This is a genomic window from Tepidimonas alkaliphilus (assembly GCF_007556595.1).
Taxonomy (GTDB): Bacteria; Pseudomonadota; Gammaproteobacteria; order Burkholderiales; family Burkholderiaceae_C; genus Tepidimonas; species Tepidimonas alkaliphila.
Genome location: NZ_VJNB01000002.1, coordinates 1 through 110,285, shown reverse-complemented (window position 1 = coordinate 110,285; position 110,285 = coordinate 1). Strand labels below are relative to the sequence as shown.

The following is a 110,285-nucleotide window of genomic DNA, read 5'->3' as shown; positions in this document are numbered from 1 at the left end:
GCTGCTGCTGCGCGCGCTCGTCTTTGCCACCGCGTGGCTGGCCGGGGTGTTCGCTTGGCTGTTCACCTCCATGCACGTGTATGGCGGCATGGCCGCGCCGCTGGCGGCCACCGCGGTGCTGCTGCTGGCGCTGTTCCTGGCGCTGGACTATGCGCTGGCGGCGTGGCTGTGGTGGCGCGCTCGGCCAGCCGCGCCGTGGGCGGCGGCGCTGGCGTTTGCCGCCGCGTGGACGCTGGCGGAGCTGGCGCGCGGCGTGCTGTGGACCGGCTTCCCATGGGGCGCCGGCGGCTACGCGCAGGTGGACGTGCTGGGCGCGCTGGCCCCGTGGATGGGCGTCTATGGCCTGGGGGCGCTGGCGGCGCTGGCGGCGGCGTGGCTGGCGCTGGCGCGCGGCGCGGCGTGGCTGGCCGGGGCGGCGCTCGTGCTGGCGCTGTGGGGCTGGCCGGGGGCCGGCGCATGGCTGCACGCGCGCCTGCCGCAGCCGACGCAGCCGGCGGGGACGCTGCCGGTGCGGCTGCTGCAGGGCGCCATCCCGCAGGACGAAAAGTTCGACGCCGAGCGCGGCATCGAGCGCGCGCTGCGCTGGTACGGGCAGGCGCTCGTGCGCGCGGCGCAGACCCCTTCGCTGGCTGGCGGGCTGGTGGTGGCGCCGGAAACCGCCATCCCGCTGCTGCCGCAGGACGTGCCGGCGGACTACTGGGCCCAGCTGGCCGCGGCCATCCGCCAGGGCCACGCGGCGGTGCTGATGGGGCTGCCGCTGGGCAGCCTCGCCGACGGCTACACCAACTCGGTGGTCGGCTGGCGGCCCGGCGCGGCGCCGCAGGACGCAGCGCACGCGCCGGCGCGCGCCGACTACCGCTACGACAAACACCACCTGGTGCCGTTCGGCGAATTCGTGCCGCCAGGCTTTCGCTGGTTCGTCAACCTGATGGTGATGCCGATGGGCGACTTCGCGCGCGGGGCGCTGCCGCAGCCGGCGCTGGAGTGGGGCGGCCAGCGCATCGCGCCGCACGTCTGCTACGAGGACCTGTTCGGCGAGGAGCTGGCGGCGGCGTTCCGCGAGCCGACGCAGGCCCCGACGGTGCTGGTCAACGTCAGCAACATCGCCTGGTTCGGCGACGGCGTGGCGATCGACCAGCACCGCGGCATCGCGCGGCTGCGCGCGCTGGAGCTGGGCCGCCCGATGCTGCGCGCCACCAACACCGGCGCTACCGCGGCGATCGACCACCGCGGGCGGGTACTTGCGGAACTGCCGCGCGGCGTGCCGGGCGAGCTCGACGCCGTCGTGCAGGGCCGCCAGGGCCTGACGCCCTACGCGCGCTGGGCCGCCCGCTGGGGGCTGGCGCCGGTGGCCGCGGCGGCGCTGCTGCTGTGGGCGCTGGCGCTGGCCGCGGGCGGGCGGCGCCGGATGGGGCCGTAGAATCGGCCTCCATGCTGACCTTCCAACAGATCATCCTGAAGCTGCAGGCCTACTGGGACGCGCAGGGCTGCGCGCTGCTGCAGCCTTACGACATGGAGGTGGGCGCCGGCACCAGCCACACCGCCACCTTCCTGCGCGCGCTGGGGCCGGAGCCGTGGAAGGCCGCCTACGTGCAGCCCAGCCGCCGCCCGAAGGACGGCCGCTACGGCGAGAACCCGAACCGGCTGCAGCACTACTACCAGTTCCAGGTGGTGCTCAAGCCCGCGCCGGCCGACATCCTCGACCTCTACCTCGGCAGCCTGCAGGCGCTGGGCTTCGACCTGAAGACCAACGACATCCGCTTCGTCGAGGACGACTGGGAAAACCCGACGCTGGGCGCCTGGGGCCTGGGCTGGGAGGTCTGGCTCAACGGCATGGAGGTGACGCAGTTCACCTACTTCCAGCAGGTCGGCGGCCTCGACTGCCGCCCGATCACCGGCGAGATCACCTACGGGCTGGAGCGGCTGGCGATGTACCTGCAGGGCGTGGAAAACGTCTTTGACCTGACCTACGCGCCGGGCCTGACCTACGGCGACGTGTTCCACCAGAACGAGGTGGAGCAGTCGGCCTACAACTTCGAGCACGCCGACACCGACTTCCTGTTCACGGCGTTTGCGGCGCACGAGCGCCAGGCGCAGCATCTGATGGCGCAGCAGCTGGCGCTGCCGGCCTACGAGCAGGTGCTCAAGGCCGCCCACACCTTCAACCTGCTGGATGCGCGCGGGGCGATCAGCGTCACCGAGCGCGCCGGCTACATCGGCCGCATCCGCAACCTGGCGCGCAGCGTCGCCCAGAGCTACGTGGACAGCCGCGCGCGGCTGGGCTTTCCGCTGGCGCCGCGGCCGTGGGCCGAGGAAGTGCTGGCGCAGCGCGCCGCCAAGGCGGCGGCCTGACGGGGCGGACGGTCTATACTTGTAGATACGTTGGATCGACGTCTGCCGGAGTCTGCCATGGAGCTGACCATCAGCCGCTGGGGCAACAGCCTGGCCATCCGCCTGCCGCGCGAGCTGCTGCGTCAGCTCGGCGAGCTGCGCGAGGGCGACCGCCTGCAGGTCGAGCCGCTGGGCCCGGCCCGGCTGGCGGTGGCGGTGGATCCGCAGACGCTGCAGCAGCGCCGCCAGTGGCTGCAGGCGCTGGACGCGCTGCACGAGCGGCTGGACGTGCCGGCCACCGAGCCGGTGCCGCGCGAGGCATGGAGCCGGGTTTGAGCGCGGCGGCCTGCTACGTCGACACCAGCGTCTGGGTCGCGCTGCTGAGCCGCGAGCCCTCCGCCCCGCACGCACGCGCGGTGCTGCAGGGTGGCTGGCGCCTGCTGACGGCCGACTGGACCGAGGTCGAGGTGGCCAGCGCGCTGGCGGTCAAGGCGCGCCGCGGCGACTTCGCGCCGGCCACGGCGGCGGCGCTGTGCGACGCCTACCGCGACGGGGTGCGCCGCGGCGGCATCGACGTCGTGGCGTGCGAGGGCGAGGATTTTGCGGCGGCCGCCGGGCTGTGCCAGCGCGTGGCAAGCGGCCTGCGCGCCGGCGACGCGCTGCACTTGGCGCTGGCTTGGCGGCGCGGCTGCACGCTGTTCTTCAGCTTCGACCGGCGGCTCAACCGCAACGCCCGCGCGCTGGGGCTGGGCTGGCCTGACGAGGAGGTGCCCCACTGAACGGGGCGAGCTGGAATCACGAGATGACTGCACACGAACGATCGCCGCTGCTGGTGGAGCTCTGCGTCGAGGAGCTGCCGCCGAAGGCGCTGAAGACTCTGGGTGAGGCGTTTGCGACCACGCTGGCCGAGCAGCTGCGCGCGCAGGGGCTGGTGGAGGCCGACGCCGCCGTCACGCCGTACGCGAGCCCGCGGCGGCTGGCGGTGCACATCGCGGGCGTGCGGGCCAAGGCGCCGGACCAGCCGGTGCGCACCAAGCTGATGCCAGTCGGCGTCGGCCTGGACGCCGACGGCCGGCCGACGCCGGCGCTGCTGAAGAAGCTTGCGGCGCTGGGCGTGGCCACCGACGATCCGGCGGCGCTGGTGGCGCGGCTGGTGCGCCAGCCCGACGGCAAGGCCGAGGCGCTGTTCTGGGACAGCGTGGCGCCGGGCGCGACGCTGGCCGACGGCCTGCAGAAGGCGCTGGAGGAGACGCTGCGGCGGCTGCCGATCCCGAAGGTGATGACCTACCAGCTGGCCGACGGCTGGAGCAACGTGCACTTCGTGCGCCCGGCGCACGCGCTGGTGGCGCTGCACGGCGCAGAGGTGGTGCCGGTGCAGGCGCTGGGCCTGCGGGCCGGGCGCCACACGCACGGCCACCGCTTCGAGGCCGCGCGCGACCCGATCGAGCTGCCGCACGCCGACGCCTACGCCGAGGCGCTGGCGCGCGACGGCGCAGTGATCGCGAGTTTCGAGGCGCGCCGCGCCGAGATCCGCCGCCAGCTCGAGGAGGCCGCCGCGCGCGTTGGCGGCGGCTGCCGTCCGATCGACGACGAGGCGCTGCTGGACGAGGTGACGGCGCTGGTGGAGCGCCCCAACGTGTTGGTGTGCCAATTCGATCCGGCGTTCCTGGAAGTGCCGCAGGAGTGCCTGATCCTGACGATGAAGGCCAACCAAAAATACTTTCCACTGCTGGACGCCGACGGGCGGCTGACGCACCGCTTCCTGGTGGTCAGCAACGTCACGCCGGCGGATCCCAGCGCGGTGGTGGCCGGCAACGAGCGCGTCGTGCGCCCGCGCCTGGCGGACGCCAAGTTCTTCTATGACCAGGACCGCAAGCGCCCGCTGGCGTCGCGCGTCGAAGGGTTGGCGAAGGTGGTGTATCACCGCGAGCTCGGCACGCAGGGCGAGCGCGTCGAGCGCGTGGGGGCGATCGCGCGCGCGATCGCGCAGCGCCTGGGCGGGGGGGAGCTGCTGCGCCTGGCGGATCGCGCCGCGCGGCTGGCCAAGGCCGACCTGCTGACCGACATGGTCGGCGAGTTCCCCGAGCTGCAGGGCACGATGGGGCGCTACTACGCGCTGCACGACGGCGAGGACGCCCGCGTGGCCGAGGCGATCGAGGACCACTACCGGCCGCGCTTTGCAGGCGATGCGCTGCCGCGCGGGGAGGTTGGGTTGGTGCTGGCGCTGGCCGACAAGCTGGAGACGCTGGCCGGCCTGTTCGGCATCGGCCAGCTGCCCAGCGGCGACAAGGATCCCTACGCGCTGCGTCGCCATGCGCTGGGCGTGGTGCGCATGCTGATTGAGCGCGACCTGCCGCTGGCGCTGCCGGACCTGCTCGACGACGCCGTGGCGGCGTTCGGCGAGCGCCTGCGCGACCCGCGCGCGGCGCTGGCCGACTTCATCTACGACCGTCTGGCGGTGCTGCTGCGCGAGCAGGGCTACACCGCCCACGAGGTGGAGGCGGTGCTGGCGCTGCGCCCCCCGCAGCTGGCGCAGGTGCCCCGGCGGCTGCAGGCGGTGCGAGCGTTCGCCGCGCTGCCGGAGGCGCCGGCGCTGGCGGCGGCCAACAAGCGCGTCGGCAACATCCTGCGAAAGGCCACGCAGGCGGTGGCGCCGCAGGTGGAGCCGGCGCGGCTGGTGGAGCCGGCCGAGCGCGCGCTGCACGAGGCGCTGCTTCAGGTGCAGCCGCAGGCCGACGCCGCCTTCGAGGCCGGCGACTACACCGAAAGCCTGCGCCGCTTGGCCTCGCTCAAGGGGCCGGTGGATGCCTTCTTCGACGGCGTGATGGTCAACGCCGACGACCCGGTGTTGCGCGCCAACCGGCTGGGTCTGCTCGCGCTGCTGCAGCGCGCGATGAACCGCGTGGCCGATCTGGCGCGGCTGGCGGCCTGACCTGGGGCGCTTGCCCATGCCTGCGCGTGCTCCTCGGCTGCTGGTCATCGACCGCGACGGCACCTTGAGCCGCGATCCGGAGGACTTCGTGCGCGGCCCGGACGACTGGGAGCCGCTGCCGGGCGCGGTGGAGGCGCTGGCGCGCCTGCACGAGGCCGGCTGGCGCATCGTGGTGGCCTCCAACCAGGCGGGGCTGGGTCGCGGCTGGTTCGACACGGCCACGCTCAACGCGGTGCACGCGCGCATGCACCGCGTGCTGGCGCAGGCCGGCGCGCGCGTGGAAGCGGTGTTCTTCTGCCCGCATGCGCCGGACGAGGGCTGCGACTGCCGCAAGCCGGCGCCGGGGCTGTTCCTGCAGATCGCGCAGCGCTTTGGCGTGGCGCCGCAGCAGCTGGTGGCGGCGGGCGATTCGATGCGCGACGTGCAGGCGGCGCTGGCTGCCGGCTGCGACACCCACCTGGTGCTGACTGGGCAGCTGGCGGCGTGGCGCGGCGTCGGTCGCCCGCCGGAGTTGCCGGCCAACGTGGCCTGCCACGACGACCTGGCGGCGCTGGCCGACGCGCTGCTGGCGCGCGGCGCCCCGGCCGGCGATGCAGGAGCGGCCGCATGAACGCGCTGCGCTCCTGGGCGCATCTGCTGTTCATGGCGGTCACGGTGATGCCGTGGGCGCTGGCGGCGCTGGGGCTGTCGTTGCTGTGGCCGCCGCGGCGCTTGTATCGCTTCTGCGTGGCTTGGGCGGGGTTGCAAGTTTGGGCCGCGCGCTGGATGCTGGGCATCCGCAACGAGGTGATCGGCTGGGAGAACCTGCCGACCGATCCGCACGCGCCGGCCATCCTGCTGGCCAAGCACCAGTCAACGTGGGAGACGTTCGCGCTGCCGGTGCTGATGCCGCGGCCGCTGGCGTTCGTGTTCAAGCGCGAGCTGCTCTACATCCCGTTCTTCGGCTGGGCGCTAGGGCGGCTTGAAATGATCCACATCGACCGCGCCAAGCGCACGCAGGCGTTCCAGCGGGTGGTCGAGCAGGGTCGGGCGCTGCTGGCGCGCGGGGTGTGGGTCATCATGTTTCCGGAAGGCACGCGCGTGCCGCGCGGCGCCAAGGGGCAGTACAAGACCGGCGGCGCGCGGCTGGCCGTGGCCACCGGCGTGCCGGTGATCCCGATCGCCATCACCTCCGGTCGGTGCTGGCCGCGGCGGGCCCTCGTCAAGCGGCCCGGCACCGTGGTGTTCTCGATCGGGCGGCCGATCCCCAGCGCCGGCCGCGATCCGGACGAGCTAATGCGCGAGGTCGAGACCTGGATCGAGGGCGAGATGCGCCGCCTCGACCCCGAGGCCTACCGCGGCCAGGAGCACGCCGATGACCGCCAGCCTGCCTCCGCCGGCTGACGCTGGCGCGCCGTGGCGCCACCCGCAGGTCAACCGCACCGCGCGACTGGCCGGCCGGGAGGTGGCCTACCGCCTGGAGCGCAGCGCGCGGCGCACGCCCGGGTTGCAGATTGGCCCAGACGGCCTGCGCGTGCGCGCGCCTCAGCGCGCCCCGGCGGCGTGGGTGGAAGAATGCCTGCAGCGGCGGGCCGACTGGATCGTCGCCCACTTGCAGCGGCAGGCTGAACGCCCGGCCCCGGGGTGGCCGCCGCTGACCCCGGCGCTGCGCGCGCAGGCGCGGGCCGATCTGGCCGCGCGCGTGGCGCACTGGGCGCCGCGGCTGGGCGTGCAGCCGCAGCGGCTGCGCCTGTCGTCGGCGCGCACGCGCTGGGGCAGCGCCAGCGGCCGCGGCGCCGTCAGCCTGAACTGGCGCCTGGTCTGCCTGCCCGAGGCGTTGCGCGACGACGTCGTCGTGCACGAACTGGCCCATTTGCGCGAACCGCACCATGGCGCGGCATTTTGGGCGTTGGTGGCGCAGGCGCTCCCCGACTACGCGCAGCGCCATCGGGCGGAGCGCCAGTGGCCGCTGGCCTGACATGTTACGCTTGGCGGACGATGCAACGGCGCGCAAAGCAATGGATCGCCGGCTTGGGTGTGGCGGTCGCGGTGCTCGTGGCGGTTGGCTGGTGGGCTGGCCGCCCAGCCTCAGTGCGCGCGGTGGCGGTGCAGCGCGGCCCCATCGTGCAGACGGTGGTGGTCAGCGGCCAGGTGCAGGCGCCGACCCAGTGGGACGTTGGCAGCGAAGTGACGGCCACCGTGCGTTCGGTGGCGGTGCGCGAAGGCCAGACCGTGCGCGCCGGCCAGCTGCTGGTGCAGCTGGACGATGAGGAAGCCCGCGCCGCCGTGCAGCAGGCCGAGGCGGCGCTGCAGGAGGCCCGGCTGCGTCGGCGCGAACAATTCGCCGTGACCGCGCCGGTGAGCGAAGCCACCCTGCAGCAGGCCGAAGCCAATCTGCGCACCGCCGAGCGTGAGGCTGAGCGCGTCCGCGCTCTGGTCGCGCAAGGCTTCTTTTCCGCGCAGCGCGCCGACGAAGCCGAGCGTGCTTGGGCCCAGGCCCGAAGCGCCTGGCAGGCCGCGCGTGCGCAGGCGCAAGCCAACCGCGCCGGTGAGGTCGCCGCGGCGCTGCTGGAGTCGCGTTTGCGCCAGGCTGAAGCGGCGCTGGCGTTGGCGCAGGCGCGGCTGGCGCGCACCCGGGTGGTCAGCCCGGTCGATGGCGTGGTGCTGGCGCGGCACGTGGAGCCAGGCAGCTTGGCGCAGCCGGGCCGACCGCTGCTGACGTTGGCCGCGCAAGCGCCGCTACGCGTGGAAGCTGCCGTGGACGAGCGTCACGTGCGGCTGCTGGCTCCGGGCTTGCCCGCGCGGGTGGCGGCCGATGCCGATCCCACGCAGCCCCTGGACGCGGTGGTCGATTGGGTGGCCCCGGCCGCCGATGCCCAACGGGGCACGGTGCTGGTTCGGCTCAAGCTGGGCAACCCGCCGGCCTGGCTGCGTCCGGCCATGACGGTGTCGGTTGAAATTGTCGGCGCGCGGCGCGACGACGCCCGGGTGGCGCCAGCCGAAGCGGTGCGCGACATCGACAGCCCGCAACCCTGGGTGCTGAAAGTGCAAGATGGACGCGCGGTGCGTCAGCCGGTTCAGGTGGGCTTGCGCGGCATCGGTCAGGTGGAGCTCACCGAAGGCGTCGAGGCCGGCATGCTGTTGATCCCGCAGACTGAAAAAGCGCTGCCGGGCGAGCGCGTGCGGGTGCGTCAGGTTGTCGCCGCCGGGCGTTAAAGGGATGGCGATGCGAGGCAGTGCAGCGCGCGCGGCCCTAAGCCCCTGGGCCCGTTGGTTGCCATTCGAGTTGCTGGTGGCGCTGCGCTTTTTGCGCGAGGGCCGCATGCAGACCGCGCTGATTTTGGCCGGCGTCACTGGGGGGGTGGCCGTCATCATCTTTTTGACGCAGCTGATCCAACAGTTGCAAGCCTCGATCATCGATCGCGTGCTGGGCACACAGCCGCATATCGTCGTGCGCGCACCCTCCCCGCAAACCCGGCGCGCCGCGCCCCCGGATGCCCCAGCGGTGGCCGCGCGCGTGCAGCCGCGGGAGCAGGCCCTGCGAGCGGTGGACGCCTGGGAGCGGATTGCGGCGCTGGTGGCCCGCCACGACAACGTGTTGGCCGTCTCGCCGGTGGTCAGTGGCCCGGCGCTGGCGCTGCGCGGTCAGGCCAGCCGCAGCGTAACGCTGATCGGCGTGGTGCCCGAGGCGTACCGGCGCGTGGTGCGGCTGGATGACAAGCTGGTGCAGGGGCGTTGGGCGATCAGCGCCGCCGAGGCGATGATCGGCGCCGAGTTGGCTGCCGACTTGGGCGTGACGGTGGGCGATCGCGTGCGGCTGACCTCGGCGCAAGGGCGCAGCGAAACCGTGACGGTGGCCGGGGTGCTGGATGTTGGCAACCGCGACCTCAACCGGCGCTGGGTGTTGGTGCCGCTGCGGCTGGGGCAAACGCTGTTGGGTGTGCCGGGCGGCGTCACGCAGCTGGAGCTGACGGTGCGCGATTTGTTTCGCGCCGAAGCCGTGGCCGCCGAGTTGCGCGCGCAGACCGGCCTGACGGTGGAGAGCTGGATGCAAACCAATGCGGCGCTGCTGACCGCGCTGTCGAATCAGGCGATGTCCAACAACCTGATCCGCAGTTTCGTCGTGCTGATCGTGGCCTTGGGGATCGCCAGCGTCTTGGTGGTCAGCGTGGTGCAAAAACAGCGCGAAATCGGCATTTTGCGGGCCGTGGGCGTGGGGCGCGGGCAGGTGATGGCGGTGTTTTTGCTGCAAGGGGCTTTGGTGGGGTTGAGCGGCTCGCTGCTGGGAACCAGCCTGGCGTATGGGCTGCTGGCGGTGTTTTCGCGCGTGTTTCAAAACCCCAACGGGCCCGGCGCGCTGTTTCAGGCCGAGCTCGATCCCCAGCTGGCGCTGCAAGCTGCACTGGTGGCGTGTGCGGTGGGGTTGCTGGCGGCATGGTTGCCGGCGCGGCGCGCCGCGCGCATGGATCCGGTGCAGGCGATCCGCGCATGAGGCCCGCCGACGAAACCGCCGCCCCGGTGCTGGCGCTGCGCGGCGTTCGCCAGCGCTACCACGTCGGCACGCCAGTGGAAACCGAGGTGCTGCATGGCATCGACCTCGAATTGCAACCCCATGAGTTCGTTGCGCTGACAGGGCCGTCCGGCTCCGGCAAAAGCACGCTGCTGAACGTCATGGGCCTGCTGGAGCGTCCTACGGAGGGCCAGCTGTGGATCGACGGGTTCGATACCGCCTCACTGAGTGAAGCGCAGCTGACCGCGTTGCGCGGGCGCACGATCGGGTTTGTGTTTCAGTATCACCACTTGCTGCCAGCTTTCACCGCGCTGGAAAACGTGCTGTTGCCCGTGCTGGCTGCGCATGGCGCGTTGACGCCAGCCGACGAAGCGCGCGCCCGCGCGCTGCTGCAGCGCGTCGGCTTAGGCGAGGCGCTGGCCAAGCGGCCTGGCGAGCTGTCCGGCGGCATGCAGCAGCGCGTGGCCTTGGCGCGGGCGTTGATCTTGCAGCCGCGCCTGATCCTGGCGGATGAGCCCACCGGCAACCTCGACACCGCCAGCGCCGATGCGGTGTTTGCGCTGCTGCGCGCGTTCAACCGCGATATGGGCAGCGCCTGCCTGATCGTCACGCACGACCCGCGTCTGGCGGCGCGCTGCGACCGCATCGTTGAGCTGGTCGATGGCCGCATCGTCGCCGACCGCCGCGTGGCCGCCCCTGGCTGATGTGGCGCGGCGCAGCCCCAGCCGACCTTCAGCGCTGCAGCGCCACTGCGACGAAGGCCGCCGCCAGCGCCAGCGCGTGCACCAGGGCGGCTGCGATCGTCAACCCGATGGCCGGCCGCAGCGCCGTCACCGGCTCGCTGCGCGCCACGAAGCGCCACAGCCGTGCCGCCGCCGCCAGCGACAGCGGCGCGGAGGCCAGCCCCCACCACGCCGTGGAGGGCGGGATCTGCGCCCGCCATGCCACCAGCAGCGCGCCGTGCGCCAGCAGCGCCAGCGCCGTATAGGCCGCCGCCACGCCGGTCGGCCCCAGCCGCACCGCCAGCGTGCGCTTGGCCACGCGGGCGTCAAACGGCGCATCCGGCACGCCGTTGATCAGCAGAATGTTGGCCACCAGCAGCGCAAACGGCACGGCGCTCACCGCCGGCACCAGGTGCCACTGGCCGCGCTGCGTGGCGTCGGCGCCGACCACGATCAGCCACCACGCCGCCGCCACGGTCAGCTCCCCCAGTCCGCGCGCCATCAGCCGCAGCGGCGGCGCGGAGTAAGCCCATCCAAGCAGCAGCCCGGCCAGCCCGATGACGATCAGCACCCCGCCGGCCTGCAGCGCCAGCCATAGCCCGCCGAGCGCCACCAGCGCCGCCAGCGTCAGCGCCAGCCGGCGCGCGTCGGCGGCGCTGGCCTGCCCCTGCTGGATGACGCGCGAGCCGCCGGTGAACGGCGCCAGCGGCGCGGGGTTGAGCGCATCGGCGCCGCTGACGGCATCGTGGTGGTCGTTCCAGGCGTTGGCTGCGGCGTGCGCCAGCAGCGCCAGCACCAGCGCCACCGCCGCGCGCGGCGCATCGAAGCCGCAGCCGCAGGCCGCCGCCATCGCGCTGCCGAGCAGCACGCCGGCCACGGTCACCCACAGGAAGCCCGGGCGCGCCAAGCGCCATGCCGTCGTCAGCGACAGCGCAGCAGGTTGGCAAGGCGAGCCGGGCTGGGGGCTCGGAGGCGGGTTCATCATCCCGCACTATAGTCTCTTGCGGCAGCCCGCTTATCATGCCACGGACAGAAAGGACCGCGACGTTGACGTCCCACGATGCGCGGGGCTCGTGGGGCTGCGGCATTTGAGCAGGCCATGGGCAAGACCACCACCTACACCATCGGCGACTTGGCGCGCGAGTTCGACCTGACCACGCGCGCCATCCGTTTCTACGAAGACATGGGGCTCTTGCAGCCTCGTCGTCAGGGCCGCCAGCGCGTCTATTCGGCGCGCGACCGCACGCGCTTGAAGCTGGTGCTGCGCGCCAAACGGCTGGGCCTGAGCCTGACCGAGGCCAAAGAACTGATTGAAATGTATGACAGCCCGCGCGACACCGGCCCGCAGCTGCGCAAATTTTTGGAGGTGTTGGCGCAGCACCGCCGTCGCATCGAGGCGCAAATGGCCGACCTGCAGGCCACCTTGGACGAGATCAAAGCGCACGAGAAGGAAGCGCGCGCCCTGCTGGCGCGGTTGGATGCGGCGGAGCCGGAAAAGGCGGCATAATTGACGTTGACGTAAACGTCAATCTAGGCCGGAGACTGCCATGACCCACCTGCCCGGACTCGACTTCCAACTTGGGGACGACATCGATGCCCTGCGCGACGCGGTGCGCGCCTTTGCCGCGGAGCAGATCGCGCCGCGCGCGGCCGAGATCGACCGCACCGACCAGTTCCCGATGGACCTGTGGCCGAAGATGGGCGAGTTGGGGGTGCTGGGCATCACGGTGGAGGAGGACTACGGTGGCGCCGGCATGGGTTATCTCGCGCACATGGTGGCGATGGAGGAGATCAGCCGCGCCAGCGCTTCGGTGGGGCTGTCGTATGGCGCGCACTCCAACCTGTGCGTCAACCAGATCCGCCGCAACGGCACCGAGGCGCAAAAGCGCAAGTATCTGCCCAAGTTGATCGCCGGCGAATGGATCGGCGCGCTGGCCATGAGCGAGCCCGGCGCCGGCTCTGACGTCGTCAGCATGACGCTGCGCGCCGAGGACAAGGGCGGCTACTACCTGCTCAACGGCACCAAGATGTGGATCACCAACGGCCCCGACGCGGATGTGCTCGTGGTCTATGCCAAGACCGAGCCGGAGCTGGGGCCGCGCGGCATCACGGCCTTTTTGGTCGAAAAGGGCATGAAGGGCTTTTCGGTGGCGCAGAAGCTCGACAAGCTCGGCATGCGCGGCAGCCACACCGGCGAGCTGGTGTTCCAGGACGTCGAGGTGCCGGCGGACAACATCCTCGGCGGCCTCAACAACGGCGTCAAGGTGCTGATGAGCGGGCTGGACTACGAGCGCGCGGTGCTCGCCGCGGGGCCGGTGGGCATCATGCAGGCGGTGATGGACCACGTTATCCCCTACATCCACCAGCGCAAGCAGTTCGGCCAGAGCATCGGCGAGTTCCAGCTCATTCAGGCCAAAGTGGCCGACATGTACACCACGCTGCAGGCGGCGCGCTCGTTCCTCTACACCGTCGGCAAGAACCTGGATCGCCTTGGCGCCGCGCACGTGCGCCAGGTGCGCAAGGACTGCGCCAGCGTCATCCTGTGGTGCGCCGAGCAGGCCACCAAGATGGCCGGCGACGGCATCCAGATCTTCGGCGGCAACGGCTACATCAACGAGTATCCGCTCGGACGTCTTTGGCGCGACGCCAAGCTGTATGAAATCGGCGCCGGCACCAGCGAAATCCGGCGCATGCTGATCGGGCGCGAGCTGTTTGCGGAGACGGCCTGATGCATCCGGGGCCGCCGACCTTCCCGGAGTTGGCGCGCGGCCCTGCAGCGGCTATGCTGCGGCCTGCACGCCGGCGCGGCCTGGGGCGCACGCGCCGGCTCCAGCCTTCGGAGTCCACGCCGCATGCTGCTGCAACGCATTGATTCCTCGGTGGCCTACGGCATCGCGCGCGCGATGATCGACGGCTTCAACCGCCACTACCGGCTGTTTCGCGCCGAGTCGGCGCGCGCCAAGCACCGCTTCGAGACCGCCGACTGGGCCGGCCAGCAGCGCGCGCAACGCGAGCGCATCGAGTTCTACGACCTGCGCGTCAAGGAGTGCGTCACGCGGCTGGAGCGCGAATTTCAAGCGTCGCAGCAGCCGATGGAGGTCTGGCAGCAGGCCAAGCTGCTCTACATCGGCATGCTGGTGGACCATCGCCAGCCGGAGCTCGCGGAGACCTTCTTCAACTCGGTCACGACCAAAATCCTGCACCGCAGCTACTTCCAAAACGATTTCATCTTCGTGCGTCCGGCCATCAGCACCGAATACATCGAGCCGGAAGATCCCAAGTCGCACACCACCTACCGCTGTTATTACCCGCAGACGCTGGCGGAGTTGCCCGATACGCTGCGGCGGTTGGTGGAGGATTTTGGCTTGCGCGTGCCGTTTGAAAATCTGGCGCGCGACGTGGCCGACGTGCACGATGCGCTGTTGCCGCTGTTTGACCACCGCCGGCTGCGCGCCAACTTTCAGATCCAGGTGCTCGACAGCCTTTTTTACCGCAACAAGGGCGCGTATGCGGTCGGCAAGCTCATCAACGGCTTTCAAGAAGTGCCGTTTGCCTTGCCGATTTTGCACAACGACCGCGGTCAGCTCGTCATCGACGCCTTGCTGCACGGCGAAGACGACCTGCTGATGCTGTTTTCGTTTGCGCGCGCCTATTTCATGGTGGATATGGAGGTGCCCAGCGCCTACGTGCAATTTTTGCGCAGCTTGATGCCGCGCAAGCCGCGCGCCGAGCTCTACAACGCGCTGGGCCTGGCCAAGCAAGGCAAGACGCTCTTCTACCGCGATTTTCTCTACCACATGCGGCACAGCACCGACCAGTTCCGCATCGCGCCCGGCATCAAGGGCATGGTGATGCTGGTGTTTGACTTGCCAAGCTTTCCGTTTGTGTTCAAGGTCATCAAGGATCGCTTTCCGCCGCAGAAAGACATCACGCCGGAACAGGTGCGCGCCAAATATCAGCTGGTCAAACAGCACGATCGCGCCGGGCGCATGGCCGATACGCTGGAGTTTTCCGGGGTGGGCTTTCCGCGCGAGCGCTTTACAGACGAGCTGATCGAGGAGCTGTTGCGCGAGGCGCCCAGCCAGGTGGAAATCGGCGACCGCAACGGCGACGGTCGGGCCGAAGTGGTGCTCAAGCACGTTTACATCGAGCGGCGCATGATCCCGCTCAACATCTACCTGCAGGAGTGCTTCGATGCGCTAAAGGCCAACCCCGATGACGTGCGCGCGCGCCAGCAGCTGGAGCACGCCGTCATCGAATACGGCAACGCGATCAAGGACCTGGTGGCGGCCAACATCTTTCCGGGCGACATGCTGTGGAAGAACTTCGGCATCACGCGCCACGGCAAGGTGGTGTTCTACGACTACGACGAAATCGAATACATCACCGATTGCAACTTCCGCCGCGTGCCGCCGCCGCGCGACGAGGACGACGAGATGAGCGGCGAGGTCTGGTATTCGGTGGGCCCGCACGACGTGTTTCCGGAGACCTTCGGGCCGTTTTTGCTCTCCAACCCGCTGGTGCGCGAGGTGTTCATGCGCCACCATGCCGACCTGCTCGACGTCGAGTTCTGGCAGGCGCACCAGCAGCGCCTGCGCGCCGGCCACATCCATGACATCTTCCCCTACGAGCAGGCGCGGCGCTTTTCCACGCGGCGCGCCGTGGCGTTGAGCCCATCAGCCGAATCGGCTGCCGCCAACCCAGCGCCGGTGCCGCCTGCGCTGGACGGCGCGGCGCTGGTGGCCGCTTCATCCACCTTTTCCTCTGCAGAAGGAGTCACCGCATGAGCACTGCCACCGATCCCGTGGTCATCGTCGGCGCCGCGCGCACGCCGATGGGTTCGTTTCAGGGCGACTTCGCCAGCTTGGCCGCGCACGACCTGGGCGCCGCCGCGATCCGCGCTGCGGTGCAGCGCGCCGGCATCCAGCCGGAGCAAGTCGATGAAGTGCTGATGGGCAACTGCCTGATGGCCGGCCAGGGCCAGGCGCCGGCGCGCCAGGCGGCGCTCAAAGCTGGGCTGCCCAAGAGCGCCGGTGCCGTCACGCTGTCGAAGATGTGCGGCTCTGGCATGAAGGCCGCGATGCTGGCGCACGACATGCTGCTGGCCGGAAGTGCCCAGGTGATGGTGGCCGGCGGCATGGAAAGCATGACCAACGCGCCGTACTTGCTGCTCAAGGGCCGCGGCGGCTACCGCATGGGGCACGACCGCGTCTTCGACCACATGATGCTCGACGGCCTGGAGGATGCTTACGAGCCTGGCCGCAGCATGGGCACGTTTGGCGAAGACTGCGCCGCGAAGTATCGGTTCACGCGCGAGCAGCAGGATGCGTTTGCCACCGAAAGCGTCCGGCGCGCCCAGCGCGCCGTGGCCGACGGCAGCTTCGCCGCCGAAATCACGCCGGTGACGGTGCAGGACAGGAGCGGCGAGCGCGTGGTGGCCAACGACGAAGGGCCGGGCAAGATCAAGCTTGAGAAAATCCCGCAACTCAAGCCCGCGTTCAGGAAGGACGGCACCATCACCGCGGCCTCCAGCTCCTCGATCAACGACGGGGCGGCGGCGCTGGTGCTGATGCGCGCCTCCACCGCCGAGCGGCTGGGCTGCACGCCGCTGGCGCGCATCGTCGGCCACGCCACCCACGCGCAGGAGCCGAACTGGTTCACCACCGCGCCGGTGGGCGCCACGCGCAAGCTGCTGGCCAAGGTTGGCTGGCAGGTCGCCGACGTGCAGCTGTGGGAGGTCAACGAGGCCTTTGCGGTGGTGCCGATGGCGCTGATGACGGAGCTCGGCATCCCGCACGACCTCGTCAACGTCAACGGCGGCGCCTGCGCGCTGGGCCACCCGATCGGCGCCAGCGGCGCGCGCATCATGGTCACGCTGATGCACGCGATGAAGGCGCGGGGCCTCAAGCGCGGCGTGGCCACACTGTGCATCGGCGGCGGCGAGGGCACCGCGATCGCGCTGGAGATGCTCTGATGCGCGCGGCGGCGCGGCGCCGAGGCTCAGCCCAGCAGGGCCGACAGCGGGCCGCGCCAGCCGACGCTCGTCAGTTCCGCCTCGGCCTGCACCCCCTCGACGACATGGCGCTCGAAGCGCCCCTCGGCGTTGCGGCGAAACACCTCCAGCCGCAGGCGCGCGGGGTCGAGCAGCGCATACTCGCGCACGCTGGGCAGTCGCTGCAGGCTAAGGAACTTCTCCCCGCGGTCGTAGGCTGCCGTCGAGGGCGACAGCACCTCCAGCACCAGGACGGGGGCGCGCAACGCTGTGGCGTCCGGGTCGTCCAGGTCCTGCGGATCGCAGGTGACGACCACGTCAGGATAAAACCAGTGCTGCGCCGCCTCCACCGCCACCCGCACGTGGCTGACGAAGACCTAGCAAGGGGTATCCTGCAGGTTTCGCTGCAGCGTCATCGCGGCGGCCAGCGTGGCGCGGTTGTGGCGCAGCGAACCGCCTGTCATCGCATACACCTCGCCGCGCCAGAAATCGTGATGCAGCGGCTGCGCGCTTTCCCAGCGCAGGTATTCGTTGAGGCTCAAGCGGGCGGGTTCAGCTTGGCCCATGGGGGCTCCAGTCAAGTTAGGGGTACATAGCGACTGATCGTAGTGGATCGACGCCGGCGGCGCCAGCGGGGCGTGCCGGGCCGAGCCGGACGCGCGGCGCGATACCGCCCGGAACCCATCGAGACGAGGAAGACGAACGATGCTGCTGAACGACGACCAGCGCATGATCCGCGAGGCGGTGCGGGCGTTCGCGCGCGAGCGGCTGTGGCCACACGCGGCGCAATGGGATCGCGACCACACCTTTCCGCACGAGGCGCACCGCGGGCTGGCGCAGCTCGGCTGCTACGGCGTGTGCGTGCCGCCGGAGTACGGCGGCGCCGGGCTGGATTACCTTAGCCTGGCCTTGGTGCTGGAGGAAATCGCCGCCGGGGATGGCGGCACCAGCACCGCCATCAGCGTCAACAACTGCCCGGTGTGCGCGATCCTGCTGCACTACGGCAGCGAGGCGCAGAAGCGCCGCTGGCTCACGCCGCTGGCGCGCGGCGAGATGCTGGGGGCGTTTTGCCTGACCGAGCCGCACGCGGGTTCGGACGCCGCGGCGCTGCGCACCACCGCACGGCGCGACGGCGACGGCTACGTGCTCGACGGCGTCAAGCAGTTCATCACCAGCGGCAAGAATGGGCAGGTGGCCATCGTCATTGCCGTTACCGACAAGGGCGCCGGCAAGCGGGGCATGAGCGCGTTTCTGGTGCCCACCGACACGCCCGGCTATATCGTCGAGCGGCTGGAGGACAAGGTCGGCCAGCACTCCAGCGACACCGCGCAGATCCGCTTCGACGGCTGCCGCATCCCGGCGGACAACCGCATCGGCGAGGAAGGCGAGGGCTACAGGATCGCCCTGTCGGCGCTGGAGGGCGGGCGCATCGGCATTGCGGCTCAGAGCATCGGCATGGCGCGCAGCGCGCTGGAGGTGGCGATCGACTACGCCAAACAGCGCGAGAGCTTCGGCCAGCCGATCTTCGAGCACCAGGCGGTGGGCTTTCGCCTGGCCGAGGCGGCGGCGCGGCTGGAGGCGGCGCGGCAGCTCACCTGGCACGCCGCCGCGCTGCGCGACGCCGGCCAGCCGTGCCTGAAGGAGGCGGCGATGGCCAAGCTGATCGCCAGCGAAACGGCCGAGTGGGTGTGCTCGGTGGCGATCCAGACGCTGGGCGGTTACGGCTACGTGCGCGACTTTCCGGTCGAGCGCATCTGGCGCGACGTGCGCGTCTGCCAGATCTACGAGGGCACCAGCGACGTGCAAAAGATCCTGATCCAGCGCGCGCTGTGACGGTGTCATGCGCAGCCCAACAGGCGCGCCGTATGATTAGCGCGCCATGAACATCATCATCTTCGGCGCCGGGCGCGTGGGAGAGAGCGTGGCCGAGAGCCTGGTGTCCGAGCAGAACGACATCACGGTCATCGACCAGGATCCGGCGCGGGTGCGGGCGCTGGAGGAGCGGCTCGACCTGCGCGGTGTGGTCGGCAACGGCATCCAGCCCTCCGTGCTGGCCGAGGCCGGGGCCAAGGACGCCGATATGCTGATCGCCTGCGCGGCGCTGGATGAGTCCAACCTGGTGGTCTGCAAGGTCGCGCACGACCTGTTTCAGGTGCCCACCACCATCGCGCGCTTGCGCTCGCCGGAGTTCGAGGAGGGCAGCGACCTGCTCGGCAAAAGCGGCTTTGCGGTGGATCACGTCATCTGCCCGGAAGAGTCGGTGATGCGCTACATCCATCAGCTCATCGACTACCCGGAGGCGCTGCAGGTGCTGGAGTTTGCCGACGGGCGCGTGTGCTTGATCGCGGTGCGCGCCACCGCCGGCAGCGCGCTGGTGGGGCACACCATCGGTGAGTTTCGCCGCATCGTGCCGGACGTGGAAATGCGCGTGGTGGCGCTGTATCGGCTCGACGCCGAGATGGACCCCGGGCCGGCCACGCGCATTCTGCCGGGGGATGAGGTGTTCATTCTGGCCGCCAACGACCAGATCCGGCCGGTGCTGGCGGCGCTGCACGCGCGCGACAAGCCAGTGCAGCGCGTCATGATCGCCGGCGGCGGCAAGGTCGGCCTGCGGCTGGCGCGCTCGCTGGTGGGGCAGTGCCAGGTCAAGATCCTCGAGGCCAGCGCCAAGCGCTGCGAGTACCTGGCCAGCCAGCTGCCCTCCAGCACGCTGGTGCTGCACGGCGACTGCACCGACGAGGCGTTGCTGGAAGAGGAAAACGTCGCCGAGATGGACCTGTTCCTCGCGCTGACCAGCGACGACGAGGACAACATCATGGCGGCGATGCTGGCCAAGCGGCTCGGCGCGCGGCGCGTGCTGGCGCTGATCAACCGCCGCGCCTACGCCGAGATGATGCAGGGCAGCACGATCGACATCGCGGTGTCGCCGGCGCAGACGGTGATCGGCGAGCTGCTGGCGCACGTGCGCCGCGGCGACGTGGTGGCGGTGCACAGCCTGCGCCGCGGCGCGGCGGAGGCGCTGGAGGGCGTGGCGCGCGGCGACGTCAAGAGCTCGCGCCTGGTGGGGCGGCGCGTCGAAGAGGTGAAGCTGCCGCCGGGGGCGCGCATCGGCGCCATCGTGCGCGGCGAAGGGCCCAGCGCCGAGGTGCTGATGCCGCACCACGACACGCTGATCCAGGCCGACGACCACATCGTCATCTTCATCCCGAACAAGCGCCTGGTGCGCGAGGTCGAGAAGCTGTTTCAGGTCGGCGCCACCTTCTTCGGCTGATCCGCGCCGCCGCCGTCGCCATGCCGTTCGTCCGCATCGCGCCCATCCTTGGCGTCGTCGTCGTGGTGTTCGCGCTGACGATGCTGGCGCCGCTGGCGGTGGCGCTGGCGCTGCACGACGGCACCGCGGCGCTGTGGGTGACGCCGATGGTCGGCGCGCTGCTGGCGGGGCTGGTGGTGTGGCTGATCGGCTGGCGCGTGGTAGGCGCGCAGCCCGATCTACAGCCGCGCGACGGCATGCTGCTGGTGGTGCTGGCGTGGACGGCGCTGCCGGCGATCGCCACTGCGCCGCTGCTGATGTTCTTCCGCCAGCACGGCGGCAGCCTGACCTTCACGCAGGCTTATTTCGAGACCGTCTCGGCCATGACCACCACCGGCGCCACCGTGCTGACCGGGCTGGATGCGCTGCCGGCCTCGATCAACCTGTGGCGTGCGTTGCTGCAGTGGCTCGGCGGCATGGGCATTCTGGTGCTGGCGGTGGCGATCCTGCCGATGCTGGGTGTGGGCGGGCAGCTGCTGCGCGCCGAGGCCACCGGCCCGATGAAGGACACGCGGCTGACGCCGCGCATCGAGGAGACCGCCAAGGGCCTCTGGAGCGTGTATGCGGCAATCTCGCTGGCCTGCCTGCTGGCCTACCGCTGGGGCGGCATGTCGTGGCTGGACGCCTGGATCCACATGTTCACGACGATGAGCCTGGGCGGCATGTCGTCGCACGATGCGAGCTTCGCGCACTTCAACTCGCCGCGTCTGGAGTGGATCGCCACCTTCTTCATGCTGGTGGCCAGCGGCAGCTTCGCGCTGTATTTCGCCGCGCTGGCCAAGCGCAGCCCGATGCGCATCTGGCGCGACGCCGAATGGCGCGGCACCTGGCTGCTGATGCTCGGCTCCAGCCTCTTCATCGCCTGGCTGCTGGTGCAGCGCGGCGTGGTGACGGACGGCGCCGAGGCGCTGCGGCTGGCGGCGTTCAACGTCGTCTCGGTGGCCTCCACCACCGGCTACGCCAGCACCGATTACCTGCAGTGGCCGGTGTTCGCGCCGATCTGGATGCTGCTGCTGTCCGGGGTGGCCACCAGCGCCGGCTCCACCGGCGCCGGCATCAAGATGGTGCGGCTGCTGATCCTGCTCAAGCTCGCGCGGCGTGAGCTGACGCGCATCATCCATCCGCGCGTGGTCAACCCGGTCACGCTGGGCGGCCGCCCGGTCGGCGCGGAGGTCGTCAACGCCGTGCAGGCCTTCATGCTGGTCTACGGCGGCACCATCGCCGTGCTGACGATGGCGCTGCTGCTGACCGACATGCCGTTTGAGACCGCCTGGTCGGCGGTGGTGGCCTGCGTCAACAACCTGGGGCCGGGGCTGGGCGAAGTCGGGCCGGCGGGCAACTTCGCGGGGCTGACGGCGCCGCAGCTGTGGCTGTGCACGCTGGCGATGCTGATGGGGCGGCTGGAGATGCTGGCGCTGCTGGTGCTGTTCACGCCGGGCTACTGGCGCAAGTGAGGGAAGCAGGCATGGGTATGCTCGGGCCGACGCTGTACGTCTTCTCCCATGTGCTGATGGCGTTTGCGCTGGCGTTTGCGGTGCCGATGGGCTGGGCCTGGTTCCACGACGACATGACGCACGAGTTGCAATGGGCGCAGGCAGCCGGGCTGACCTTGGTCAGCGGCGCTTTGCTGTGGCTGCTGACGCGGCGCCAGCGGCGGGAACTGGCCACGCGCGACGGCTTCGTGCTGGTCAACCTGGTGTGGCTGGTGCTGCCGGCCTACGCGGCGCTGCCGCTGAAGTGGATGGTGCCCGGCATCACCTGGCACCACGCCTACTTCGAGGCGATGAGCGCGCTGACCGCCACCGGCGCCACCGCGCTGTCGGGGCTGGAGCGGCTGCCGGTGTCGGTCAACGTCTGGCGCTGCTTTTTGCAGTATGTCGGCGGTCTGGGGGTGATGCTGCTGGTGGTGGCGGTGCTGCCGATGCTGGGGCTGGGCGGCATGCAGCTTTACAAGGCCGAGACGCCCGGCCCGATGAAGGACCAGAAGCTCACGCCGCGCATCGCCGAGACCGCACGCGGGCTCTGGACGGTGTACTTCGCGTTTTCGGTGGCGTGCTTCCTGTCGTACCGCTGGGCCGGCATGGGCTGGGCGGATGCCTTCATGCACATGTGCACGACGATGGGGCTGGCGGGGTTTTCGTCCTATGACGCCAGCCTCGGGGCGTTTCAGTCGCCGGCGGTGGAGTGGGTGGCGGTGGTGTTCATGGCGCTGGCCGGCATCAGCTTCCTGCGCTACTTCATGGTGCTGCGCGGGCTGACGCTCAAGCCCCTGTGGGCCGACCGCGAGATCCGCACCTACGCCGCCGTGCTGCTGGCCGCGATCGCCTGGGTGGCCGGGATGCTGGCGGTGGAGGGGGTGTATGCCGATTTTCCGACCGCGCTGCGCATGGCGGCGTTTCATGTGGTGTCGCTGGCCACCACCACGGGCTACGCCACCACCGACTATCTGCAGTGGCCGCCGTTCATCCCGGTGTTTCTGTTGTTTCTCGGCATGTTCGTCTCGTGCGCCGGCTCCACCGGCGGCGGCATCAAGATGGTGCGCATGGTGCTGCTGATCAAGCAGGCGCGCCGTGAACTCGTGCGCATCCTGCACCCGCACGTGGTCAATCCCGTCACCCTGGGCGGCCAGGCCGTGCCGGCGGCGGTGATGAACGGGGTGCTTGGCTTCATGCTGATCTACGGCGCGGCCACGGTGGGGCTGGCGTTCCTGCTGCTGCTGTCGGGGCTGGACGTGGTGACGGCATTCTCGGCGGTGATCGCCACCGTCAACAACATCGGCCCGGGGCTGGGCGAGGTCGGGCCCGCCGGCAACTACGGCGGGCTGACGCCGTTCCAACTGTGGGTGCTGAGCTTTGCGATGCTGCTCGGCCGGCTGGAGCTGCTCAGCGTGCTGGTGCTGTTCACGCGCGCGTTCTGGCGCCGTTGAGTGGCCCGATGTGCCGCTCGAGCTGAGCCCGGAGCATCAAGCCGTGGCCGGGGCGGCGCAGACCTGCTCGGCGGTCATCGCGTCCCAGCACTTGAGCGCCTCGGCGGCGTACATCAGCGCCGGGCCGCCGCCCATGTAGGTGCAGATCGTCAGCAGCTCCTCCAGCTCCTGGCGCGTGCCGCCGAGCTTGATCAGCGCGCGCACGTGGTAGCCGATGCAGGCCGAGCAGCGCTGCGTGATGCCGATGGCCAGCGCGATCAGCTCCTTGTGTTTGGCGCTGATGGCGCCGTCGGCCATCGAGGCCTGTGCCAGCTGCGAGAAGCCGCGCATCGCCTCGGGCTGGGCCTTGCGCAGCTGGTTGAGCTGGGCGCTGATGTCGCAGATCAGGTCGTTGTGGTCGACGATAGGCATGGTGGGCTCCTGCGTGCGGATGACGAAGTCGGCAGGATACCCATGCGGGTATCGTGCGGGGTTGACCGGGATCAAGGACGCGCGCCGGGCCGGCGCTCAGTGCCGCGGCGCGGCGGCCGGGCGCGGCGTGTCGGCCACGCCGGGGCGGCCGGCGGCCTTCCAGCCCTCCAGCCCGCCCTGCAGCACGCGCACGTTGTCCCAGCCGGCCAGGCGCAGGGCGAACGCCGCCTGCGCCGACAGCGAGCCGGTGTTGCAGTACAGCAGCACCGGGCGGTCGCGCGGGATGCGCGCGCGCTCGGCGATCACGCGACGCCACTCGATGTGGATGGCGCCGGGGATGTGATCGCGGGCGTACTGGCCGGCGTCGCGCGCGTCGATAAAGACGTAGCGCGGCCAGTCCTCGCGCGTGAGCTGCTCCGGAAACATCACCCCGCCGCCGTAGTCGACGAAATCGAGGTAGGACTCCAGCGCCTCCACCACCGCAGGGGCGGGCTCGGCATGGGCGGCGGCCACGGCCAGCGTGGCGCCAAGCGCGGCCGCCAGGGCGCGCAGGGTCGGGCGGCGAGGGGGCATCGTTGACATCCCTCAAGCATATCAGCATGCACCGATATCGTCGCCGGCCGACCGGCGCGCGCGCTCGCGCCACGCCGCCGGGCTGCAGCCGGTCCAGGCACGGAAGGCGCGCTGGAAGCTCTTGTCGTTGGCGAAGCCGACCGCCGCGGCCACGCGCTTGACCGGCCAGGCGGTGCGCAGCAGGTGCTGTTCGGCCAGCTCCTGCCGCACCCGCTCGCGCAGCGCGTGCAGCGTGGTGCCGGCGGCGGCCAGCTGGCGTTGCAGCGTGCGCGGCGAGACGTGCAGCAGCGCGGCCAGCTGCGCTGTGTCGGCGCCGGGCTGGGCACGCAGCGCCAGTCGCGCGCGCTCCAGCAGCAGCCGGTCGTGCCGGTACGGCCGCACCATCAGGCGGATCGCCTGCGGCAGCATGGCGCGCAGCGCCGCCTCGTCGCGCCGCAGCGGCTCCTCCAGCACCGCCGCGGCCAGCCGCGCCTCGGTGCGCGCGGTCTGGTAGCGCAGCCGCGCGCCGGGGAACAGCAGCGCGTGCACGTCGGCGTGCGCCGGCGGCGCAAACGCCAGGTCCAGCTCCAGCAGCGGCAGCCGCGCGTCGATCCACCACGCCGACAGCCCCAGCGCGTTGCGCAGCAGCGAGACGTGCGCGAACTCGCGCAGGATGGCGCGTTCGGCAACGTCCGGCAGCGCCGCGCCGGGCGCCACGCGCTCGTGCAGCGTCAGCCGCGCCACGGCGCCGTCGCGCTGCAGCGTCAGCACCACCTCGTCGGTCAGCAGCGCGTGGTGGCGGCACCAGCGCGCCAGCGCCACGCCCAGCGTCGGCGCGGTCAGCGAAGCGCGCGCCAGCATGCCGTAGCTGCCCCACGGCAGCCGGCGGGTGAACCAGCCCAGCGCCTCGTCGTCCAGCTCGCGCATGGCGCGCAGCGCCAGGCGCTCGAACGGCAGGCTGGTCAACCGCGCCTGCGCGTCGCGCAGGTCGGCGCTGCCGAGACCCGCCTCGCGCAGCGCCGCCGTGGGATCGGCGCCCCGCAGCCGGTAGCCGAGGGCGATCGCGCGCACGAACGCCATCGGCGTGGCGGCCACCGGCGCGCGCCGGCGCGACGGGCGTTGCGGATCGGGCGACATGGTTGGCGCATTATGCAACCTCCGCACCGGGCCGCCCCTATGTCGCGTGCGCGGCCTTGACGCCACAATCCGGCGCACCATGAGCGTGCTGACTTCTCGACTCAACCCCCGTTCGGCGGACTTCCAGGCCAACGCCGCGGCGATGCGCGCGCTGGTGGACGACCTGCAGGCGCGCCTGGCGCAGGTGGCGCAGGGCGGCGGCGAGGCTGCGCGCGCCAGGCACGTGGCGCGCGGCAAGCTGCTGCCGCGCCAGCGCGTCGAGATGCTGCTCGACCCCGGCACGCCGTTTTTGGAGATCGCGCCGCTGGCGGCGTTGGACATGTATGACAACGAGGCGCCGTGCGCCGGGCTGATCGCCGGGATTGGCCGTGTGGCGGGGGTGGAGTGCGTCATCGTCTGCAACGACGCCACCGTCAAGGGCGGCACCTATTACCCGATGACGGTGAAGAAGCACCTGCGCGCGCAGGAGATCGCGCAGCAGAATCGCCTGCCGTGCATCTACCTGGTCGATTCGGGCGGCGCCAACCTGCCGAACCAGGACGAGGTGTTCCCGGACCGCGACCACTTCGGGCGCATCTTCTACAACCAGGCCCACATGAGCGCCCAGGGCATCGCGCAGATCGCGGTGGTGATGGGCTCGTGCACGGCGGGCGGGGCCTACGTGCCGGCAATGAGCGACGAGACCATCATCGTCAAGAACCAGGGCACGATCTTTTTGGGCGGCCCGCCGCTGGTGAAGGCTGCCACCGGCGAGGTCGTCAGCGCCGAGGATCTGGGCGGCGGCGACGTGCACACGCGCCTGTCGGGCGTGGCCGACCATCTGGCCGAAAACGACCTGCACGCGCTGGCGCTGGCGCGCGAGGCGGTGGCGCGGCTTAACCGCCGCAAGGACTGGCCGGTGGCGCGCCGCGCGCCGCGCGCGCCGCTCTACCCGGCCGAGGAGCTCTACGGCGTCATCCCGACCGATGCGCGCAAGCCGTTCGACGTGCGCGAGATCATCGCGCGCCTGGTGGATGGCTCGGAGTTCCACGAGTTCAAGGCGCGCTACGGCACGACGCTGGTCACCGGCTTTGCGCACATCGAAGGCATGCCGGTGGGCATCGTCGCCAACAACGGCATCCTGTTCGCCGAGAGCGCCGACAAGGGCGCGCACTTCATCGAGCTGTGCTGCCAGCGCAAGGTGCCGCTGGTGTTCCTGCAGAACATCACCGGCTTCATGGTCGGCCGCAAGTATGAGAACGCCGGCATCGCGCGCGCCGGCGCCAAGATGGTGACGGCGGTGGCGTGCGCGCAGGTGCCCAAGTTCACCGTCATCATCGGCGGCAGCTTCGGCGCCGGCAACTACGGCATGTGCGGCCGGGCCTATTCGCCACGCTTCCTGTGGATGTGGCCCAACGCCCGCATCAGCGTGATGGGCGGCGAGCAGGCGGCGTCGGTGCTGGCCACGATCCGCCGCGACGCCATCGAGGCCAAGGGCGGCAGCTGGAGCGCTGAGGAGGAGGAGGCGTTCAAGGCCCCGATCCGTGCGCAGTACGAGCGCCAGGGCCACCCCTACTACGCCACCGCGCGCCTGTGGGACGACGGGGTCATCGATCCGGCCGACACGCGCCGCGTGCTGGCGCTGGGGCTGTCGGCGGCGCTCAATGCCTCGATCCCGGACACGACGTTCGGCGTCTTCCGCATGTGAGGGAGGGGACGATGGCTGACCTGAACGTGACGGTTCACGGTGCGCGCGCCACGGTGACGCTGGCGCGTCCGCAGCTGCGCAACGCCTTCAACGACGAGCTGATCGCCGCGCTGACCGCGGCGTTCGCCGAACTGGGCGCGCGCGCCGACGTGCGCGTGATCGTGCTGGCCGCCGAGGGGCCGGCGTTCTGCGCCGGGGCAGACCTGAACTGGATGCGCCGCATGGCCGACTACGGCCGCGACGAGAACCTGGCCGACGCCGGGCGGCTGGCGGCGATGCTGCGCACGATCCATGCCTGCCCCAAGCCGACGATCGCGCGCGTGCACGGCGACGCCTACGCCGGCGGCGTGGGGCTGGTGGCGGCGTGCGACCTGGCGGTGGCGGCCGAGACGGCGGGCTTCTGCCTGAGCGAAGTCAAGCTCGGGCTGATCCCCGCCACCATCGGGCCCTATGTGGTGCGCGCGATGGGGGCGCGCGCGGCGCGGCGCTACATGCTGACCGCCGAGCGCTTCGACGCCGCCGAGGCGCGCCGCATCGGCCTGGTGCACGAGGTGGTGCCGGCCGGACAGCTGGACGAGCGCGTTGGCCAGCTCGCCGACCAGCTCGCGGCCAACGGGCCGCAGGCGCTGGCGGCGTGCAAGCGGCTGCTGGACGACGTGGCCGAGGCGGCGCTGGACGACGCGCTGGTGGCGCGCACCGTGCAGGCGATCGCCGACGTGCGCGCCAGCGCCGAGGGGCGCGAGGGCGTGCAGGCGTTTCTGAACAGGCGCCGGCCGGCCTGGCTGGCGACGACGTGAGACCGCGGCCGTCGCCGCGCCGCCCGTGGGGGGCGTGGCGGCCGGCATCGTCAAGGAAGGATGGCGGATGTTCGACAAGATCCTGATCGCCAACCGAGGCGAGATCGCCTGCCGCGTCGCGGCCACCGCGCGGCGGCTGGGCGTGCGCACCGTGGCGGTGTATTCCGAGGCCGATGCGCGCGCGCGCCACGTCGCCTCCTGCGACGAGGCGGTGCCGATCGGCGGCGCCGCGGCGCGCGACAGCTACCTGCGCTGGGAGCGCATCCTGGAGGCGGCGCGCGCCACCGGCGCTCAGGCGATCCACCCCGGCTACGGCTTCCTGAGCGAGAACGAGGCGTTCGCGCAGGCGTGCGCCGACGCCGGGCTGGTGTTCATCGGCCCGCCGCCGCAGGCCATCGCGGCCATGGGGCTCAAGGCCGAGGCCAAGCGCCTGATGGAGGCCGCCGGCGTGCCGCTGGTGCCGGGCTACCACGGCGCCGAGCAGGATCCGCGCGTGCTGCGCGCCGAGGCCGAGCGCATCGGCTGGCCGGTGCTGATCAAGGCCAGCGCCGGCGGCGGCGGCAAGGGCATGCGCCGCGTGGATGCGCCGGAACGGTTCGACGAGGCGCTGGCGGCCTGCCAGCGCGAGGCGCAGGCGGCGTTCGGCAATGCGGCGGTGCTGATCGAGCGCTACGTGCAGCGCCCGCGCCACGTCGAGATCCAGATCTTCGCCGACGCGCACGGCCACTGCGTGCACCTGTTCGAGCGCGACTGCTCGGTGCAGCGGCGCCACCAGAAGGTGCTGGAGGAAGCGCCGGCGCCGGGCTTGCCGCCGGAACTGCGCGAGCGCATGGGGCTGGCGGCGGTGGCCGCGGCGCGCGCGGTCGGCTACATCGGCGCCGGCACGGTGGAGTTCATCGTCGAGCAGCCGCTCGGCTACGACCACCCCGAGGCGCTGCGTTTCTACTTCATGGAGATGAACACCCGGCTGCAGGTGGAGCACCCGGTCACCGAGGCCATCACCGGGCTCGACCTCGTGGAGTGGCAGCTGCGCGTGGCCGCCGGCGAGCCGCTGCCGTGGTCGCAGCATGAACTGACCTGCCGCGGCCACGCGATCGAGGCGCGCATCTGCGCCGAGGACCCGTCCAAGGGCTTCCTGCCCGCCACCGGGCGGCTGCAAGTGCTGCGCGCGCCGGCGCACGTGGCGTTTCAGGTCGGCGACGTGCGGCTCGACGCCGGCGTCGGCGAGGGCGACGTCATCAGCCCGCACTACGACTCGATGATCGCCAAGCTGATCGTGCGCGGCGACACGCGCCAGCAGGCGCTCCAGCGCCTGGACGAGGCGCTGGCGCGGCTGCACGTCGTCGGCGTGGCCAACAACGTCGAGTTCCTGCGCCGCGTGGTGCGCAGCGCCTCGTTCGCGCAGGCGCGGCTGGACACGGCGCTGATCGAGCGCGAGGCCGCGGCGCTGTTCGAGCCCTCGGGGCTGCCGCGCGAGGCGGCGCTCGCGGCCGCGGTGGCGCACGTGCTGCACGGCTGGCAGGCGCAGGCCGATGCCGACCCGTGGAGCGCGCGCGACGGCTTCGCCAGCGCCCAGCCGCGGCAGCGTCCGCTGACCTTGCAGTGGAACGGGCAGACGGAGGCGGCATCGCTCGTGTGGCCGCGCGGCGGCGGGGTGCGGCTGCGCCTGGGCTCGGGCGCCGACGCGCCGGAGCACCCGCTCCTCTGGCGCGCCGACGACGGCAGCGACTGGGCGCTGCGCGTTCAATGGGGCGCGCTGGATCTGCGCGCCAGCGTGCACGCCGACGGCGAGCGGCTGCACGTCTTCACGCCCGAGGGCCGCGACGTCGTGACCTGGATCGACGCGCTGGCGCACGCGGCGGATGCCGCCGGGCCGCCGGGCGGCCAGTTGACCGCGCCGATGCCGGGCAAGGTGGTCGCCTTCCTCGTGCAGCCCGGGCAGCGCGTCACCCAGGGCCAGGCGCTGGCGGTGCTGGAGGCGATGAAGATGGAACACACCATCGCCGCCCCGCGCGACGGTGTGGTCGAGGAGCTGCTCTACGCCCCCGGCGACCAGGTGGCCGAAGGCGCCGAGCTGCTGCGGCTGGCGGCGGAGGTGGCATCATGAGCGGCATGAGCCTGGCCTGCCTTCCTGCCCGCGTGCGCCTCGTCGACGTCAGCCCGCGCGACGGGCTGCAAAACGAGCGCCAGCCGGTGCCGACCGAGGTCAAGATCGAGCTCGTGCACCGGCTGCAGGCCGCCGGCCTGCGCGAGATCGAGGTTACCAGCTACGTCAGCCCGAAGTGGGTGCCGCAGATGGCGGACAACCGCGCGGTGATGGCGGGCCTCCAGCGCCAGCCCGGCGTGCGCTATGCGGTGCTGGTGCCGAACCTCAAGGGGCTGGAAGCGGCGCTGGCCGACCGGCCCGACGAGATCGTGGTGTTCGGCGCCGCCAGCGAGGCGTTCAGCCAGAGGAACATCAACTGCTCGATCGCCGAGAGCATCGAGCGCTTCGCCCCGGTGGTCGAGCAGGCGCGCGCCGCCGGGGTGGCGGTGCGCGGCGCGATCAGCTGCGCGGTCGGCTGCCCGTATGAAGGTGAGGTGGCCCCGGCGCGCGTCGGCGAGGTGGCGCGCCGCTTCAAGGCGATCGGCGTGCAGCGCGTGGACGTGGCCGACACCATCGGCGTCGGCACCCCGCGGAAGGTGCAGCGCGCGCTGGAGGCGGTGCTGGCGCACTACGATCTCGACCACGTCAGCGGCCACTTCCACGACACCTACGGCCAGGCGCTGGCCAACACGCTGGCGGCGCTGCAGCTGGGGGTGTGGAACTTCCAGTCCTCGGTGGGCGGGCTGGGCGGCTGCCCGTACGCCCGTGGGGCCACCGGCAACGTCGCCACCGAGGACGTGGTCTATCTGCTGCACGGCCTGGGTCTCGACACCGGCATCGATCTGGAGGCGCTGGCCGAGACCGGCGCCTGGATCAGCGAACGGCTGGGCCGCCCGAGCGGCTCGCGCGCCGGGCGCGCGCTGCTGGCGCGGCGGGCGGTTGCCTGCGGGGCCAATGGAGGGGGCCAGCGGTGACGACAGCCCGCGAGCCCGCGGCGCCGCAAGCCGGGTCGCACCCTGCGGCTGATTCGCAGCCGGTCACCCTGGAGGCCGCCCGCCGCCGCCGGCCTGATCAGGGCCTTTGGCCTTCGCCCTGCGTCGGCGTATGCCGCCTGGACGAGGCGCGCGGATGGTGCGCGGGCTGCTGGCGCACGCTGGAGGAAATCACCGTTTGGCGCAGCGCCGACGACGCCACGCGGCAGCGCATCTGGGCGGCGCTGGAGGCTCGCCAGCGCCTGGCGACCTCCGCATCTCGCTGAGCGGCCGCGGGTTTGATCCAGCGCAAAGGTCGGCGATGCGCTTGGCGTGCCGTCATCGATCGGACAGCGCAAGAAACCCGCGCTCGGCTAAGATGCTTGTCCGAACCATCCGTTGAGGAGGCTCATCGATGTTCAGGAAAATTCTGGTTCCCGTGGATGGCTCGCAGCTGTCGCAAGCCGCCGGCGAATTCGCCGCCGACCTGGCGCGCCAGCATGGCGCGCAGGTGATCGGCGTCTATGTCATCGACCCGTTCCCGTACATCGGCATCGGCGACGCCTCCGCCGTGGGGCTGCAGGCCTACCTGGCCGAGGCCAAGGCCGCCGCGACGCAAGCGCTGGAGGCGCTGCGCCAAGCGTGCGAGCGGCGCGGCGTACCCTTTGCCGGCGCCACGATCGAGCGCAACGTGGTCTATGAAGGCATCCTGGAAACCTGCGAGGCCGAGGGCTGCGATCTGATCGCCATGGCCTCGCATGGGCGCAAGGGCGTGCAGGCGCTGATCCTCGGCAGCGTGGCGCAAAAAGTGCTCACGCACGCCAAGGTGCCGGTGCTGGTGGTCAAGCCTGCCGCCACTTGATCGAGCAGCCGATGCTGGCGACCTGCTCGCGCGGGCCTTGGCCCGTGGCAGCGATCAGCTTCATCGCCTCCAGCAGGTCGCACGGCGTGCCTTCTGGCGCCGCCTCCTTGCGCGAGGCGTCGAAGCGCCCGCGATATTGCAGCTCGTCGGCGGCGTTGAAGCCGAAGAAGTCCGGCGTGCACACCGCGCCCCAGGCGCGCGCCACGTCCTGCGACTCGTCATACAAATACGGGAACGGAAAGTCGCGCTCGCGCGCCACGCGCTGCATTTGCTCAAACGAATCCTCGGGGTAGGCGGCGGCGTCGTTCGACGAGATCGCCGCCACGCCGATGCCGAGCTCCCGCAGCTGGCGCGTCACCGGCACCAGCCGCGGCAGAATCGCCTGCACGTAGGGGCAGTGGTTGCAGATGAACATCACCAGCGTGCCCTTGGGGCCGCGCACGTCCTCGTAACGCCAGCGCCGGCCATCGACGCCGGGCAGGTCAAAACCTGGGGCTTTCCAGCCAAAGTCGCAGACGGGGGGAATGGCTGCCATCGTTCGTTGCTCCTTGTCGCGGAAACGTCGTGACAGCCGTGCAGTGTAGCGGCCTGCGCCGCGGCTTGCAGCCTGTCGCGCAAGGGTCAACGGCGTCTTTCTAGAATGTTGGGCCTTTGCTCGCTGCCGTTTGCGTCATGACCGCGCGTCCCGCCCTGCCGTCCGCCGACCCGACCCCGCCCGACGACGAGGGCCGCCCGCTGCAGGGCGTCATCCGCATCCGCGGCGCGCGCCAGCACACGCTCAAGAACCTCGACCTCGACCTGCGCACCGGCGAGATCACCGTCGTCACCGGCGTGTCCGGCTCCGGCAAGTCGTCGCTGGTGTTCGACACCCTGTTCGCGGAAGGGCAGCGGCGCTACGTCGAGACGTTTTCGGCCTACGCGCGGCAGTTTCTCGACCGCATGGACAAGCCGGCGGTCGATCGCATCGAGGGCGTGCCGCCGGCCATCGCGATCGACCAGGTCAACCCGGTGCGCAACTCGCGCTCCACGGTCGGCACGATGACCGAACTGAACGACCACCTCAAGCTGCTGATGGCGCGCGCCGGGCGGCTGTTCGACCGCGTCACCGCGCAGGAGGTGCGCCCGGACACGCCGGCCAGCATCGCCGCCGACGTGCGCGCGCGCGCCGCGGCGGCGGGCGACCCGCGGCTGGTGGTGACGTTCGCGGCGCGCATGCCGGCCGACACCCCGGACGACACGGTGCAGCAATGGCTGGCCGCCGGCGGCTGGACGCGCGTGCAGCACGACGAGGTGCAGGGCGGCGCGCGCGTGCTGGAGGTGGTGGTCGACCGCTTCCGCGCCGCCGCGGTGGAGCCGGCGCGCCTGCTGGAGGCGCTGCAGACTGCACTGCGCCATGGCGGCGGGCGCCTGACGGTGTGGGCGCAGGACGGCGACGGCTGGCAGCGCTGGCGCTACTCCGAGGGCTGGCACTGCCCCGACAGCGATGAGCGCTACCAAGCCCCGCGGCCGGCGCTGTTCTCGTTCAACAGCCCGGCGGGGGCCTGCGAGACCTGCCGCGGCTTCGGGCGCGTCATCGGCGTGGACTGGGATCTGGTGATCCCGGACCCGAAGCTGACGCTGCGCGCCGGCGCGATCAAGCCGATCCAGACCCCGGCCTTTCGCGAATGCCAGGACGACCTGCTGCGCCATGCGGAGGCGGCGGGCATCCCGCGCGACACGCCATGGTCGCACCTGAGCGAGGCGCAGCGCCGCTGGGTGCTGGAGGGCGACCCGGCCTTCAGCGGCGACTGGCAGCGCCAGTGGTACGGCATCCGGCGCTTCTTCGACTACCTGGAGAGCAAAGCCTACAAGATGCACATCCGCGTGCTGCTGTCCAAGTACCGCAGCTACACGGAGTGCCCGGCCTGCCGCGGCGCGCGTCTCAAGCCCGAGGCGCTGCTGTGGCGCGTCGGCACGCAGGCCGACGCCGACGCCGTGCTGCCGCCGGCGCAGCGCTTCATGCCAAGCGGGGTGGCGTGGAGCCGTGACCAGCTGGAGGCGCTGCCGGGCCTGTGCCTGCACGACCTGATGCGGCTGCCGATCGGGCGGCTGCGCGCCTTCATGGAGCGGCTGGCGGCGGGGCTTGGGCCCGAGCGCGGCGCCGACGCGCAGGCGCTGCGGCTGGTGCTCGACGAGATCCTGGCGCGGCTGCGCTACCTCGGCGAGGTGGGGCTGGACTACCTGACGCTGGAACGGCAGAGCCGCACGCTCTCCGGCGGCGAGGTGCAGCGCATCAACCTGACCACGGCGCTGGGCACGTCGCTGGTGCACACGCTGTTCGTGCTCGATGAGCCCTCCATCGGCCTGCACCCGCGCGACCTCGAGCGCATCAACCGCGCGATGGCGCGCCTGCGCGACGCCGGCAACACGCTGGTCGTCGTCGAGCACGATCCGGCGGTGATGCTGGCCGCCGACCGCATCCTCGACATGGGCCCCGGGCCGGGCGAGCAGGGCGGGCGCATCGTCTTCGACGGCACGCCGGCGCAGCTGCTGCGCGCCGACACGCTCACCGCGCAATATTTGAGCGGGCGGCGCCAGATCGGCTTCGGCGTCAAGCGCGCCGTCACCGACGCCACGCCGAAGCTGATCGTGCAGGGCGCGCGCCAGCACAACCTGCAGGGGCTGGACGTGGCGATCCCGCTGCAGCGGCTGGTGGTCGTCACCGGCGTGTCGGGTTCCGGCAAATCGACGCTGGTGCAGGACATCCTGGCCCCGGCGCTGCGGCGCCACTTCGGCCAGCCGACCGAGGCGCCCGGCGCGCACGACGCGCTGCTCGGCGCCGACTGGCTGCAGGACGTGGTGTTCGTTGACCAGTCGCCGCTGGGCAAGACGGCGCGCTCCAACCCGGTCAGCTACGTCGGCGCCTGGGATCCGATCCGCGCCTTGCTGGCGGCAGCGCCGCTGGCGGTTTCGCGCGGCTGGACGGCGGCCAAGTTCAGCTTCAACACCGGCGACGGGCGCTGCCCGACCTGCGGCGGCTCGGGCTTCGAGCACGTCGAGATGCAGTTCCTCTCCGACGTCTATCTGCGCTGCCCGGACTGCGGCGGCGCCCGCTACCGCCCCGAGGTGCTGGAGGTGACGCTGGAGCGCGGCGGGCGCACGCTCCACGTGGCCGACATCCTGGAGCTGACGGTGGCGCAGGCCGTGCGGCTGTTCGCCGACGACCTCGACGTGGTGCGCGCGTTGCAGCCGTTGTTGGACGTGGGGCTGGACTATCTGCGGCTCGGCCAGCCGCTGCCGACGCTGTCGGGCGGCGAGGCGCAGCGGCTCAAGATCGCCGGCCACCTGGCCGAGGCCGCTGCGCGGCGCGCGGCGCCGTCCGGGCTTCGCGGCGCCCGCCGCGCGGCCCCGTGGGTCGCGCCGACGCGCGGCACGCTGTTCCTGCTCGATGAGCCGACCACCGGGCTGCACTTCGACGACATCGCCAAGCTGATGCGCGCGCTGCGCAAGCTGCTGGAAGCCGGGCACTCGCTGGTCATCATCGAGCACAACCTCGACGTCATCCGCGCCGCCGACTGGGTGATCGACCTCGGCCCCGAGGGCGGCGACGGCGGCGGGCGGCTGGTGTTCGCCGGTACGCCGGAGGATCTGCGCGTGCACCCCACCAGCCACACCGGCGCGGCGCTGCGCGCCTACGCCGAGGCGCTGGGCGCGGCGCAGCGCGTGGCTGAATCCGGCGCCGCCTGGCCGCAGGCCGCCCCCGCGCGGCCCGCCGCGCCGCAGGCGGTGCAGATCGTGCACGCGCGCGAGCACAACCTGCAAGGCGTCAGCGTCACCATCCCGCATGGGCGTTTCACCGTCGTCACTGGGGTGTCCGGCTCCGGCAAATCGACGCTGGCGTTCGACATCCTGTTCCAGGAAGGCCAGCGCCGCTACCTGGAAAGCCTCAACGCCTACGCGCGCAGCATCGTGCAGCCGCCCGGGCGGCCCGACGTCGATGCCGTCTGGGGCATCCCGCCGACGGTGGCGATCGAGCAGCGCTTAAGCCGCGGCGGGCGCAAGTCCACCGTCGGCACCGTCACCGAAATCTGGCATTACCTGCGGCTGCTGTGGGTCAAGCTCGGCGTGCAGCACTGCGTGCACGACGGCGCCGCGGTGCAGCCGCAAAGCGCCGACGGCATCGCCGCGCAGCTGCTGCGCCGCCACCGCGGCCAGCCGATCGCGCTGCTGGCGCCGCTGGTGGTGGCGCGCAAGGGGCTCTACACCGAATGGGCGCAGTGGGCGGCGCAGCGCGGCATCACCCACCTGCGGGTGGACGGCGCCTTCGTGCCGGTGCAGCCGTTTCCGCGCCTGGACCGCTACAAGGAGCACACGGTGGAGCTGCCGGTGGCGGTGCTCGCGCCCGATCCGGCGCAGGAGGAGGCGCTGCGCGGCGCGCTGCGGCAGGCGCTGCAGCATGGCCGCGGCGTGGTGCACGTGCTGGCCGGCGTGGCGGGGCTGGAGGCGCTGAGCCCGGGCGCGCCCGGCCCGGTGGGCGGCGCGGTGCAGGTGTATTCCACCCAGCGCGCCTGCCCGGTTTGCGGCACCAGCTACCCGCAGCCCGATCCGCGCCTGTTCTCCTACAACAGCCCGCACGGCTGGTGCCCGGACTGCGTCGGCACCGGGCTGAAGCTGACGCGCGCGCAGCGCGAGCTGCTCGACGACCGGCGCGCCGGCGACGAGCGGGGCCGCGCGCGCACGCTGGCCGAGCCGGAGCTGGACGACCTCGCCGACGAGCCGTGCCCGAGCTGCGGCGGCGCGCGCCTGAACCCGGTGGCGCGCGCGGTGCGCTTCCGCGGCCAGTCGATCGCCGATGTGGGGCGCCTGACGCTGGAGGCGCTCGCGGACTGGGTGGCGGCGCTGCGCGCCCCGGGCGCGCTGGATGAGCGCGAAGCCGCCATCGCGCGCGACCTGCTGAGCGAGATCGAGGCGCGGGTGGGCTTCCTGCGCCGCGTCGGGCTCGGCTACCTGACCTTGGACCGCGGCGCGCCGACGCTGTCGGGCGGCGAGGCCCAGCGCATCCGCCTGGCCGCGCAGCTCGGCAGCAGCCTGCAGGGCGTGTGCTACGTGCTGGACGAGCCGACCATCGGCCTGCACCCGCGCGACAACCGCATCCTGCTGGACGCGCTGCACGAGCTGCGCGCGCACGGCAACACGCTGGTGGTGGTCGAGCACGACGAGGACACCATCCGCCGCGCCGACCACGTCATCGACATGGGGCCGGGCGCCGGGCGGCAGGGCGGGCGCGTCGTCGCGCAGGGCACGCTGGCCGACGTGATGGCCGCGCCCGAGTCCCTCACTGGCCGCTACCTGGCGCAGGCGATGCGCCACCCGTTCCAGCCGCGCCGAGCGGTGGACGAGTCCACCCCGAGCCTGTGGGTGCGCGGCGCGCAGCGCCACAACCTGCAGCGGCTGGACGTGCGCGTGCCGCTGGGCCGGCTGGTGGTGGTCACCGGGGTGTCGGGCTCCGGCAAATCGACGCTGGCGCGCGAGGTGCTGCTGGCCAACCTGCAGCGCGCGCTGGCCGCGCCGCCGCCCGAGCCCACGCCGGGCCGCGGGCGGCGCCGGGCCGCCGCCACCGGCCCCGTCTGGAGCGGCTGCGACGCGCTGGAGGGCTGGGCGCAGGTGCAGCGCGTGCTGGAGGTCGATCAGACCCCGATCGGCAAGACGCCGCGCTCCTGCCCCGCCACCTACGTCGGCTTCTGGGACGCGATCCGGCGGCTGTTCGCCGACACGCTGGAGGCGCGCGCGCGCGGCTGGGGCCCGGGGCGCTTCAGCTTCAACGGCGGCGAGGGCCGCTGCCCGGTCTGCGAAGGGCAGGGCCTGCGCACCATCGAGATGGCCTTCCTGCCCGACGTCAAGGTGCCGTGCGAGGCGTGCGGCGGCGCGCGCTTCAACGACGAGACGCTGACGGTGACGTGGCGCGGCAAGACCATCGGCGATGTGCTGGCGATGCCGGTGGACGAGGCGGTGGCGTTCTTCGCCTCCATGCCGGCGATCGCGCAGCCGCTCAAGCTCTTGCAGGACGTGGGGCTGGGTTACCTGACGCTGGGCCAGCCGAGCCCGACGCTGTCGGGCGGCGAGGCGCAGCGCCTCAAGCTCGTCACGGAACTCACCAAGGTGCGCGACGACGTCGGACGGCGCGGCCAGAAGGCACCGCACACGCTCTACGTGCTGGACGAGCCCACCGTCGGCCTGCACATGGCCGACGTCGAGCGCCTGATCCGCGTGCTGCACCGGCTGGTGGACGCCGGCCACAGCGTCGTCGTCATCGAGCACGACCTCGACCTGATCGCCGAGGCCGACTGGATCCTCGACCTCGGCCCCGAAGGCGGCACCGGCGGGGGCCGCCTGGTCGGCGCCGGCACGCCGGAGGAACTGGTGCGCCTCGGCACCCACACCGGGCGGGCGCTCGCGCCGGTGCTGGCGCGGGGGCGAGCGGCGTGCGCCGCCGGGCCTGCGCCGCCCGCACGGGCGTCAGGATGACGTGGCCGGCTGCGCCACCAGCTTGACGCCCAGCGCCTTGCAGACCCGCAGGATGGTGTCGAAGCGCGGGCTCGCCCCCGGGCGCAGGGCCTTGTAGAGCGCCTCGCGGCCAATGCCGGTTTCCTTGGCGATCTGCGTCATGCCGCGCGCGGGCGATCGTGCCCAGCGCCTGCGCCAGTGCCGATGGATCTTCTTCCAGCGCCACCGACAGGTAGGCGGCGATGTCGGCCTCATCGTGCCGGTATTCGGCCGCATCGAACTCGGGCAGGCTGGTGATGTCGAGTTTGTTCATGGGCGATCCTCCACCAGAGACGCGGCAACTCTCTGCGCGGCGGTGATGTCGGCTTGCTGGGTGCTGTTGTTGCCGCTGCCGAGCATGACGATCAGCACGTGGCCGCGCAGGATGTCAGACATCCGCCAGCCGGGGCCGAAGGGCTCGCGCATCGCCCACACGCCTTCACTCACCGGCCGGACGCCCCGGCCGGGCGGCCGCCAGGTCACCTTCCACCGGCAGCGTGAACCGCAGCCGCGCGATCGGCGGGCGGTCGGGTTTTTCCAGACGCACCGATGCGACCCGCAGCTCCCCGCGGCCGTAGCGGGCGATGGCTTCGACCAGCGACGCGGCGTCGCGCACCTGCGCGACCGCGGGGGAGAAAATGAAGCGGCGCGGCTCGTCCGGTCCGGCCTCGGCCCGGCAGAGGCGCGCGGTGCAGGCGCGGGGGGGGGGGGCGAGGAGGTGCCAGCCCTCGATCTCGCGCGGGTTCGGCTGGAAATGCAGCGGCGGGGTCAGGCGCGCGAGGTTATCGGCGTCGGGCCGCTGCGGCGGGACCTCAGGAGCTGGACCCTGGCGCCCCCTCGCCCGGCTCGTCGTTGGCCTCGTCGTCGGTGTCCAGCCCCGCATCCTCGCGGATCAGCGTCAGCAGCTCGCGCAGCGGGGCCTCCACCGCCGCGGCGGCGCGCGCCTCGACGTCGCGGTACAGCGCCAGCACGCGCCGGCCCAGCGGCGTCAGTTCCGCGCCACCGCCGTGGCTGCCGCCGCGCTGCTTGGTCACCAGCGGCTCGACAAAGTCGCGGTTCATCGCCTGCACCAGCGACCAGACGCGTTGGTAGCTCATGCCCAGGCGCCGCCCGGCCTCGGCGATCGAGCCGGTCTCGGCGATACCTTGCAGCACGTCGGCCTTGCCGGGGCCGATCGCCACCGCGTGCTTGACCTGGATGCGAAAGCGCGTGCGCGCTTCCAGCGGCGAGACGTGCAACGTGGGCTTCATGGCAAGGCCATGATACCCTGCTTTGACGTTATGCTTGATGATCGATATCGTTTTGTTAAGATATCAGTCGATTGGCATGCGCCGATTGATTGTTTGAACGACCACCCGAGGAGTCATGATGCCATCTTCGCTGCGCCGTTGGATCACCGTTGCAACCCTGGCGTTGGCTGCCTTTGGCTGGCAGCGCGCCGCGCTGGCCCAATCGGCCCCGGCTGCCCAGCCGACCGTGGCCGCGGCTGCCGACCTCAAGTTTGCGGTGGAGGAGGTCGCCAAGCTGTTCGAGCAGCGCACCGGCCACAAGCTGCGGCTGGTGTTTGGCTCCTCGGGCAACTTCTACTCGCAGATCCTGCAGGGCGCGCCGTTCCATCTGTTCATGTCGGCCGACGAGGACTTTGTTTTCAAGCTCGCCGATGCCGGCAAGACGCTGGACCGCGGCCGGCTCTACGCCTACGGCCGCATCGGCATCATGGTGCCGAAGGGCTCGCCATTGAAGGCGGACGGCGAACTCAAAGATTTGGCTGCGGCGCTGAAAGACGGGCGGCTGCGCAAGTTTGCGATTGCGGCCCCGGACCATGCTCCCTATGGCAAGCGCGCCAAAGAGGCGTTGCAGCACGTGGGCATTTGGGAAGCGATTCAGCCCAAGCTCGTCTATGGCGAAAACATCGCGCAGACGGCGCAGTTTGCCACCTCCGGCTCCACCGAGGGCGGCATCATCGCGCTGTCGCTGGCCAAGGCGCCGCAGGTCGCGGCGCTGGGCGACTTCGCGCTGATTCCCGAATCCTGGCACCAGCCGCTGGCGCAGCGCATGGTGCTGATGAAAGACGCCCCTCAGGCGGTGCGGCAGTTTTACGATTTTCTGGCCACGCCGGAGGCGCAGGCCATCATGGTGCGCTACGGCTTCGCCATGCCGAAGGAGTGAGCCTTGGACTGGATGGCGCTGGCGCTGTCGCTGGAGCTGGCGGCGGCCACCCTGCTGGTGCTGTTGCCGCTGGGCCTGTGGATGGGGCGCTGGCTGGCGCGCGCCAGCTTCGTCGGCAAGTCGCTGGTGGAGGCGGCGGTGGTGCTGCCGCTGGTGCTGCCGCCGACGGTGCTCGGCTACTACCTGCTGGTCTCGCTCGGGGCCGCGTCGCCGCTGGGGGCCTGGATGCTGGAGCACTTCGACATCCGGCTGACGTTCAACTTTCTGGGTTTGCTGATCGCCTCGGTGGTGTTCAACGTGCCGTTCATGGTGCAGCCGATCCAGCGCGCCTTCGAAGCCATCCCGGCCAACCTGACGGAGGCCGCCGCGGTGCACGGCCTGTCGCGCTGGCAGACGCTGTGGCGGGTGGAGCTGCCGCTGGCCTGGCCGGGGATCCTGTCGGCCTCGGTGCTGACTTTCGTGCACACGCTGGGCGAGTTCGGCGTCGTGCTGATGGTCGGCGGCAACATCCCCGGCGAGACCAAGACGATCGCCATCAGCATCTACGACCGCGTGCAGGCGTTCGACCTGGAGGCGGCCGACCGCATGGCGCTGCTGTTGCTGGTGCTGTCGCTGGTGGCGGTGGCGGCGTCGTTTTTTGCCGCGGCGCGCACGGTCAAGCGGTGAGGATCCCGTCATGAGTGGCGCCTTGCACGTCGAAATCGATCAGCACGAGCCGATGCCGCTGCACGGCACGGTGCAGTGCCAGCCCGGCGAGCTGCTGGCGCTGGTGGGCCCCTCGGGCGCGGGCAAGACCTCGCTGCTGCGCTGTCTGGCCGGGCTGATGCGCCCCCAAAGCGGCGTCATCCGCGTCGGCGACGAGGTCTGGGTGGACACGCAGGCCGGGGTGTTCGTGCCGCCGCAGCGGCGCCACGTCGGGCTGGTGTTCCAGAACTACGCGCTGATGCCGCACCTGAGCGCGCTGGACAACGTCGCGCTGGCGCTGCTGCACCGGCCGCGCAGCCAGCGCCGCGCCGAGGCGGCGCGCTGGCTGGAGCACGTGCGGCTGACGCCCGATCAGATGCAGCGCCGGCCCGCCAACCTCTCCGGCGGGCAGCAGCAGCGCGTGGCGGTGGCGCGGGCGCTGGCGCGCCAGCCGCGCCTGCTGCTGCTGGACGAGCCGTTCTCGGCGGTCGATCAGATGAACCGCCAGGGCCTGTATGACCTGCTGGCCGACCTGCGCAAGGATCTGGCGATCCCGATCATCCTCGTGACGCACGACCTGATCGAGGCGCGCCACCTGGCCGACCGGCTGGTGGTGATGGACCAGGGCCAAGTGCTGCAGAGCGGCACGCCGGCGCACATCTACCGCAGCCCGCGCAACGCGCGCGTGGCCGACCTGGTCGGCGTGCAGAACCGCTTCCAGGGCGTCTGGCTCGGCCCGCGCGACGACGCCGACCGCGCCGCCGGCGCCGGCTGGCTGCAGTGGCACCTGGCCGACGGCACGCCCTCGCCGGTGCAGTTGCGCGTGCGCGACAAGGGCAAGATCCCCGCCGGGCAGCGCGTCACCTGGGTGGTGCAGGGCGACGGCCTGCACCTGGACAGCGAACGCGCCGCCGGCAGCTACACCCCCGGCACCTGCGAGCAGGCGCTGGCCACCACCGTGCGCACGGTGCGCAACCTGGGCGAGACGACCATGGCCAGCGCCAGCGTTGACGGCCTGCCGGGGGTGGAGCTGCGGCTGGTGCGCTCCGGCCCGCTGCGCCAGGTGCTGCAGCCGGGCCAGCCGCTGCGCGTCTGGCTGGACTGCGACTGGGTGCACGTGATGCCGACGCGCGGCGCGCGCTGAGGCGTTCAACGGTTGCGGTCGGCGGCCACGCCGCCACGTCGTCTCGCTATGATGGCGGCCTCCAACCAAGGTGAGGCGCAATGCAGAGCTGGCAGCAATGGTTTGCGTGGCGCGACGAGGTCGGGCCGCTGGCGCCGGTCATCTACGATCCCGGCCTGATTGCGCTTTCGGTGCTGATCGCCTGCGCCGGCGGCGTGGCGGCGATGCAGCTGGTCAGCCTGGCGCGGCGGGCTGACCGGTTCGGCCCCGCGGTGGCGCGCGGCGCCTTCGCGCTGGCGTCGCTGGCGCTGGGGGTCAGCGTCTGGGCGATGCACTTCATCGGCATGCTGGCGGCGGATCTATGTCAGCCGGTGCGCTACGACCCTTGGATCACCGCGCTGTCGATGCTGCCCAGCGTGCTGGCCTCTGCGGTGGGGTTGCGGCTGTATGCCCGGCCTCGGGGGCAGGAGCGCCCGGGGCCGCGGGCCATCGTCATGGCCGGCCTTTGGGTCGGCGCCGGCATCGGCGCCATGCACTACAGCGGCATGGCCGCGCTGCGCATGACCAGCACGCTGAAGTATGACCCCGTGGGCTTTGCCCTGTCGATCGTGGTGGCGGTGGGGTTGGCGATCGCCGGGCTGGGCGCGCGCGAAGGATTGCGGCGTCATACCCGACTGCCGGGGCTGGCGGTGGTGGTCATCTCGGGTTGCATCCTGGGCTTGGCCACCAGCGGCATGCACTACACCGCCATGCAGGCGTCGCTGTTCATTGGGCCGGTGGATTTGACCTTTCCGCGCTGGTCGAATCGCCAGATGGAGCTGGCGCTGGCGGTGGCGCTGATCGTGCCAGTGGTGTTTGGGTTTGCGTGGGGCATTCTCGGCATCGCCGCTTATCGCGTCATGGCGCAGCGTCTGGGCGAACGCGAGGCGTTGCTGCGCGACATCATGGACAACCTGCCGGGCGCGGTGGTGCGGCTGCGCGTCAGCCCCGCGTTTGAGCGGCTGCTGGTGTCGCGTTCGCTGCAGGACATCACCGGTCGTCCGTCCAGCGGCTACGAAAGCGGGGAGTGGATGCTGCTGGATCTGGTGCACCCGCAGGATCTGCCCGCCGTGCACGCGCAGCTGGTGGACGTGATCTCGCGCGGCGGGCGTGCGCAAGTGCAGGCGCGCGTGCGGCACGCCCAGCGTGGCTGGCGGTACGTGATGTGGCGGATGGTCGCCGCTGAAGTGCTGCCAGGCGCCCGAACACCTCAAACCGTGGATCTTTATCTGAGGGACATCACCGACGAGCACGAAGCCCGCGCGCGGGAGCGAGACCTGTTGATCGCCATCGACCAGGTGATGGGGCGGGCGGTGCTCTCGCCCGACGGCTACTTCGTCGAGGTCAACGCCAAGCTGGCCGAACTTCTTGGCTACGAGCCCGATGACCTGCGCGGTCGTCCCCATCGCGACGTCTGGACTGACGCCACCCCCGAGGCGGAGGTGGCGGTCTTTTGGGAGGCGCTGCGCCGCGGCGAGGCCCAGCCTGGCGAGTTCGCGCGCCGCACGCGCGACGGGCGTACGGTGTATTTGTCGGGCTGGTATCAACCGATGCTGGACGCCGAGGGCCGCGTCGAGAAGGTGCTCAAGCTGGCCTTTGACGTGACCGAGCGCGTCAAAATGGTGCAGGCCTTGCAGGCTGCGCAGCGCGAGCTGCAAGACGCCCTGGCCAGCCGCAGCGCCTTCTTCGCCAACGTCAGCCACGAGATCCGCACGCCGATGAACGCCATTGTCGGCTTTGCCGAGCTGCTGCGCGAGCGCCTGCCCGACGGCAGCCCCGAGCGCGAGCAGGCGCGCACGATTTTGGAGTCTGCCCGCGCCTTGTTGCGCATCCTCAACGACGTGCTGGATGCGGCCAAGCTGGAGCGCGGCGAGTTCAAAATCGTGGAAGCGCCGTTTCGGCTCGATCGCCTGCTGCACGACTTGGTGTCGCAGTTCGGCGTCATGGCCGCGCGCAAAGGGCTGGATTTGCGGCTGGAGCTTCCCTACGGCGAAGAGTTGGCGCCATGCCGCTTTGGTGACAGCGACCGGGTGCGCCAGATTTTGGTCAACCTGCTGGGCAACGCGCTCAAATTCACCGAAAAAGGACACGTCACGCTGGGCGCGGCGCAAGCGGGGCCGCACGTGCTGCTGTGGGTGGAAGACACCGGCATCGGGATTGCGCCGGAGCGCCAGCGCGCCATCTTCGACCCGTTTGTGCAGGCCGACGCCGGCACCGCGCGCCGCTACGGCGGCACGGGCTTGGGCATGAGCATCGTCAAGCGCCTCACCGAGCTGATGGGCGGGCAGGTCAGCCTCAGCAGCGAAGTCGGGGTCGGCACGCGCGTGGAGGTGCGCCTGCCGCTACCCCCGCGCCCGCAGGCCGACTGCAGCGACACCCCTGCCCCGCCTTCGACGGATCTGCCGACGTTGCCCAGACCGTTGCACGTGCTGGCCGCCGACGACGTGGCGCAAAACCGCGAGCTGCTGCAGCTGCTGCTGCAGCGCGCCGGGCACCGCTGCTTGGTGTTGGACAGCGGTGCGGCGCTGCTGCAGCACTACCAAGACGAGCCCGCGCGCTGGGATGCCGTGCTGCTCGACTTGCACATGCCGGGGCTGGACGGCCTGCAGACGTGCGAGCGGCTGCGCGCGTTCGAGCAGCAGCATGGCCTGCCGCCGGTGCCGGTGTTTGCATTGACCGCCAGCGTGATGGATGACGATCGCCGCGCCGCTCGACGCGCCGGCATGGATGGCTTTTTGGAAAAACCGATCGACCCGCAGGCGCTGGCGCAGGCGTTGCGTCAAGCCGCCTGGCAACGTCATGGCGGGGTCGAAGGCGCTGCCGCGCCGCCCGAGGCGGCCTCATCCGCGCCTGCGCCGCCATCGGCGTTGCTGCCAGTGGCCGATGCCGCGCGCGGGGCGCAGCTGTGGGGTGCGGACTGGCTCGCGCGCGTGGCCCAGTGGGCGCAGCAGATTTCAGCCACTTGGGCCGACGCCGATGGCTGGACGCGCGACGAATGGCACCGGCTCGCCGGGGTGGCGGCCAATCTGGCGCTGCCGCAATTGGCGGCGGCGGCGCGCGCCGCTGAACACGCGCGCCAACAGGGGCAGCCTGCCGACGTCGCGGCGGCCCGCGCCGCCTGGCAGCGCTTGCTGGCATGGTTGGCCGATCAGCCCGGGCCAAGCGCCTCGCCGGCGCCGCAGGCTTGCGCCGCGCCCGCGGCGGGCCCGCTGCCGGCGGAACTGGCGCAGCGGCTGCTGCGCGCCTGCCAGCGCGGCGAAGTCGATGCCGAGGCGCTGGCGGCCTGTCAACAATGGGACGCCGCACGCGCGCAGGATCTGCAGCGAATGTGGGACGATTTCAACTTTGAAGCCGCCGCGCGTGCCGTCCGCGCCTGGATGCAAGCCGAGGCCGCAGCCGACGCCTGAAGCGAGGGAAGGATCAGCCCCGATGAGCGACGCCGCCAACCCAGCCAACCCTTTTGACGCCTGGGCCGAGCTTGATGCGCCGCCGCGCCTGCTGCTGGTGGACGATGAGCCGGCCAACCTGCAGCTGCTGCGCCGCGTGCTGGAGGGGGACTATCGGCTCTCGTTTGCGCGCAGCGGCCCCGAGGCGCTGCAGCGCGCGCGCGAGGTGCAGCCGCGCCTGATTGTGCTGGACGTGATGATGCCGGGCATGACCGGGCACGACGTCATCCGCGCCCTGAAAGCCGATCCGCTGACGGCGGCGATTCCGGTGCTGTTTTGCACCGCGCTCGGCGCCGACGAGGACGAGGCCGCCGGGCTGGCGCTGGGGGCGGTGGATTACGTGACCAAGCCGATCTCGCCGCCGGTGCTGCGCGCGCGCATCCGCACCCACCTGGCGCTGGTGCAGCGCGACGAGGTCGAGCGCACCCGGTTGGAGGTGATCCGCCGCCTGGGCCGCGCGGCCGAGTTCAAGGACAACGAAACCGGCCGCCACGTCATCCGCATGAGCCACACCAGCCGCCTGATCGCCGAGGCGCTGGGCGCGCCGCGCCGCTATTGCGAGACGCTGCTGGCCGCCGCGCCGATGCACGACATCGGCAAGATCGGCGTGCCGGACGCCATCCTGCTCAAGCCCGGCAAGCTCGACGAGACCGAATGGGCCGTGATGCGCCAGCACCCGCAAATGGGCGCCGACATCATCGGCGACGACCCCAGCCCCTTGTTGCAGATGGCGCGCACCATCGCGCTGCAGCACCACGAAAAATGGGACGGCAGCGGCTACCCGCATGGTCTAAAGGGCGAGGCGATCAGCGCCGAGGCGCGCATCGTGGCGGTGGCCGACGTGTTCGATGCGCTGACCAACGCCCGCCCTTACAAGCCCGCCTGGCCGCGCGAGCGGGCGCTGGCGTTCATGCAGGAGCAGTCGGGGCGTCACTTTTGGCCGGACGCGGTGCAGGCGCTGCTGCGCCGGCTGGACGACATCTGGGCGGTGCACCAGACTTGGCGCGACGAGTGGCCCGATGCGCACGAGGCGTCGTGACCGCCCGGATTGATTGCGCACTGCCCTGGCAGGGCGCAAAGCCGACCCTCCTGCTCGGGATTGAGATTTTTTAAAACCATTCGCCTAGAATGGTTACTTAACCGATACCAACACCATCCATCGGACAACCCGGGATTGAGGAGACCAACCCCATGAGCGCCAGTCTAGCTGCGGCGACATCGTCGCGCGCCCTGTCGTTGCCCCCTGCCTCGGGCAGCCAGCCGACTGCATCGGCGGCGGCGTCCGCCGCTGCCAGCGCCTCGGCCGCGGCGTCCCCGCAGGCTGCGCCCCAGCGCCGCGCCATCAGCTTGGCGTGGGGCTGCAACCTGGCGGTGGCGCTGGCGGCGCTGCCGTTGCTGGCCGATGGCGTAGCCCTGGTGCTGGGCGCGGCGCCGCCCGCTTGGCGCTGGGCCGTGGATGTCGCGGTGCTGGCTGGGGTGACCGGCGGCGTGCGCTGGACCCTGGCGGCGCTGCGGCGGCGCGTGCGCCACATCCGGCGTGACATGCTCACCCTCAGCATGGGCGACTTGCGCCAGCGCATCGTGCCCGACGCCGCAGACACGCTGGGCAGCCTGCAGCGGGAACTCGCCATGTTGCAGGCGGCCCTGACCGACATCATCCGTGCCGTGCGGCACGCCAGCAACGAAGTGGTGCACTCGGCCATCGAGGTGGCGCACGGCGCGCACGACGTGGCGGCGCGCGCCGAATCGTCGGCAGCGGCGCTGGAGCAATCCTCCGCGGCGCTGGAGCAGACCTCTTCGACCGCGGCGCACACCGCCGACTTGGTGGCGCAAGCGGCGCAGCTGGCGCAGACCAACGCCACCTCCGCGGCGCGCGGCGGCGAAATCGTGGAGCGGGTGGTGCAGACCATGCGCCGGCTGGAGGAATCCTCCGCGCGCATCCGCGACATCACCGGCGTCATCGACGGCATCGCCTTCCAGACCAACATCCTGGCGCTCAACGCCGCAGTGGAAGCCGCGCGCGCAGGGGAGGCTGGGCGCGGCTTTGCGGTGGTGGCCGGCGAGGTGCGCCAGCTCGCGCAGCGCTCCAGCCAGGCCGCGCGCGAAATCAAAGACCTCATCGAGCGCACCGTGCACGACGTGGCCGCCGGCGTGGAGGTGGTGCGCGGCGTGGGCGGCGTGATGCAAGATATCGTCGCCTCGGCCGAGCGCACGCGCGAGCTGATGGACGAGGTGGCCAACGCCGCGCGCGAGCAGCAGCTGGGCGTCAAGCAAATCGGCGAGGCGGTGCAGGAGCTGGACCGCAACACGCAGCAAAACGCCGCGCTGGCCGAGGAAACCGCCACCGCCTCCGCCGCCCAGCGCGATGCGGCCTTGCGCATGGCTGCGCTGGTCGATGAATTTCGGCTGGCCGGCAGCGGCTCGCAGCACGCCAGCGCGGTGCCGGGGCTGGATGTCGATGCCATCATCGACGCGCACCGGCAATGGAAGGTCAAGCTGCGCGAGGCGATCGAAACCCGCGCGCGCGTGGACACCGACACGCTGCGGCGCGACGACTGCTGCGCGCTGGGCAAGTGGATTTACGGCGAGGGCCGGCAGCGCTTCGGCAGCACGCCGCGTTTTGCCGAGCTGATCGAGCGTCACAAGCATTTCCACGCCGTGGCGGCCAGCGTGGGCGAGGTGATCAACCAGCGCCGCTGGCGCGAGGCGGAAGACGCCATCGCCCCGGGCACGCCGTTTAGCCAGGCCACGCGCGGGGTGGTGCAGGTGCTGGCGGCGGTCAAGCGGCTGGGCTTTGAAGACAAGGCTTGAGCCAACCCCGCCGCGCCACGCCAAGGCGCAGCTGGCGCGCCCCGCCACCGAGACGGCGGTGCTGTGGCTGCACCCGCAGGCGCCGCCCAAGCCGCCGCCGGGCGCCCCGTGCAACGGCTGCGGTGTCTGCTGCGCGTGGCAGCCTTGTCCGCTGGGCTGGCTGGTCTCGCGCCGCAGGCAAGGCCCTTGCGCCGCGCTGCATTGGGATGAACCGACGGCGCGCTACCGCTGTGGGCTGTTGAATGCGGCCACCCCGCAGTCCGGCCTAACGGCCATGCGCCGGGCGTGGCGGCGTTTTTGGCAGGCCGCGGTGGCGCGTTGGATCGCGGCGGGGCGCGGCTGCGACTGCGACGTGCAAACCAAGCCCATGCAAGCCGAACATGGGCGCCAACCTTGACACGCGTCAATCCCGGTCTCGTTCCGCCTTTCAGAATAGGCTGATAGAGGCAAGAACGAAACGACACCGGGGAACGGCCATGGACATGGCGGCTTGGATCGAGCGTTGGGGCGAGCCGACGGTGCTCGCCTGCGGCGGGTTGCTGCTCGGGTTGGGGTTTGGCTTTTTTGGGCAGCGCTCCAAATTCTGCTTGCGCGCGGCGGTGATCGAGTTCTGGCACCGCCGCTTCGGTGACAAGCTGGCGGTGTGGCTGCTGGCCTTTTCCACTGCGGTGGTCACGGTGCAGGGCATGATCCTGCTGGGCTGGCTGGATGTGTCCAGCGCGCGGCAGCTGGCCTCGCGCGGCAGCCTGTCGGGCGCGCTGATCGGGGGGCTGCTGTTCGGGCTGGGCATGGTCATGACGCGCGGCTGCGCCAGCCGCCTGCTGGTGCTGTCGGCCAACGGCAATTTGCGCGCCTTGCTGTCGGGCCTGATTTTTGCCGTCACGGCCCAGGCGTCGCTGTCGGGCGCTTTGGCGCCTTGGCGGGAAGCGATCAGCAACTGGTGGGTGGTGGAGGGGGGCGCCGCGCGCGATCTGCTGGCCTGGATCGGTGGCGGCGCGCGCACCGGCCTGTGGATCGGGTTGGTTTGGATGGCCGCGGCGGTGGCGTTTGCGGTGCGCAGCGGCTGGAGTTTTTGGAAATGGGTGGGCGGCGCGGCCACTGGGCTGATGGTGGCGCTGGCCTGGTGGTTCAGCTACCAGGTGATGGCGCATTCGTTCGAGCCGGTGCAGATCCAGGGCATGACCTTCAGCGGCCCCTCGGCCGAATGGCTGATGCGCGTGCTGGCCGAACCCAACAAGCCGTGGTCGTTTGGCCTGGGGCTCATGCCCGGGGTGTTCCTGGGTTCGCTGGCCGGGGCGTTGCTGGGCCGGGAGTGGAAGCTGGAAGGCTTCGGCGGCGCTTACACCATGCCGCGCTACATCGTCGGCGCGGTGTTGATGGGGTTTGGCTCGATGCTGGCCGGCGGCTGCGCGGTGGGGGCCGGGGTGACCGGCGGGTCGATTTTTGCCTTGACCGCATGGGTCACGCTGGTGGGCATGTGGGTGGGCGGCGGGCTGGCCGACCGCCTGATCGACCGTCCGCAGCCGGCGGCGCAGTCGGGCTCCTGGACCGCCGAGCCGGCGCGGGCGCCGTAATACGCCGAATGGGCGTCGCGCGGCGTCAAACCCGGTGGCTGGCGTGGGCGCGCGCCAACAGCAGCCAGCACACCAGCGCCACCGCCAGCAGCAACGCCGGAAAGCCCGCGCGCGGCGCCCATTGCAGCGCTGCGCCGGCCAGCGACGGGGCCAGCACGCCGCCCAGCGTGTAAGCCATCACCAGCACGGCAGTGGCGTTGACCAGCGCCACGCCGCGCTCGCGCGCGCCGATGTCGATCATCGCCAGCGTGTAGAGGCAGCCCCCGGCGCCACCCCAGACGAAGGCTACTGGCCAAGCCAGCCACGGCGTGGCGGCGATCCAGGGGATGAGCAGCGTGCCCCCCAGCGTCACCGCCGCGGCCAGCCGCATCAGTTGCAGGCGCGCCCCGGCGGCTCCCCCCGACTGGCCGGGCCGGCGGCCCAGCCAGTCAGCGGCCAGGCCAGCAGGCAGCATCAGCAGCGCGCTGCCCAGCCCGCTGGCCGACACCAACAGCGCCGCAGCCGCCGCGCCCAGCCCCAGCGCCAGGCCATACAGCGGCAGGATCGACGTGAGCCCGCTTTCAAAAAAACCGCCGCAAAAACCCGCCGCCATGATGACCGGGTGGGCGCGCAATGCCTGCACCACGCCGCGCCAGCCCACGTGCGCTTCTGCCGGCTCAGGGGCCGACGGCAGCGTTGGCAGCGCCAACGACCAGATCCAGCCGATGGCCAGCAGCGCCACCGCCAGCTTCAACGCCGCTTCGCTCGAGGGCCCCACCGCCGCCAGCAACAGCGGCCCCAGCACGAAGGTGGCGCCCACCATCGTTTCGAACAGGCCGACGTTGCGCCCGCGCCGCGCCAGCGGCGAGCACTCCGCCACGATCGACTCGGCCAGCACCCAGCGCAACCCGGCGGCCATGCCCCCGGCCAACTTCAGGGCAAACCACAGCGCCACCGTGGCGGCGCCAAACCACGGCAGCAGGTAGCCCAGCCCAGTCAGCGCCGGCACCGCCGCCGACAGCGCCAGCGCCCGCCGCCGCCCCAGCCGCTGCGTCAGCCCGGAGGCCAGCGGCGTCACCAGCAAAATGCCCAGCCAGGCGCTCGCGGCGAACAAGCCAATCACCGCCGGCGCGGCGCCTTGCTCGCTTAAGCGCAGCACCAGCCACGGCGTCAGCATGAACGTGCCGATCAGCTCGAAAAACGTCGAAGCAAAAATCGTCACCAGCCCACGTTGGGCAACAGCGGCGGGAACCTCGGTGTGCATTGAGTGCAGCTTACCGCAAGTTGGACTACAATTCAGGGTTCCCCATTCAACGGGGTTGTGGGTGCTGGCTTTTGAGGGCGCAGTGTTTGCTGCTTGCCGTCGGCCAGCGGTTTGAGCAAAGGAACTCCTATGTACGCGGTCATAAAAACCGGCGGCAAGCAGTACCGCGTCGCTGCCGGCGAAAAAATCAAGGTAGAACAGATCGCTGCGGACGTAGGCCAAGAGATTGTGATCGACCAGGTGTTGGCCGTGGGCAACGGCGCCGACATCCGGGTGGGCACCCCCTTGGTCAGCGGCGCAACGGTCACGGCCAAGGTGGTGGCGCACGGGCGTGGCCCCAAAGTGCGCATCTTCAAGTTGCGCCGTCGCAAGCACTACCAGAAGCGGCAGGGCCATCGGCAAAACTACACCGAGCTGGAGATCAGCTCGATCCATGTGGGATGAGGTGACGCACCATGGCACAGAAAAAAGGCGGCGGCTCCACACGTAACGGTCGTGATTCCAAGCCCAAGATGCTGGGCGTCAAGGTCTATGGCGGCCAGGAGGTCAACGCCGGCGCGATCATCGTGCGCCAGCGCGGCACGCAGTTCCACCCCGGGGTCGGCACCGGCATCGGCAAGGATCACACCATCTACGCCACTGTGGCGGGCAAGGTCGAGTTTGCCGTGAAAGGGCCGTTGAACCGCAAGGTGGTCAACGTCATCGCGGCGGCTTGAAGCCCGGCGGGCGCCAGCGGGGACGTGTCAGCTGGCACAGGTTGACCCGCTGACGCGCCGGCGCTGACCCAGCAAGCCAGGGCCCGCTTCAGGCGGGCCCTTGGCGTTTGTGATCGCAGTGGTCGAGACGACGCGCGGAGCCATGCATGAAATTCGTCGATGAAGCCTGGATCGAGGTGGTTGCTGGCGACGGCGGCCACGGCTGCGCGTCGTTTCGCCATGAAAAATACCGCGAATTCGGCGGCCCCGACGGCGGCGACGGCGGCCGCGGCGGCCACGTCTGGGCCGAGGCTGACCCCAACCTGAACACGCTGGTGGATTTTCGCTACGCGCGCCGGCACGAGGCGCAGCGTGGCGAGCATGGGCGCGGCTCAGATCAATACGGCGCCAAAGGGGCCGACCGGGTGCTGCGCATGCCGGTCGGCACGATCATCCGCGACGCCGACAGCGGCGAGCTGCTCGGCGAGCTGCTGGCGCCGGGGCAGCGCCTGCTGCTGGCCAAGGGCGGCGACGGCGGGCTTGGCAACCTGCACTTCAAGAGCTCCACCAACCGCGCCCCGCGCCAGCGCACGCTCGGCAAGCCCGGCGAGCGCCGACGGCTGCACCTGGAACTCAAGGTGCTGGCCGACGTTGGGCTGCTGGGCATGCCCAACGCCGGCAAGTCGACGCTGATCGCCGCCGTCTCCAACGCGCGGCCCAAGATCGCCGACTACCCGTTCACGACGCTGCACCCCAACCTCGGCGTGGTGCGCGTCGGCCCGCAGCAGAGCTTCGTGATCGCTGACGTGCCGGGCCTGATCGAGGGCGCGGCCGAGGGCGCAGGGCTGGGGCATCAGTTCCTGCGCCACCTGCAGCGCACACGGCTGCTGCTGCACCTGGTGGACGTGGCACCGTTTGACGACCGCGCCGATCCGGTGGCGCAGGCGCGCGCCATCGTCGCCGAGCTGAAAAAGTATGACCCGCAACTGGCCGCCAAGCCGCGCTGGCTGGTGCTGAACAAGCTCGACATGGTGCCGGCAGACGAGCGCGAGGCGCGCGTGCGCGACGTCGTGCGCCGGCTGCGCTTCAAGGGGCCGGTGTATGCGGTCTCGGCGCTGACGCGCGAGGGCCTGGAGCCGCTGATGCGCGACATCCACCAGTGGCTGACGGCGCAGCGCCAAGCCGAGGCGCCGGCCCCGGCGGTGGTCGATCCGCGCTTTGACGAGGCGCGCGCGGACGCTGCAGCAGCCGCCCCGACGCCGCCGGCGGCGGACGATCCGCGTTTGCGCGCCTGAAGGCTGCGTATCATTGCGCGCACCATGACCGCGCCAGCTTCGACGTCCTCCGCTGCCGCCGCCGCGGCCCTCGACCCCGCCACCGGCCTGAGCCTGCCGGCGCGCGCGCCGGCTGAGGTGCTGCGCGGCGCGCGGCGCATCGTCGTCAAGGTCGGCTCCAGCCTCGTCACCAACGAGGGCCGCGGGCTCGACGAGGGGGCGATCGGCCAGTGGGCGCGCCAGCTCGCGCACCTGGTGCGCGACGGGCGCGAGGCGGTGATGGTCTCCAGCGGCGCCATCGCCGAGGGCATGAAGCGGCTCGGCTGGGCCGTGCGGCCCAAGGAGCTGCACGAGCTGCAGGCCGCCGCCGCCGTGGGCCAAATGGGGTTGGCGCAGATGTGGGAGACCCAGCTGCGCGAGCACGGCCTGCGCAGCGCGCAGGTGCTGCTGACGCATGCGGACCTGGCCGACCGCGAGCGCTACCTCAACGCCCGCTCGACGCTGCTGACGCTGCTGGCGCACGGCGTGGTGCCGGTCATCAACGAGAACGACACCGTCGTCAACGACGAGATCAAGTTCGGCGACAACGACACCCTGGGCGCCCTGGTGGCCAACCTGATCGAGGCCGACCTGCTGGTGATCCTGACCGACCAACGCGGGCTCTACACCGCCGATCCGCGCCGCCAACCCGACGCCGCCTTCGTGCACGTGGCGCGCGCGGGCGATGCAGCGCTGGAGGCGATGGCCGGCGGCGCCGGCACGCGGGTGGGCACCGGCGGCATGATCACCAAGGTGCTGGCGGCGCGCCGCGCAGCCGGCTCCGGCGCTTCCACCGTGATCGCCTGGGGACGCGAGGCCGACGTGCTGCCGCGGCTGGTGGCTGGCGAGCCGATCGGTACCGTGCTGGTGGCCGACGCGCCCAAGCAGCAGGCGCGCAAGCGCTGGATCCTCAACCACCTGCAGCTGCGCGGCGCGGTCACGGTGGACGACGGCGCGGTGATCAAGCTCTTGCGCGACGGCAAAAGCCTGCTGCCGATTGGCATGACGGCGGTCGAAGGCGAGTTTCGCCGCGGCGACGTCATCGCGGTGCGGGCGCCGGACGGGCGCGAAATCGCCCGCGGCTTGGCCAATTACGCTGCGGCGGAAGCGCGCCTGCTGTGCCGCCGGGGATCCTCCGAGATCGAGCGGGTGCTCGGCTACGCCGCCGAACCCGAAATGATCCACCGCGACAACCTGGTGCTGACGGTGGCGGCGTCAACGCCTTGAGGCGCGCAGCAGGCGCGGGCGGCTACGATGCCGCCGGTTTGGCCGTGCGCGGTCGCAGCACCGACGACGCTCCGGGCGGCGCGGCGCGGCTGGCGCCGGGCGGCAGCTCGGCGTGCGATGGCAAGCCCCACTGCGGAGGCAGCGCCCGGCTGGGGCGCGCGGCGTTGAGGTCGCGCCGAGCTGCGGGCGGGCGCGCGAGGCGCTCGCCGCCGTGGTTGCGTCCTGAGCGTGCCATCGAGGAAGAGCCCGTTTCCCGCACGGGAGGCAGGTAAGCGGCCAGTTCCTGCAGCGCCCGCTGATACACCTCGCGCTTGAACTCGATCACCAGATCCAGCGGCACCCAGTAATCGTTCCAGCGCCAAGCGTCGAATTCGGGATGGTCGGTGGCGCGCAGGTTCAGATTCCAGTCGCCGCCGATCAGCCGCAACAGAAACCAAATTTGCTTTTGACCACGGTAATGGCCGCGCGCCTCACGGCGGATGTAGCGCTCAGGCACTTCATAGCGCAGCCAGTCGCGCGTGCGCGCCAGCACCTCCACGTGCTCGGGCTTGAGGCCGATCTCCTCGTGCAGCTCGCGGAACATGGCCTGCTCGGGCGTCTCGCCGCGGTCGATGCCGCCCTGCGGAAACTGCCACGAATGCGTGCGGATGCGCTTGCCCCAGAACACCTGGTTGCGGTGGTTGAGCAGGATGATGCCGACATTCGGCCGATAGCCGTCTCTGTCAAGCATAATCAACCCCAATCTTAAAAAACTGACCCGATTATGCAACGCGGGTCTGAGCCTGTCGATATGAGAGCCTCCCGATACCACATCGCCACCCTGAAAGAAGCCCCTGCGGACGCCGAGGTCGTCAGCCACCGGCTGATGCTGCGCGCCGGCATGATCAAAAAGCTCTCCGCCGGCATCTACACCTACATGCCGATGGGGCTGCGCGTGATTCGCAAGGTCGAGCGCATCGTGCGCGAGGAAATGGACCGCGCCGGCGCGATCGAGCTGACCATGCCGATCGTGCAGCCGGCCGAGCTGTGGCAAGAGACCGGCCGCTTTGCGAAGATGGGCCCGGAGCTGCTGCGCATCAAAGACCGGCACGAGCGCGACTTCGTCATCCAGCCCACCAGCGAGGAGGTCGTCACCGACATCGCGCGCCAGGAGCTGAAGAGCTACAAGCAGCTGCCGAAGAACTTCTACCAGATCCAGACCAAGTTCCGCGACGAGCGCCGGCCGCGCTTTGGCCTGATGCGCGGGCGCGAGTTCATCATGAAGGACGCCTACAGCTTCGACCGCGACGCCGAAGGCGCCAAGCGCAGCTACCAGATCATGGCGCAGGCGTATCGGCGCATCTTCGACCGCTTCGGGTTGCGCTACCGCGCGGTGGCGGCCGACAGCGGCGCCATCGGCGGCGACCTGAGCGAGGAGTTCCAGGTGATCGCCGCCACCGGCGAGGACGCCATCGTCTACTGCCCGACCAGCGACTACGCCGCCAACCTGGAAAAGGCCGAGGCGCTGCCGCCCGCGGGCCCGCGCCCGGCGCCGGCGCAGCCGATGGTCAAGACCCCAACACCGGGCCGCAGCACCTGCGCGCAGGTGGCCGAGCTGCTGGGCGTGCCGCTGGCGCGCACCGTCAAGTCCATCGTGCTGGCCACCGACGAGTTGGGCGAGCGCGACGAGATCGCGGCCACCCGCATCTGGCTGCTGCTGCTGCGCGGCGACCACGACATGAACGAGGTCAAGGTCGGCAAGCTGCCCGGGCTGGAGCGCGGCTGGCGCTTTGCCACCGAGGCCGAGATCGTCGAGCACTTCGGCTGCCGCCCCGGCTACCTCGGGCCGGTCGGCACGCGCAAGGCCGTGACGGTGGTGGCCGACCGCGAGGTGGCGGTGATGGCCGACTGGATCTGCGGCGCCAACGAGGCGGACTTCCACCTGACCGGCGTGAACTGGGGGCGCGACCTGCCGGAGCCGGACCTGGTGGCCGACATCCGCAACGTCGTCGCCGGCGATCCGTCGCCCGACGGCAAGGGGGTGCTGGCGATCGAGCGCGGCATCGAGGTCGGGCACGTGTTCTACCTCGGCACCAAATACAGCCGGGCGATGAACGCCACCTTCCTCGACGAGGACGGCAAGCCCAAGCCGTTCGAGATGGGCTGCTACGGCATCGGCATCACGCGCCTGCCGGCGGCGGCCATCGAGCAGAACCACGACGAGCGCGGCATCATCTGGCCGGATGCGATCGCGCCGTTCACGGTGGTGATCTGCCCGATCGGCTACGACCGCAGCGAGGCGGTGCGCGATGCGGCGGAGCGGCTTTACGCGGAGCTGCTTGGCGCCGGAGTGGACGTGATCCTGGACGACCGCGGCGAGCGCCCCGGCGTGATGTTCGCCGACTGGGAGCTGATCGGCGTGCCGCATCGCCTGACGGTGGGCGACAAGGGGCTCAAGGAAGGCGTGGTCGAATACCAGCACCGGCGCGACGGCGCGCCGACGCCGGTGCCGCTGGCCGAGGCGGCCAGCTGGGTGCGCGCGCGGCTGCAGGTCTGACGATGACGGCGGCGCCTGGCACGACCCTTGGGCCGATGCGCCGCGCCGTCCTGCGCGCCGCGGCCGGCTGGGCGCTGGCGCGCGCCGTTGCGCCGTGGGGGGCTGCTGTCGGGCTGGTGGCCGCGGCGCCGGGGGCGCATGCCGGCGCGCAGATCGAGGAGCCGCTGTCGGACGCCGTGCGCCACGCGCTGCGCGCCGCGGTGGAGCAACTCGACCCGCCCGAGCCGGTGCTGACCAGCGCGGAGGAGCGCGTGCACTACGTGCGCTGGCTGGCCGACGGCAGCTGGCGGCTGCGCCGGCGCAAGCCCGAGGCGCGCGCGCGCGAGGATTTCCTGCAGACCGTCTGGTATGAGAGCCGCCGCGCCGGGCTGGATACCGCGCTGGTGCTGGGGCTGATCGAGGTGGAAAGCGGCTTTCGCCGCTGGGCGATCTCGCGCGCTGGCGCGCGCGGCTACATGCAGGTGATGCCGTTCTGGACGCGGCTGATTGGCGACGGCGATCCGGACAAGCTGTTCCATCTGCAGACCAACCTGCGCTACGGCTGCGTGATCCTGCGCCATTACCTGGATCGCGAGCGCGGCGACTTGTTCATGGCGCTGGGACGTTACAACGGCAGCCGCGGGCAGGCGGCGTACCCGAACGCGGTGCTGGCTGCGCGGCGTCGCTGGGCCGACCTCGGCCATGGTGCGGCGCCGCGCGCCTGAAACGGCGCTGGGCGCCGCTTTTACTGCAAAAACCCGATGCGCACCTTGCCGTGGGGTGCGCTGGGCAGGTCGCGCGCCTCCAGATGGCCGCGCTCATCGAGCCGCGCGTTGCCGAACGCCGTCATCAGCGCGCGGCGCATCTCGCGCGGGGCGAGCTCGGCCAGCCGGTCCAGCACGTCGTCGCCGGGCTCCTCGTCGAACAGCCGGCCCCAGTCGTGCGCGGCGCGCAGCCGCTGATAGAGCTGCCGCGCGATCGTGCGCGCCTCCTCGTGGGTCGGCGGCGCGATTTCGAACACGTTCATGCGGTTGAGGATCGGTTCGGGAATCGCGCGCTCGTCGTTGGCGGTGGTGATCCAGATGACCTGGCTGGCGTCGATCGGCACCTCGGCGAACTCATCGACAAAGCGCTGCGCGGTCTGCGGCTCCAGCAGCCCATACAGCGCGCCCAGCGGGTCATATTGGGCATGCTCGCTGGCCTTGTCGATTTCATCGACGACGATCACCGGGTTGGCGTAGTCGCCGTCCACCAGCGCCTCGAACACCTTGCCAGGCTTGGCGCCTTTCCACTGCGAGGAGGAGCCCGACAGCAGCCAACCGGCGGTCATCGAGCTCATCGGCACCAGCGTCATGGTGGTGGCCAGCAGCTCGGCGAGCTGCTGCGCAAAGTGCGTCTTGCCGACGCCCGGCGGGCCCAACAGCAGGATCGGCGTGACCTCCAGGCTGTCGCTGCCGGCCTGCGCCAGCGCGACGTGGCGCTTGATGTCATCCAGCACGGCGCGGAAGTTGGGCAGTTGCTCATACAGCGGCGCCATGTCCGGCACGCCGGAGGGTTTGACCGCAAAGCGCTGCGGGCCGCGCTCCAGCATGCGCTCGTAGGTTTGGCACAGCGTGGCCTGCTCGCGCTCGTGGCCCTGCGCCTTCAGGCGCTTTAAGCGCTGCTCAACGTCGTCGGGGTTGAAAATGGCGCGCACGCTGGCAATCGGCAGGCCGCGCGCTGCGGCTGCGAGGGGGGCAGGTTCGCGGACCATGGTGCTCTCCTTTCAACCCAAGAGGCTGAATGCCTCAACCCGATTGAAGCAAGCACCGTGCCGGCGCCGGAATCCGGGATGACCCCAGGGCGTGGCGCCGCCGGGCCGCCTCAAGCGGTTGGAGCCGCCAGCAGCTTCTGCAGTTCGCCGCTCTCATACATCTCCATCATGATGTCGGAGCCGCCGATGAATTCGCCGCGAATGTAGAGCTGCGGGATGGTGGGCCAGTTGCTGTATTCCTTGACGCCCTGGCGGATCTCGGGGTCGTCCAGCACGTTGATGGCCATGATGGCTTTCGGATCGACGCCGCAGGCTTTGAGGATTTGCACCGCGCGGCCCGAAAAGCCGCACATCGGAAAGCTCGGCGTGCCCTTCATAAACAGCACGATGTCGTGGTTTTTCACCAGTTGGTCGATGCGTTGCTGAACGTCGCTCATGGTTGTGCCGGGTCAACGTAGGGTTGCGATGACCGCATTATCCCGCTGCGGTTCCTTTCGTGCTGGCGCCGGGCCACGGCGCGCCGGTGCAGCGCACATGGCCGCCGAGGTCGCGCCGGTGCGCCGGCGCACCAAAGCCGTGCGCGCGCAGCAGCGTCGCCACCGCGTCGGCCTGGTTCCAGCCGTGTTCCAGCAGCAGCCAGCCGCCTGCGCGCAGCCGCGCCGGCGCGCCGGCCACGATGGCGCGCAGCGCCTGCAGGCCGTCGGCGCCGGCCACCAGCGCTTGGCGCGGTTCGTGGCGCAGCGCTGGCAGGTGCGGGTCGTCCGCGGCCAGGTACGGCGGGTTGCTGACGACGAGGTCGAAGCGCGCCGGCGGCGGTTCGCTTTGGACCTTGTCCCAGGCGCGCCAGCCGCGCCACCAGTCGCCGTGCAGCCAGCGCACCGGCAGGCCGAGCCGCCGTCCGTTGACCGCGGCCACCTCCAGCGCGGCGGGGCTTGCGTCCACCGCCCACACGCGCGCCGCCGGCCGGCGCGCCTGCAGCGCCAGCGCGATGGCGCCGCTGCCGGTGCCGAGATCCAGCACGTCGGCGGCCTGCCCCTGCGGCAGCAGTTCCAGCGCCCAGTCCACCAGCGTCTCGGTGTCCGGGCGGGGGTCGAGCACGCGCGCGTCCACCCGCAGCGTCAGGCCGTGAAAGCCGCGCTCGCCGACCAGGTAGGCCAGCGGCACGCCGTCGCGGCGCTGCGCGCACAGCGTGGCGTAGCGCGCCGCCGCCTCGGCTGGCAGCGCCGCCTCGCCGTGCGCCAGCAGCCAGGCGCGCTCATCCAGGCCGCGCCCCAGCGCGTGCAGCAGCAGCCATTGCGCCTCCAGCCGCGGCAGGCCCTGCGCCTGCGCGGCGCGCAGCGCGTCGTCGAGCGTGCGAGAGGTGGTCATGCGCGCGGCGGGTCAGGCCGTCGCGGCGGCCTGCGCCTCCAGCTCCGCCAGCTGCTGCGCGCCGTGCGCCAGCCGCAACGCGTCGATCAGCTCGTCGAGCTCGCCGTCCAGCACCGCCGTCAGCTTGTGCAGCGTCAGGTGGATGCGGTGGTCGGTGACACGGCTCTGCGGAAAGTTGTAGGTGCGGATGCGGTCGCTGCGGTCGCCGCTGCCGATCAGGCTTTTGCGCAGCGCGGCTTCCTGCGCCAGGCGCGCCTGGCGCTCGCGCTCTTGCAGCCGCGCCAGCAGCACTTGCAGCGCGCGCGCCTTGTTGCGGTGCTGGCTGCGGTCGTCCTGGCACTCGGCCACAAGACCCGTGGGCAGGTGGGTGATGCGCACCGCCGAGTCGGTGCGGTTGACGTGCTGGCCGCCGGCGCCGCTGGCGCGAAAGGTGTCGATGCGCAGCTCGGCCGGGTCGAGCTGGATGGCCTGCTGCTCGTCCGGCTCCGGCAGCACCGCCACCGTGCAGGCGCTGGTGTGGATGCGCCCCTGTGACTCGGTGACCGGGATGCGCTGCACGCGGTGGCCGCCGGACTCAAAGCGCAGCCGTCCGTAGGCGCCGTCGCCGGCGACGCGCAGCACCACTTCCTTGTAGCCGCCGAGGTCGCTTGGGGATTCGCTGAGCACCTCCACCCGCCAGCCCTGGCGTTCGGCGTAGCGGGTGTACATGCGCGCCAGATCGGCGGCGAACAGCGCGGCCTCCTCGCCGCCAGCGCCGGCGCGGATTTCCACAAACGCCGGGCGCGCCTCCTCGGGTTCGCGCGGCACCAGCAGGGCTTGCAGCTCCGCTTCCAGCGTGCGCAGTTCGGTCTGCGCGGCTTCAATTTCGTCGGCGGCCAGCGCCGCCAGCGCGGCATCGCCCGCGGCCATCGCCTCGTCGTGCAGCTTCAGCGCCGCTTGCCAGTCGGCCTCGCGCTTGAGGTAGCGCAGATACGGCTGCACCAGCGCGTCGGTTTCGGCGTGCTCACGCGACAGCGCCTGAAAGCGCGCCAGGTCGGCGGTGGCGTCCGGAGCCGCCAGTTGCGCGTCGAGCTCGTGCAGGCGGTGGCGGCGCTGCTCCAGCGTCTGGCGGATAAACGGCTTCATGGTTCCGAGGGGGAGGGGGCAGGGGTCTCCAAGCCGGCGCGGCGTCCGCGCAAAAACAGCCGTGCCACCACCTCCGCCGTGTGGGCGCGCGCATGGTCGTCGCCGCTGTGCAGCTCGGCCAGCGCGCCGTGCAGCATTTTGTGCGTCAGCCCGCGCGCCAGCGCTTGCAGCGCTTCTTCGGGGCTGGCGCCGCGGGCCAGCAGCCGGCGTGCGCGCGCCAGCTCGGCCTGCTGCCACGCCTCGGCTTGGGCGTGCAGGTCGCGGATCAACGGCACCACGCCGTGGCGCGGGTCGCGCTGGCGCAGCCAGTGCATGAAGCTTTGCACGCCGGCGTCGATGATGGCTTCGGCCTGCGCCACCGCGGCTTGCCGGCTGTCGCGCCCGGCTTGGACGACGGCAGCCAAGTCATCGACGGTGTAGAGGTAAACGTCATCGAGCTGCTTGACCTCGGCTTCGATGTCGCGCGGTACCGCCAGATCGACCATGAACATCGGGCGGTGGCGGCGGCGCTTCAGCGCGCTTTCCACCATGCCGAGCCCGATCAACGGCAGGGTGCTGGCGGTGCAGCTGACCACGGCGTCGAACTCGTGCAGCCGCGCCGGCAGATCCGACAGCCGCATCGCCTCGGCGCCGAAGCGCGCGGCGAGCTTTTCGCCGCGCTCCAGCGTGCGGTTGGCGATCGCCATCGCGCGCGGCTGGCGCGCGGCAAAGTGCGTGGCGGTCAGCTCGATCATCTCGCCGGCGCCGACGAACAGCACGCGGATCTCGCGCAGATCCTCGAACAGCTGGCCGCACAGCCGCACTGCGGCGGCGGCCATGCTGATCGAGTGTGCGCCGATTTCAGTGCTGCTGCGCACCTGCTTGGCCACCGCAAACGAGCGCTGGAACAGTTGGTGCAGCGTGCTGCCCAGCGTGCCGACTTCATCGGCCACCCGCACGGCGTCCTTCATCTGGCCAAGGATCTGCGGTTCGCCCAGCACCATGCTGTCGAGCCCACTGGCCACGCGAAACGCGTGGCGGGCCGCGGCGTCGTCGAGCAGCACATAGGTGTGACGGCGCAGCGCCTGCGGATCCAAGCCGCCGTGCTGCGCCAGCCAGTGCACCGCCGCGTCCACCAAGGGCTCGTCGGCGGCGCCATAAAGTTCAGTGCGGTTGCAGGTGGACAGCAGCGTCGCCTCAGCCGGGCGCGACAAGGCTGCGCGCAGGCGGCGCAGCGCGTCGGGCAGCTGCTCCAGCCCGAACGCCAGCCGCCCGCGCATGTCGAGGGGGGCGGTTTGGTGGTTGAGGCCAAGCGCCCAAACGGTCATGTCCCGGATTATAAAATCCAGCCCTCTTGTGGATGGGTTGACGGCCTTGATGCACTTGTGGCACCTGGTGGCGCCGGCCTGGGTGACCGGGGGGCTGCTGGGTGCGGTATTGGCTTGGCGCCGCTGCGGCAAAAGATCGGCGCTCGCTTGCTGGGGGCGCGAAACGCTGTGGCTGGCCCTTCCGGGCTCGGCGGTGCTGGTCGGCGGGCTGATGCTGACCGACAGCGATGGTCGCATCGCCACCTACGCCGCGTTGGTGGGGACGCTGGGCACGTTGGCGGCGTGGCGCGCCCGCCGGGCCTAACCAAGCAGGTGCGGGCAGCGGGTTTTTTGAGCCTGCCGGCGGCGTGGGGATCGCCCGCCGCAAGGCGCGTGTTATGTTGCGCTGCGATAACATCACGGGCCCGTCGTGCCAGCGGGTTGGCGATGCTGCCCACCGTTGGCGGCGCGGCGCCTTGCCTCTGCCATGAACGCACCCCTTGCTTCGCCTACTCTGCTCGCCGCGACGCCCACGCCGCCGCGGCTGCGCGAAATTCCCTACAACTACACGTCGTTGTCGGATCGTGAGATCGTGATCCGGTTGCTGGGCGCGCGCGCCTGGACGCTGCTGGAACAATTACGCAGCGAGCGCGCCACGGGCCGCTCGGCGCGCATGCTGTATGAGGTGCTGGGCGACATCTGGGTCGTGCAGCGCAACCCTTACATCCAGGATGATTTGCTCGCCAACCGGCAGCGGCGCACGGCTCTGATCGAGGCGCTGCACCACCGCCTGCGCGAGATCGAAAAACGCCGCCGCCCGCACGAGGACGCCGAGCGCGACGCCAAGGTCGGCGAGCTGCTGGCGCTGGCGCAGCAGGCGGTGCAGGCGTTTGCCGCGCACTTCGACGAGGTGGCGGCGCTGCGCCGCCGCGCGCTGCGGGTGCTCAGGCGCCACACGCACAAGGACAACATCCGCTTCGACGGCCTGTCGCGCGTCAGTCACGTGACGGATGCCACCGACTGGCGCGTGGAGTATCCGTTTGTCGTGCTCACGCCCGACAGCGAGGCGGAGATCGTCGGCCTGGTGCAGGGCTGCATCGAGCTCGGGCTGACGATCATCCCGCGCGGCGGCGGCACCGGCTACACCGGCGGCGCGGTGCCGCTGACGTGGAAGAGCGCGGTCATCAACACCGAAAAGCTCGAGCGCCTGACCGAAGTTGAGCTCGCGCCGATCCCCGGCCACGCCGAGCCGGTGCCGACCATCTGGACCGAGGCGGGCGTGGTCACGCAGCGCGTGGCCGATGCGGCCGAGCGCGCCGGCTACGTGTTCGCGGTCGATCCAACGTCGGCGGAGGCTTCGTGCATTGGCGGCAACATCGCCATGAACGCCGGCGGCAAGAAGGCGGTGCTGTGGGGCACGGCGCTGGACAACCTGCTGAGCTGGCGCATGGTCACGCCCCAGGCGCAGTGGCTGGAGGTCACGCGGCTGAACCACAACCTCGGCAAGATCCACGACGCCGAAGTCGCCAGCTTCGAGCTGAAATATTTCGAGGCCGACGGCCGGACGCTCATCCGCACCGAGCGGCTCGACATCCCGGGTTCGGCCTTCCGCAAGGCGGGCCTGGGCAAGGACGTCACCGACAAATTCCTGAGCGGTCTGCCCGGCGTGCAGAAGGAGGGCTGCGACGGCATCATCACCAGCGCGCGCTGGGTGCTGCACCGCATGCCGGCGCACACGCGCACGGTGTGCCTGGAGTTCTTCGGCAATCCCAGGGACGCCGTGCCCTCGATCGTCGAGATCAAGGACTTCATGTTCGCCGAGCAGCGGCGCAGCGGCACGCTGCTGGCGGGGCTGGAGCACCTGGACGACCGCTACCTGAAGGCGGTGGGCTACACCACCAAGAGCAAACGCGGCACGCTGCCGAAGATGGTGCTGATTGGCGACATCGTCGGCGACGACCCGGACGCGGTGGCGCGCGCCGCCAGCGAGGTGGTGCGGCTGGCCAATGCGCGCGGCGGCGAGGGGTTCGTGGCCGTCAGCGCCGAGGCGCGCAAGAAGTTCTGGGCCGACCGCAAGCGCACGGCCGCGATCAGCCGCCACACCAACGCCTTCAAGATCAACGAGGACGTGGTGATCCCGCTGGAGCGCATGGGCGAATACACGCTCGGCGTGGAGCGCATCAACATCGAGCTGAGCCTGCGCAACAAGATCCGCCTGTGCGACGAGCTGGAGGCGTTCCTGCAGCAGCCGCAGCTGCCGCTGGGCAAGGTGGAGGATCGCGCCGAGGCGCCGGAGCCGGAACTCGTGGAGGAGCGCCGCCAGCAGGCGCTGGCGCTGGTGCGCGCGGTGCGCGCGCAGTGGCAGGGCTGGCTGGAGGGGCTGGACGCCGTGCCCGACGGGCAGACGCGCACGGTGTTCGAGCTGCTGCAGGACCACACCTGGCGCGCCAGCTGGAAGACGCAGCTGCGCCAGCCGCTGCGCGAGCTGTTCGGCGGCGCGGCGCTGGCGCCGGTGGCGGCGCAGTGCGAGGCGATCCACCGCCGCGTGCTGAAAGGCCGCGTCTGGATCGCCCTGCACATGCACGCCGGCGACGGCAACGTGCACACCAACATCCCGGTCAACAGCGACGACTACGCGATGCTGCGCACCGCGCACGAGGCGGTGGACCGCGTGATGGCGCTGGCGCGCAGCCTGGGCGGCGTGATCTCCGGCGAGCACGGCATCGGCATCACCAAGCTGCAGTACCTCACCGACGAGGAGCTGGCGCCGTTTGCCGCCTACAAGGCCAAGGTCGATCCGCAAGGGCGCTTCAACCGCGGCAAGCTGCTGCGCGAGGCGCCGGCCCTCGGCCCGGACGTGCGCGCCGCCGACCTGCGCGACGCCTACACGCCGAGCTTCAACCTGCTCGGGCACGAGTCGCTGATCATGCAGCAGAGCGACATCGGCTCCATCGCCGACAGCGTCAAGGATTGCCTGCGCTGCGGCAAGTGCAAGCCGGTGTGCTCCACGCACGTGCCGCGCGCCAACCTGCTCTACAGCCCGCGCAACAAGATCCTGGCCACCAGCCTGCTGATCGAGGCCTTTCTCTACGAGGAGCAGACGCGCCGCGGCATCAGCGTGCAGCACTGGGAGGAATTCGAGGACGTGGCCGACCACTGCACGGTCTGCCACAAGTGCGAGAGCCCCTGCCCGGTCAAGATCGATTTCGGCGACGTCTCGATGGCGATGCGCAACCTGCTGCGCAAGATGGGGCGCAAGTCGTGGCGGCCCGGCAACGCGCTGGCGATGGCCTTCCTCAACGCCACCCGCCCGGAGACGATCAAGCTGATGCGCACGCTGATGGTGGACGTCGGCTACCGCGCGCAGCGGCTGGCGCACGAGCTGCTCAAGCGCGCGGCGCGGCGCCAGACCAGCGCGCCGCCGGCCACCGTCGGCCCGGCGCCGGTCAAGGAGCAGGTCATCCACTTCATCAACAAGAAGATGCCGGGCAACCTGCCCAAGAAGACGGCGCGCGCGCTGCTCGACATCGAGGACCGGGCCTACGTGCCGATCATCCGCGATCCGCAGCGCACCAGCGCCGACAGCGAGGCGGTGTTCTACTTCCCCGGCTGCGGCTCGGAGCGGCTGTTCAGCCAGGTGGGCCTGGCCACGCAGGCCATGCTGTGGCACGTCGGCGTGCAGACCGTGCTGCCGCCGGGCTACCTGTGCTGCGGCTACCCGCAGCGCGGCAGCGGCCAGTTCGACAAGGCCGAGCAGATCATCACCGACAACCGCGTGCTGTTCCACCGCGTGGCCAACACGCTGAACTACCTCGACATCAAGACCGTGGTGGTCAGCTGCGGCACCTGCTACGACCAGCTGCAGCACTACGAGTTCGACCAGATCTTCCCCGGCTGCCGCATCCTCGACATCCACGAATACCTGCTGGAAAAAGGCGTCAAGCTGGAGGGCAAAGAGGCCTACCTCTACCACGACCCCTGCCACAGCCCGATGAAGCGGCAGGATCCGCTCCAGACCGTCAAGGCGCTGGTGGGCGGGACGGTGGTGGCCAGCGACCGCTGCTGCGGCGAGTCTGGGACGCTTGCGGTGACGCGGCCCGACGTCTCGACCCAGGTGCGCTTCCGCAAGGAGCAGGAGCTGCGCAAGAACGAGCGCGAACTGGCCGAGCTGGCGCAGCGCACCGGCGCGCAGCTCACGCCGGGCCGCACCAAGATCCTGACCTCCTGCCCGAGCTGCCTGCAGGGCCTGAGCCGCTACAGCGAAGACCTGAGCAATGGCCTGCTGGAGGCCGACTACATCGTCGTCGAGATCGCGCGCCAAGTGCTGGGCGAGAACTGGTTGCCGGAATATGTGGCGCGCGCCAACGCCGGCGGCATCGAGCGGGTGCTGGTGTGACCGACTGTGCGCTGTGCCGTGACGACGGCGGCCTGCTGCTGTGGCGCGGAAAGGGCTGGCGCGTGGTGCGGGCGCTCGGCGCCGAGGTAGCCGCCGCGCCGGCGTGGTACCGCGTCATCGCCGCCGCGCACGTGGCCGAGTGGAGCGACCTGTCCCCGACCGAGCAGGCCCGCGCGATGACGCTCGTGACGGCGGTGGAGCGCGCGCTGCGGGCCACGCTCGCCCCCGCCAAGGTCAACCTGGCCAGTCTCGGCAACGTCGTGCCGCACCTGCACTGGCACGTGATCGCGCGCTTCGACTGGGACAGCCGCTTTCCGGCCCCGGTGTGGGCGCCGGCGCAGCGCGGCGACGACGCGCTGCGGCTGGCGGCGCTGCGCGAGCGGCTGCCGGCCTGCGACGCCGAGGTCGTGCGGATGTTGGAGGGGCTGTCCCATTCCAGCATGGAGGAGCTTGGGCCATGACTTTCGCGTCTTCCCCGCGTGCGACGGAGCTGATCGTGCACGGCGCCTCCCGGGTGCTGGAGGTGGCGTTTGACGACGGCGCGCGCTTTCGCATCCCGTTTGAACTGATGCGCGTGTATTCGCCCTCGGCCGAGGTGCAGGGGCACGGCCCTGGTCAGGCGGTGCTGCAGACCGGCAAGCGCGACGTCGAAATTGTTGCCCTGGAGCCGGTGGGACACTACGCGGTGCAGCCCACGTTCTCCGACGGTCACCGCAGCGGCATCTACACGTGGGCGTATCTTTACCATCTTGGTAGCCGGCAGAAGGAGCTGTGGGCCGAATACGAGCGCCGATTGGCCGAGGCTGGTGTGGATCGCGACGCCCCGATGCCCGAGCCCGCCGCTTCGTCCGGAAACAACGGTTGCCGTTGACCGCGGCGCGCCGCCCCTCCCGCACAGCGCCGATGCCTTACGATGGGGCCATGATGCGCACACACTTTGGCTTTGAAAACGTGGACGAGCGCGACAAGGCACGGCGCGTGCGCGCCGTGTTCGATTCGGTGGCGCCACGCTACGACCTAATGAACGACTTGATGTCGTTCGGTTTGCACCGCCTCTGGAAAGCCTACGCGGTGATGGTGGCCGCGCCGCAGCCAGGCCAGCGCGTGCTGGACATCGCCGGCGGCACCGGCGACCTGGGGCTGGCGCTGGCGCCCAAGGTGCAGCCGGGCGGGCTGGTGGTGCACACCGACATCAACGAAACCATGCTGCGCGCCGGGCGCGACCGGCTGCTCGACCACGGCTGGGCGCTGCCCGCCGTGGTGTGCGACGCCGAGCGGCTGCCGTTTGCCGACGGCGCGTTCGACCTTGTCACGGTGGCCTTCGGTCTGCGCAACATGACGCACAAGGAACTTGCGCTGCGCGAAATGAATCGAGTGCTCAAGGTCGGCGGCAAGTTGCTCGTGCTCGAATTTTCCAAAGTCGTGCCCCCGCTGCAACGAGCCTACGACTGGTATAGCTTTCACGTGCTGCCGCGCTTGGGCCGCTGGATCGCGCGCGATGAGGCCAGCTACCGCTACCTGGCTGAGTCCATCCGCATGCATCCGGATCAGGAGACGCTGCGCAAGATGGTGCGCGAAGCGGGCTTTGGCCATGTCGATGTGCACAACCTGACTGGCGGCATCGTGGCGTTGCACGTGGGCATCAAAACATGAAGGTCTTTTCGACAAGGAGACGGACATGATGGCGCGTGCGGGAACTTGGGTGTTGGTGGCCGCGTTGACGCTGACCAGCGCCGACGCGTCGTGGGCCAAGCGTTTGGGAGGCGGCGGCTCGGTGGGCAAGCAGTCGTCGCACGTGACGCAGCGTCAAGCCACCCCGCCGCAGCCGGCGCCGGCTCAGCCGGCGCAACCTCCAGCGGCCACCCCGCAGCCGGCGCCGGCCACCCCGGCCGCCGGGGCAGCGGGTGCGGCCGCGGCGGCCAAGCCGCGCACGCCGTGGGGCGCGATGCTCGGCGGGTTGGCGGCGGGGCTGGGGCTGGCGTGGCTGGCCTCGACGCTGGGTTTCGGCGAGGCGTTCGCGCAGTTCCTGTTGATCCTGCTGCTGGTCGGTGCGGCGCTGGCTGTGGTGGCGCTGCTGCGCCGCACGCGCGCTGAGGCGCCGCGGCCCGCATGGGCTGGCGCCGGCGCTGCGGCGCAGCCGACCACGCCGCGCGCCTATCAGCCGCACCATGTCGGCAACGACGCAGCGGCGCGCCCGTGGGAGCGCACCCAGTTCGACGGCTCGGCCACCAGTGGCGGCTTGATCGGCAGCGCGTTGCCGGGGCCGCAGACCTGGGGCATTCCGGCCGGCTTTGACGTCGAGGGTTTCCTGCGCGCCTCCAAAGAAAACTTCGTGCGCTTGCAGGCGGCTTGGGATCGCGGCGACGTGGCGGCGCTGCGCGCGTTGATGACCGATGAGATGCTGGCTGAAATCCAAGCCCAGCTGGCCGAGCGCGAGGCCAAGGCTAGCGTTCCCAATGTCACCGAAGTGGTGGCGTTGGATGCGCAGCTGCTCGGCATCGAAGACCTCGGTGACGAATACATGGCCAGCGTGGAATTCTCTGGCCTGATTCGCGAGAATCCGGCCGAGGGGCCGGCGCCGTTTCGCGAGGTGTGGAACATCACCAAGCGCAAGGACGGGCGCGGCGGCTGGCTGGTGGCCGGCGTGCAGGCGCTGCAGTGATCGCGGCGCGGCCACGGTTGCGCCCGCTTCGATCCGCGGCACAATCCAGGGGGCATGGAGATGCCCCCTTTTTCATGGCTGCCGGCGCCGCCGGCGTGGTTGCTTGATGAGGCGCGCAACCGTTTGGTGCTGCTGCTGAACCATCTGCTGCAGCAGGAGCCTGAGGCGCAACAGCGTCTGCGGCGCTACGCGGGCCGGTGCATCGTGGTGCGCGCCCCGGGGCTGTTGCCAGCTGCGTGGGCGCAAGTTGGAGACGAGCCGTTGCGGTTGCAAATCAGCCCGGCTGGCTTGTGGATGCAGGCTCCCATGAACGTGGCCCCCGACCTGACGTTGACGCTGCAGCCCGCCTCGCCCGCTGTGTGGCTGCGTCAAGCGCTGGCCGGGCAGCGACCGGCGGCCAGCATCGCGGGCGATGTGCAGCTGGCTGCCGAAGTGGCCTGGCTGATCGACCACGTGCGCTGGGACGTGGAGGAGGATCTGGCGCGGCTGCTGGGCGACGCCGCCGCGCACACGCTGGTCGGCTGGGGGCGGGCGTGCGCCGAAGCGCTGCGAGCGCACGTGCTGCCCGGCGTGCGCGCGTGGGCGCAGCGCGCGGCGGCGTGGCGTGCGTCCAAGCCGAGCCATACGGGTGATGGAGCCGCCGCATGAGGCGCTGGCTGCGCGGCTGGTTCATCGTTTGGGTACTGCTGCGCTATGGCCTGGACGAGCTGATCCTGTCGGGCCTGCGCCATCCGGGCTTTGCGCTGCTGCGGCGGCTGTTGACGGTCGGGCGCGACCTGTCGGCCCCGCGCGGCCAGCGCCTGCGCGAGGCGCTGGAGCGGCTCGGGCCGATCTTCGTCAAGTTTGGCCAGGTGCTGTCAACCCGGCGCGACCTGCTGCCGCCCGACATCGCCGACGAGCTGGCGCGACTGCAGGACCGCGTGCCGCCGTTTCCGACCGAGGTGGCGGTGGCCACCATTGAGCGCGCCTTCGGCCGCCCGCTGCACGAGGTGTTTGCGACGTTTGAGCGCGAGCCGGTGGCCAGCGCCTCGATCGCGCAGGTGCACTTCGCCACGCTGCGCGACGGGCGCGAGGTCGCAGTCAAGGTGTTGCGCCCCGGCATGCTGCCGGTGATCGAGAAGGACTTGGCGCTGATGCGCACGATGGCCAGCTGGATCGAGCGGCTGTCGCGCGATGGCCGGCGGCTGAAGCCGCGCGAGGTGGTGGCCGAGTTCGACAAGTATCTGCATGACGAGCTTGACCTGATGCGCGAAGCGGCCAACGCCGCACAGCTGCGCCGCAACATGGCCGGGCTGGATTTGGTGCTGATCCCGGAAATGCACTGGGAGTGGTGCCGCAGCGACGTGCTGGTGATGCAGCGCATGCGCGGCGTGCCGATCAGCCAGGTCGAGCGGCTGCGCGCCGCCGGCGTGGACATCAAGAAGCTGGCGCGCGACGGCGTGACGATTTTTTTCACGCAGGTGTTTCGCGATGGCTTCTTCCACGCCGACATGCACCCGGGCAACATCCAGGTGTCGCTGGAGCCGCAGACCTTTGGTCGCTACATTTCGCTGGACTTTGGCATCGTCGGCACGCTGACCGAATACGACAAGGAATACCTGGCGCAAAATTTCACGGCTTTCTTCCGGCGCGACTACAAGCGCGTGGCCGAGCTGCACATCGAGTCGGGCTGGGTGCCGCCCCAGACGCGCGTGGATGAATTGGAGGCGGCGGTGCGCGCGGTGTGCGAGCCGTATTTCGATCGTCCGCTGAAGGACATTTCGCTGGGTCTGGTGCTGATGCGGCTGTTTCAGACCTCGCGCCGCTTCAACGTGGAGATCCAGCCGCAGCTGGTGTTGCTGCAAAAGACGCTACTTAACATCGAGGGCCTAGGCCGTCAGCTCGACCCCGACCTGGATCTGTGGAGCACCGCCAAGCCGTTTTTGGAGCGTTGGATGGTGGAGCAGGTGGGGCCGCGGCGGCTGTGGCGCGAGCTTAAGGCGCACGCGCCGCTGTATGCCAAATTGCTGCCGCGCTTGCCGGTGTTGTGGCACGCCCAGCTGCAGCAGCCGCGTCTTGCCGATGTGCAGGCGCAATTGCAGGCGTTGGCGCGTCAGCAGCGCCGTATCCAGCAGTGGCTGTGGGTGGTGGCCGGCTGGCTGCTGGGCTTTGCCGCCGGGGCGGCGGTGATGGGGTTGGGCTGGCCTCTGCGGTGGGGCTAGCGTCGCGTGCTTGGGGCCGTGGCTGGCCTTGAAAACGCTCGCCTGAGCCCGCAGCTCTATAATCGAAGGTTTTGCACACCGTCTTGCGTCATCTTTGTTGTCGTTTTGCAGGTGCAGCCATGCCTATTTACGCCTACAAGTGCGAGTCCTGTGGCTACGCCAAGGACGTGTTGCAAAAAGTATCGGATGAGCCGCTGACCGTGTGCCCGGCGTGCGGCGCGCCGACGTTTCGCAAGCAGCTCACCGCCGCCGGCTTTCAGCTCAAAGGCACCGGCTGGTATGTGACCGACTTCCGCAACAGTGGCGGCGGGGCTGCCAAGGCCGCTGGCGCCGGCGCGGCGGCCGGAGCGTCCGCCGAGGCGTCGTCGTCCTCATCCTCGTCGTCCAGCGGCGGCGAGGCGGCCTCCACCCCGTGCGGGGCGGCCTGTGCCTGTCATTGAGCGCGCGCGCATCGGCGCGGCGCTGCGGCGCTGGCTGCTGTCGGGCCTGCTGGTGCTGGTCCCGCTGATCGTCACCCTGTGGGTGCTGGAGTGGGTCATCTCCACGCTGGACCAGACGCTCAACATCCTGCCCGAGGCGTGGCAGCCGGAGCGCTGGCTCGGCGTGCGCGTGCCCGGCATGGGGGTGCTGCTGGCGCTGGCCATCGTGCTGGGCATCGGGGCGCTGGCGTCCAACTACGTCGGCAACCAGCTGGTGGCGTGGTGGCACGCGCTGCTGCAGCGCATCCCGGTGGTGCGCTCGATCTACTCCGGCGTCAAGCAGGTCTCCGACACGCTGCTGTCGGAGAAGGGCAACGCCTTTCGCCAGGCGCTGCTGGTGCAGTGGCCGCGCGAGGGGCTGTGGACGATCGCCTTCCTGACCGGCGCGCCCGGCGGCGATGTGGCGCGGCACTTGCCGCCGCAGGATTACCTCAGCGTCTATGTGCCGACGACGCCCAACCCCACCGGCGGTTATTTCGTCATCGTGCACCGTCGCGATGTGATCCCGTTGGCGATGAGCGTCGATGAGGCGCTGACCTACGTCATTTCCATGGGCGTTATCGTGCCCGGCGCGCGTCGGGGGGGTGCGGTGGCGTCCGCATCGATCCCCGGAGCGGCGTAAGCGCGCCGCCCGTTGTTTTAAGAGGCAACCTCCATCATGTTGATGCGCTCCCATTACTGCGGCCTGGTCAGCGAAGCCTTGATCGGCCAGGCGGTCACCCTGTGCGGTTGGGTGCACCGGCGGCGCGACCACGGCGGCGTCATCTTCATCGACCTGCGCGACCGCGAGGGTCTGGTGCAGGTCGTCTGCGATCCCGATCGCCCCGAGATGTTCGCCACGGCCGAGGGGCTGCGCAACGAGTATTGCATTCAGGTCAAGGGCGTGGTGCGCGCGCGCCCCGAAGGCACCGTCAACGAGGCCATCCGCAGCGGCAAGGTCGAGGTGCTGTGCCACGCCATCGAGGTGCTCAACCCGAGCGTCACGCCACCGTTCCAGCTCGATGACGAGCATTTGTCCGAGACCACGCGCCTGACGCACCGCGTGCTGGATCTGCGCCGCCCCACCATGCAGCGCAACCTGATGCTGCGCTACCGCGTCGCGATGGAGGTGCGCAAGTTCCTCGACGCCAACGGCTTCATCGACATCGAGACGCCGATGCTGACCCGGAGCACGCCGGAGGGCGCGCGCGACTACCTGGTGCCCAGCCGCGTGCACGACGGCATGTTCTATGCGCTGCCGCAGTCGCCGCAGCTGTTCAAGCAGCTGCTGATGGTGGCCGGCTTCGACCGCTACTACCAGATCACCAAGTGCTTCCGCGACGAGGATCTGCGCGCCGACCGCCAGCCGGAGTTCACGCAGATCGACATCGAGACCTCGTTCATGACGGAGCAGGAGATCCGCGACCTGTTCCAAGACATGATCAAGACGGTGTTCGCCCACACCATTGGCGTGGATTTGGGCGAGTTTCCGGTCATGACCTATGCCGAGGCGATGGCGCGCTACGGCTCCGATAAGCCCGACCTGCGCGTCAAGATGGAGTTCACCGAGCTGACCGACGTCATGAAGGACGTCGAGTTCAAAGTGTTTGCCGGGCCGGCCAACCAGCCGGGCGGGCGTGTCGTCGCGCTGCGCGTGCCGGGCGGCGGCCAGCTGTCGCGCAGCGAGATCGACGCCTACACCGAGTTTGTCAAGATCTACGGCGCCAAGGGGCTGGCCTGGATCAAGGTCAACGATCTGGCCGCCGGCCGCGACGGGCTGCAGTCGCCGATCGTCAAGAATCTGCACGACGCCGCCCTGCAAGCCATCCTGCAGCGCAGCGGGGCGCAAAATGGCGACCTGCTGTTCTTCGGCGCCGACAAGGCCAAGATCGTCAACGACGCCATCGGCGCGCTGCGCGTCAAGATCGGCCACAGCGAATTCGGCCGCAGGAACGGCCTGTTCGAGGACCGCTGGGCGCCGCTGTGGGTGGTGGACTTCCCGATGTTCGAGTACGACGAGGACGAGGGCCGCTGGGTGGCGGTGCACCACCCCTTCACCGCGCCGAAGGACGGCCACGAGGACCTGATGGACACCGACCCCGGCGCGTGCCTGGCCAAAGCCTACGACATGGTGCTCAACGGCTGGGAACTGGGCGGCGGCTCGGTGCGCATCCACCGCGCCGACGTGCAGCGCAAGGTGTTCGCGGCGCTCAAGATCACCGAGGACGAGGCGCGCGCCAAGTTCGGCTTCCTGCTCGATGCACTGCAGTACGGCGCGCCGCCGCACGGCGGGCTGGCCTTTGGGCTGGACCGTCTGGTGACGCTGATGACCGGCGCCGAGTCGATCCGCGACGTGATCGCCTTCCCGAAGACGCAGCGCGCGCAGTGCCTGCTGACGCACGCCCCGAGCCCCGTGGACGAGAAGCAGTTGCGCGAGCTGCACATCCGCCTGCGCAACCCGCAGCCGGCGTGATACAGTGCGCGAGAGCATCCAACCCAACTCCAAGGAGGTCACGATGACGGACAGCACGCTCAACCCGAAAGACAAACTGGTGGCCGACCTCAAAGTCGTGATGGCCGACGCCGAAGAGCTGCTGGCCGCCACCGCGCACAGCACCGGCGAGCGCGTGGCCGAGCTGCGCGAGCGCCTGCAGGAAAACCTGCGCAACGTGCGCTACCGCTTGGCCGACGCCGAGGCCGCCATTCGCGAGCGCACGCGCGAAATGGCGCGCGCCACCGACCACTACGTGCACGAGCACCCGTGGAAGGCGATCGGCGTGGCCGCCGGCATTGGGTTGCTGGTCGGCATGTTGATCGGGCGGCGCTAAGCAGCGCCGCAAGCAAGGGGCGGCAACGTCGATGGCCACCCCCGAAACCGAAGCGGGTTCGCGACCGCTGGCGCAAGCGGCGCGGGCTTGGCTTGGCGATGCCCTTGAGCTGGCGCACGTGCGGTTGGCGCTGCTGGGGGTGGAAGCCTCCGAACACGCGCTGGATCTGGCCCGCGGCCTGGCCTGGATGATGGCGGCGGCCTTGTTGCTGCCCGCGGCCTTGGTGTGCCTGCTGGTGTTGTTGACGGTGCTGCTGTGGGACACGCAGCGCGTGTTGGCGCTGGCGCTGGCCAGCGGGGTGCTGATGGCCACCGGCGCCGCGGCGGCGTGGGTCGGCTGGCAGCGTCTGCGCGGCGTGGCATGGTTTGCCGCCAGCCGTGCGGAATTGGCGCGCGATGTGGAGCGCTTGCGTGGCGGACGCGACGCCGCTTCCCAAGGTTGAAGCGCCCCTGGGCCTGCGCGCTCATCTGGCAGCGCGCCGCGCGCAGTTGTTGCAGCGCTCGGCCGAGTTGCGCGAGCGGCTGGCGCTGCACGCTGCGGGGTTGCAGCCGGCTTTCAGCGCCGTTGACACGCTGCGGGGCGGCTGGCGTTGGCTGCGACGGCATCCGTGGCTGCCGCTGGCGTTGGGCGTTTGGTGGATGGCGCGCCGCCCGCGGCGCGTTGGGGCGCTGGCGATGTTGGCGTGGCGCGCCTGGCGGAGCTGGCAGCGCTTGCCGCCACGTTGGCGGCGCAGGCTGATCGATAGAATCAAGTCGGCTCCAACCACCATCAGGTAGCGCCATGTTCGTCATCATCGGCTGGGTGATCGTGCTCGCCTGCGTCTTCGGGGTGTTCATTGCCCACGGAGGCAACATTGGCGTCGTTTTGAAGGCCCTGCCGTTTGAGATGGCCACCATCTTCGGCGCCGCCATCGGGGCTTTTATCGCCGGCAACATGATGCCGGTGCTTAAAGGGGTTGGGCGAGGGCTAGGGCGCTGTTTCAAAGGTTCGCAATACACCAAGCAGCGCTTTATGGATTTGCTCGCGCTGCTGTATGACATCCTGCAAAAAGCCCGCAAAGAAGGCTTGATGGCGATCGAGGGCGATGTGGAAAATCCTGAAGCCTCGCCGCTGTTTCAAAAATACCCTACCATCGCCAGCGATCACCATACGGTGGAATTTATCACCGACTATTTACGCCTGATGGTGTCAGGCAACCTCAACGCGCACGAGATCGAAGCCATCATGGATGCCGAGCTTGACACCCACCACGCCGAAGAGCACGCCGCGGTGGCGGCGCTGCAGCGCCTAGCCGGGGCGCTGCCGGCATTTGGCATCGTGGCGGCGGTGCTGGGTGTGGTCAACACCATGGGCTCGGTCGGCCAGCCGCCGGCCGTTCTGGGCGGCATGATCGGCTCGGCGCTGGTGGGCACGTTCCTTGGCATTTTGCTGTCGTATGCGTTTGCCGAGCCGCTGGCCAGCTTGCTGGAGCAAAAAATCGACGAGGCCAGCAAAGAGCTGCACTGCATCAAAACCACGTTGCTGGCCAGCATGCAAGGCTACGCGCCGATGACCGCGATCGAATTCGGCCGCAAGGTGTTGTATTCGACCGCGCGCCCGACGTTTGCGGAGCTGGAGCAGCACGTCAAGAAAAAATAACGAGACGGGCAGTTCCCGCACCGGTCAAGCATCCGCATCATGAGCGCTTCAGGCAAGCCGCTGCAACCGATCATCATCAAGCGCGTCAAAAAGGGCGGGCACGGCGCGCATGGCGGCGCATGGAAAATTGCCTACGCCGACTTTGTGACGGCGATGATGGCGTTTTTCCTGTTGATGTGGCTTCTGGGCTCCACCACTGAAGGCGACCGCAAAGGCATTCAAGATTACTTTAATCTACCGCTGCGGGTGCTGCTGTTTGGTGGGCCCGGGCCGGGCGGGTCGGCCAGCATTTTGACCGGCGGCGGCGACGATTTGACCAAAAAGTCGGGAGAAGTGGCGCGCGGTGAAGTCGAGGCGTTGCGCGACGCTGCGACGCAATTGGCGCGGGAAGAAGCGTTGCGGCTGGATCGTCAACGCATCGCGCTGCTGCGCGACAAAATTGAATCGATTATCAACGTCAACCCTAAGCTCGCGGAATTTAAAAACCAGATCCGGCTGGAGATGGTGCAAGACGGGCTGTATATTCAGATCATCGACGAGCAAAACCGTCCGATGTTTGACACCGGCAGCGCGTTGCTCAAACCCTACATGCGCGATATTTTGCGCGCCATTGCCGAAGTGCTCAAAGAAGTGGACAACCGCATCGCGCTGTCGGGGCACACCGACGCCACGCCTTACGGCAGCGGCGAACGGGCCTACAGCAACTGGGAGCTCTCGGCAGATCGCGCCAACGCCTCGCGTCGCGAGCTCGTGGCGGCTGGTCTGCCCGATGGCAAGCTGGCGCGCGTGGTTGGCATGGCTGACAAGCAGCTGCTGTTTCCGGACAACCCGTTTGATCCCCGCAACCGTCGCATCAGCATCTTGGTGCTGACCCGTGAGGCGGAAGAGCGCATGACCAAGTCGCTGGAAGCCGCCACCGAAATCACCCAAAGCAGCCAAGTCCAGCAAGCGGTGGGCGCGGCGGCCGAGCGGGCCAGCGCCGGCGGTGCGCCGCGCTAAACTTAAGCGTCCATCCGGACGGAGTCATCCATGGCCCATGTGCGCTTTTTGATCGTTGACGACTTCTCCACGATGCGGCGGATCGTGCGCAACCTGCTCAAAGAGCTGGGGCACACCGACGCCGATGAGGCCGAGGACGGCTCGGTGGCGTTGCACAAGCTGCGCAACGGCAAGTTCGACATGGTGATCTCCGACATCAACATGCCGAACATGAACGGCTTTGAGCTGCTGACCAGCATCAAATCGGACGAAAAGCTCAAGCACATTCCAGTGCTGATGGTCACCGCGGAGGCGCGCAAGGAAGACATCATCGCCGCCGCGCAGGGCGGAGCAGCGGGCTACATCGTCAAGCCGTTCACCAAAGCCACGCTGGAAGAAAAGCTCACCAACATCTTCCGCAAAATGGGCTGGGCGTAACGCCCACGCCCCAGCTGGGAAGGAATGGCCGTGACCGAGCAAGCCCCCAACAGCCCCGCCGACGGCAAAAGCGACATCTACCAGCGCCTGGGCGAGATCACGCGCCAGCTGCACGAGGCGCTCAAGGAGCTTGGCTACATGCCGGCGCTCAAAGACGCGGTGGGCGAGCTGCCTGACGCGCGCAGCCGGCTGGAATACATCGCCCGCCTGACGGGTGAGGCGGCCGAAAAGGTGCTCAACCGCGTGGATGAGGCCAAGGCGGAGCAGCAAACCGTCATCGAAGCCAGCCGCCAGTTGGTGGACACCATTGGCGGCGTGCCGGGGCTGAAGTGGGCGATGCCGGAGCTGCTGGAATGGTCGCAAAAGATTCAATCGGCGGCGCAGCGCACCGACGCGCACCTGACCGAGATCATGATGGCGCAGGATTTTCACGACCTGACCGGTCAGGTGATCAAGAAGGTGGTGGCGCTGGCTGGCACGCTCGAAGAACAACTGGTGCAGCTGCTGATCGAAACCGCACCTCACGCCGCCGAAAGCACGGCGGCTGAGCCGGCGGCCAAGCCCAGCCACGGGCGCCGCGAGCTCTCCGGTCCGGTGGTCAATCCTGAAGGCCGCACCGACGTGGTGACCAGCCAGCAGCAGGTGGACGATTTGCTGGCCAGCCTCGGCTTTTGAGGCGTGATGGCCAGATAACGGGGGCGTCGGCGGCGCTTCTTGGTCTTTAGCCTGCGCCGTTGCCGACCCACAATGCGGCTGAAGCAGCCTCGGCTGCCTGAGCCGCCATGGATTCCACCCAAGACAAGAACTTACCCGCCACCCCGCGGCGCCTGCAGAAGGCGCGCGAGGAAGGGCAGGTGCCGCGCGCGCGCGACCTGACGCATCTGGTCGTGCTCGGTGCGGGGCTGAGCCTCGTCTGGTTCACGCTGCCGTGGGGCTACGAGCGGCTGCGCGCGACGATGCGCGCCGGGCTGCGCTTCGATGCCGCCGCCGCGCGCGAGCCGCGCGTGATGCTGGAGCAGCTGGCCGCCGCCCTGCAGCAGGGGCTGACGCTGGTGCTGCCGCTGGGTCTGGCGCTGATCGCGCTGGTGGTGTTGGCGCTGGTGGCGGCGCGCTCGGTGGCCTTCAGCGTCAAGCCGCTGGCGCCGGATTGGTCCAAGATCGGGCTGCTCAGCGGCTTGAAGCGCCTGTTCTCGCGCCAGCAGCTGTTCGAGGTTCTCAAACTCCTGGCCATCACGGCGCTGATCGCCGCCATTGGCGGCTGGTATGTGGCCACGCACGTGCAGGACTTTGCCAGTCTGCTGCTGCGCCCGCTGGAGCCGGCGCTGGTGCAGGCCGGGCAGTGGTTCATGCTCGGCGTGGCGGCCATGCTGTCGATCGTGCTGCTGGTGGCGGTGGTGGACGTGCCCCTGCAGCAGTATCTGTACCGCCACAACCTGCGCATGTCGCTGCAGGAGGTCAAGGACGAGTTCAAGGAAACCGAGGGCAACCCGCAGATCAAGAGCAAGCGCCGCCAGCGCGCGCGCGAGATCGCCTACAGCCAGAGCGTGCGCCGGGTACCGCAGGCCGACGTGGTGGTGATGAACCCGACGCACTACGCGGTGGCGCTGCGCTACGACGAGGCCACGATGGCCGCGCCGCACGTCATCGCCAAGGGCGCGGACCTGCTGGCGCTGCGCATGCGCGACCTGGCGCGCGAACACCGCGTGCCGGTGCTGGAGGCGCCGATGCTGGCGCGCGCCCTCTACGCCCACACCGAACTCGACCAGCCGGTGCCGGCGGCGCTGTTCACGGCGGTGGCGCAGGTGCTGGCGTATGTCTATCGGCTGCGCGCCGCGCTGCGCGGCCAGGGTCCGCTGCCCAAGCCGCCGCGGCCGCAGGTGCCGCTGGAGCTCGACCCGCTGCGTGGCCAGGGGCCGCGCTGAAGTCCCCCCTTCTGCCTGAACCCGAACGACGACGATGAACGCCGCCCTGCAGTCGCTGCAACAGACGCTGGCCCCGCTGCGCGGCCACGGCCAGGCGCTGGCTGCGCCGATCCTGGTGATGCTGGTACTGGCCATGCTGGTGCTGCCGCTGCCGCCGTGGCTGCTGGACACCTTCTTCACCCTCAACATTGGGATTGCGCTGACGGTGATGATGGTGGCCGCCTACATCAAGCGGCCGCTGGACTTCACCGCCTTCCCGACCGTGCTGCTGCTGACGACGCTGCTGCGGCTGTCGCTCAACGTCGCCTCCACGCGCGTGGTGCTGATGGAGGGCCACACCGGCCCCGGCGCGGCCGGCGCGGTCATCGAGGCGTTTGGCACCTTTCTGATCGGCGGCAACTTCGCCGTCGGCCTGATCGTGTTCCTGATCCTGGTGGTGATCAACTTCGTCGTCATCACCAAGGGCGCCGAGCGCATCGCCGAGGTCGGCGCGCGCTTCACGCTGGACGCCATGCCCGGCAAGCAGATGGCCATCGACGCCGACCTCAACGCCGGCCTGATCGACCAGGCCGAGGCCAAGCGCCGCCGCGCCGAGGTGGCGGTGGAGGCCGACTTCTTCGGCAACATGGACGGCGCCTCCAAGTTCGTGCGCGGGGATGCCATCGCCGGCATCCTGATCCTGCTGATCAACATGATCGGCGGCTTTGCCATCGGCATGCTGCAGCACGGCCTGACGCTGGAGCAGGCCGCGCACAGCTACATCACGCTGTCGGTGGGCGACGCGCTGGTGGCGCAGGTGCCGGCGCTGCTGATCTCGGTGGCGGCGGCGATGGTGGTCTCGCGCGTCGGCAAAGAAGAAGATCTGGGCCAGCAGATCGTCAGCCAGATGCTGGATTCGCCCAAGGTGCTGGGCGTCACCGCCGGCGTGCTGGCGCTGTTGGGCGTCATCCCCGGCATGCCCAACGGGGTGTTCCTGATGTTTGCCCTGCTGGCCGGCGGCTCGGCGTGGTGGTTGGCGCAACAGCGCCGCCGCGCCGAGCAGGCCAAGGCGCAGGCGGCGCCGCAGGCCCCGGCGGCCGCCCCGGACGCCGAGGCCACCTGGGACGACCTGCAGCCCGTGGACTTGCTCGGGCTGGAGCTGGGCTATCGGCTGATCGCGCTGGTGGACCGCAGCCGCCGCGGCGACCTGCTGACGCGCATCAAGGGCGTGCGCAAGAAGTTCGCGCAGGACGTGGGCTTTTTGCCGCCGCCGGTGCACGTGCGCGACAACCTGGAACTCAAGCCGAGCAGCTACCGCATCACGCTGCGCGGCGTGGTGGTCGGCGAGGGCGAGGTGTTCCCGGGCCAGTTTCTGGCCATCAACCCCGGTCACATCCGCACGCCGCTGATCGGCCAAGCCACCACCGACCCGGCGTTCGGTCTGCCGGCCACCTGGATCGACGAGCGCCAGAAGGAAAGCGCGCAAATGGCCGGCTACACCGTCGTTGATGCGGAGACCGTGCTGGCCACGCATTTGTCACACTTGATGCAGGTGCACGCGGCGCGGCTGCTGTCGCGCACCGAGGTGCAGGAGCTGGTGGAGCACGTGCGCAAACTCGCCCCCAAGCTCATCGACGAAGTCATCCCGACCATGGTGCCGATCGGCGTGTTCCAGAAGGTGTTGCAGCTGCTGCTGGAGGAAGGCGTGCACATCCGCGACATCCGCACCATCGTCGAGACGCTGGCGGAGCACGCCGGCGGCACGCAGGATCCGCAGGAGCTGGCGCGGCGCGTGCGCGTGGCGCTGGCCCCGGCGATCGTGCAGCAGCTCTATGGCCCGCAGCAGGAGCTGGAGGTCATCGCCATCGAACCGCAGCTGGAGCGCATCCTCGTGCAAGCGTTGGGCCCCAACGGCAACGGCGTGCTCGACCCCGGCGTGGCCGACATGCTGACGCGCTCGGCGGCGCAGGTGGCGCAACGCCAAGAAGAAGCCGGCTTGCCTGCGGTGTTGCTGGTGCCCGACGCCATCCGCCAGGCCATGGCGCGCCTGCTGCGCCGCGCCGCGCCGCGCCTGGCGGTGCTGGCGCACAGCGAAATCCCTGACACCCACACCATCCGCATCGGCCCGATCCTTGGAGAGCCCGCATGAACGCGCAACGCTTCGTCGCCCCCAACTCGCGCGAGGCCATGGCCCTGGCGCGCGCCGCCTTCGGCGAGCAGGCGGTCATCCTGTCCACGCGCTCCACCGCAGACGGTTTTGAGGTGGTGGCCACTTCCGAGGAGGCGCTGGCGCGGTTGGCTGCGCAGGTGGCGCCGCAGCCGGTTCAGCCGGCACGCACGGCGGGGTCGGGCGCGGCATCCACCGGCCGTGCGTCGCTGCAGCAGCGCGCCGCGGCGCAGCTGCCGCCGCTGTCGCCTGACAGCAGCGTGGTGCAAGATGCCGAAACCTTGGCGATGAGCACGCTGTCGTTCCAGGAGTATGTGCGCGAGCGCATGCTGCGCAAGCGTCAGGCGGCGCTGGAGGGCAAGCTGCCACCGCCGGTCGAACCGGCACGCGCGGCGCGGCGCGAGCCGTCGGCGGCTGCGCCGCAGCCGCCCGTGGCCCCACGCGGCGCCGACGTGACGCTGAACTTCGGCGCCGCGGCGCCGCAGGCCCCGGCGGCGAAAGCGGCCCCGCCCCGTCCAACCGGTGCGGCAGCGGCGCCGTCGCCGGCCGCGGCGCAGCTCAACGCCCAGCTGGAAGGGCTGCGGCAAATGGTGGAGGAGCGCTTCCAGACGCTGGCGTGGCTCGGCCAGGCGCGCTTGAGCCCGATCCAGTCCACGCTGATGCACAAGTTCATCCGCGCGGGCTTTTCGCCAACGGTGGCGCGCGCGGTGCTGGAGCGGCTGCCGGCGCAGCTCGACGCCGCTGGCGCCTGGCGCTGGGTGCTGGACGTGCTGGCGCACAACCTGCGCGTGGCGCGCGAGCCCGGCCTGCCGTGCGACGAAGGCGGCGTGTTTGCGCTGGTGGGCCCCACCGGCGTGGGCAAGACCACCACGGTGGCCAAGCTCGCCGCGCAGTGCGTGCGCGCCTACGGCGCGGGCAGCGTCGGCCTCATCACGCTGGACACCTACCGCGTGGCGGGTTACGAGCAGCTGCGCGCGTATGGCCGCATGCTGGGCGTGGTGGCGCACCAGGCGCACGACCAGGCCGCGCTGCAAGACCTGCTGGAGCTGTTGGCGGGCAAACGTTTGGTGCTGATCGACACCCCGGGCTTGAGCCAGCGCGACCCGCGGCTGAAGGAGATGCTGGCGCTGCTGCAGGCTCCCGCGGTCAAGAAACTGCTGGTGCTGGACGCCGGACGGCACGGCGACACGCTCGATGAGGTGGTGCAGACTTACAAGGGGCTGGGGTTGCACGGCGCGGTGCTGTCCAAGGTCGATGAGGCGGTCAAGCTGGCCCCAGCGGTGGATGCGCTGTTGCGTCACCAGCTAACGCTGCGGGGCTTGAGCACCGGCCAGCGCGTGCCGGAGGACTGGCAGCGGGCGGAAGCCGCGGCGTTGGTGCGCTTGTCGATGGGCGGCGGCGCCAAATCGCCCTTTGAGCCGCAGCGCGAGGAGCTGCCGTATTTCTTTGCCGATGCCGTGGCGGGTGGCTGGCAGCCTCAGGGGGTTGGCCATGCTTGAGGCGGGCGGTTGGCTGCGGGATCAGGCGGCGGGCTTGGCGGCTTGGAGGTTGCAGCCCCCATTGCGCGTGGTGGCGTTGGTGGAGCAGCCCGGCAGCTCGGCGCTGGCCAGCCGGCTGCAAGCGGGCTGGGCGGCGCTGGGCTTAAGCTGCGGCGCCGTGGCCGCAGCGCCGCCTCTGTGGGATGAGGCGCCGGCAGCCGACGTTTGGTTGTGGCGCGCCGATGCGCAGGTTTTGGCGCGCTGGTGGCCGCGCGAAGGCGGCGCGCCGCTGGTGCCGCTGTTGGCGCAACCGACATCCTTGGTGGAAGCCTACCGCGCGCTCAAAACGCTGCGGCTTGCGAGCCTGAGTCCGTTGGTGTTGGCTCTGGCTCAAGCGCCTGGCGAAGAGCCCGCCTTGCAAGCCGCGCTGACCGCCTTGGGCCGCACGTGCCATCAGCACCTCGGCTGGCGGCCAACGGTCTGGACACTCGGGTATTATGAGGGCCCGCTCCCCCAGCGGGAGGCGCAGGCGGATGCGTCGATGGCAGCCCAAGTGCTGGAAACCGCCTGGCTGCTTGAAGCGCGCGCGCTCGGGCCCGAACGGAGGCCGTCGGCCGCATGCTAAAGGACCTTGCGACAGCCTGCGGGGGGCGTCCAGAGCTGGAGCTTGGCATGTACACCCCCAAGGGCACGCTGGACCGCGATGCGCAGCTGCGTCAGTATGCGCCGCTGGTGCACCGGATCGCGCATTTGATGATCGCGCGCTTGCCCGCCAGCGTGGAGCTTGACGACCTGATCCAAGTCGGCATGATCGGGTTGGCCGAGGCGCTGGCGCGCTACGAGCCGTCCATGGGTGTGCAGTTCGAGACTTTCGCCAGCCAGCGCATCCGCGGCGCGATGCTGGATGAGCTGCGCGAAGCCGACTGGCTGTCACGCGGCTCGCGCAAGCTGCAAAAGGACATCGAGGGGGCGATTCACCGGCTGGAGCAGCGGCTGCAGCGTCCGCCGCGTGAATCCGAAATTGCCGAGGAGCTCGGGATGACGCTGGCGCAATACCACGAAGCGCTGTCACGCTTGCGCGGCACGCAGCTGGTGTATTTGGAAGACCTGGGGAACAAGGGCGAAGACGAAGAGGGTTTTTTGGATCGTTATTTGCCCGAAGACCGGGATGCCGACCCCGAGCGCCTTCTGGCCGACCAGCGCATGCGTGCCGCGTTGGTGGAGGCCATCGCCAAGCTGCCCGAGCGCGAGCAGTATGTGATGAGCATGTATTACGAGCACGACATGAACTTAAAGGAAATTGCCGCCGTGCTCGGGGTGACCGAATCGCGCGTCAGTCAACTGCACTCGCAGGCGGTGGCGCGGTTGCGTGCGAAGTTGCGCGAGCACTAAAACGCAGGAAAGCGGGCCACGCAGCAGGGTGATCGCGGTCTGCGCGCTACCACCGTGTGCGCGGCCCCGCTTGGCGCCCCAGCTGGGCGTAAGCATCCAGCGCGTCTTGCGGCCACAGCGCTGCCAACGCCGCGCGGGTCTGTGCGTTGAGGCGGGCGTGCAGCTCATGCAGTGTTTGCAACTTGGCTTGCATGCGCTGCAGCAGCGGCGCGGGCAGGCGATCGCGCGAGGCTTGCAACGTCGCGCGCGCACGCAAAAAAGCCTGCGCCAGACTCGCGCAGGCGGTGGTCAACGATTCCACAGACGCTTCGCCGGAGGCGTGCTGAACCGTGACATTGAGAACGTCGTCCAGCTGCCGCAGCAGCGCTTGCAGCGTCGCCGTTGCGTCGTCGGCTGCCGCGTCCATCGGGAGGAACCGGCGCTTACCCGCGCGAGCGGGCTGTTGCGCCGCTGGCCACGCCCAGCATCTCTCGGGCGCTGGCGAGCATCCGGTCGGCGATCGCCTCAGGGTTGACGGTGAAGCTGCCGTTTTGGATGGCGGTGCGCATCGCCTCGACCTTGGCCGCATCAAACACATCGGTGCCGGAGCGCGCCACGCCGTTGGTCATTTCCTGAGTGACCGGCGACAACTTGACGCTGCTGCTGGCTGCGGGCGCTACCGAGGGCGCAGCCGACTGCGCCCGCGTTTCGGGGCGTTTGGGCACTGCCGCAGCCGGCGCTCCGAGCGTAACGTCAGGCGAGGTCTGAACTTTCATGGCGACTCTCCAGGCCCAAACCGAGCCTTGCTGAGAGCCATATCGACAACTTGAGGCTGAACTTTAGCGCTTTTTGTGCTTATGCGCTACAGTGGCACATCCACCGTGGTGGCATCCACCACCGTGCCGAGCACCACCTTTTTGTTGGGCAGTCGCACGCGCACGGTTTCGCCGAGGTGGCCGGGCGCCAAGGCTTCGCCGGTGGCGGTCAGCGTAAAGCCGGGGCCCTGCACCCGCAGCTTGACGGTGCTGCCGCTGGCAAACACCTGAGGGGCTCGCACGCTGCCGGCCAGCAACACTTGCCCTGCGGCCATTGCGCGGGTGGTTTGCTGGCCAACCCAGTCCTGCGGCTGCACCAGCACCGCTTGTCGCTGCGCCGTCCACTCCACCTCAGTGGCTTGCGCGTGCGCGGGCTCCAATTGGGTGCCGGGCGGCAGCGGTTGGTTCAGCACCCAACCGGGCCCCCACACGCGCACGTAGATGGGCAGAAACACATTCCAGGCCACAGGCCCATCGGTGCAGCGCAGCCCAATGCGACTGCGGCCCCACAGCCGCGTGCCGGGGGGAAGGTAGGGCTCCACGCGCTCGCACGGAGCCAGCCGCAGCCGTGGATCGAGGCTGCCGACTTCCACCTGCGCCCGCAGTTGTCCGGCCAGCGGGACGGCTTGCATTTGGGTGTCGGCCTGCACTTGCAGCCAATGCGCCATGTCGTTGCGCCACTGGGCCGAGCCGACGGGCGCGGCGTGGCTCAGCACGCCCCAGGTCGCCAGCGCCGCGGCCAGCGCCTGGCGCCAGCGTGTCCGGCCGCGCCTCAGTCCCCCCACCCAAAGGGTGGCGGTTGGCAGCGGGGAGCCGCCGAGCCAAGCCGAACCAAGGGTGAGCCTCATGACCGTCACTGTAGGCGCATGGCTCTGCGGCAAAAGCCGCAAAAGCGCCGTTTGATCGTCGTTGATCGGGCTTTTGCGTGCCCTTAAGTTTTTGACAATGCGGCTCACCGACCGCCCCAAAGGATCCAGCTGCGTTCAAGGCGGGGGTCGGCGTTGGGGCGCCACACCCCGTTTGCTCGATGGAGGACGCCATGATCAACCGTCTAACCGAGCGCATGGACGTTTTGGGCCAGGCGCTGCAGGTGCGCGCCTGGCGCCAGCAGGTCATCGCCAGCAACATCGCCAACGCCGACACGCCCGGCTACATCGCGCGGGAGGTCGATTTTCGCGCTGCCTTGCAGCAGGCCCGCGCGGCAGCGTCGGTGTCGCCGGCGTTGCAAGCCGGGCAGCCGCCGGCGCTGGCGCTGGCCGGTGACGATGCGCGGCATCTGCGCACGGCGGCGCAGACGGCTTCGGATCGAGCGCGGTTGACCTACCAGCTGCGCACCCAGCCGTCGTTGGATCAAAACACGGTGGACCTGGATCAGCAGCGGGCCAATTTTGCCGACAACGCCGTGCAGTATGAGGCGACGCTGCGCTTCATCAACGGCCACGTCAAAACGATGCTGGCGGCCATCCAAGGCCAGTGAGCGGGGGCTGAGCCATGTCGATGCTGCGCATTTTTGACGTTTCCGGCAGCGCCTTGGCGGCGCATTCGCAGCGACTCAACACGGTGGCCAGCAACCTGGCCAACGCTGAGGCGATCGCAGGGCCGGACGGGCAGGCTTATAAAGCGCGCCTGGTGGTGTTTGAGACGGTGCCGATGGGCGAGCCGGCCTCCGCGGGCGTGCGGGTGCGCACGATCGTTGAAAGCGATGCGCCGAATCGACGGGTTTACAACCCCCACCATCCGAATGCGGATGCGCAGGGTTATGTGACCTATTCCAACGTCAATCCGGTGGAGGAGGTGGTCAACATGATCGCCACCGCGCGCTCGTATCAAAACAACGTCGAGGTCATGAACACGGCCAAGACGCTGCTGCTGAAAACCCTGCAAATGGGGCAATGATTTTGCAGGAGGCCGAAGCCATGTTCATGACGCCGCTATCCAACGACCAAATTGAAGCCTACAACGCCAAAGGCGGCGCTCAGGCGGAGCAAACCGACCCGAAGGCGATGCAGGATCGGTTTTTGAAGCTGTTTGTCGCCCAGCTCAACAACCAAGATCCGCTCAACCCGCTGGACAACGCCCAGATGACCACCCAGATGGCGCAAATCAACCAGGTGGTGGGGCTGCAGCAGGTCAACGAGACGCTCAAAAGCTTGGCGACGCAATTCAGCATGATTGGCGCGCTGCAAGGGGTGCAGCTGGTGGGGCGCACCGTGGCCAGCGAAGGCAACGGCCTGCTGGTGGAAGACGGCCAGGCGCGCGGGGCGTTCAGCCTGGGCGCGGCGGTGGACCGCGTGACGGTGGAGATCTTGGGGCCAGCAGGCGAGGTGCTGGGCACCACCGAGCTCGGCGCCCGCGGCGCCGGGCTGCAAACGTTTGAGTGGCCGCTGGGCAGCGTCGATCCAGCCTTGGTGCGCACGATTCGCGTCACCGCCACGTCTGGCGGCCAGGCCGTCAAGGCCACGCCGCTGGCGCTGCACAAAGTGCAGTCGGTGGGCATGGTGGACGGCAGCCTGCGCCTGCGCACCGATGGCGGCACGCTGGGCTACGACCAAGTGTTGGCCTTTTTCTAAAGTTTTTCCCGCACCGAGGAGCATGCCATGAGTTTCGGAACCGGCCTTTCAGGCTTGAATGCGGCCAGCAAAAACCTGGACGTCATCGGCCACAACATCGCCAACGCCAACACCACCGGTTTTAAAAATCAGCGGGCGGAATTTGCCGAAATGTATGCGATGGCGCTGGGGGCCACCGGCGGCAGCAACGGCGGCATCGGCGTCAGCGTCGCCAATGTGGCGCAGCTGTTCACGCAGGGCAACATCAAAATCACCGGCAACAACCTTGATTTGGCGATCAACGGCGAAGGCCTGTTCAAGGTGCGCATGACCGATGGCTCAGTGGCCTACACGCGCAACGGCGAGTTCAAGCTCGACAAGGAAGGCCGCATCATCACCAACAACGGGGCGCGGCTGCAGGGGTATCTGCCGCCGGAGCCGGGCTCGCCGATTCCAGTCGGCGCGACGACGGATCTGGTGTTGCCGACCGGGGCGGCGATTGCGCCCAGGGCGACGGGGTCGTCCACGGTTAATCCAGGTATTTTTATTACGGCGAATTTGCCGGCTACCGCCGCGCTGCAAGGAGCTCCAGCTACCCCGCTAACAGCTGACCAGAAAAAATATGGAACGGTCGTCAATATTTACGATCAGCAGGGTAATGCAATCCCGCTGCAAATTTATTTCGTCAAGACTGCGGCGAATCAGTGGGATGTGATTGGTCGCGTCGATGGAGCGACGCCATGGCAAGGCGCCCTTGGAACGGTCAACTTCGATGCCGCAGGCGAGGTCAATGGAGCCCCAACACTGCAATTGCCTGCTAATGCTCTGGCTGCCAACTCTTATTCGGCTGGCGTGCCTTCGGCTAACTTTCCCCCCAACCCGATTAACATCAACATCGGCCAAGCCAATGCCTGGACGCTGACCCAATACGGCAGTCCGTTTGCCGTCTATGACTTGAAGCAGGACGGCTACGCGCCGGGCGAGCTGTCGTCGATCGTGATCAACGAGCAAGGCGTCATCACCGCGCGTTATTCCAACGGCGTCTCGCAGGAGGCCGGGCAGGTGGCGCTGGTGCGCTTCCGCAACCTGCAGGGGCTGGAGCCGATCAACGGCGGCTATTGGCGCGAGACGTTCACGTCAGGCCAGCCGATCGAGGGGCAGCCGCTGACCGGACGCTTCGGTTCGATCCGGCAAAACGCCCTGGAAGAGTCCAACGTCGATTTGACGCAGGAGCTGGTCAACATGATCGTGGCGCAGCGGCACTACCAGGCCAACGCGCAGACGATCAAGACGCAGGACCAGGTTCAGCAGACGCTGGTCAACCTGCGCTGAAGCGGGTTTGAACGAGGAGCGCCGCCATGGACCGGGTCGTTTTCACCGCCGCGTCGGGGGCCAAGGCCGCGATGCACCGCCATCAGGTCATCGCGCACAACCTAGCCAACGTCACGACGACCGGCTTTCGCGCCGAGCTGTCCACGTTTCGCGCGGTGCCGCTGCGCGGCGAGGGTGCCACCACCCGCGTGCACGCGCTGGAGGCCACGCCCGGCTACCTCGACAAGCCCGGCAATCTGCAGAGCACCGGCCGGCCGCTGGACGTGGCGGCGGTGGGGCGCGCGTTCTTCGCCATCCAGGGGCTGGACGGCACCGAGGCCTACACCCGCGCCGGCGCGCTGCAAATCGACGCGCAGGGCCAGCTGGTCGGCTTCAACGGCCTGCCGATGCTGTCCACCGCCGGCGCGCCGATCCAGGTGCCCAACGACGCGCAGGTCACCATCGGCCGCGACGGCACCGTCAGCGCCAAGGTCGGCAACGAGGCGCCGCAGGTGCTGGGCCGCCTCAAGCTCGTGACGCCGCCGGAGGGGCAGCGCCTGCAGCGCGGCGAGGACGGGCTGTTTCGCAGCGCCGATGGCCAGCCGCTGCCGCCGGATGACAACGCGCGCTTGGTGGATGGGGTATTGGAAGGCTCCAACGTCGACCCGATCGCGGCGATGGTCGATTTGATCGCCGCCACCCGCCTCTACGAAGCCCAGATGCGCATGGTGCAAAGCGCCGAGCGCAACGACCAGACCGCCGCGCAGCTGCTCAGCGTCAGCGCCTGAAGCCCGCTTTGCCTCCTCCCCGATATCGGAGCACCCACCATGATCAACTCGCTGCACATCGCCAAAACCGGCATGCAGGCCCAGCAGACGCAGCTGGATGTCATCGCGCACAACCTGGCCAACGTGGCCACCGCCGGCTTCAAGCGCGGCACGGCGCTGTTCGAGGATTTGATCTACCAAAACCTGCGCCAAGTGGGCGGCAACACCGCCGACAACGCCGAGCTGCCGACCGGGCTGCAAATCGGTTTGGGCGTGCGCACCGTGGCCACCGCGCGCACCTACAGCCAGGGCAACCTGCAGCAGACCGACAACAACCTGGACGTGGCGATCAACGGCAACGGGTTCTTTCGCATCCAGCTGCCCGATGGCACCATCGCCTACACGCGCGACGGCAGCTTCAAGCTCAACAACCAGGGCCAGATCGTCACCAATCAGGGCTATCTGCTGGTGGACACGCCCACCGTGCCGGAAAACGCGCGCAGCCTGACGATCGGCAAGGACGGCGTCATCACCGTCCTCGTGCCCGGCCAGGCGCAGCCGCAGCAGATCGGCCAGATCACGCTGGCCAACTTCATCAACCCCGCCGGACTGGAGCCGCTGGGGCAGAACCTGTTTCTCGAGTCGCAGGCCTCTGGCGCGCCCAATGAGGGCACGCCCGGCGCGGAAGGGTTCGGCCAGGTGCTGCAGGGCTTTCTGGAGAGCTCCAACGTCAACGTCGTGCAGGAGCTGGTCAACATGATCCAGACCCAGCGCGCCTACGAGCTCAACTCCAAGGCCGTGACCACGTCCGACCAGATGCTGCAACGCTTGACGCAGCTGTGATATCCACCCCTGCCGGAGCCGTGCCATGAACGCCGCCCGCCGCCTGCTCACCGTGGCCGCCGCCGCTCTTTTAGGGGGCTGCGCCTCGCTGTCGCAAATTCCCGAGGTGGATTTGGCCAAGCCGCCCGAGGACGGCATCCGCTATCCCCAGATGCGCCCGGCTGCAACGGAGGCGCCCAGCGGCTCGCTCTACACCCCGGTGGCGTACCGGCCCGGCTTCGAGGATCACCGCGCGCGCCTGCCCGGCGACGTGCTGACGATCCAGATCACCGAGTCGCTGACCGCCTCGCAGAGCGCCAAGACCGACGTCAAGCGCGACAGCAGCTTAGGGGCCAGCGTGTCGGCGTTTCCGTTCACACCGTCCTCATTCCTGGGCGACCTGACCGCCGGCGCCAAGTCCAACAACGCCTTCAAGGGCGACGGCAAGACCGAGGCCAGCAACACCTTCCGCGGCTCCATCACCGCGGTGGTGACCGAAGTGCTGCCCAATGGCCACCTGGTTGTCATTGGCGAAAAGCAGATCGGCGTCAACCAGGCGGTGGACGTGCTGCAGTTCAGCGGCACGGTGGATCCGCGCTTCATTCAGCCGGGCAACGTCGTGCCCAGCACCCAGGTGGCCAATGTGCGCGTGCTGTCGCGCGGCCGCGGCGCGCCCGCCGATGCGCAAACATTTGGCTGGTTGGCGCGCTTCTTTTTAACGCTTTTGCCGTTCTAAAGTTTTTCCACAATCGGTTCACGAGGGGATGCGCGATGAACCGATGGCTTGACTTCTTTCGCTGGCTGCTGCCGTTGGGGGTGGCATGCGTGATCGGGGCGACGCCCGCCCAGGCCGCGCGCATCAAAGACGTGGCTGCGGTGCAGGGCGTGCGCAGCAACCAGCTGGTCGGCTACGGCCTGGTGGTGGGGTTGGACGGCACCGGCGACGGCAACAACGCCTACACCAGCCGCAGCCTGGCCAATTTCATGCAGCAGATGGGCATCAGCCTGCCGCCTGGCGTGGCGGTGCAGCCCAAAAACGTGGCGGCGGTGCTGGTGACAGCTGAGCTGCCCCCTTTTGCCCGGCCGGGGCAGACGATCGATGTGACGGTGTCGTCGATTGGCAGCGCCAAGTCGCTGCGCGGCGGCACGCTGATCCAAACCCCGCTGCGCGGCGCGGATGGCCAGGTCTATGCGCTGGCGCAAGGCAACCTGGTGGTGGCCGGCGCCGGCGCGTCGGCCGGCGGCAGCAGCGTCACCGTCAACCATTTGAATGCCGGACGCATCCCCAACGGCGCGCTGGTGGAGCGCACGGTGCCCACGCCGCTGCTGTTGGGCGAGACGGTGACGCTGGCGCTGCGGGCGGACGACTTCCAGACCGCCTCGCGCGTGGCGGCGGCGATCAACCGCGCCATCGGGGACGGCACGGCACAGGCGCTGGATGGGCGCACGGTGCAGGTGCGCGCGCCGCGTGATCCCAATGAGCGGGTGGCGTTCTTGGCCAGCCTGGAGGATTTGCCCATCGAGCTGGCCACGCCCACCGCGCGCGTGGTGTTCAACGCCCGCACCGGGTCGGTGGTGCTGAACCAGGCGGTCAAGCTGGCGCCGGCGGCCATCGCGCATGGCAACCTCTCCATCAGCATCAAGTCCACGCCGCAGGTCAGCCAACCGCCGCCGTTTGCGCCCCCGGGGGCCCAGACCGTCGTCACCGAGAAGGCCGACATCCAGATCCAGCAGGACGGCGGCAAGATCATCGAGGTGGAAGCCTCGGCGCAGCTCGCGGACGTGGTGCGCGCGCTCAACAAGCTGGGCGCTACGCCCCAGGACTTGCTGGCCATCCTGCAAGCGCTCAAAGCCGCCGGGTCGTTGCAGGCCGAACTGGAGGTGATCTGACATGGTGGCCGAGGTGCGTTTCACCCTCCAGGCCGACGCCGCGCGCGGGCTGGCCGCCGACACGCGCAGCCTCGATGCGCTGAAGGCCGCTGCAGGCCGCGACCCGAAAGCGGCGCTGAAAGAGACCGCTCGTCAGTTCGAAGCGCTGTTCATGCGCGAACTGCTCAAGTCCATGCGCGAGGCGACGATGAAGAGTGGGCTGATGGACAACGAAGGCAGCGACCTCGGCATGGATCTGCTCGATGAGCAGTGGGCGGTCAACATGTCCGGCTTGCCGGGGGGCTTGAGCGACATGATCGAGCGCCAGCTTCAACAGCAGATCGACCCCGCCGCGCGTTCTCGGGTCGCACCGGGCTCGGATGCGCCGCTGGCGTCCGCCCAGACGGCGTCCGCGGCTGCGGCGCGCCCCAGCGCCGCGCAGGCCGCCTTCGTCGAGCGCCACCGCGCGGTGGCGCAGCAAGTGCAGCAGGAAACCGGCATTCCGGCGGCATTCATGATTGGGCAAGCCGCGCACGAAACTGGCTGGGGGCGCAGCGAAATCCGCATGCCCGATGGCAGCCCGTCGCACAACCTGTTTGGCATCAAGGCCGATGCCAGCTGGCGCGGCAAAGTGGCCGAAGTGGTGACCACCGAGTATGTGGACGGTCAGCCGCGCAAGATGGTGCAGCGTTTTCGCGCCTACGACAGCTACGCCGAGGCGTTTCGGGATTACGCACGGCTGATCACCCGCAGCCCGCGCTACCAAGCGGTGGTGCGCAACCTGCACTCGCCGCAGGCGTTCGCTCAGCAGTTGCAGCTGGCCGGCTACGCCACCGACCCGCAGTACGCGGCCAAGCTCAGCCGGGTCATCAACACCACGCTGCAACTCAAGCGCGCGTTGGCCTGATCAGGCAAGGAGCCCCGCATGAGCGCCCTCAACATCGCCACCCGCGCGCTGGTGACCAACCAGGTGGCGTTGCAGGTGATTGGCCACAACATCGCCAACGCCAATACCGACGGCTACACGCGCCAGCGCGTCGAGCTCAACGCCGTGCCAGGGCAGCAGCTGGGCAACGGCTATTTTGGCAAAGGCGTGGAGATCAGCACGGTCGCCCGCGTCGGCTACGACGCGTTTCTGACGCGCGAGTCCAACCTCACGCGGGCGACGGCCTCCGCCGATCAGGCGCGGCTGCAATACCTCAAGAGCATGGAATCGTTGTTTCCGCTCGGCGAAGGCAGCCTTGGCAAGCTGCTTAACGATGCGCTCAATGCCTGGACGGACGTGGCCTCCAGCCCCAGCGACGTGGCCGCACGCCAAGTGGTGCTGGATCGCTTTGATGCGCTGGCGGCGCGCTTTCGCGACACCGCTGCGCGCATCGAGGACATCGCCACGGGCGCGCGCCTACAAGCCACCGAGGTGACCAAAGCCATCAACCGTCTGGCGCAGGCGATCGCCAATGTCAACGACGCCATCGCGCGCGCGCAGGGCACCGGCGCCAGCCCCAATGATCTGCTCGACCAGCGCGACCGCCTGATCGCCCAGCTCAACGAGCAGGTGCAGGTGACGACGCTGCGCGCCGACGACGGCACGCTGTCGGTGTTCGTGGCCGGCAGCCTGCCGCTGGTGCTGGGCAACCGCGCCGCCGAGCTGCGCGTGTCGCGCGCCGACCTTGACGGCGACCGCCAGATCCAGCTGCAATTCGTGCAAGGCGCCACCGCCTACGACGTGCCAGCGGATTTTGTGCCGGGCGGCAAGCTCAAAGGCATTCTGGATTTCGTCAATCGCGACGTCCTGCGCACGCAGGCCGAGCTGGGACGCATGGCGCTGGCGCTGGCCACCACCGTCAACCGCCAGCAGCAGGTCGGCCTGGACTTGCTGGGCAACCCGGGCGCGGCGATGTTTTCGCACGACGCCCTACAGGCCAAGCCAGCTGCCAGCAACACCGGCAGCGGCAGCGTGACGGCTGTGGTGGCTGATGCCTCGGCTCTGAAGGCTGACGACTACATCTTCGAATTCACCTCTGCCACGCAAGCCCGCATTCGGCGCGGCAGCGACGGTTGGTATTGGAACGGCAGTGGCTGGCAGGCCAGCCCGGCGCCTGCGGTCACGGTCAACGGCTATACCTTGGAAGGGTTGACGCTGAGCGTGCCGGCGGCGCCTGCGGCGGGGGATCGCTTCGTGCTCTCGCCCGGGGCCCTTACCTCGGCCTCGCTAAAGATGGTGCTGGACAAGCCTGGCGATCTGGCTGCAGCGGGCCGCTTGGCGCTGTCGCTGGGCACGCCCAACACCGGCAACGCCACCATCGAGTCGGTGACGGCCTCGGTGCAGGCGGGCTCATGGGTGATGCCCAGCTTGCCTGCTGCGTTGACCTTTACTTCACCCACCACCTTCAGTCTGGCTGGTTTTACCCCGAGCAGCGTCACCTACACCCCCGGCGAGCCGATGGTGTTCACCTATACATCGGGCGGCAACACGGTGGAAGTGCGCATCACCTTGCGGGGGCAACCCGCCAACGGCGATGTGTTTCAGCTCGACCACGTGCCGGCGGCCAGCATTCCCTTCAATGGCAGCAACGCACAGGCCATGCTGGCGCTGCGCGATCAGATCATGTTCGACGGCAGCGTCAAGCTGTCGGAGGGTTATGTGGCGGTGTTTTCCAACTTGGCCTCGCGCGTCAACGAGGCGCAGACCCGCGCGAGCTTTTCCAAGGCGCAGGCCGACGACGCCGAGCAGCGCCGCGCCAACCAGGCCGGCGTCAACCTTGATGAGGAGGCCGCGCGCATGTTGCAGTTCCAACAGGCTTACCAAGCGACGGCCAAATACCTGCAAACGGTGCAGTCGGTGTTTGACACGCTGCTGAGCACCTTCCGCTGACGGGCTTGAAAGGAGCGCGCCATGAGCACCGTGTATCGCGTGGCCACCGCCTACAGCTACGACCGCACCATCGACCGCCTGCAGCAGCGCGGTGCGCAGCTGGCGGAGCTGCAGGATCAGCTCTCCTCCGGCAAGCGCGTGCGCCGCATCAGCGACGATCCAGCTGCCGCCGCGCTGGCCGAACGCGAGCAGGCGCGCATGCAGCGCATCCAATCCGACCAGCGCGCCCTGGAGGCGGCGCGGCGCAACATCGAGCTTGCGGAAAGCACCTTGGGCACCATCAACGATCTTTACCACCGGGTCAAAGAATTGATCGTGCAAGGTGGCAACGGAGCGTTGACCCCCGCGGATCGCCGCACGATCGCCGATGAGCTGGAGGGTTTGCGCGAGCGCATCGTGGCCTTGGCCAACACGCAGGATACCTATGGACGCCCGCTGTTCATGGGACAAGGCGTCACCAACGCGCTGGGGCGGCCGTTTCGCGAGCTCATCACCGCGCCGGCGGCGACCACCTACGGCCCGGACGGGCGCGAGGTGCAAAAGCAAATGCTGCGCGGCCAGTCCGCCCCGACCGACACCGCGCTGCCGATGGTCATCGACGGCTACCCTGTGTTTGCCGGGCGCATCCGCGAGACCGCCGCGGCCATTGTCGCGGCGGGCAGCGGCAACAGCGGCAGCGCGCGCGGGGTGGAGGTGCAGGTCAACAGCCTGACGGCGCTGAACACCACTCAGGTGTTCACGCTCGATGACAGCACCAATGATCTTGGCTTATACACCTTAAGCTACAGCGGCGGCACGTGGAGCGTCAGCGGCACCGACAAGACCGGCGCGCCGTTTGGCCCCGTCAGCCCCGTTGCGGTCAACACCAGCGGCGACATCACCGAGTTGACCTTTGAAGGGCTCACGGTGCGCCTGCGCGGCACACCGGCCAACGGCGATACCTTCACCGTGACCCCCACCGTCGATACCGATATCTGGGAGACGCTGGATCGGGCCATCGGCGCGTTGCGCACCGAGTCGGGCGACGATTTGACGCAAGAGCTGGCGGTGGTGCACCGCCAGCTGGGCGCGCGACTGGATCGGCTGCTGACGGCACGCGGCCAGCTGGGCGACTGGCTCAACCGCGCCGATGCGGTGCAGGCGGCGCTGAAGGCGCGCGAGGACTACCACATCGCCCAGCAGTCCGAACTCACCGACCTCGACATGGTGGAAGCCATTTCGCGTTTTCAGACGCAGCAGCTGGCCTATCAGGCTGGGCTGTCGTCGTATGCGCAGATTCAGCGTTTGTCGCTGTTTCAGTATTTGGCGTGAAGGGCCGGCAACGTTCGAAAGCCGTCCTGCCCGACCGCTTGCACGGCCCTAAAAACGCCAATCCGCCAGCACGCGCACGCTGCGCCCAGGCTCCGGCATGGCGGTTTCCCGTCCATCGGGCAGGCGCAACCGCACCGAGGCGTGTTCGGCGTAGAGTTTGTCGGTCAGGTTGTCCACGGCCAGCGTCAAGCGAAAACGTCCATCGGCGTGCGGCTGCCAGATCGCTTGCAGCCCATGCACGGCGTAGCCCGGCTTGGGCGGGCGGCCCGCAGGCGCCTCGCGCAGCCGCCCCACCGCGGTGAGCTGGTAGCCCAACGTCCACGCCTCACTCCAGCGGTGCTGCACGTCCAGCGTCAGCCGCGGCCCGGTGGAGACGCCCACCCGCGCCGACTCGCCGGTGGTGTCCAGCGGCTGCCCGTCGTAATTGCGCACGCGCGGGCGCGACCAACTCCCTTCGACGTGCCAGCGGGCGTTGCCCCAGTGGGCGCGCAGCTCCCAGCCTTGGCTGACGATGTCACCCGGCGCGTTGACGATGCGGTCGGTGGGCGCGGTGGGGCCTTCGCCCGGGATGATTTGGTAATCCCGCAAGCGGATCCGATAACGCTGCACTTGCAGGCCGGCGTGGTCGCCCGCTGTCCAGAGGCCATGGGTATGCACCCGCAAGCCCGCCTGCTGCTGGCGGGCCACTTCAGGCCGCAGCACTCCATCGCGCCCGAGGATGAACGGGCGCGGGGTGGTGTAGCGGGGCGGCAGAAAATATTTGGTCAGCCAAGCGGCCTGGTTCAACTTGGCGCCGCGCACGCTTTCGCCCACGCCGGCAAACAGCGTCCAGGTGTCGCCGCGGGCGGGGTCGGTTGGGGCGACGTCCCACTCCAGGCTGGCGTTGGGTGAGGTGCGCTGCCCGCGGACGCCGTAGCCGTTGGCGTAGGTGGTGTGCCAACGATCCCAGCGCGCGCCGAACGACAGCCGCAGCGCGCCGCCGTCCACCCGATCCTGGACGTAAACGCCGGTGTTGCGCGCGCTTTCGCGCAGGGTCGGGATGGCCCAGCCCGAAGCCTGGTTGCGGTCGTCAAAGCGATCCACGCCGACGGTGAGCTCGTGCAGCCAGCCCCCGAGGCTCCATCGTGCGGTGTTGCGCACGTCCCACCCCAAGCTGCGGGTGCGCCAATCGTCACCGAGCGTCGCCGCCAGCGGCGGCCGGCCCCACAGCTCCAAGCGGCTCAGGTTGTGGTAGAGGGAGGTTTGCACGTCGAGCCAGCCGCGCGCGCGATCCTGATAGCGGTGCCGCACGCTGAACGTATCGCGCTGCTGGCGCTGGTCGTCCCAAGCCTGGATGGCGTTGTTGCTGTCCCAAGGAAAGTTGGCGCGAAAGTAGCCGCCGTCGTTGCGCCAGCGCTCCCAGCTCAGCCGCAACGTGTGGCCGTCGGCCTCCAACACGGTGGCTTTCAACAGGGCCGTGGTGAGATCGCCTTCGGTGCCGGGCAGGCGTGACCCGTTGCCAGCGCGGATGCGGTCGCTGAGCTCGCGCCGGGTGTAGGCCAGCAGCCCCAAGCCTTGGTCGGTGACGGTCCAGGCGCTGCCAAGAATGCCTCGCGTCCGGTCGGCGCTGTCGCCAAGCGCCGCCAGCCGTGCGCCGTGGCGTTGGCCAGGGCGCAGCAGGTCGTGCGCATCGACCGTCTCAAATGCGATGGCGCCGCCCAGGGCGGCCGGCCCGGCGTCGGCCGGCGCAGGGCCGGTGGTCAGGCGCACGCGCTTGAGCAAAAAAGGATCGACGCCGACGCGGGCCTGGTGGTGCAACAGGTTGGCGCCTTGACGCGCGCCGTCGAGCTGCACGAGGACGTTGACATCATCCAAGCCACGCAAAAAGATTTTTTGCCCGTTACGGGTGCCGGTGCCGCTTTGCACCGCCGGCTCGCCGCGCAGCAGGTCTTGCATGTCGCGCGCCAGGCGGCGCTGGGCGGCGTCGAGGTCAAGGGCTTGCGTGCCCGCGTCGGGCATGTCAGCCTCGGCGCTAACCTGCACGGTGGGCAGATCGGCTTCCATGGCTGCGGCGGCGCTGGCCGCAATCCAGGCGCTTGCCGCCAGCGCGACTTGGCGCAGGCGCCGTGGGGCCAAGCTGAAGGCCAAGGGGGGACAACGAAGCATAGCGTGCAGCCTCCAAATCGCTTTACCCGCTCGGGTATCCAATCATCGGGACATGATTTTAGATGATCATGAGAAATCATTCTCGATAAGAGAGGTTCACCGAGCTGACACCGCCGAAGCAAGCCACCCGCTATGCTTGGGCCTGGCTGCGTTGTGGTTGCTTCATGTCATGTCGGATCTCCCAGTTGCCGAGCGCGAGACCCGCCAGCGGCGGGCGGTGCTGCGGGTGTTGCGCGTCAGCCCCCATCCCTTGCTGCCCGCCGAGTTGCTGGCCGCAGCGCGCGCGGAAGTGCCCGGCTTGGGCCTGGCGACGGTGTACCGTTTGTTGCGCCGCTTGCTGGACCAGGGGATGGTGCAGCGGGTCGAGCTGCCTGGCGAGCCGGCGCGCTTCCAGTGGGCGGCGCACGGCCACCGCCATCACTTTCGATGTCGCGGCTGCGGCCGCGTGTTTGAGTTGGACTATTGCCCGGGGTCTTTGCAAGATTGGGCGCCGGCGGGCTTTCGGGTGGAGGCGCACGACGTGGTGCTGTATGGCCGCTGCGCGGATTGTGCGGGAGCCCGGTTGCCGTGAGTCGGCTGGCTTTGGAGCGCCACCAGGTTGTCCTGTATGGGCTGGCGATCGCGCTGGGTTGGCTGGCCGCTGAGCGCGCACCGCAGCTGGCCGCGGTGGCGCAAAGCGCGTTGTGGCCCGCGTTGGCGCTGCTGCTGCTGGCCACGTTCGCGCAGATCCCGCTGCTGCACGTGCGCCGCGCGTGGCGCGACACGCGCTTCGCGCGCGCGGTGCTGCTGGGCAACTTCGTCGCGGCGCCGCTCCTCGCCTGGGCGCTGGTGGCGGCGTTCGACCTGCACGGCGCGCAGCGGCTCGGGGTGCTGCTGGTGCTGCTGGTGCCGTGCACGGACTGGTTCATCACCTTCACGCAGCTGGGTCGCGGCGACGCCGTGCGCGCGATCGCTGTCACGCCACTGAACCTTGTCGTGCAGCTGGCGCTGCTGCCGGCCTACCTCGCGGTGATGGCCGACGCGCAGGCGCTGGCCGGTTGGTCGTGGGCGGATCTGCTGCCGGCGGTGGCGCTGGTGCTCGCGCCGCTGGCGCTGGCCGCGGTGCTGGAGTGGCGCGCCAAGCGCGCGCCGCGCTGGCAGCGCGTGCGCGAGCGGTTGGCTTGGTGGCCGGTGCCGCTGCTGACGCTGGTGGTGGGGCTGATCGCCTATGCGCATGTGGCGGCTGTAGGGCAGGCGTGGGACGCAGTCACGCAGGTGCTGCCACTGTTTGCGCTTTATCTGGCGGGGGCGCTCGCGTTGGCTTGGGGGTTGGCGCGCTGGCATGGTCTGCCGCCGGCGCAGGGGCGCACGCTCGCCTTCAGCCTTGGCACGCGCAACTCGTTCGTCGTGCTGCCGCTGGCGCTGGCCCTGCCGCCGGGCTGGGAGGCGGTGGCGGTGGTGATCGTGGCGCAGTCGCTGGTGGAGCTGCTGGGCATGGTGGCCTACGTGGCGCTGGCGCCGCGCCTGTGGCGGGAGGACGGTGATGCTTGACGCTTTACGCGCGCTGCCGCGCACCGTGTGGCTGATCGGGTTTATCAGCCTCGTCAACGACACCGCTTCGGAGCTGGTGTACCCGCTGGTGCCGCTGTTCCTCACCTCGGTGCTGATGGCCGGGCCGAAGGCGCTTGGCCTGATCGAGGGTATCGCCGAGGCCACTGCGGCGCTGCTCAAGCTCGTCTCCGGCGTGGCGGTGGACCGCACGCGCCGCAGCAAGCCGTGGATCGTTATCGGCTATGCGCTGGCGGCGTTGGGCCGACCGCTGATTGCGCTGGTGACCAGCTGGCCGGCGCTGCTGGCGATCCGCTTCGCCGACCGCGTCGGCAAGGGGCTGCGCACCTCACCGCGCGACGCGCTGCTGGCCGCCAGCGTCGGCCCGGATCGGCGCGGGCTGGCCTTCGGCGTGCACCGCGCCATGGACAACGCCGGCGCGGTGCTGGGGCCGCTGCTGGCCGCCGGGCTGCTGGCCGCCGGCATGCCGCTGCGCGACGTGCTGCTGTGGACGCTCGTGCCGGGCGTGCTGTGCGTGCTGTTGACGCTGGCGCTGCCGGAAGCCCAGGCGGCTGCGGCGCCGGTGGCGTCATCGGCGCCGCGGCCGACGCTCGCGGGCTGGGCGAGCCTGCCGCCGGGCTACCGGCGCTTTCTCGCGGTGGTGGCGCTGTTCACGCTCGGCAATTCGTCCAACATGTTCCTGCTGCTGCGCGCCAGCGAACTCGGCGTGCCGCAGGCGCAGGTGCCGCTGCTGTGGGCGGCGGTGTCGGCGATTGCGATGCTGCTGTCGGCGCCGCTGTCGGGCCTGTCAGACCGCGTCGGCCGCCGCGCGCTGCTGCTGGCCGGCTACGGGGCCTACGCGCTGTTCTACCTGGTGCTGGGGCTGGCCTCGCCGACGGGCGCTTGGCTGGTGTTGTGGTTTGCCTTCTACGGCGTGTTCCTTGCCGCCACCGAGGGCGTTGAAAAGGCCCTGGTGGCTGATCTGGCCACGCCCGAGCAGCGCGGCACTGCCTTTGGCTGGTTCAACATGACCGCCGGCGCGATGCTGCTGCCGGCTTCCGCTGCCTTCGGTTGGCTCTATGAGCAGATCGGTGTGCAGGCGGCGTTCGGCTTTTCCGCCGGCTGCGCGTTGGCCGCGGCAGCCTTGCTGCGGTGGTGGGTGCCTGGAGTGCAAGAGGCTTGAGGTGGATCGGGTGCCGTCGCTGCGCGCTGTCGCAGGCGGTTGATCCGGTGGCTACCGTAGCGAGCGCCAGTAAAAAACGCTGCGCCACCCTGAGCGGCAATACCCGCACAAGAGCGTCGAGTGTCGATGTGCTGACCCCGCCGCGACTGAGCACAAAAAAGCCCGCTTACCGGCGGGCTAAGTCGTTGATTATCTTGGTGGCGCTTCAGGGACTCGAACCCCGGACCTGCGGATTATGATTCCGTTTCAACCCCTGTTCCCCTGTATTCTTCACTGTTGATACAATCCAGATAAAACAAAGGCTTGCTAGATGCTGCACTGCAGCAAGCGTTGATCGGTTTGCCGCCTTTTTCAGCAAAACTGGCTACATGGTGGCTACATGGCAAGACCTGCGGACTGATTCGCGGATGGGGTGCGATATGGCTACACGGGTGCGATTGACGGCTGGCCGCGTGGCGGCTTTCACCTGCCCGCCTGGGCAGGCTCAGGCCTTCCTGCGCGACTCGGAGGTGCCGACGCTGGCGCTGCGCGCAACGCCTGCCGGAGCAAAGGCCTACGTGTTCGAATCGAAGCTGCAGCGCCGCACGCTGCGCGTCACCATCGGCGACCCTGCGCACTGGACGATCGAGGCCGCCCGCGCCCGAGCGCGCGAGCTGGCCGCGCTGGTGGACAAAGGCATTGACCCGCGCGAGGAAGCCAAGCGCCAGCAGCAGCAGCGCGAAGCCGAGCGCGCACGTCAGCAGGCCGCCCAAGCCTGCGCCTTGGACGTGTGGCAAGCCTACTGCGAGGAACGCCGCCGCGTTTGGGGCGAGCGCCACTACGCCGACCACGTCAAACTCGCTCGTGCCGGTGGCGGCCCTGTGCGCCGTGGCAAGGGCACCCTAGCCGCTGGGCCGCTGTATGAGCTGCTGAACCGCCCGCTGGCGCAACTGGACGCCGAAGCGGTGGAACTCTGGGCCGCCAAGCACGCCAAAGAGCGCCCGACCGTGGCGCGGCTTTGTCTGCGCCTGCTGGGGGTGTTCCTGAACTGGTGCCGCGCGCATCCGGACTACCGCCATGCCCTGCTGGAGGACAACCCCGCCAAGAGCAAGCGCGCCCGCGAGGCGCTGGGCAGCCCGAAGGCCAAGCGCGACGCCCTGATGCGCGAGCAGCTGCGCCCATGGTTTGAGGCCGTGCGCACGCAAGACCCGGTGGTGAGCGCCTACTTGCAGGCCCTGCTGCTGACCGGTGCGCGCCCCGGCGAGCTGCTGCGGCTGGGCTGGTCGGACGTGGAATTCCAATGGAAGAGCCTGACCATCCGCGACAAGGTCGAGGGCGAGCGCACGATCCCGTTGACGCCCTACGTGGCCATGCTGCTGGCGGGTCTCCCCCGCCGTGGTCCCTACGTCTTCATGAGCGGCAAGACCGACGGCCCGATTGCGCCGCCGAATCACGCCGCCGCCCGGGTTTGCAGGCTGGCCGGTGTGCCGCCCGTCACCTTGCACGGCCTGCGGCGCAGTTTCAAGAGCCTGAGCGAGTGGGTCGAAGTGCCGGTAGGCGTAGTGGCGCAGCTCATGGGGCACCGGGCCAGCGGCACTGTGGAGCGGCACTACGTCGTGAGGCCTCTGGACTTGCTGGCGAAATGGCACGCCAAGATCGAGAGCTGGATTCTGGAGCAGGCCGGGATCGAACAGCCCAGCGCCGAGGATGCCGCCCAGCGGCTGCGCGTGGTGGTGTGAAAATATAGCGAAAGCGCGATACCATCATGGCCTGGACGATGGAGCTGCTGCCGGAGGCTGAGGCGGAGCTGCTGGCGCTGCCCGCCGACGTGCGCGCGCACTTCCTGCACGTGCGCCGCCTGCTGTTGGAGTTCGGCCCGCAGCAGGTTGGCATGCCCTACGTGCGCCCGGTGCACGGCAAGCTGTGGGAAATGCGCCTGCGCGGACGCGATGGCATTGCGCGCGCGCTTTACGTGGCGCGCAGCGGGCAGCGGCTGCTGGTGCTGCACGTCTTCGTCAAGAAAACCGACAAGACCCCGCGCCGCGCCATCGAAACGGCCCTGCAACGCCTGCGGAGAGTGGACGATGAGCAAGACCCGCAAACCTGACGCCCTGGAAGAGCGCCTGCTGTGCGATCCGGACGTGCAGCGCGCCTTTGACGAACTGGCCCCGCAGTATGAGGCCGCGCGGCTGCTGATCGAGGCGCGCGCCCGCGCCGGACTGTCGCAAGCCGAGCTGGCGCAGCGCATGGGCACCACGCAAAGCGCCATTGCGCGGCTGGAATCGGGCCGCACCGCCCCGACGCTGCGCACCCTGCAGCGCTACGCCGAAGCCGTGGGCGCGCGGCTGCGCGTGCGGGTCGAGACCTCATAAACGACGCCGCGCCGGAGGCGTAATTCCGGCGAATAGGGGGGGGCGAAATGGATGCTGGCGGAGGCTGTTTCGAGGGCGCGGACGTCTGCGCAAGCAGCCCGCAGCGCCTGCGCGTGGCGCGCTGGGTGCCGAAGGCCGTGGCCGATTGGCTGCGCTGGCTTGCCGAAGGCGACGAGGCTGCGCCGGGGCTGTTTCGGCTGCTGGCCGATGAGCAGCGCAAGGCCGCAAACTGCGAGGATCAAAATGAGGCGGCCCGCGCCCGCCGATGGGCCGCGCGCCTGCGCGAGGAATTGCGCTACGTCGAGGCCCTGGCCGCCGATATCCGAATGCGCGAGGCCTACGAATTGGCCGCCAGCAGCGCCCGCGATGAATACCTGCTGGTGACGCTGTTTGACGCCGTGCGCTGGGCTGCATTCGATTACGGGTATGCGCGTAGCCAATGGGCTACAGCTGCCGCGCTGCGATCCGATATCGAGCGGCTGGCGCAGCAAATGGCGCGCAAACTCGCGGCTGCCGAGGCGCTGGATTGCATTCCGCGCGATGCCCGGTCAACATTCGAATTCGGCGCTGCCGCCTTGCGCGAGCTGACCGAGCGCCTGCGCGAGATAGACCTGACGCCCAAGCGCTACGCCGAGCGCGACATGGCAGCTGCCGCCGTGGCAAGCCGCAAGGCGAACGGCAAGGCCGAATTCCTGCGCGCGCTGCGCTGGGCCGTGGATCGCGACGATGCGCGCGACGACATCCTGCGCCTGCCGCGACTGAACCGCGTCGTGGCCGCCTGCGCCTCCGTGCTGACCGGCGAAGACGTCAGCGAAGACGATGTCCGCAACCACTTGCGGTAGATTCGAGCCCGAAAAATCTGCGCGAATCTAGCGGACAAACGCGCGCATCAGCGACAAACTGCACTCCGTCAACGCCAATTGACGGAGCGCAAAATGAAGCTGAGCGAAGCAAACGAAATTGCAATTGACCCGCGCGTGCGTCCGATCCTCACCACGCACGAAGCTGCCGAAATTCTTTGCCGAAAACCGCAAACCTTGCGCGTTTGGGCATCCCTGGGGCGCGGCCCCCTTCAGCCCGTGCGCATTTCTGGCCGCCTTGGCTGGCGAACCGCCGATGTGCTGCGGTTAATTCGGGAGGGCAGCAAATGAGCGCAGTGCAAATCCAAAAAGAAAACCCCACCGAGGTGGGGTTGCCGAATCGGGTTGGGGGTGCGATCGGCATTCGCGATGGTAACGCAATGGCCGATGGCGCGCAAGACCTGGACCTGCCAGACGACCCGGAGGCGGCGCGCTGGTTCGAGATCGGTGTGCTGCATGGCCGCATCAGCGCCTTGGAGCGATTCCTTGGCTTGACGCGGGAGGTGCACCATGCTGACCTGGGTTGATGCCGTGGTGCGCGCCTGCCAGCAGGTGGGCCTGGAGCCGCCGCGTCACGCCGAGCCGGGCCGGTGGGCTCGCTGCGATGTGGCCGGGGCTGGAGCTGCTGGTCGAGGCGATGGCAGCGCCTACGTCTTCCCAGACGGCGCGGGTGCGTTTGTGCGCAACTGGCGCACCGGGGAAGATGCTGTCGCCTTCGTTGACGATGACCAGCCGGTCACGGCCCAGCAGCGCCGCGAGCGCCAGCGCCAGATCGAGCAGGCCCGACGGCAGGCCGAAGCCGAGCGCCAGCAACGACAGGAAGAGGCTGCAGCCCGTGCCGCCGAGCTCTGGCGGTCTGCTGCGCCCGCTCCCGCCGATCACGGCTACCTGATCAAAAAAGGCATCCAGCCGCACGGCCTGCGGGTCTCATCGGACGGCCTGCTGCTGGTGCCGCTGCGCGACACGACCGGCAAACTGTGGAGCTTGCAGACCATCGGGCCGGGCGGCACCAAGCGCTTCCTGCCTGGCGGTAGGACGCAGGCCTGTTACTGGTCGGTTGGCAGGCCCGATGGCGTCGTTGTGCTCTGCGAAGGCGTGGCAACCGCCGCGTCGATTTACGAAAGCACGGGGCTTGCGACTGCCGCCGCGATGTCGTCGGGCAACCTGCTGCCCGTAGCGCGGGCGCTGCGCGACAAGCTGCCGGATGCCGAGCTGGTCGTTGCTGCCGACAACGACGCCGCAACCGAAGGCAATCCCGGCCTGACGGCAGCCGTCGAGGCGGCGAAGGCCGTGGGGGCGAGGCTGGCCGTGCCGCGCTGGTCGGATGGGCGAGCCGGGGCGCTGGATTTCAATGACCTGCACCGGGCCGAAGGGGCGCAGGCCGTGCGCCGCCTGATCGAAGCCGCCGAGGCGGCGGCGGACGATGGGGAAGCGCTGGATCGCGAGACCATCCTCGAGGCCGCGCGCCAGCGTCTGGAGCCGGACATCGGCGACATCATGCCGATCTTCCCCGTCGAGGCGCTGGGGCCGCTGGCCGGGGTGTGCCGCGCCATTGCGGGCGGACGGCAGGTCGAGGCCGCCATCGTCGGCAGTGGTCTGTTGTCCGTGGCGGCGCTGCTGGCTTCGGCCCATTGGGACGTGGAAACCATCGATGGCGACCGCCGTCCCCTGTCGTTGTTTGCGCTGACGGCGGCCGCCAGCGGGACGGGAAAAGACGCCGCTGATCGCATCACCAGCGCAGCGGTTTACCGCTGGCAGCGGCAGGCAAACGAAGCCTACCAGCAGGCCTTGCGCGATCACGAGGCCGCGCTGGGCAGCCGCAAAAAGGGCGAGCCACCACCAGAGCCGCCGACCGCGCCGCACCGACTGTGCAGCGACATGACCGTCGAGGGCCTGCGGCGCGCCTTCGCCGAAGGGGTGGCCTGTCAAGGTGTGTTCAGCACCGAAGCTGCCGCCGTGCTGGCCGGTCACGGCTTCAGCGCCGAGCACCGAGCCAAGACCGCCGCCGCTCTGTGCGGACTCTGGGATCGTGGTCATCTGTCTGTGCTGCGCGCTGGCCAAGGGCGATTCGAGCGCAGTGGGTTGAGGTTGTCTGCCCACCTGGCAGTGCAACCTGCTGCCGTAGCTGAGGCGCTACACGATCCGCTGCTGGCGCAGATCGGATTGTGGCCGCGCTTCCTGCTGGCCTGGCCGCCGATGCCGAAGCCGCGCCGCCATCTCATCTGGAGGCCCGAAGACGATCCCCATGTTCGGCGCTGGTGGATGCGCTGCGAGGATTTGCTGGCGCTGCCAGAGCCGGACGGCGAGCGCATCGTCTTGCGCCTGAGCGATGAGGCGCGGCAGGTTCTGGCGGACTTCTTTGAGGCCTGCGAGCGCCGCGCTGCGCGCGGCGGCGACCTGTGGGACGTGCGCCCCTTCGCGCTGCGCGCCGCCGAGCAGGCAACCCGTGTTGCTGGCGTGCTGACCGCCATCCGTGGGCACGCGGTGGTGAGCATGGAAGACGCGCACAACGGTGTGGCGCTGGCCAGCTACAGCCTTGGGTGTTGGCAGGCCGCGCTGGGCCGCCGCCAGCGCGACAAGGCCGCCGACCATGCCCTGGCACTACTGCGCTGGCTGCTGGATCGGCCTGGCGCGCGCGCCACCAGCACCGAAATCATCCGGCAAGGCCCGCGCGCGCTGCGCAGCGCCGAGGTGCGCGACGCTGCCGTGGCGCGGCTGGTCGAGACTGGCGTGGTGCAGGTTCGGGGCGGCGCTGTGGCCGTGGTCGGCGATTCCCTATCGCCACTCGCAGCGAAAACGGCGAAAGCGGCGAAAAGCCTTGATTCCCAAGGCTTCGCGCGTGGCGAAGACGCGGCGAAAGATGGCGAATCGCCAGCGCACCATGCCGATCCTTCGCCGGCTGTTCGCCACTCTTCGCCAGCCGTTCGTCATGCTGCAAGCCCTGCGCCGCAAGGGTTTTCGCCGGATTCGCCGCCTTCGCCGGTGATGGATGTGGCGAATCCAGCGCCGCTGGGCGACGACCGGCTGGAGGAATGGCTATGACCGCGCGCGAACTGCTGACCCGCTGCGCGGCTGCCGGCATCACGCTGGCCGCCGAGGCTGGCCGCTTGCGCGTGGCTGGCCCCGCCGAGGCCGTGCGGGAACTCACGCCGCTGCTGCGCGAGCACCGCGACGAGCTGCTGGTGTTGCTGGCAGGGTCTTCCGCCGCGCCAGCCCTCACCGGAGGGGCCCCCGATCCGGGGGTGCCTGCCGACCGCACCTGCGCCGCGTGCGCCCACCGAACCAGCGCTGGCACGTGCGCCCGGCCTGTCGAGGCTGGGCTGGCCGCTCACTTCGCGATCCGCTGGCCGCCTGCCGGGCATGCCGCCGTGTGCAAGGCGTTCGAGCGCCAGCAGCTGGCCGCCCACGGATCGGGGACGCAGACCCACCCGTTCGAGACCGCGCGCCGCAACTGGACGCCTGCGACCGCGAAGGAGCTGGCCGCGATGGAGCAGCGCCACCGCCGCGCCGTGGTGCTGGGGCTTGACCCGCAGCAGGCCGATTTGGCGAGCGACGTGCTGCACTGGCGTGACCGCACGGGCGACGACCGGCGGCTGTGCTTGGAGTGCCGCAGCCTGCGCGTTGGCACCACGTCCCGCTGGCACTGCGCGGCATTACATCTGCCGCTGGCGCAGCAGCTGGTGACGCAGCCGCATCGGTGCGAGACATTCCAAGACCTTCAGGAGGAGCGTCATGGCGATTGACGCGCTGATCCAAGGCCGCCTGCACGGCGACCCCGTGCGCCGCGAGACAAAGACCGGCAGGGCCTACGCCACCGCGCGGCTGGCCGTTACGGACGGCGACGGCGGGCAGCACCTGGTGAGCGCGATTGCATTCGACGCCGACGTTGTGCAGCAGCTGCTGGCGCTGTGCGACGGCGATGCGCTGGCCGCTGCGGGTGAGCTGAGCGCCTCGACCTTCACCGCGAAGACCGGCGAGGTCAGGCCTTCGCTGCGGCTGCTGGTGCACGCCATCCTGACGCCCTACACCGTGCGCCGCCGCCGTGAGGCCGCGACCGACCGCCGCGACGGGGGTACGCATACTACGCGCACCCCCGACCGCCAGCGCCGCCACAGCGCCGCGCTGCGCGCGCAGCAGCCGTTGCCTGACGACGACCTGGGCGGCCTTCCGCTTTGATCCACCAAACTGCTGACGGATACTGTCACCCAAAGGAGTCCGTGATGACAATCGAGCCACCCAAACGCCGACCGCCGAACGCTGGCAAGGGACGCCCAAAGGGCACGCCGAACAAGCTGACCGCCGACATCAAGGCCATGATCGAGGAGTCGCTGCGTCAGGCCGGCGGCGCTTCCTATTTGCTGAAGTGCGCCACCAGCGACGACCCGCGCATTGTGGCCGCATACCTGCGGCTGGTAGAGAAACTGTTGCCCCACCACGTCGAGGGGCCGAAGGACATCGTTGTCACCTGGGAGCCGTGATCATGCAGCGCCGAAGCGCAGCCATCGTTGTCGAAGAGGTCGAGGAGCTACTGAACGCCGCGCGCGCAGTTGCGACGCTGGTCGAGTGCCTGATGCTGGACGCCATTGACGGCGAATGCAGGCCCGACCCGCGCCTGGTGCTGAACGCCACTGCCGCCGTGGGCTTTCTGGCCGATGAGGCGCGACGGCGCACTGAGGAAGCGTTGGATCAGTTGACGCGGCATGCCTGAGCGCCTGCAGCCGCACGTTCTCGAGGCCGCGCGCCGCCTGGAGGCGCTGCAGCTGGGCGATCCGCGCAAGGCCGCTGAGGCCGCGCCGGACGTGCTGGCGCTGCTCGATCATGGCCGCGCTGGCCTGCTGGAGCTGGTGTTGCCGACGATCGCGGTGACCGGCTGGCAGGCCGAGCTGCTGCGTTGCGTTGTCGCGCTGGCGCGCGGTCAGGAGCCGCCGGAGCCGCTGCAATGGCTTCCAAACTGGTCGCAGAATTGCGCGTAAGCCGTTGATTCGAAAGGGAGGATTGACCGATGGCCCCACGTGCACGAAGGCCGAAGCTGGAGACGATGGCAGACGTCCGCACCGAGGCCGGACGGCTGTATCGCGACGCGCTGGCTGGCCGCCTGCCTGTGCGGGATGCGACGGCGATGGCGCACCTTTTGCGCGTGGTCGTGGAGACGCTGAAGGCCGAGACTGTGCAGCAAGACATCGTCGTGATCCAGAACCCACGCAGCTTCGAATAGCCGCCACAGGCCTGCCCATCACTCCCCCAATGGGGAGGCTATCGCTACCCCATAGCCCCCCCATTGCCCCC

At 69.9% G+C, this 110,285-nt stretch carries 110 protein-coding genes and 2 pseudogenes (1 of these 112 running past the window's edge); 90 read left to right on the top strand and 22 right to left on the bottom strand.

All coding sequences use genetic code 11. The annotated features are described in order from the left end of the window. The 11 genes in view from lnt to Talka_RS02595 are tightly spaced (at most 58 nt apart) and all read left to right on the top strand, a layout consistent with a single transcriptional unit that may run on beyond the window. On the top strand, positions 1–1,420 hold the 3' portion of the coding sequence (gene lnt / locus Talka_RS02645) for an apolipoprotein N-acyltransferase (RefSeq protein WP_143889566.1). The gene continues 200 nt to the left of window position 1, outside the view; 1,420 of the gene's 1,620 nt are visible here — the last part of the coding sequence; its start codon lies beyond the left edge, outside the window; the stop codon is at positions 1,418–1,420. An 11-nt stretch (positions 1,421–1,431) separates the two neighbouring features. Continuing rightward, positions 1,432–2,352 (top strand): glycine--tRNA ligase subunit alpha, encoded by a 921-nt coding sequence (gene glyQ / locus Talka_RS02640; protein WP_143889565.1) that lies wholly within the window; start codon positions 1,432–1,434, stop codon positions 2,350–2,352. 57 nt (positions 2,353–2,409) lie between these two features. Beyond that, positions 2,410–2,667, top strand: a complete 258-nt coding sequence (locus tag Talka_RS02635) for an AbrB/MazE/SpoVT family DNA-binding domain-containing protein (protein ID WP_143889564.1) — start codon at positions 2,410–2,412, stop codon at positions 2,665–2,667. After that, complete coding sequence (locus tag Talka_RS02630; RefSeq protein WP_143889563.1) at positions 2,652–3,110, top strand: type II toxin-antitoxin system VapC family toxin; 459 nt, start codon at positions 2,652–2,654, stop codon at positions 3,108–3,110. Before Talka_RS02635 ends, Talka_RS02630 begins: the two co-directional genes overlap by 16 nt. Positions 3,111–3,133: 23 nt before the next feature. Continuing rightward, positions 3,134–5,263, top strand: coding sequence for a glycine--tRNA ligase subunit beta (glyS, locus tag Talka_RS02625; RefSeq protein WP_143889562.1), 2,130 nt, complete (start codon positions 3,134–3,136; stop codon positions 5,261–5,263). A 16-nt stretch (positions 5,264–5,279) separates the two neighbouring features. Continuing rightward, a complete protein-coding gene (gmhB, locus tag Talka_RS02620) occupies positions 5,280–5,873 on the top strand; it encodes a D-glycero-beta-D-manno-heptose 1,7-bisphosphate 7-phosphatase (RefSeq protein ID WP_143889561.1) in 594 nt (197 codons plus the stop codon). After that, positions 5,870–6,646, top strand: a complete 777-nt coding sequence (locus tag Talka_RS02615; RefSeq protein ID WP_143889560.1) for a lysophospholipid acyltransferase family protein — start codon at positions 5,870–5,872, stop codon at positions 6,644–6,646. The genes gmhB and Talka_RS02615 overlap by 4 nt, the downstream gene beginning before the upstream one ends. After that, positions 6,618–7,220: a M48 family metallopeptidase gene (locus tag Talka_RS02610; protein ID WP_143889559.1), complete on the top strand. Its 603-nt coding sequence runs from the start codon at positions 6,618–6,620 to the stop codon at positions 7,218–7,220. The genes Talka_RS02615 and Talka_RS02610 overlap by 29 nt, the downstream gene beginning before the upstream one ends. 20 nt (positions 7,221–7,240) lie before the next feature. Further along, positions 7,241–8,458 carry an efflux RND transporter periplasmic adaptor subunit gene (locus Talka_RS02605; RefSeq protein WP_143889558.1) on the top strand — a complete coding sequence of 406 codons (1,218 nt, stop codon included), beginning with the start codon at positions 7,241–7,243 and terminating at the stop codon, positions 8,456–8,458. Positions 8,459–8,516: 58 nt separating this feature from the next. Then, positions 8,517–9,734, top strand: a complete 1,218-nt coding sequence (locus Talka_RS02600) for an ABC transporter permease (protein WP_246100537.1) — start codon at positions 8,517–8,519, stop codon at positions 9,732–9,734. After that, positions 9,731–10,456, top strand: coding sequence for an ABC transporter ATP-binding protein (locus Talka_RS02595; protein ID WP_143889556.1), 726 nt, complete (start codon positions 9,731–9,733; stop codon positions 10,454–10,456). The genes Talka_RS02600 and Talka_RS02595 overlap by 4 nt, the downstream gene beginning before the upstream one ends. Positions 10,457–10,484: 28 nt before the next feature. Here Talka_RS02595 and Talka_RS02590 read toward each other — a convergent pair whose 3' ends face one another. Further along, entirely contained in the window at positions 10,485–11,456 is a 972-nt protein-coding gene (locus Talka_RS02590; RefSeq protein WP_143889555.1) for a prenyltransferase, read from the bottom strand. A gap of 117 nt (positions 11,457–11,573) precedes the next feature. On the opposite strand from Talka_RS02590, the gene Talka_RS02585 reads away from it, so the two are divergent. The 4 genes from Talka_RS02585 to Talka_RS02570 all read left to right on the top strand — a co-directional run bounded on the left by Talka_RS02585 (position 11,574) and on the right by Talka_RS02570 (position 16,448). Next, positions 11,574–11,981, top strand: coding sequence for a MerR family transcriptional regulator (locus tag Talka_RS02585; RefSeq protein WP_143889554.1), 408 nt, complete (start codon positions 11,574–11,576; stop codon positions 11,979–11,981). Between the two features lie 40 nt (positions 11,982–12,021). Then, complete coding sequence (locus Talka_RS02580; protein WP_143889553.1) at positions 12,022–13,203, top strand: isovaleryl-CoA dehydrogenase; 1,182 nt, start codon at positions 12,022–12,024, stop codon at positions 13,201–13,203. A gap of 123 nt (positions 13,204–13,326) precedes the next feature. Then, the gene (gene aceK, locus Talka_RS02575; RefSeq protein ID WP_143889552.1) at positions 13,327–15,261 is read left to right on the top strand and encodes a bifunctional isocitrate dehydrogenase kinase/phosphatase; all 1,935 of its coding nucleotides are present in this window, start codon (positions 13,327–13,329) and stop codon (positions 15,259–15,261) included. Next, entirely contained in the window at positions 15,258–16,448 is a 1,191-nt protein-coding gene (locus Talka_RS02570; protein WP_143889551.1) for an acetyl-CoA C-acyltransferase, read from the top strand. The genes aceK and Talka_RS02570 overlap by 4 nt, the downstream gene beginning before the upstream one ends. A 26-nt stretch (positions 16,449–16,474) precedes the next feature. On the opposite strand, the pseudogene Talka_RS02565 reads toward Talka_RS02570, so the two are convergent. Continuing rightward, a pseudogene (locus Talka_RS02565) lies at positions 16,475–16,831 on the bottom strand (Uma2 family endonuclease); the annotation flags it as partial. 12 nt (positions 16,832–16,843) lie between these two features. Then, positions 16,844–17,032 (bottom strand): PDDEXK family nuclease, encoded by a 189-nt coding sequence (locus Talka_RS02560; RefSeq protein WP_143889549.1) that lies wholly within the window; start codon positions 17,030–17,032, stop codon positions 16,844–16,846. A 139-nt stretch (positions 17,033–17,171) separates the two neighbouring features. On the opposite strand from Talka_RS02560, the gene Talka_RS02555 reads away from it, so the two are divergent. From Talka_RS02555 to Talka_RS02540, 4 genes are read left to right on the top strand one after another with little or no spacing between them, the layout of a single operon-like run. Then, the gene (locus Talka_RS02555) at positions 17,172–18,299 is read left to right on the top strand and encodes an acyl-CoA dehydrogenase family protein (RefSeq protein ID WP_143889548.1); all 1,128 of its coding nucleotides are present in this window, start codon (positions 17,172–17,174) and stop codon (positions 18,297–18,299) included. Positions 18,300–18,345: 46 nt separating this feature from the next. Beyond that, positions 18,346–19,737 carry a Trk system potassium transporter TrkA gene (gene trkA, locus Talka_RS02550; protein WP_143889547.1) on the top strand — a complete coding sequence of 464 codons (1,392 nt, stop codon included), beginning with the start codon at positions 18,346–18,348 and terminating at the stop codon, positions 19,735–19,737. Positions 19,738–19,757: 20 nt separating this feature from the next. Next, the gene (locus tag Talka_RS02545) at positions 19,758–21,230 is read left to right on the top strand and encodes a TrkH family potassium uptake protein (RefSeq protein WP_143889546.1); all 1,473 of its coding nucleotides are present in this window, start codon (positions 19,758–19,760) and stop codon (positions 21,228–21,230) included. Between the two features lie 11 nt (positions 21,231–21,241). Further along, a complete protein-coding gene (locus Talka_RS02540; RefSeq protein WP_143889545.1) occupies positions 21,242–22,702 on the top strand; it encodes a TrkH family potassium uptake protein in 1,461 nt (486 codons plus the stop codon). A 36-nt stretch (positions 22,703–22,738) separates the two neighbouring features. Here Talka_RS02540 and Talka_RS02535 read toward each other — a convergent pair whose 3' ends face one another. The 3 genes from Talka_RS02535 to Talka_RS02525 all read right to left on the bottom strand — a co-directional run bounded on the left by Talka_RS02535 (position 22,739) and on the right by Talka_RS02525 (position 24,802). Beyond that, positions 22,739–23,113: a carboxymuconolactone decarboxylase family protein gene (locus Talka_RS02535; protein ID WP_143889544.1), complete on the bottom strand. Its 375-nt coding sequence runs from the start codon at positions 23,111–23,113 to the stop codon at positions 22,739–22,741. 96 nt (positions 23,114–23,209) lie between these two features. Further along, positions 23,210–23,686, bottom strand: a complete 477-nt coding sequence (locus Talka_RS02530; protein ID WP_143889543.1) for a rhodanese-like domain-containing protein — start codon at positions 23,684–23,686, stop codon at positions 23,210–23,212. Between the two features lie 21 nt (positions 23,687–23,707). Beyond that, on the bottom strand, positions 23,708–24,802 hold the full coding sequence (locus tag Talka_RS02525; RefSeq protein WP_143889542.1) for an AraC family transcriptional regulator: 1,095 nt from the start codon (positions 24,800–24,802) through the stop codon (positions 23,708–23,710). 79 nt (positions 24,803–24,881) lie between these two features. On the opposite strand from Talka_RS02525, the gene Talka_RS02520 reads away from it, so the two are divergent. The 6 genes from Talka_RS02520 (at position 24,882) to Talka_RS02495 (ending at position 31,205) form a co-directional block, all read left to right on the top strand. Beyond that, positions 24,882–26,489 (top strand): carboxyl transferase domain-containing protein, encoded by a 1,608-nt coding sequence (locus Talka_RS02520; protein ID WP_143889541.1) that lies wholly within the window; start codon positions 24,882–24,884, stop codon positions 26,487–26,489. Between the two features lie 11 nt (positions 26,490–26,500). After that, the gene (locus Talka_RS02515) at positions 26,501–27,286 is read left to right on the top strand and encodes an enoyl-CoA hydratase/isomerase family protein (RefSeq protein ID WP_143889540.1); all 786 of its coding nucleotides are present in this window, start codon (positions 26,501–26,503) and stop codon (positions 27,284–27,286) included. Positions 27,287–27,353: 67 nt separating this feature from the next. Then, positions 27,354–29,393 (top strand): acetyl/propionyl/methylcrotonyl-CoA carboxylase subunit alpha, encoded by a 2,040-nt coding sequence (locus Talka_RS02510; RefSeq protein ID WP_143889539.1) that lies wholly within the window; start codon positions 27,354–27,356, stop codon positions 29,391–29,393. A 5-nt stretch (positions 29,394–29,398) separates the two neighbouring features. Next, positions 29,399–30,346, top strand: a complete 948-nt coding sequence (locus Talka_RS02505) for a hydroxymethylglutaryl-CoA lyase (RefSeq protein WP_143889755.1) — start codon at positions 29,399–29,401, stop codon at positions 30,344–30,346. After that, positions 30,343–30,630, top strand: a complete 288-nt coding sequence (locus tag Talka_RS02500; protein WP_246100536.1) for a DUF1289 domain-containing protein — start codon at positions 30,343–30,345, stop codon at positions 30,628–30,630. The genes Talka_RS02505 and Talka_RS02500 overlap by 4 nt, the downstream gene beginning before the upstream one ends. A 128-nt stretch (positions 30,631–30,758) precedes the next feature. Then, the gene (locus Talka_RS02495) at positions 30,759–31,205 is read left to right on the top strand and encodes a universal stress protein (protein ID WP_143889538.1); all 447 of its coding nucleotides are present in this window, start codon (positions 30,759–30,761) and stop codon (positions 31,203–31,205) included. On the opposite strand, the gene Talka_RS02490 is transcribed toward Talka_RS02495, so the two are convergent. Continuing rightward, entirely contained in the window at positions 31,186–31,740 is a 555-nt protein-coding gene (locus tag Talka_RS02490; RefSeq protein WP_143889537.1) for a thioredoxin family protein, read from the bottom strand. The two genes, Talka_RS02495 and Talka_RS02490, sit on opposite strands and share 20 nt — an antisense overlap. A gap of 137 nt (positions 31,741–31,877) precedes the next feature. Between Talka_RS02490 and uvrA the strand changes: the two genes are divergently transcribed. Continuing rightward, a complete protein-coding gene (uvrA, locus tag Talka_RS02485) occupies positions 31,878–37,709 on the top strand; it encodes an excinuclease ABC subunit UvrA (protein WP_143889536.1) in 5,832 nt (1,943 codons plus the stop codon). Here uvrA and Talka_RS02480 read toward each other — a convergent pair. From Talka_RS02480 to Talka_RS02470, 4 genes and pseudogenes are all read right to left on the bottom strand, one after another. Then, positions 37,701–38,001: pseudogene (locus tag Talka_RS02480) on the bottom strand (addiction module antidote protein). The gene uvrA and the pseudogene Talka_RS02480 sit on opposite strands and share 9 nt — an antisense overlap. Further along, positions 37,998–38,153, bottom strand: a complete 156-nt coding sequence (locus Talka_RS02475; protein ID WP_221933838.1) for a type II toxin-antitoxin system RelE/ParE family toxin — start codon at positions 38,151–38,153, stop codon at positions 37,998–38,000. Before Talka_RS02475 ends, Talka_RS02480 begins: the two are co-directional and overlap by 4 nt. Positions 38,154–38,166: 13 nt before the next feature. After that, positions 38,167–38,610 carry a hypothetical protein gene (locus tag Talka_RS11890; RefSeq protein WP_185970038.1) on the bottom strand — a complete coding sequence of 148 codons (444 nt, stop codon included), beginning with the start codon at positions 38,608–38,610 and terminating at the stop codon, positions 38,167–38,169. Continuing rightward, positions 38,540–38,977: a winged helix-turn-helix domain-containing protein gene (locus Talka_RS02470; RefSeq protein WP_143889534.1), complete on the bottom strand. Its 438-nt coding sequence runs from the start codon at positions 38,975–38,977 to the stop codon at positions 38,540–38,542. The genes Talka_RS11890 and Talka_RS02470 overlap by 71 nt, the downstream gene beginning before the upstream one ends. A 118-nt stretch (positions 38,978–39,095) precedes the next feature. Between Talka_RS02470 and modA the strand changes: the two genes are divergently transcribed. From modA to Talka_RS02430, 8 genes are all read left to right on the top strand, one after another. Then, the gene (modA, locus tag Talka_RS02465) at positions 39,096–39,896 is read left to right on the top strand and encodes a molybdate ABC transporter substrate-binding protein (RefSeq protein ID WP_221933837.1); all 801 of its coding nucleotides are present in this window, start codon (positions 39,096–39,098) and stop codon (positions 39,894–39,896) included. A 12-nt stretch (positions 39,897–39,908) separates the two neighbouring features. Then, the gene (gene modB, locus Talka_RS02460) at positions 39,909–40,562 is read left to right on the top strand and encodes a molybdate ABC transporter permease subunit (RefSeq protein WP_342781036.1); all 654 of its coding nucleotides are present in this window, start codon (positions 39,909–39,911) and stop codon (positions 40,560–40,562) included. A gap of 10 nt (positions 40,563–40,572) precedes the next feature. Further along, positions 40,573–41,724 carry an ABC transporter ATP-binding protein gene (locus Talka_RS02455; RefSeq protein WP_143889531.1) on the top strand — a complete coding sequence of 384 codons (1,152 nt, stop codon included), beginning with the start codon at positions 40,573–40,575 and terminating at the stop codon, positions 41,722–41,724. An 80-nt stretch (positions 41,725–41,804) separates the two neighbouring features. Further along, the gene (locus Talka_RS02450; protein ID WP_143889530.1) at positions 41,805–45,149 is read left to right on the top strand and encodes an MHYT domain-containing protein; all 3,345 of its coding nucleotides are present in this window, start codon (positions 41,805–41,807) and stop codon (positions 45,147–45,149) included. A 22-nt stretch (positions 45,150–45,171) separates the two neighbouring features. Beyond that, positions 45,172–46,227, top strand: coding sequence for an HD-GYP domain-containing protein (locus tag Talka_RS02445; RefSeq protein ID WP_143889529.1), 1,056 nt, complete (start codon positions 45,172–45,174; stop codon positions 46,225–46,227). Between the two features lie 152 nt (positions 46,228–46,379). Beyond that, positions 46,380–47,999 (top strand): methyl-accepting chemotaxis protein, encoded by a 1,620-nt coding sequence (locus tag Talka_RS02440; protein WP_143889528.1) that lies wholly within the window; start codon positions 46,380–46,382, stop codon positions 47,997–47,999. After that, positions 47,983–48,396 (top strand): hypothetical protein, encoded by a 414-nt coding sequence (locus Talka_RS02435; RefSeq protein WP_342781019.1) that lies wholly within the window; start codon positions 47,983–47,985, stop codon positions 48,394–48,396. Before Talka_RS02440 ends, Talka_RS02435 begins: the two co-directional genes overlap by 17 nt. A gap of 79 nt (positions 48,397–48,475) precedes the next feature. After that, positions 48,476–49,573, top strand: a complete 1,098-nt coding sequence (locus Talka_RS02430; RefSeq protein WP_143889527.1) for a YeeE/YedE family protein — start codon at positions 48,476–48,478, stop codon at positions 49,571–49,573. Positions 49,574–49,598: 25 nt separating this feature from the next. On the opposite strand, the gene Talka_RS02425 is transcribed toward Talka_RS02430, so the two are convergent. Continuing rightward, positions 49,599–50,774, bottom strand: coding sequence for an MFS transporter (locus Talka_RS02425; RefSeq protein WP_185970037.1), 1,176 nt, complete (start codon positions 50,772–50,774; stop codon positions 49,599–49,601). A 171-nt stretch (positions 50,775–50,945) separates the two neighbouring features. Between Talka_RS02425 and rplU the strand changes: the two genes are divergently transcribed. The 4 genes from rplU to proB all read left to right on the top strand — a co-directional run bounded on the left by rplU (position 50,946) and on the right by proB (position 54,051). Next, complete coding sequence (gene rplU, locus Talka_RS02420) at positions 50,946–51,260, top strand: 50S ribosomal protein L21 (protein ID WP_143889525.1); 315 nt, start codon at positions 50,946–50,948, stop codon at positions 51,258–51,260. Positions 51,261–51,271: 11 nt separating this feature from the next. Then, on the top strand, positions 51,272–51,532 hold the full coding sequence (rpmA, locus tag Talka_RS02415) for a 50S ribosomal protein L27 (RefSeq protein ID WP_143889524.1): 261 nt from the start codon (positions 51,272–51,274) through the stop codon (positions 51,530–51,532). 146 nt (positions 51,533–51,678) lie between these two features. Then, entirely contained in the window at positions 51,679–52,806 is a 1,128-nt protein-coding gene (cgtA, locus tag Talka_RS02410) for an Obg family GTPase CgtA (RefSeq protein ID WP_143889523.1), read from the top strand. Positions 52,807–52,926: 120 nt separating this feature from the next. Beyond that, the gene (gene proB, locus Talka_RS02405) at positions 52,927–54,051 is read left to right on the top strand and encodes a glutamate 5-kinase (RefSeq protein ID WP_246100554.1); all 1,125 of its coding nucleotides are present in this window, start codon (positions 52,927–52,929) and stop codon (positions 54,049–54,051) included. A gap of 22 nt (positions 54,052–54,073) precedes the next feature. Here the strand turns inward: proB and Talka_RS02400 are convergent, their stop codons facing one another. Beyond that, a complete protein-coding gene (locus tag Talka_RS02400; protein WP_143889521.1) occupies positions 54,074–54,781 on the bottom strand; it encodes an RNA pyrophosphohydrolase in 708 nt (235 codons plus the stop codon). Positions 54,782–54,841: 60 nt separating this feature from the next. Here Talka_RS02400 and Talka_RS02395 point away from each other — a divergent pair, with 60 nt between their 5' ends. Together Talka_RS02395 and Talka_RS02390 are read left to right on the top strand one after the other, a co-directional pair. Further along, the gene (locus Talka_RS02395; protein ID WP_143889520.1) at positions 54,842–56,587 is read left to right on the top strand and encodes a proline--tRNA ligase; all 1,746 of its coding nucleotides are present in this window, start codon (positions 54,842–54,844) and stop codon (positions 56,585–56,587) included. 2 nt (positions 56,588–56,589) lie between these two features. Continuing rightward, positions 56,590–57,291, top strand: coding sequence for a lytic transglycosylase domain-containing protein (locus Talka_RS02390; protein ID WP_246100535.1), 702 nt, complete (start codon positions 56,590–56,592; stop codon positions 57,289–57,291). A 20-nt stretch (positions 57,292–57,311) separates the two neighbouring features. Here Talka_RS02390 and Talka_RS02385 read toward each other — a convergent pair whose 3' ends face one another. The 5 genes from Talka_RS02385 to hemA form a co-directional block, all read right to left on the bottom strand. Next, positions 57,312–58,319 (bottom strand): AAA family ATPase, encoded by a 1,008-nt coding sequence (locus Talka_RS02385; protein WP_143889519.1) that lies wholly within the window; start codon positions 58,317–58,319, stop codon positions 57,312–57,314. Between the two features lie 110 nt (positions 58,320–58,429). Then, the gene (gene grxD, locus Talka_RS02380) at positions 58,430–58,756 is read right to left on the bottom strand and encodes a Grx4 family monothiol glutaredoxin (protein WP_143889518.1); all 327 of its coding nucleotides are present in this window, start codon (positions 58,754–58,756) and stop codon (positions 58,430–58,432) included. A gap of 37 nt (positions 58,757–58,793) precedes the next feature. Further along, positions 58,794–59,687 carry a peptide chain release factor N(5)-glutamine methyltransferase gene (gene prmC, locus Talka_RS02375; protein ID WP_143889517.1) on the bottom strand — a complete coding sequence of 298 codons (894 nt, stop codon included), beginning with the start codon at positions 59,685–59,687 and terminating at the stop codon, positions 58,794–58,796. A gap of 12 nt (positions 59,688–59,699) precedes the next feature. Then, positions 59,700–60,812 (bottom strand): peptide chain release factor 1, encoded by a 1,113-nt coding sequence (prfA, locus tag Talka_RS02370; protein WP_143889516.1) that lies wholly within the window; start codon positions 60,810–60,812, stop codon positions 59,700–59,702. Next, positions 60,809–62,119, bottom strand: coding sequence for a glutamyl-tRNA reductase (gene hemA / locus Talka_RS02365; protein ID WP_143889515.1), 1,311 nt, complete (start codon positions 62,117–62,119; stop codon positions 60,809–60,811). The genes prfA and hemA overlap by 4 nt, the downstream gene beginning before the upstream one ends. Positions 62,120–62,168: 49 nt before the next feature. On the opposite strand from hemA, the gene Talka_RS02360 reads away from it, so the two are divergent. The 23 genes from Talka_RS02360 (at position 62,169) to Talka_RS02250 (ending at position 84,635) form a co-directional block, all read left to right on the top strand. Further along, positions 62,169–62,423, top strand: a complete 255-nt coding sequence (locus tag Talka_RS02360; protein WP_143889514.1) for a hypothetical protein — start codon at positions 62,169–62,171, stop codon at positions 62,421–62,423. A 162-nt stretch (positions 62,424–62,585) separates the two neighbouring features. Beyond that, on the top strand, positions 62,586–66,494 hold the full coding sequence (locus Talka_RS02355; RefSeq protein WP_143889513.1) for a DUF3683 domain-containing protein: 3,909 nt from the start codon (positions 62,586–62,588) through the stop codon (positions 66,492–66,494). Beyond that, entirely contained in the window at positions 66,491–66,955 is a 465-nt protein-coding gene (locus Talka_RS02350) for an HIT family protein (protein ID WP_143889512.1), read from the top strand. Before Talka_RS02355 ends, Talka_RS02350 begins: the two co-directional genes overlap by 4 nt. Continuing rightward, the gene (locus tag Talka_RS02345) at positions 66,952–67,365 is read left to right on the top strand and encodes a gamma-butyrobetaine hydroxylase family protein (RefSeq protein ID WP_143889511.1); all 414 of its coding nucleotides are present in this window, start codon (positions 66,952–66,954) and stop codon (positions 67,363–67,365) included. The genes Talka_RS02350 and Talka_RS02345 overlap by 4 nt, the downstream gene beginning before the upstream one ends. Positions 67,366–67,415: 50 nt before the next feature. Further along, positions 67,416–68,147, top strand: a complete 732-nt coding sequence (locus tag Talka_RS02340; protein WP_143889510.1) for a class I SAM-dependent methyltransferase — start codon at positions 67,416–67,418, stop codon at positions 68,145–68,147. A gap of 28 nt (positions 68,148–68,175) precedes the next feature. Then, positions 68,176–69,156, top strand: coding sequence for a Tim44 domain-containing protein (locus Talka_RS02335; RefSeq protein ID WP_143889751.1), 981 nt, complete (start codon positions 68,176–68,178; stop codon positions 69,154–69,156). 54 nt (positions 69,157–69,210) lie between these two features. Next, complete coding sequence (locus tag Talka_RS02330; protein WP_185970036.1) at positions 69,211–69,804, top strand: hypothetical protein; 594 nt, start codon at positions 69,211–69,213, stop codon at positions 69,802–69,804. Beyond that, positions 69,801–71,357: a ubiquinone biosynthesis regulatory protein kinase UbiB gene (ubiB, locus tag Talka_RS02325; protein ID WP_143889509.1), complete on the top strand. Its 1,557-nt coding sequence runs from the start codon at positions 69,801–69,803 to the stop codon at positions 71,355–71,357. The genes Talka_RS02330 and ubiB overlap by 4 nt, the downstream gene beginning before the upstream one ends. 119 nt (positions 71,358–71,476) lie before the next feature. Further along, positions 71,477–71,797 carry an FmdB family zinc ribbon protein gene (locus Talka_RS02320; RefSeq protein ID WP_143889508.1) on the top strand — a complete coding sequence of 107 codons (321 nt, stop codon included), beginning with the start codon at positions 71,477–71,479 and terminating at the stop codon, positions 71,795–71,797. After that, positions 71,784–72,458 carry a DUF502 domain-containing protein gene (locus tag Talka_RS02315; protein WP_246100534.1) on the top strand — a complete coding sequence of 225 codons (675 nt, stop codon included), beginning with the start codon at positions 71,784–71,786 and terminating at the stop codon, positions 72,456–72,458. Before Talka_RS02320 ends, Talka_RS02315 begins: the two co-directional genes overlap by 14 nt. A gap of 36 nt (positions 72,459–72,494) precedes the next feature. Then, positions 72,495–74,288, top strand: coding sequence for an aspartate--tRNA ligase (gene aspS, locus Talka_RS02310; protein ID WP_143889507.1), 1,794 nt, complete (start codon positions 72,495–72,497; stop codon positions 74,286–74,288). 43 nt (positions 74,289–74,331) lie between these two features. After that, entirely contained in the window at positions 74,332–74,643 is a 312-nt protein-coding gene (locus Talka_RS02305) for an ElaB/YgaM/YqjD family protein (RefSeq protein WP_143889506.1), read from the top strand. Between the two features lie 31 nt (positions 74,644–74,674). Continuing rightward, positions 74,675–75,085 (top strand): phage holin family protein, encoded by a 411-nt coding sequence (locus tag Talka_RS02300; RefSeq protein ID WP_143889505.1) that lies wholly within the window; start codon positions 74,675–74,677, stop codon positions 75,083–75,085. Next, complete coding sequence (locus Talka_RS02295) at positions 75,054–75,419, top strand: YqjK family protein (protein ID WP_185970035.1); 366 nt, start codon at positions 75,054–75,056, stop codon at positions 75,417–75,419. The genes Talka_RS02300 and Talka_RS02295 overlap by 32 nt, the downstream gene beginning before the upstream one ends. A gap of 4 nt (positions 75,420–75,423) precedes the next feature. Then, positions 75,424–76,281 (top strand): flagellar motor stator protein MotA, encoded by an 858-nt coding sequence (gene motA / locus Talka_RS02290; protein WP_143889503.1) that lies wholly within the window; start codon positions 75,424–75,426, stop codon positions 76,279–76,281. A gap of 39 nt (positions 76,282–76,320) precedes the next feature. Further along, positions 76,321–77,280, top strand: a complete 960-nt coding sequence (gene motB / locus Talka_RS02285) for a flagellar motor protein MotB (protein ID WP_143889502.1) — start codon at positions 76,321–76,323, stop codon at positions 77,278–77,280. A gap of 30 nt (positions 77,281–77,310) precedes the next feature. Beyond that, complete coding sequence (gene cheY / locus Talka_RS02280; RefSeq protein WP_143889501.1) at positions 77,311–77,697, top strand: chemotaxis response regulator CheY; 387 nt, start codon at positions 77,311–77,313, stop codon at positions 77,695–77,697. A gap of 30 nt (positions 77,698–77,727) precedes the next feature. Next, the gene (locus Talka_RS02275; RefSeq protein ID WP_425472624.1) at positions 77,728–78,372 is read left to right on the top strand and encodes a protein phosphatase CheZ; all 645 of its coding nucleotides are present in this window, start codon (positions 77,728–77,730) and stop codon (positions 78,370–78,372) included. A 107-nt stretch (positions 78,373–78,479) separates the two neighbouring features. Beyond that, positions 78,480–79,619, top strand: coding sequence for a flagellar biosynthesis protein FlhB (gene flhB / locus Talka_RS02270; protein ID WP_143889499.1), 1,140 nt, complete (start codon positions 78,480–78,482; stop codon positions 79,617–79,619). A 34-nt stretch (positions 79,620–79,653) separates the two neighbouring features. After that, a complete protein-coding gene (gene flhA / locus Talka_RS02265) occupies positions 79,654–81,747 on the top strand; it encodes a flagellar biosynthesis protein FlhA (RefSeq protein WP_143889498.1) in 2,094 nt (697 codons plus the stop codon). After that, a complete protein-coding gene (gene flhF / locus Talka_RS02260) occupies positions 81,744–83,264 on the top strand; it encodes a flagellar biosynthesis GTPase FlhF (protein ID WP_143889497.1) in 1,521 nt (506 codons plus the stop codon). Before flhA ends, flhF begins: the two co-directional genes overlap by 4 nt. Continuing rightward, positions 83,257–83,868, top strand: coding sequence for a hypothetical protein (locus tag Talka_RS02255; RefSeq protein ID WP_143889496.1), 612 nt, complete (start codon positions 83,257–83,259; stop codon positions 83,866–83,868). Before flhF ends, Talka_RS02255 begins: the two co-directional genes overlap by 8 nt. Positions 83,869–83,915: 47 nt before the next feature. Continuing rightward, positions 83,916–84,635 carry an RNA polymerase sigma factor FliA gene (locus Talka_RS02250; RefSeq protein ID WP_143889495.1) on the top strand — a complete coding sequence of 240 codons (720 nt, stop codon included), beginning with the start codon at positions 83,916–83,918 and terminating at the stop codon, positions 84,633–84,635. A gap of 46 nt (positions 84,636–84,681) precedes the next feature. Here Talka_RS02250 and Talka_RS02245 read toward each other — a convergent pair whose 3' ends face one another. From Talka_RS02245 to flgA, 3 genes are all read right to left on the bottom strand, one after another. After that, complete coding sequence (locus Talka_RS02245) at positions 84,682–85,041, bottom strand: hypothetical protein (RefSeq protein WP_143889494.1); 360 nt, start codon at positions 85,039–85,041, stop codon at positions 84,682–84,684. A 16-nt stretch (positions 85,042–85,057) separates the two neighbouring features. Then, entirely contained in the window at positions 85,058–85,390 is a 333-nt protein-coding gene (gene flgM / locus Talka_RS02240) for a flagellar biosynthesis anti-sigma factor FlgM (RefSeq protein WP_143889493.1), read from the bottom strand. Between the two features lie 86 nt (positions 85,391–85,476). Next, the gene (gene flgA, locus Talka_RS02235) at positions 85,477–86,277 is read right to left on the bottom strand and encodes a flagellar basal body P-ring formation chaperone FlgA (RefSeq protein ID WP_143889492.1); all 801 of its coding nucleotides are present in this window, start codon (positions 86,275–86,277) and stop codon (positions 85,477–85,479) included. A 191-nt stretch (positions 86,278–86,468) separates the two neighbouring features. Between flgA and flgB the strand changes: the two genes are divergently transcribed. From flgB to flgL, 11 genes are read left to right on the top strand one after another with little or no spacing between them, the layout of a single operon-like run. Next, on the top strand, positions 86,469–86,906 hold the full coding sequence (gene flgB / locus Talka_RS02230) for a flagellar basal body rod protein FlgB (RefSeq protein ID WP_143889491.1): 438 nt from the start codon (positions 86,469–86,471) through the stop codon (positions 86,904–86,906). Between the two features lie 14 nt (positions 86,907–86,920). Then, positions 86,921–87,325, top strand: a complete 405-nt coding sequence (gene flgC / locus Talka_RS02225) for a flagellar basal body rod protein FlgC (RefSeq protein WP_143889490.1) — start codon at positions 86,921–86,923, stop codon at positions 87,323–87,325. Between the two features lie 20 nt (positions 87,326–87,345). Then, positions 87,346–87,999, top strand: coding sequence for a flagellar hook assembly protein FlgD (locus tag Talka_RS02220; RefSeq protein WP_246100533.1), 654 nt, complete (start codon positions 87,346–87,348; stop codon positions 87,997–87,999). A 27-nt stretch (positions 88,000–88,026) separates the two neighbouring features. Further along, entirely contained in the window at positions 88,027–89,310 is a 1,284-nt protein-coding gene (flgE, locus tag Talka_RS02215) for a flagellar hook protein FlgE (RefSeq protein ID WP_143889489.1), read from the top strand. 26 nt (positions 89,311–89,336) lie between these two features. Further along, positions 89,337–90,077, top strand: a complete 741-nt coding sequence (flgF, locus tag Talka_RS02210) for a flagellar basal-body rod protein FlgF (protein WP_143889488.1) — start codon at positions 89,337–89,339, stop codon at positions 90,075–90,077. Between the two features lie 39 nt (positions 90,078–90,116). After that, positions 90,117–90,899, top strand: coding sequence for a flagellar basal-body rod protein FlgG (gene flgG, locus Talka_RS02205; protein WP_143889487.1), 783 nt, complete (start codon positions 90,117–90,119; stop codon positions 90,897–90,899). A 25-nt stretch (positions 90,900–90,924) separates the two neighbouring features. Further along, complete coding sequence (locus Talka_RS02200; protein WP_143889486.1) at positions 90,925–91,614, top strand: flagellar basal body L-ring protein FlgH; 690 nt, start codon at positions 90,925–90,927, stop codon at positions 91,612–91,614. 35 nt (positions 91,615–91,649) lie between these two features. Beyond that, positions 91,650–92,768 carry a flagellar basal body P-ring protein FlgI gene (locus tag Talka_RS02195; RefSeq protein WP_143889485.1) on the top strand — a complete coding sequence of 373 codons (1,119 nt, stop codon included), beginning with the start codon at positions 91,650–91,652 and terminating at the stop codon, positions 92,766–92,768. Position 92,769: 1 nt separating this feature from the next. After that, a complete protein-coding gene (gene flgJ, locus Talka_RS02190) occupies positions 92,770–93,654 on the top strand; it encodes a flagellar assembly peptidoglycan hydrolase FlgJ (protein WP_143889484.1) in 885 nt (294 codons plus the stop codon). Positions 93,655–93,672: 18 nt separating this feature from the next. After that, a complete protein-coding gene (gene flgK, locus Talka_RS02185) occupies positions 93,673–95,622 on the top strand; it encodes a flagellar hook-associated protein FlgK (protein WP_143889483.1) in 1,950 nt (649 codons plus the stop codon). Between the two features lie 21 nt (positions 95,623–95,643). Continuing rightward, positions 95,644–96,933: a flagellar hook-associated protein FlgL gene (gene flgL / locus Talka_RS02180; protein ID WP_143889482.1), complete on the top strand. Its 1,290-nt coding sequence runs from the start codon at positions 95,644–95,646 to the stop codon at positions 96,931–96,933. 48 nt (positions 96,934–96,981) lie between these two features. On the opposite strand, the gene Talka_RS02175 is transcribed toward flgL, so the two are convergent. Beyond that, complete coding sequence (locus Talka_RS02175; protein WP_221933836.1) at positions 96,982–98,976, bottom strand: TonB-dependent receptor plug domain-containing protein; 1,995 nt, start codon at positions 98,974–98,976, stop codon at positions 96,982–96,984. 271 nt (positions 98,977–99,247) lie between these two features. Between Talka_RS02175 and Talka_RS02170 the strand changes: the two genes are divergently transcribed. The 16 genes from Talka_RS02170 (at position 99,248) to Talka_RS11885 (ending at position 110,214) form a co-directional block, all read left to right on the top strand. After that, on the top strand, positions 99,248–99,649 hold the full coding sequence (locus tag Talka_RS02170) for a Fur family transcriptional regulator (RefSeq protein WP_143889480.1): 402 nt from the start codon (positions 99,248–99,250) through the stop codon (positions 99,647–99,649). After that, on the top strand, positions 99,646–100,608 hold the full coding sequence (locus tag Talka_RS02165; protein WP_143889479.1) for an arsenic resistance protein: 963 nt from the start codon (positions 99,646–99,648) through the stop codon (positions 100,606–100,608). Before Talka_RS02170 ends, Talka_RS02165 begins: the two co-directional genes overlap by 4 nt. After that, the gene (locus Talka_RS02160) at positions 100,601–101,788 is read left to right on the top strand and encodes an MFS transporter (RefSeq protein ID WP_143889478.1); all 1,188 of its coding nucleotides are present in this window, start codon (positions 100,601–100,603) and stop codon (positions 101,786–101,788) included. Before Talka_RS02165 ends, Talka_RS02160 begins: the two co-directional genes overlap by 8 nt. A 431-nt stretch (positions 101,789–102,219) precedes the next feature. Continuing rightward, entirely contained in the window at positions 102,220–103,506 is a 1,287-nt protein-coding gene (locus tag Talka_RS02155) for a tyrosine-type recombinase/integrase (protein WP_342781014.1), read from the top strand. A 26-nt stretch (positions 103,507–103,532) separates the two neighbouring features. Next, positions 103,533–103,874 (top strand): type II toxin-antitoxin system RelE/ParE family toxin, encoded by a 342-nt coding sequence (locus tag Talka_RS02150; RefSeq protein WP_143889476.1) that lies wholly within the window; start codon positions 103,533–103,535, stop codon positions 103,872–103,874. After that, a complete protein-coding gene (locus Talka_RS02145) occupies positions 103,852–104,139 on the top strand; it encodes a helix-turn-helix domain-containing protein (protein WP_143889475.1) in 288 nt (95 codons plus the stop codon). Before Talka_RS02150 ends, Talka_RS02145 begins: the two co-directional genes overlap by 23 nt. A gap of 47 nt (positions 104,140–104,186) precedes the next feature. After that, on the top strand, positions 104,187–104,981 hold the full coding sequence (locus Talka_RS02140; RefSeq protein ID WP_143889474.1) for a hypothetical protein: 795 nt from the start codon (positions 104,187–104,189) through the stop codon (positions 104,979–104,981). Between the two features lie 93 nt (positions 104,982–105,074). Further along, complete coding sequence (locus Talka_RS02135) at positions 105,075–105,290, top strand: helix-turn-helix transcriptional regulator (RefSeq protein WP_143889473.1); 216 nt, start codon at positions 105,075–105,077, stop codon at positions 105,288–105,290. Further along, complete coding sequence (locus Talka_RS02130) at positions 105,287–105,526, top strand: hypothetical protein (RefSeq protein ID WP_143889472.1); 240 nt, start codon at positions 105,287–105,289, stop codon at positions 105,524–105,526. The genes Talka_RS02135 and Talka_RS02130 overlap by 4 nt, the downstream gene beginning before the upstream one ends. Continuing rightward, positions 105,510–108,041, top strand: a complete 2,532-nt coding sequence (locus Talka_RS02125; protein WP_143889471.1) for a DUF3987 domain-containing protein — start codon at positions 105,510–105,512, stop codon at positions 108,039–108,041. Before Talka_RS02130 ends, Talka_RS02125 begins: the two co-directional genes overlap by 17 nt. Further along, complete coding sequence (locus Talka_RS02120; RefSeq protein WP_143889470.1) at positions 108,038–108,742, top strand: hypothetical protein; 705 nt, start codon at positions 108,038–108,040, stop codon at positions 108,740–108,742. The genes Talka_RS02125 and Talka_RS02120 overlap by 4 nt, the downstream gene beginning before the upstream one ends. After that, positions 108,732–109,175, top strand: a complete 444-nt coding sequence (locus Talka_RS02115) for a single-stranded DNA-binding protein (RefSeq protein ID WP_143889469.1) — start codon at positions 108,732–108,734, stop codon at positions 109,173–109,175. The genes Talka_RS02120 and Talka_RS02115 overlap by 11 nt, the downstream gene beginning before the upstream one ends. Before the next feature lie 44 nt (positions 109,176–109,219). Next, positions 109,220–109,477 (top strand): hypothetical protein, encoded by a 258-nt coding sequence (locus tag Talka_RS02110; RefSeq protein ID WP_143889468.1) that lies wholly within the window; start codon positions 109,220–109,222, stop codon positions 109,475–109,477. Positions 109,478–109,479: 2 nt separating this feature from the next. Continuing rightward, a complete protein-coding gene (locus Talka_RS02105) occupies positions 109,480–109,707 on the top strand; it encodes a hypothetical protein (RefSeq protein WP_143889467.1) in 228 nt (75 codons plus the stop codon). Further along, on the top strand, positions 109,700–109,972 hold the full coding sequence (locus Talka_RS02100) for a hypothetical protein (RefSeq protein WP_143889466.1): 273 nt from the start codon (positions 109,700–109,702) through the stop codon (positions 109,970–109,972). The genes Talka_RS02105 and Talka_RS02100 overlap by 8 nt, the downstream gene beginning before the upstream one ends. A 65-nt stretch (positions 109,973–110,037) precedes the next feature. Continuing rightward, positions 110,038–110,214 carry a hypothetical protein gene (locus Talka_RS11885; protein WP_185970034.1) on the top strand — a complete coding sequence of 59 codons (177 nt, stop codon included), beginning with the start codon at positions 110,038–110,040 and terminating at the stop codon, positions 110,212–110,214. Positions 110,215–110,285: the final 71 nt, after the last annotated feature.

What these genes read in the sequence shown, in the direction of transcription:
- glyQ (WP_143889565.1), top strand. Translation starts at nt 1,432, where the DNA reads ATGCTGACCTTCCAACAGATCATCCTGAAGCTGCAGGCCTACTGGGAC.
- Talka_RS02635 (WP_143889564.1), top strand. Translation starts at nt 2,410, where the DNA reads ATGGAGCTGACCATCAGCCGCTGGGGCAACAGCCTGGCCATCCGCCTG.
- Talka_RS02630 (WP_143889563.1), top strand. Translation starts at nt 2,652, where the DNA reads ATGGAGCCGGGTTTGAGCGCGGCGGCCTGCTACGTCGACACCAGCGTC.
- glyS (WP_143889562.1), top strand. Translation starts at nt 3,134, where the DNA reads ATGACTGCACACGAACGATCGCCGCTGCTGGTGGAGCTCTGCGTCGAG.
- gmhB (WP_143889561.1), top strand. Translation starts at nt 5,280, where the DNA reads ATGCCTGCGCGTGCTCCTCGGCTGCTGGTCATCGACCGCGACGGCACC.
- Talka_RS02615 (WP_143889560.1), top strand. Translation starts at nt 5,870, where the DNA reads ATGAACGCGCTGCGCTCCTGGGCGCATCTGCTGTTCATGGCGGTCACG.
- Talka_RS02610 (WP_143889559.1), top strand. Translation starts at nt 6,618, where the DNA reads ATGACCGCCAGCCTGCCTCCGCCGGCTGACGCTGGCGCGCCGTGGCGC.
- Talka_RS02605 (WP_143889558.1), top strand. Translation starts at nt 7,241, where the DNA reads ATGCAACGGCGCGCAAAGCAATGGATCGCCGGCTTGGGTGTGGCGGTC.
- Talka_RS02595 (WP_143889556.1), top strand. Translation starts at nt 9,731, where the DNA reads ATGAGGCCCGCCGACGAAACCGCCGCCCCGGTGCTGGCGCTGCGCGGC.
- Talka_RS02590 (WP_143889555.1), bottom strand. Translation starts at nt 11,456, where the DNA reads ATGAACCCGCCTCCGAGCCCCCAGCCCGGCTCGCCTTGCCAACCTGCT.
- Talka_RS02585 (WP_143889554.1), top strand. Translation starts at nt 11,574, where the DNA reads ATGGGCAAGACCACCACCTACACCATCGGCGACTTGGCGCGCGAGTTC.
- Talka_RS02580 (WP_143889553.1), top strand. Translation starts at nt 12,022, where the DNA reads ATGACCCACCTGCCCGGACTCGACTTCCAACTTGGGGACGACATCGAT.
- aceK (WP_143889552.1), top strand. Translation starts at nt 13,327, where the DNA reads ATGCTGCTGCAACGCATTGATTCCTCGGTGGCCTACGGCATCGCGCGC.
- Talka_RS02570 (WP_143889551.1), top strand. Translation starts at nt 15,258, where the DNA reads ATGAGCACTGCCACCGATCCCGTGGTCATCGTCGGCGCCGCGCGCACG.
- Talka_RS02560 (WP_143889549.1), bottom strand. Translation starts at nt 17,032, where the DNA reads ATGGGCCAAGCTGAACCCGCCCGCTTGAGCCTCAACGAATACCTGCGC.
- Talka_RS02555 (WP_143889548.1), top strand. Translation starts at nt 17,172, where the DNA reads ATGCTGCTGAACGACGACCAGCGCATGATCCGCGAGGCGGTGCGGGCG.
- trkA (WP_143889547.1), top strand. Translation starts at nt 18,346, where the DNA reads ATGAACATCATCATCTTCGGCGCCGGGCGCGTGGGAGAGAGCGTGGCC.
- Talka_RS02545 (WP_143889546.1), top strand. Translation starts at nt 19,758, where the DNA reads ATGCCGTTCGTCCGCATCGCGCCCATCCTTGGCGTCGTCGTCGTGGTG.
- Talka_RS02540 (WP_143889545.1), top strand. Translation starts at nt 21,242, where the DNA reads ATGGGTATGCTCGGGCCGACGCTGTACGTCTTCTCCCATGTGCTGATG.
- Talka_RS02535 (WP_143889544.1), bottom strand. Translation starts at nt 23,113, where the DNA reads ATGCCTATCGTCGACCACAACGACCTGATCTGCGACATCAGCGCCCAG.
- Talka_RS02530 (WP_143889543.1), bottom strand. Translation starts at nt 23,686, where the DNA reads ATGCCCCCTCGCCGCCCGACCCTGCGCGCCCTGGCGGCCGCGCTTGGC.
- Talka_RS02525 (WP_143889542.1), bottom strand. Translation starts at nt 24,802, where the DNA reads ATGTCGCCCGATCCGCAACGCCCGTCGCGCCGGCGCGCGCCGGTGGCC.
- Talka_RS02520 (WP_143889541.1), top strand. Translation starts at nt 24,882, where the DNA reads ATGAGCGTGCTGACTTCTCGACTCAACCCCCGTTCGGCGGACTTCCAG.
- Talka_RS02515 (WP_143889540.1), top strand. Translation starts at nt 26,501, where the DNA reads ATGGCTGACCTGAACGTGACGGTTCACGGTGCGCGCGCCACGGTGACG.
- Talka_RS02510 (WP_143889539.1), top strand. Translation starts at nt 27,354, where the DNA reads ATGTTCGACAAGATCCTGATCGCCAACCGAGGCGAGATCGCCTGCCGC.
- Talka_RS02505 (WP_143889755.1), top strand. Translation starts at nt 29,399, where the DNA reads ATGAGCCTGGCCTGCCTTCCTGCCCGCGTGCGCCTCGTCGACGTCAGC.
- Talka_RS02495 (WP_143889538.1), top strand. Translation starts at nt 30,759, where the DNA reads ATGTTCAGGAAAATTCTGGTTCCCGTGGATGGCTCGCAGCTGTCGCAA.
- Talka_RS02490 (WP_143889537.1), bottom strand. Translation starts at nt 31,740, where the DNA reads ATGGCAGCCATTCCCCCCGTCTGCGACTTTGGCTGGAAAGCCCCAGGT.
- uvrA (WP_143889536.1), top strand. Translation starts at nt 31,878, where the DNA reads ATGACCGCGCGTCCCGCCCTGCCGTCCGCCGACCCGACCCCGCCCGAC.
- Talka_RS02475 (WP_221933838.1), bottom strand. Translation starts at nt 38,153, where the DNA reads ATGCGCGAGCCCTTCGGCCCCGGCTGGCGGATGTCTGACATCCTGCGC.
- Talka_RS11890 (WP_185970038.1), bottom strand. Translation starts at nt 38,610, where the DNA reads ATGCGGGGCTGGACACCGACGACGAGGCCAACGACGAGCCGGGCGAGG.
- Talka_RS02470 (WP_143889534.1), bottom strand. Translation starts at nt 38,977, where the DNA reads ATGAAGCCCACGTTGCACGTCTCGCCGCTGGAAGCGCGCACGCGCTTT.
- modA (WP_221933837.1), top strand. Translation starts at nt 39,096, where the DNA reads ATGCCATCTTCGCTGCGCCGTTGGATCACCGTTGCAACCCTGGCGTTG.
- modB (WP_342781036.1), top strand. Translation starts at nt 39,909, where the DNA reads ATGGCGCTGGCGCTGTCGCTGGAGCTGGCGGCGGCCACCCTGCTGGTG.
- Talka_RS02455 (WP_143889531.1), top strand. Translation starts at nt 40,573, where the DNA reads ATGAGTGGCGCCTTGCACGTCGAAATCGATCAGCACGAGCCGATGCCG.
- Talka_RS02450 (WP_143889530.1), top strand. Translation starts at nt 41,805, where the DNA reads ATGCAGAGCTGGCAGCAATGGTTTGCGTGGCGCGACGAGGTCGGGCCG.
- Talka_RS02445 (WP_143889529.1), top strand. Translation starts at nt 45,172, where the DNA reads ATGAGCGACGCCGCCAACCCAGCCAACCCTTTTGACGCCTGGGCCGAG.
- Talka_RS02440 (WP_143889528.1), top strand. Translation starts at nt 46,380, where the DNA reads ATGAGCGCCAGTCTAGCTGCGGCGACATCGTCGCGCGCCCTGTCGTTG.
- Talka_RS02430 (WP_143889527.1), top strand. Translation starts at nt 48,476, where the DNA reads ATGGACATGGCGGCTTGGATCGAGCGTTGGGGCGAGCCGACGGTGCTC.
- rplU (WP_143889525.1), top strand. Translation starts at nt 50,946, where the DNA reads ATGTACGCGGTCATAAAAACCGGCGGCAAGCAGTACCGCGTCGCTGCC.
- rpmA (WP_143889524.1), top strand. Translation starts at nt 51,272, where the DNA reads ATGGCACAGAAAAAAGGCGGCGGCTCCACACGTAACGGTCGTGATTCC.
- cgtA (WP_143889523.1), top strand. Translation starts at nt 51,679, where the DNA reads ATGAAATTCGTCGATGAAGCCTGGATCGAGGTGGTTGCTGGCGACGGC.
- Talka_RS02400 (WP_143889521.1), bottom strand. Translation starts at nt 54,781, where the DNA reads ATGCTTGACAGAGACGGCTATCGGCCGAATGTCGGCATCATCCTGCTC.
- Talka_RS02395 (WP_143889520.1), top strand. Translation starts at nt 54,842, where the DNA reads ATGAGAGCCTCCCGATACCACATCGCCACCCTGAAAGAAGCCCCTGCG.
- Talka_RS02390 (WP_246100535.1), top strand. Translation starts at nt 56,590, where the DNA reads ATGACGGCGGCGCCTGGCACGACCCTTGGGCCGATGCGCCGCGCCGTC.
- Talka_RS02385 (WP_143889519.1), bottom strand. Translation starts at nt 58,319, where the DNA reads ATGGTCCGCGAACCTGCCCCCCTCGCAGCCGCAGCGCGCGGCCTGCCG.
- grxD (WP_143889518.1), bottom strand. Translation starts at nt 58,756, where the DNA reads ATGAGCGACGTTCAGCAACGCATCGACCAACTGGTGAAAAACCACGAC.
- prmC (WP_143889517.1), bottom strand. Translation starts at nt 59,687, where the DNA reads ATGACCACCTCTCGCACGCTCGACGACGCGCTGCGCGCCGCGCAGGCG.
- prfA (WP_143889516.1), bottom strand. Translation starts at nt 60,812, where the DNA reads ATGAAGCCGTTTATCCGCCAGACGCTGGAGCAGCGCCGCCACCGCCTG.
- hemA (WP_143889515.1), bottom strand. Translation starts at nt 62,119, where the DNA reads ATGACCGTTTGGGCGCTTGGCCTCAACCACCAAACCGCCCCCCTCGAC.
- Talka_RS02360 (WP_143889514.1), top strand. Translation starts at nt 62,169, where the DNA reads ATGCACTTGTGGCACCTGGTGGCGCCGGCCTGGGTGACCGGGGGGCTG.
- Talka_RS02355 (WP_143889513.1), top strand. Translation starts at nt 62,586, where the DNA reads ATGAACGCACCCCTTGCTTCGCCTACTCTGCTCGCCGCGACGCCCACG.
- Talka_RS02345 (WP_143889511.1), top strand. Translation starts at nt 66,952, where the DNA reads ATGACTTTCGCGTCTTCCCCGCGTGCGACGGAGCTGATCGTGCACGGC.
- Talka_RS02340 (WP_143889510.1), top strand. Translation starts at nt 67,416, where the DNA reads ATGATGCGCACACACTTTGGCTTTGAAAACGTGGACGAGCGCGACAAG.
- Talka_RS02335 (WP_143889751.1), top strand. Translation starts at nt 68,176, where the DNA reads ATGGCGCGTGCGGGAACTTGGGTGTTGGTGGCCGCGTTGACGCTGACC.
- Talka_RS02330 (WP_185970036.1), top strand. Translation starts at nt 69,211, where the DNA reads ATGGAGATGCCCCCTTTTTCATGGCTGCCGGCGCCGCCGGCGTGGTTG.
- ubiB (WP_143889509.1), top strand. Translation starts at nt 69,801, where the DNA reads ATGAGGCGCTGGCTGCGCGGCTGGTTCATCGTTTGGGTACTGCTGCGC.
- Talka_RS02320 (WP_143889508.1), top strand. Translation starts at nt 71,477, where the DNA reads ATGCCTATTTACGCCTACAAGTGCGAGTCCTGTGGCTACGCCAAGGAC.
- aspS (WP_143889507.1), top strand. Translation starts at nt 72,495, where the DNA reads ATGTTGATGCGCTCCCATTACTGCGGCCTGGTCAGCGAAGCCTTGATC.
- Talka_RS02305 (WP_143889506.1), top strand. Translation starts at nt 74,332, where the DNA reads ATGACGGACAGCACGCTCAACCCGAAAGACAAACTGGTGGCCGACCTC.
- Talka_RS02300 (WP_143889505.1), top strand. Translation starts at nt 74,675, where the DNA reads ATGGCCACCCCCGAAACCGAAGCGGGTTCGCGACCGCTGGCGCAAGCG.
- motA (WP_143889503.1), top strand. Translation starts at nt 75,424, where the DNA reads ATGTTCGTCATCATCGGCTGGGTGATCGTGCTCGCCTGCGTCTTCGGG.
- motB (WP_143889502.1), top strand. Translation starts at nt 76,321, where the DNA reads ATGAGCGCTTCAGGCAAGCCGCTGCAACCGATCATCATCAAGCGCGTC.
- cheY (WP_143889501.1), top strand. Translation starts at nt 77,311, where the DNA reads ATGGCCCATGTGCGCTTTTTGATCGTTGACGACTTCTCCACGATGCGG.
- flhB (WP_143889499.1), top strand. Translation starts at nt 78,480, where the DNA reads ATGGATTCCACCCAAGACAAGAACTTACCCGCCACCCCGCGGCGCCTG.
- flhA (WP_143889498.1), top strand. Translation starts at nt 79,654, where the DNA reads ATGAACGCCGCCCTGCAGTCGCTGCAACAGACGCTGGCCCCGCTGCGC.
- flhF (WP_143889497.1), top strand. Translation starts at nt 81,744, where the DNA reads ATGAACGCGCAACGCTTCGTCGCCCCCAACTCGCGCGAGGCCATGGCC.
- Talka_RS02255 (WP_143889496.1), top strand. Translation starts at nt 83,257, where the DNA reads ATGCTTGAGGCGGGCGGTTGGCTGCGGGATCAGGCGGCGGGCTTGGCG.
- Talka_RS02250 (WP_143889495.1), top strand. Translation starts at nt 83,916, where the DNA reads ATGTACACCCCCAAGGGCACGCTGGACCGCGATGCGCAGCTGCGTCAG.
- Talka_RS02245 (WP_143889494.1), bottom strand. Translation starts at nt 85,041, where the DNA reads ATGGACGCGGCAGCCGACGACGCAACGGCGACGCTGCAAGCGCTGCTG.
- flgM (WP_143889493.1), bottom strand. Translation starts at nt 85,390, where the DNA reads ATGAAAGTTCAGACCTCGCCTGACGTTACGCTCGGAGCGCCGGCTGCG.
- flgA (WP_143889492.1), bottom strand. Translation starts at nt 86,277, where the DNA reads ATGAGGCTCACCCTTGGTTCGGCTTGGCTCGGCGGCTCCCCGCTGCCA.
- flgB (WP_143889491.1), top strand. Translation starts at nt 86,469, where the DNA reads ATGATCAACCGTCTAACCGAGCGCATGGACGTTTTGGGCCAGGCGCTG.
- flgC (WP_143889490.1), top strand. Translation starts at nt 86,921, where the DNA reads ATGTCGATGCTGCGCATTTTTGACGTTTCCGGCAGCGCCTTGGCGGCG.
- Talka_RS02220 (WP_246100533.1), top strand. Translation starts at nt 87,346, where the DNA reads ATGTTCATGACGCCGCTATCCAACGACCAAATTGAAGCCTACAACGCC.
- flgE (WP_143889489.1), top strand. Translation starts at nt 88,027, where the DNA reads ATGAGTTTCGGAACCGGCCTTTCAGGCTTGAATGCGGCCAGCAAAAAC.
- flgF (WP_143889488.1), top strand. Translation starts at nt 89,337, where the DNA reads ATGGACCGGGTCGTTTTCACCGCCGCGTCGGGGGCCAAGGCCGCGATG.
- flgG (WP_143889487.1), top strand. Translation starts at nt 90,117, where the DNA reads ATGATCAACTCGCTGCACATCGCCAAAACCGGCATGCAGGCCCAGCAG.
- Talka_RS02200 (WP_143889486.1), top strand. Translation starts at nt 90,925, where the DNA reads ATGAACGCCGCCCGCCGCCTGCTCACCGTGGCCGCCGCCGCTCTTTTA.
- Talka_RS02195 (WP_143889485.1), top strand. Translation starts at nt 91,650, where the DNA reads ATGAACCGATGGCTTGACTTCTTTCGCTGGCTGCTGCCGTTGGGGGTG.
- flgJ (WP_143889484.1), top strand. Translation starts at nt 92,770, where the DNA reads ATGGTGGCCGAGGTGCGTTTCACCCTCCAGGCCGACGCCGCGCGCGGG.
- flgK (WP_143889483.1), top strand. Translation starts at nt 93,673, where the DNA reads ATGAGCGCCCTCAACATCGCCACCCGCGCGCTGGTGACCAACCAGGTG.
- flgL (WP_143889482.1), top strand. Translation starts at nt 95,644, where the DNA reads ATGAGCACCGTGTATCGCGTGGCCACCGCCTACAGCTACGACCGCACC.
- Talka_RS02175 (WP_221933836.1), bottom strand. Translation starts at nt 98,976, where the DNA reads ATGGAAGCCGATCTGCCCACCGTGCAGGTTAGCGCCGAGGCTGACATG.
- Talka_RS02170 (WP_143889480.1), top strand. Translation starts at nt 99,248, where the DNA reads ATGTCGGATCTCCCAGTTGCCGAGCGCGAGACCCGCCAGCGGCGGGCG.
- Talka_RS02160 (WP_143889478.1), top strand. Translation starts at nt 100,601, where the DNA reads ATGCTTGACGCTTTACGCGCGCTGCCGCGCACCGTGTGGCTGATCGGG.
- Talka_RS02150 (WP_143889476.1), top strand. Translation starts at nt 103,533, where the DNA reads ATGGCCTGGACGATGGAGCTGCTGCCGGAGGCTGAGGCGGAGCTGCTG.
- Talka_RS02145 (WP_143889475.1), top strand. Translation starts at nt 103,852, where the DNA reads ATGAGCAAGACCCGCAAACCTGACGCCCTGGAAGAGCGCCTGCTGTGC.
- Talka_RS02140 (WP_143889474.1), top strand. Translation starts at nt 104,187, where the DNA reads ATGGATGCTGGCGGAGGCTGTTTCGAGGGCGCGGACGTCTGCGCAAGC.
- Talka_RS02135 (WP_143889473.1), top strand. Translation starts at nt 105,075, where the DNA reads ATGAAGCTGAGCGAAGCAAACGAAATTGCAATTGACCCGCGCGTGCGT.
- Talka_RS02130 (WP_143889472.1), top strand. Translation starts at nt 105,287, where the DNA reads ATGAGCGCAGTGCAAATCCAAAAAGAAAACCCCACCGAGGTGGGGTTG.
- Talka_RS02125 (WP_143889471.1), top strand. Translation starts at nt 105,510, where the DNA reads ATGCTGACCTGGGTTGATGCCGTGGTGCGCGCCTGCCAGCAGGTGGGC.
- Talka_RS02120 (WP_143889470.1), top strand. Translation starts at nt 108,038, where the DNA reads ATGACCGCGCGCGAACTGCTGACCCGCTGCGCGGCTGCCGGCATCACG.
- Talka_RS02115 (WP_143889469.1), top strand. Translation starts at nt 108,732, where the DNA reads ATGGCGATTGACGCGCTGATCCAAGGCCGCCTGCACGGCGACCCCGTG.
- Talka_RS02110 (WP_143889468.1), top strand. Translation starts at nt 109,220, where the DNA reads ATGACAATCGAGCCACCCAAACGCCGACCGCCGAACGCTGGCAAGGGA.
- Talka_RS02105 (WP_143889467.1), top strand. Translation starts at nt 109,480, where the DNA reads ATGCAGCGCCGAAGCGCAGCCATCGTTGTCGAAGAGGTCGAGGAGCTA.
- Talka_RS02100 (WP_143889466.1), top strand. Translation starts at nt 109,700, where the DNA reads ATGCCTGAGCGCCTGCAGCCGCACGTTCTCGAGGCCGCGCGCCGCCTG.
- Talka_RS11885 (WP_185970034.1), top strand. Translation starts at nt 110,038, where the DNA reads ATGGCAGACGTCCGCACCGAGGCCGGACGGCTGTATCGCGACGCGCTG.